Source organism: Escherichia sp. E4930 (assembly GCF_005845405.1).
GTDB lineage: Bacteria > Pseudomonadota > Gammaproteobacteria > Enterobacterales > Enterobacteriaceae > Escherichia.
Genome location: NZ_VCDZ01000005.1, coordinates 1 through 115,041, shown reverse-complemented (window position 1 = coordinate 115,041; position 115,041 = coordinate 1). Strand labels below are relative to the sequence as shown.

Below are 115,041 nucleotides of genomic sequence, written 5' to 3'. Positions count from 1 at the left end.
ACAACGCCACCTTCCCGGCACGTTCTTGCGTTGAAGTTGCCCGTCTGCCGAAAGACGTGAAGATTGAGATCGAAGCGATCGCTGTTCGTCGCTAATCTTGAGGGAAATCCGGGCTATCATGCCCGGATTAAGTCTGATGACAAAAGCAAAATCGCCTGATGCGCTACGCTTATCAGGCCTACGTGATTCCTGCAATTTATTGAATTTGTAGGCCGGATAAGGCGTTTACGCCGCATCCGGCATGAACAAGCTCACTTTGTCTGCAATCTGAATCGGGGCCACCATGCCCAGTTAATTCTTTACTGCCAGCCGTAACGACGACTATAAACCCCTTTCACCAACTGGGTTAACGTCATATACCCTGCCAGAATCGCAATCAACCACGGGAAATAGCTTAACGGCAGCGCCTGCAATTGCAGATAACTGGCCAGCGGTGAAAACGGCAATGCGATCCCGACAATCATCACGATCACGGTCATGATCATTAACGGCCACGACGCACAACTCTGAATAAACGGCACACGGCGGGTGCGGATCATATGCACAACCAGCGTTTGCGACAGTAATCCCACCACAAACCAGCCCGACTGGAACAGCGTTTGCGTTTCCGCCGTGTTGGCATGGAATACCCACCACATCAGGCAAAACGTCAGAATATCGAAGATCGAGCTGATCGGTCCGAAGAAGATCATAAAGCGGCCAAGATCCGCCGGATTCCAACGCTGCGGCTTTTGAATTTGCTCGTCATCAACGTTATCAAACGGGATCGCTACCTGCGATACATCGTACAGTAAGTTCTGGATCAGTAAGTGCAATGGCAACATCGGCAGGAAGGGCAAGAATGCACTCGCCACCAGCACGCTGAACACATTACCGAAGTTAGAACTTGCCGTCATTTTGATGTATTTCAGCATGTTGGCAAAAGTTCGGCGTCCCTCAATAACCCCCTCTTCCAGTACCATCAGGCTTTTTTCCAGCAGGATGATATCAGCCGCTTCACGGGCAATATCTACCGCCCCGTCCACAGAAATGCCGATATCCGCAGCGCGTAAGGCGGGCGCATCATTAATACCATCGCCCATAAAGCCAACCACATGCCCTTCGCGCTTTAGCAAGGTCACGATGCGTTCTTTATGCATCGGCGTCAGGCGGGCAAACAACGTGGTACGCTGCGCGAGATTTGCCAGTTCGTCGTCAGATAGCGTTTCAATATCACTACCAATTACCACCTCTTCCGCATCTAGTCCCACTTCATGGCACACTTTCGCCGCCACTAACTCACTATCGCCAGTAAGGATTTTGACGGTAATTCCACTCGCTTTTAATGCCTTCAGTGCCGGAGCGGTTGTCTCTTTTGGCGGATCAAGGAAAGCAATATATCCTTCGAGGATCAGGTCGGACTCATCCGCCCGCTGGTAATCTCCTTCACGCGCTGACAGGTATTTCGTCGCCACCGCAACCACACGCAGCCCCTGACGATTCAGCGTATCAGTAACCCGCTTAATCTTACGCAGCATGGTGTCATCGAGCGGAACAATCGCGCCATTGTGACGCACCTGCGAACACACATTGAGGATTTCCTGCAATGCGCCTTTGCACACCAGTTGATGGTGTTCGGCATTTTCTGCCACTACCACCGACATCCGACGACGCTCAAAATCAAACGGAATCTCATCAATTTTTTGCCAACGACTGGCCAGCGAGCGCGCTGACTCTTCATCTATACCTTCCAGCACCGCTGTATCAAGCAGGTTTTTAAGTCCGGTCTGGTAATGGCTGTTCAACCACGCGCTATGCAGCACGCGCTCACTGGTTTTACCGGAGATATCGGTATGATTCTCCAGCACAATTTTATCTTGCGTCAGGGTGCCTGTTTTATCAGTGCACAGAATATCCATTGCACCAAAGTTCTGAATGGCATCCAAATGTTTGACGATCACTTTCTGTTTCGACAGTTTTACCGCGCCACGCGCCAGCGTCGAAGTGACAATCATCGGCAACATTTCCGGCGTTAAGCCCACCGCTACCGAAAGCGCGAACAGTGCCGCTTCCCACCAGTCGCCTTTGGTGTAACCGTTGATCAACAGCACTACGGGCGCCATCACCAGCATAAAGCGAATCAGCAGCATACTGACGCGGCTGATCCCTTGCTGAAAGGCATTCGGCTCGCTTTCCTGCTCGCTGACACGCCCCGCCAGTTGACCAAACCAGGTGTTGGCACCTGTGGCAATCACCATTGCTTGTGCCGTACCGCTCACCACGGTGGTGCCCATAAAACACAGGGTATCGCACTCCAGCGGATTGCAGTGCTCTGGCTGGCGAGTGGTTGCGGCTTTTTCCACGGGCAGAGACTCACCGGTTAATGACGCCTGAGCGACGAACAGATCCCGCGCCTGCAAAATACGTAAATCTGCCGGGATCATATCCCCCGCCGCCAGTTTAATAATATCACCAGGCACCAGCTGGTCGATCGGGATCTCCAGCCAGCCATTTTCGCCTTTGTCGTTAATTACGCGCAGCACCGTCGCAGTATTACTGACCATCGCTTTCAGGGCATCTGCTGCTTTGGTGGAGCGCGCTTCCTGAATAAAGTTCAGCAACGTAGAAATAGCGACCATTAACGCAATAACGCCCGCGGCAAATAAATCTTCCGTGGCGTAAGAAATGCCGCCGAGGATCGTGAGCAAAATATTAAAAGGGTTGCGATAACAGACCCACAAATGTACCCACCACGGCGACGGTTGTTGCGCGGGTAGTTTATTTTCACCGTGTTGTTCGCGGGCTAATTCCACTTCCGCCTGATTTAACCCTTCTGGATGCGTGCCGAAGGTTTTCCATAATTCCTTTTCTGGCATCACCGCCATTTTCAGGCAATGCGCGCTTAAGGAAGGCGGGATCGGAATATTCGCTGTCTGTTGCGCACCAGGCAACGGATCGCGATGGACCAGACGAGAAGGTAAATGGCGAATGAGCCGGGTAAAAATTTCTTTAAACATAGGAAGTCCCTCCGCACCCTGTAAGCATGGTGCAGAAAATATCTTCAGGCGTCGCAAAGCCTTACCTGAAGGTAATAAACATGAGCTGGGACGTTAAAACGTCACGGCCTTACACATCCGGTAATGCCGTGAAAAGACAGGCTTACCGGAAAAGTTTTAATCTCCGTCGAGGGAGAGGCGTGGGATCAGGTTCCATATAACCTCCGGTAAGTGAAAAAAGCGCCGCAAATAATAAGGAGAATCCAATAATATTCGTAGCATTTATGCCGATATAATATCTGCAAGCAACTAAACCAACGATAAACCAGACTTTACCCATTGCTGAATGCGTGGGTAAAGTTAGGCTCAAATAATTAAACGCAAATTACGGGACAACAGGATGCAAAATCGGCTGACCATCAAAGACATTGCTCGTTTAAGCGGCGTGGGGAAATCCACGGTTTCCCGAGTGCTGAATAACGAAAGTGGCGTGAGTCAGCACACGCGCGAGCGCGTGGAAGCAGTGATGAATCAGCATAGATTTTCCCCTTCCCGATCCGCGCGTGCTATGCGTGGGCAAAGCGATAAAGTGGTTGCTATTATCGTCACCCGTCTGGATTCGTTATCAGAAAATCTCGCCGTTCAGACGATGCTGCCGGCATTCTATGAACAGGGTTACGATCCGATCATGATGGAAAGCCAGTTTTCGCCACAGCTGGTTACTGAACATTTAGGCGTTCTGAAACGTCGCAATATTGACGGAGTGGTGCTGTTCGGTTTTACCGGCATAACGGAAGAAATGTTAGCTCACTGGCAATCATCTCTGGTACTGCTGGCGCATGACGCAAAAGGTTTTGCTTCGGTCTGTTATGACGACGAAGGGGCGATTAAGATTCTGATGCAATGCCTCTACGATCGGGGGCATCGCAATATTAGTTATCTTGGCGTACCGCACAGCGACATTACCACTGGTAAGCGGCGTCATGAGGCTTATCTGGCATTCTGCAAAGCACATAAACTACATCCCGTCGCCGCCCTGCCCGGCCTGGCCATGAAGCAAGGTTACGAGAACGTGGCAAAAGTGATTACGCCAGAAACCACTGCGTTGCTGTGCGCAACCGACACGCTGGCGCTCGGGGCATGTAAGTACCTGCAAGAGCAACACATCGACACCCTGCAACTGGCGAGCGTTGGTAATACGCCGTTAATGAAGTTTCTCCATCCGGAGATCGTCACCGTTGATCCAGGCTACGCCGAAGCCGGACGTCAGGCTGCCAGCCAGTTGATCGACCAGGTAACCGGACGCAGCGAACCTCAACAAATCGTCATCCCAGCAGCCCTTTCCTGAGAGTTACCTTCTACCAGATTTATCCAAAGAGTGTTCAGAACACTACTGGCAGCTTCTGATGTATAGCTTTGAAGAAACCTAACCACAACTCTGTGCCACGACATTACGGTCTTTTGAGGTTGTCTGGTGGTTTCAGAGATAATCCTTCTCCAGACCATGCTAAAGCGAGTATTTCCGGGGACTTACCGGGTAGTATATTGTTTTTGTTGATTTTATAACCAGAAAATCATCAAAAAATTTACACATCGCTCTAGCGCCCGCCATCCGTACTCTCTGCTTTTTACTTTGAGCTAAATCAAAAAAAACGCAAACATCCTTAATGCAAAGCACTATATATAGACTTTAAAATGCATCTCAACCCAATATGTTGTATCCATCGTCTAAACTTGCAACAAGATACACGTCAACGAAGCCGACACAATTGTGGATAAAGCGAATTGGGATTGCAGTAAATCCCCGTAACAAGAGCTGAATAAACCGGGGCGCACTTCCCAACTTTCTGTGGATAACCTGTTCTTAAAAATATGGAGCGATCATGACACCGCATGTGATGAAACGAGACGGCTGCAAAGTGCCGTTTAAATCAGAGCGCATCAAAGAAGCTATTCTGCGTGCAGCTAAAGCAGCGGAAGTCGATGATGCAGATTATTGTGCCACTGTTGCCGCTATCGTCAGCGAGCAAATGCAGGGACGTAACCAGGTAGATATCAACGAAATCCAGACCGCTGTTGAAAACCAACTGATGTCTGGCCCGTACAAACAACTGGCCCGTGCATATATTGAGTACCGTCACGATCGCGACATTGAACGTGAAAAACGCGGTCGTCTGAACCAGGAGATCCGTGGCCTGGTCGAGCAGACTAATTCCTCGCTGCTCAATGAAAACGCGAATAAAGACAGTAAAGTCATTCCGACCCAGCGTGACCTGCTGGCCGGGATTGTTGCGAAACACTATGCACGTCAGCACCTGCTGCCGCGTGACGTGGTGCAGGCACATGAACGTGGTGATATCCACTACCACGATCTCGATTACTCGCCGTTCTTCCCAATGTTCAACTGCATGTTGATCGACCTGAAAGGCATGCTGACGCAAGGCTTTAAGATGGGGAATGCCGAGATTGAACCGCCGAAGTCGATCTCTACAGCTACCGCAGTAACTGCGCAAATTATTGCTCAGGTCGCCAGCCATATTTATGGTGGCACCACCATTAACCGTATCGACGAAGTTCTGGCGCCGTTTGTCACCGCCAGCTACAACAAGCACCGTAAAACTGCGGAAGAGTGGAGCATTCCTGACGTCGACGGTTACGCTAACTCTCGTACCATCAAAGAGTGCTACGACGCATTCCAGTCGTTGGAATATGAAGTAAATACCCTGCACACCGCCAACGGTCAGACGCCGTTTGTGACCTTTGGCTTTGGTCTGGGTACCAGCTGGGAATCGCGCCTGATTCAGGAATCTATCCTGCGTAACCGTATCGCGGGCCTGGGTAAAAACCGTAAAACCGCCGTGTTCCCGAAACTGGTGTTCGCAATTCGCGATGGCCTGAACCATAAAGTGGGCGATCCGAACTACGACATCAAACAACTGGCGCTGGAGTGCGCGAGCAAGCGCATGTATCCGGATATCCTGAACTACGATCAGGTAGTGAAAGTCACCGGTTCGTTTAAAACCCCGATGGGCTGCCGCAGCTTCCTCGGCGTGTGGGAAGACGAAAACGGTGAGCAGATCCACGATGGTCGTAACAACCTCGGCGTGATCAGCCTGAACCTGCCGCGCATTGCTCTGGAAGCGAAAGGTGATGAAGCCACCTTCTGGAAGCTGCTGGATGAACGTCTGGTGCTGGCGCGTAAGGCGCTGATGACCCGTATCGCCCGTCTGGAAGGCGTGAAAGCGCGCGTAGCGCCGATCCTCTATATGGAAGGTGCCTGCGGCGTACGTCTGAATGCAGACGATGACGTGTCTGAAATCTTCAAAAATGGTCGAGCGTCTATCTCGCTGGGTTACATCGGTATCCACGAAACCATTAACGCGCTGTTCGGCGGCGAGCATGTTTACGACAACGAGCAGCTGCGTGCGAAAGGTATTGCGATTGTTGAACGTCTGCGTCAGGCGGTGGATCAGTGGAAAGAAGAAACCGGCTACGGTTTCAGCCTCTACAGTACGCCGAGTGAGAACCTGTGCGACCGCTTCTGCCGTCTCGATACCGCCGAGTTTGGCGTGGTGCCGGGCGTGACCGATAAAGGTTACTACACCAACAGTTTCCACCTTGATGTGGAGAAGAAGGTGAACCCGTACGACAAGATCGACTTTGAAGCGCCTTACCCGCCGCTGGCGAACGGTGGTTTCATTTGCTACGGCGAGTATCCAAACATTCAGCACAACCTGAAGGCGCTGGAAGATGTCTGGGATTACAGCTATCAGCATGTGCCGTATTACGGCACCAACACGCCGATCGATGAATGCTACGAATGTGGCTTTACCGGCGAGTTTGAGTGCACCAGCAAAGGCTTCACTTGTCCGAAATGTGGTAACCATGACACCTCCCGTGTGTCGGTAACTCGCCGCGTGTGCGGATATTTAGGTAGTCCGGATGCGCGTCCGTTTAACGCCGGCAAGCAGGAAGAAGTTAAGCGCCGCGTTAAACATTTAGGAAATGGGCAGATCGGTTGATCTCCACGCTGCGTTAAGCAAATGCCGGATGTGATGTGAAAGCGTCGCATCCGGCGTTGATTGCCGGATGCGGCGTAAACGCCTTATCCGGCCTACACGCGGACTGATAAGCCAGGCGAAATATGAACTTCCATCAATACTATCCTGTCGACATCGTCAACGGCCCCGGCACTCGTTGCACCCTGTTTGTCTCCGGGTGTGTTCATGAATGCCCCGGTTGCTATAACAAAAGCACCTGGCGGGTAAATTCCGGTCAGCCATTTACCAAAGAAATGGAAGACCAGATCATCAACGATCTGAACGACACTCGCATCAAACGCCAGGGCATTTCCCTCTCCGGCGGCGATCCGCTGCATCCGCAAAACGTGCCGGATATTCTGAAACTGGTACAACGCATCCGTGCCGAATGTCCGGGTAAAGACATCTGGGTGTGGACAGGGTATAAACTCGACGAACTCAACGCTGCACAAATGCAGGTTGTTGATTTGATTAACGTGCTGGTTGATGGCAAATTTATGCAGGATTTAAAAGACCCTTCCCTGATCTGGCGCGGCAGCAGCAACCAGGTGGTACACCATTTGCGTTAATCACTCTTCCAGCCGTTTATCCGCATCTTCATAAACGGCTGAGTTCTCTCTCTTACCAATAGCTATCACCAACACGAGCAACTCTTTATCGTTAACCTGATAAACCAGGCGATATCCCAGAGTGCGAAGCTTAATTTTGTAGCTGTCCGGTAAATCCCGCAGTTTAGCCGATGGATTGCGCGGTCTTTTCAGCACATCCTCAAGCTTTTTTTTAAATTGTTCCCGGACTGTCACGCCCAGTTTTTGCCACTCTTTCAGCGCTCGCGGATCAAAGGCCAGCTCATAGTTCATCCAGTCGGACCTTAATGGCCTCTTGTGGGTTGGCCAGTCGTTCCCTGACAGTGCGTAACAAGGCTTCTTCACTATCACTGACAGTGAGCGTTTTTACCGGCATTCGCCCATTTTCCGCAACGTACTGAAACAGCAGCCGTACGGCTTCGGTAGGCGTGATATTTAATTTTTCCAGCACCGCATAAGCCTCATTTTTCAGTTTGTCATCCAGGCGGACGTTAAGTGTGGCCATTATGCCTCCGGTAATTATGAAAAGTGTAATGCATTATAGCATTATATATGCATTACATTCATTTCTGGAAAACGCCTCGCAAAAATGGCGGCGACACGCAGAAATATGCCGTAGTGAAGAGAGATTTGGCGGTGATTTTACGAAGTGAGAGGAGAGCATTGGGCGGCGACGTTTCACCGCCCAATGAGGAATTAACGATACTTCTTGTGATATGAATTGCGGGTCGTTTTCAGTTGCTCTGCGGCGGCCTGCGCTTCTTTTACTTTACCTTCATTAGCCAGCTTCAGCGCGTCGTCAATCTGGCCAACCAGAATGTCGAAACCGTGGCGGAAGTCTTTCATTTCCGGGCTGTCTGGCGATTTTCCTTCCAGCTTCGGCGGCGTTGCTTTTTGCGCATCCAGCGCCGCGGCACGCATTTTGGTTAACGCGTCTTTGACTTGCACCGCGTTATCCGCTTTTTCGACCACTTTTAAATTGTCGTTGAGGGTTTCCATATTGTCTTCCAGCTCAGCGGCAAACGACACCGAACTGAATACCAACGAGGAGACTGCAAGAATAGCTAACAGGCTTTTACGCATTGCTCACTTCCTTTTTTATTTACACTTCATCCTTCACACTGCCTCATCGACGGCTAAGCTCATTCGCCCGAGTCACGTACTACGAGTACGCTCCCCGGCCCTCATTCACTTTCCGTCTCGATGCAGTGCGAATGATTTTGTGTAATTTTTTAGTTTATAGCGCGGCAGGTCGCGCCAGTTTTTTTACTGTCCGGCGATTTTCATCTCCGGCAACAGCACAGAACCACACTGTATATTACTGCGTGTTTCAATATCGTTACCGACGGTGACAATATTGCGCCACATATCTTTTAAATTACCTGCGATGGTGATTTCGCTAACCGGATACTGAATTTCGCCGTTTTCTACCCAGAAGCCCGCCGCACCACGGGAATAATCACCGGTAATTGCACTCACGCCCTGGCCCATCAATTCCGTCACCACCAGCCCAGTGCCCATCTCTTTGAGCATCTGCTCGAAGCTTAGACCTTGTCCGGCAATGCGCCAGTTGTGAATACCGCCCGCATGTCCGGTGCTTTTCAGCCCCAGTTTGCGCGCCGAGTAGCTGGTCAGCAGCCACTGAGTCAGGATGCCATCTTTAATAATGTCACGACGTTCGGTACGAACACCTTCGCTGTCGAATGGCGTAGATGCCAGCCCTTTCAGCAGATGCGGATGCTCTTCAATGGTCAGCCAGTCTGGCAGAATTTGTTTACCCAGCGAGTCGAGCAGGAAGGTGGATTTACGGTAAACCGCACCACCGGCAATCGCGCCAACCAAATGACCAAACAGCCCCGTGGCAACTTCATTGGCAAAAATTACCGGCGCTTTCATGGTGGAGAGTTTACGCGGTGACAGACGCGATAAAGTACGGCGGGCGCAGTCGGCCCCGACCCACTCTGGCGTTTGTAGATCGCTCATCGCGCGGCCAATGGTGTAGGCATAATCACGCTCCATATCGCCATTTTCTTCGGCAATTACACAGCTGGAGAGCGAATGACGCGTAGAGCAGTAACCCTGCAACATGCCGTGGCTGTTGCCAAAAACTTTGACACCGTAGTGGCTGTTAAAGCTGCCACCTTCGGTATTGGTAATGCGTTTATCCGCCTGTAATGCCGCCTGTTCAGCACGGGCCGCCAGTTCAATGGCTTCGTCCGGAGAAACTTCTGCGGGGTGGAACAAGTCAAGATCCGGCGCGTCGAAAGCCAGCAGTTCTTTGTCTGCCACGCCTGCATACGGATCTGGCGAAGTGTAACGCGCAATATCCAGCGCCGCCTGTACGGTGCGGGCAATAGCCTGCGGGCTTAAATCGGTGGATGATGCGCTACCTTTGCGGTTCTGGTGATAAACGGTGATCCCCAGCGCGCCATCACTATTGAATTCGACATTCTCCACTTCACCATAGCGCGTGCTAACGCTAATGCCGGTGGTCTTGCTGACGGCAACTTCCGCACCGTCCGATTTGCCTGAGGCCAACTCCAGCGCAGTCGAAACTGCTTCTTCCAGAATCTTGCGCTGCGCTTCAACTTGAGAGATTACTTTCATTGCAAGTGCCATAATGTAGAGAGTTTCTCTGAAGTCTAACAGAGAACCGTTTTTCAGTGCGCATCTTAACTGGTAACATTAGCCTCTTTTTTTAAGGAGCCTGACATGACTAAGCAGCCCGAAGACTGGCTCGACGACGTTCCCGGTGATGATATCGAAGACGAAGACGATGAAATTATCTGGGTCAGTAAAAGTGAAATTAAACGTGACGCCGAGGAGCTAAAACGCCTGGGCGCAGAAATTGTTGATCTGGGGAAAAACGCGCTGGATAAGATCCCGTTAGATGCGGATCTGCGTGCGGCTATTGAGTTAGCCCAGCGTATTAAGATGGAAGGTCGCCGCCGCCAGTTGCAGCTCATTGGTAAGATGCTGCGCCAACGCGATGTAGAGCCTATCCGTCAGGCGCTGGATAAGCTGAAAAACCGCCACAACCAGCAGGTGGTGTTGTTCCATAAACTGGAAAACCTGCGCGATCGTCTGATCGATCAAGGGGATGATGCTATCGCTGAAGTATTGAATCTGTGGCCAGATGCCGATCGTCAGCAGCTGCGAACTCTGATCCGCAACGCGAAGAAAGAGAAAGAAGGGAATAAGCCGCCGAAATCCGCACGCCAGATTTTCCAGTATCTGCGCGAGCTGGCAGAGAACGAAGGGTAATTTTCGTTGTTGATGTGAGTAGGGTTTGCCGGATGCAGAGCACCGCCAGATCTGTAGGCCTGATAAGACGCGTCAAGCGTCGCATCAGGCGCTATGCTCAAATGCCGGATGCGGCATGAACGCCTTATCCGGCCTACAAAAGCACGTTGCCCCTGTAGGCCTGATAAAACGTCTCAGGATTGCTGCGCAACTTCCGCTTTCTTCGCCAGACCATCCAGCAGTTTCTGATGGATCCCACCAAAACCGCCGTTGCTCATCACCAGAATATGGTCGCCAGGCTGAGCGGTTTTCACCACCATTTCTGCCAGCGCATCAACATCTCCACTCCAGTGCGCAGGCTGAATACATGCTTCTGCCACTTCTGCTACCTGCCACGGAATATGTGACGGTTGCAGCAGGAAGACTTCATCGGCACGACCTAGTGACGGTGCCAAATCATCTTTGCAGACTCCCATCTTCATGGTGTTGGAACGCGGCTCAAGCACGGCAATAATACGCGCCGTACCGCCAACTTTGCCGCGCAGCGCCGCCAGCGTTGCCAGAATTGCCGTTGGGTGATGGGCAAAATCGTCATACACCGTCACGCCGTTAGCTTCGCCACGCAGTTCCAGGCGGCGACGGGCATTGATAAACAATCCCAGCGCGTTAGCAGCATCAGCCGGTGCGATGCCAACATGACGGGCCGCAGCAATCGCCATCAGACCATTGTGCATATTATGTTCGCCCACCAGCGACCATTTCACTTCGCCCACTTTTTCGCCATCCAGCAAGACTTCCCATTCGGAAGCGTCAGTGGTCAGCTTTTTCGCCTGCCAGTGACCTTGCTCGCCCACCAGCTCCTGTTCACTCCAGCAGCCCATCGCCAGGGTTTGTTTCAGGTTGATGTCGTTTTCCGGCCAGATAATACGCCCCTGACCAGGAACAATACGCACCAGATGGTGGAATTGTTTCTGAATCGCTTTCAGGTCGTCGAAGATATCGGCGTGGTCGAACTCAAGGTTATTGAGGATCAGCGTTCGCGGGCAGTAATGAACAAACTTAGAGCGTTTGTCGAAGAAGGCGCAGTCATACTCGTCTGCTTCGATAACAAAGAAGTCGCTTTCGCCCAGGCGTGCAGAAACGTCAAAGTTCCCCGGTACTCCACCGATCACAAAACCTGGTTTATAGCCGCACTGTTCCAGAATCCAGGTCGCCATTCCCGCCGTGGTGGTTTTACCGTGTGTACCGGCAACGGCCAGCACCCAGCGGTCGCGCAGCACAAAATCGTGCAACCACTGCGGACCTGACATATATGGAATGTTTTTTTCCAGTACCGCTTCCACACACGGATTTCCACGGGTCATGGCGTTGCCAATAATCACCAGATCTGGCTGAGGATCGAGCTGGTTGGCATCATAACCCTGAATCAGTTCAATGCCTTGCTTCTCAAGTAAGGTGCTCATCGGCGGATACACATTGGCGTCCGACCCCGTTACTTCATGGCCCAACTGACGCGCCAGAATCGCCAGACCGCCCATAAACGTGCCACAAATTCCTAATATATGAATGCGCATACGTCACTATCCTTTTTTAATCTACCGTTCATTTTACGCATATGTCGGGCAACAGAGAAACGCATTTCAGGATAATCCGTAATTTGCTGGCGCGATTCACCTGAGCGCAACATTGAGATTATTTGTTAAGATTATTGCGGTCGCTTTACTCCATAAACATTGCAGGGAAAGTTTTATGAAAACGTTAGGTGAATTTATTGTCGAAAAGCAGCACGAGTTTTCTCATGCTACCGGTGAGCTCACTGCTTTGCTATCGGCAATAAAACTGGGCGCCAAGATTATTCATCGCGATATCAACAAAGCTGGACTGGTTGATATCCTGGGTGCCAGCGGTGCTGAGAACGTGCAGGGCGAGGTTCAACAAAAACTCGACTTGTTCGCTAATGAAAAACTGAAAGCCGCACTGAAAGCACGCGATATTGTTGCGGGCATTGCATCCGAAGAAGAAGATGAGATTGTCGTCTTTGAAGGTTGTGAACACGCAAAATACGTTGTGCTGATGGATCCGCTGGATGGCTCGTCCAACATCGATGTTAACGTCTCTGTCGGTACCATTTTCTCCATTTACCGTCGCGTTACACCGGTCGGCACGCCGGTAACGGAAGAAGATTTCCTCCAGCCTGGTAACAAACAGGTTGCTGCAGGTTACGTGGTATACGGCTCCTCTACCATGCTGGTTTACACCACCGGATGCGGTGTTCACGCCTTTACTTACGATCCTTCGCTCGGCGTTTTCTGCCTGTGCCAGGAACGGATGCGCTTCCCGGAGAAAGGAAAAACCTACTCTATCAACGAAGGGAACTACATTAAGTTTCCGAACGGGGTGAAGAAGTACATTAAATTCTGCCAGGAAGAAGATAAATCTACCAACCGTCCGTATACCTCACGTTATATCGGCTCGCTGGTCGCGGATTTCCACCGTAACCTGCTGAAAGGCGGCATTTATCTCTACCCAAGCACTGCCAGCCACCCGGACGGTAAACTGCGTTTGCTGTATGAGTGCAACCCGATGGCATTCCTGGCGGAACAAGCGGGCGGTAAAGCGAGCGATGGCAAAGAGCGTATTCTGGATATCATCCCGGAAACCCTGCACCAGCGCCGTTCGTTCTTCGTCGGCAACGACCATATGGTTGAAGATGTCGAACGCTTTATCCGTGAGTTCCCGGACGCGTAAATGAGTAAACGCCGGAGCAGTCCGGCGTTTTCAAGCCTCAATTAACAAAGGTTAATTTGACTCGTTTAGAGACACGGAAATAGGGAATCCAGATCGCCATATGAATGATATTTTTCAGCACACCCCATGCGTCTAAAGGCTCAATTGTGGCATGAAGAAACTGTACTGCTCCCCAAATATCAGCAACATTAAATACGAAGAGAGACAGAAGAAGGGCAATATAGTAGTGCGGAAGCTGGCGTTTCTTTTTAAAAAACAAAAAAGTAGTATAACTTACCAACAGAAATACCATGGCAAATCCAACCACTTCCAGATACAGCAGAGTTCTGAGCGGTTCTTCCTGATTGCCCTGAACAAGCCCCCATGTTTGTATAAAAGAATAGATGCTCGAAATAATCACCAGCACTAAAGAAATAGCAGGTAAATACAACCAACCGCCAATTCCCGTAAGTTTTTTATCCGCACAACTTTTACAATAATCGTCAGGTGGTAAAACAGCCACACCACAGTTTTTGCATGTTGTACTTAAATCCTCGCCTTCCTTTGCCCACATAAAAATATCCTTATATATCAGTTAAATTTATTCTTTTAGTCTAATTTCCGGACTCACTCTTATTACTGGCGAACTCTGACGATTCTCCCACAACACCGTTAACCCACGCTGTAAGGCAATAAAAATGAATAACAAAATGCCGATGGCGATTTTCGTCCACCATGAGCTCAGCGTGCCGTCAAAGTTTATGTAAGTCTGGATCAGTCCCTGAATCGCCACACCAAAAAGCGTCCCTAATACCGTTCCAACGCCACCGCTCAAAAGTGTACCGCCAATCACCACCGACGCGATAGCGTCCAGTTCCACACCTACACCCGCCAGGGCGTATCCGGCCTGGGTATAAATCGAGAAGACAATTCCTGCCAGTGTCGCCAATCCGGTAGAGAGCATATAAATGCGAATAGTAGTGCTGCGAGTAGAAATTCCCATCAGGTTTGCCGACGTTGCGTTGCCGCCAATGGCGTATACCTGATTACCAAAACGCGTACGATGCGCGAGGAATATGCCGATAACCACCACCGCCAGCATCAGCAGCCCCATCGCGCTTAAGCGACCACCGCCGGGGATTTTCCACGCCAGGCTTGAAAGCGTGTCATAAATTGGATGGTTTATCGGGATCGACTCTTCCGAAACGAGATAGCTGACGCCGCGCAAAAAGAACATTCCCGCCAGGGTAATGATGAACGCCGGGATCTTCAGAGCGTCGATCAGAAGCCCCATAAATGCGCCGAAGGCACAGCCCATCACCAGCACCAGTGGAAACGCCAGCAGCGGCGAGAGGCCGAAATCGCCAATCACTTTTGCCAGAAACACGCCGGTAAAGGCGATCACCGAACCGACGGAGAGATCGATCCCGCCGGAGAGGATCACAAAGGTCATACCGACGGCAATGATGCCAAGAAAGGCATTATCGGTCAGGATATTGCAGATCACGCGCGTGGAAGCAAAACCGGGAAACTGCGTCAGGCAGTAGAGATAGCCCAGCACAAAGACGCCGATGGTGATCATAAGCGGCAGGTTACGTTTTATCACGGCTACGCACTCCTTTAATCAGACTGATAAAGCGTTGCGACTGGACAATCAGCACGCAAAGCACCACCACCGCTTTCACCACCTGGTTCATCTCTGGCGGAAAGCCCGAGAGTAAAATTCCGGTGTTCATCCCCTGAATAATCAGCGCCCCCACCACCGAGAGCAGCAGGTTAAAGCGCCCACCCATCAGCGATCCACCGCCAATCACCACCGCGAGAATGGCGTCCAACTCCAGCCATAATCCGGCGTTGTTGGCATCGGCACCGCGAATATCCGCCGCCACGATAATGCCCGCGATCGCCGCACACAGCCCGCTCAACACATAAGTGAGCATGACGATGATTCGTGTGTTGACTCCGGCATTTTTTGCCGCCCGAATGTTGATGCCAACGGCTTCAATAAACATCCCCAGCGCCGTTTTGCGGGTCAACAGCCAGAAGAAGAGAAGCGTCAGCACAGCGATAATGACCGGCGTTGGCAGGAACAATAGCGATCCGCTGCCGAACCATGAGAGATCCGGCGAGTTGAACGTGACGATCTGCCCGGAGGTAATCAATTGCGCAACACCACGTCCGGCGACCATCAGGATCAAAGTGGCAACAAACGGCTGAATTTTGAGGATCGCCACCAGTATGCCGTTCCACAATCCAGCCAGAATGCCGGTACCCAGGGCGCTTAACAAAACAATTGGCAGGCTGAACCCCGCGACCGTCATCGCAGCCGTTGTGGCTCCGGCGATAGCCATCACCGCCCCCACAGAGAGATCGATGCCACCGGTGGCGATCACCAGCGTCATACCAATCGCCAGTAACGCAACGGGAGCGGAGCGATTAAGAATGTCGATGGGGCTACCGAACAGGCGGCCATCCTGAAGCACAACCTGCCAGAAATGCGGTGCCACCAGGCTGTCGACCACCAGCACCAGCAACAGCGCCACCAACTGCGGCATCCCCGTCGGCCAGCGAAAGCGCTTTTTCGACGACGCGGTATCCGGGAGAGATTGAGGCATCACACTGTTCTCCTTACGCCGCAATGGCGTTCATGATCGCCGGAACGGAAAGCTCTGCCAGCGGGATCTCCGCCACCTGTTTGCGATCGCGCATGATAATCACCCGATCGGCATAGCCCACCAGTTCTTCCAGTTCGGAGGAGATCACCAGCAGCGCCAGACCGTCAGCGCACAGCGTTTCAATCAGGCGAATGATCTCGGCATGGGCGCCAACGTCAATGCCACGCGTTGGTTCATCGAGGATCAGAAATTGCGGACGAGTCAGCAGCCAGCGTGAGAGCAACACTTTTTGCTGATTGCCGCCGGAGAGAAATTCAATCGGTTGTTCGCTGGAAGGCGTACGAATGCCAAGCTGGCGGATAAAGCGTTCGGCAATCTCTTGCTGTTCTTTACGGGAAATCGGCCGTAGCCAGCCGCGCTGGGCCTGGAGAGCGAGGATGATATTTTCCCGCACCGAGGCGGCGGCGATAATGCCATCGGTTTTCCTGTCTTCCGGGCAAAAGCCGATGCCCAGTACCGAAGCCTGATGTGGCGATTGCAGGGTTTGCGGTTTGCCTTTGATCAACGCCGTGCCGCTATCGGCTGGTTTGATACCGAAGATCACTTCGGCGGTTTCGGTACGTCCTGATCCCAGCAGACCTGCCAGACCGACGATCTCACCGGGACGTACTTCCAGATCAAACGGCGCGATCGTTCCTTTCTTGCCGTAACCTTTAAATGCTGCAACAGGATTGTCACTAAGCAATGTTCTTCCGGCACGCTGTAGCGCATGAGTATCCAGCTCACGCCCCAGCATCATTTTCACCAGTTCGATTTGTGGCAGCTCGCGGGTTTCCCGACAGCCAACAAAGCTGCCGTTGCGTAAGACGGTGATCCGATCGCTGACCTGATAGACCTGATCGAGAAAGTGAGTAACGAAGATCAGGCTGACGCCGCGATCGCGCAGCTGGCGCATCAGGCCAAACAGCAACTCTACTTCCTGAGTGTCGAGACTGGCGGTGGGTTCATCGAGGATCAGCACTTTGGCGGAGAGATCGATGGCCCGACAAATGGCGACGATTTGCTGCATCGCGACTGAAAAGCGGTTGAGCGGTTCACGCACGTCGAGGGAGAAACCGTAAGATGCCATCAGTTCGGTGGCGCGCTTTTCCATCTCTTTACGTCGTAGCAGGCCGAAACGCTTAGGTTCGCGGCCGATGAATAGATTATCAGCGACCGACATATTGGGTAGCAGGTTAACTTCCTGATAGACAGTGCCGATGCCGAGCTGCTGTGCGTGGGCGGTGTTTTTCGGTGAAATAACCTGACCTTCCAGCCAGATGGTGCCGCGATCGGCATGGTAAACGCCGGTAAGTGCTTTGATTAACGTTGATTTACCAGCTCCGTTTTCACCGAGTAGCGCCATGATTTCACCACGGCGCAGGCTGAAATCAACGTTATCTAACGCTTTGACGCCAGGGAAAAATTTGCTTAATCCTTCGGTGCGGAGGATTTCCTGGTGTTGGTCGGTCGTCATGGTTTCCCCCGAAGTAAAGCGTGCTCCAGCCAGGCCTGATAAGACGCGCCAGCGTCGCATCAGCCACCAGTGCACAACTGCCGGATGCGGCGTAAATGCCTTATCCGGCCTACGAGTCGGTATCAGGCATTAATGCCTGATACGTCTCAATACCCCATGTTTTTCTTCTTCTCTAACTCTTCTTTTGCGGTATCAGGCAGGTAAAGGGTGGACTTGGTCAGCGTCAGCTTTTCAGGCATGGTGCCGTCTTTTTTATATTTCTCCAGCGCGTCAAAGGCGGGTCCCGCCATGTTTGGCGTCAGTTCAACGCTGGCGTTCGCTTCGCCATCAATCATCGCTTTGTAGATGTCCGGCACGCCGTCGATAGAGCCTGTCAGGATATCTTTGCCCGGTTTCAGGCCAGCTTCTTTAATTGCCTGAATTGCGCCAATCACCATGTCGTCGTTATGAGCGTAAACCATGCAGATGTTTTTGCCGTTGTTTTCCGCTTTGATAAAGCTCTCCATGACTTCTTTGCCTTTACTGCGGGTGAAGTCACCGGACTGCGAGCGGATAATTTTGATATTTGGCGCATTCTTAATGGCTTCAGCAAAGCCTTTCTTACGGTCAATGGCGACGCTGGCCCCAACGGTGCCCTGTAACTCAACCACGTTACACGGTTTGCCATTGACCTCTTTGACCAGCCAGTCACCGATCAACTTGCCTTCGAGGATGTTGTCGGCGGTGACGGTGGTCATATAGAGAGATTTGTCTTTCACGTCGATGGAACGGTCAAGCAAAAAGACCGGAATTTCGGCTTCCTTTGCTTCTTTCAAAACAGGTTCCCAACCCGTTGCAACCACCGGGGCGATAAAGATGGCATCTACCCCCTGCGCGACAAAGGAACGCACTGCTTTAATCTGGTTTTCCTGCTTTTGCTGACCATCGGCAATTTTCAGTGTGATACCGCGTTTTTCGGCCTCACTTTTCGCCACATTAGTTTCTGCTGCGCGCCAGCCGGATTCGGATCCAACCTGCGAAAATCCTACGGTTAAAGGAGCGGCCAACGCCATAGACGACATGGCTGCCGAGACTGCAGAGACTACAAGTAAGCGTTTCCACATAGGGTTGTCCTCGTCGGGGTGATTATTATTGGTGAAAAGATGTTCGCGAAAAAACTATAGACAATTGGTTCTGTAACAGATTGCGTTACATCACACTTCAAAAAAGTAAATACATCGTTAATCACAAGTTTGTAATCGCTTTCATATCACTATGAAAAATGCGGCTACGGTTATGGATTTTCCAGCTCTGCGAACCGTCTTAAAACTGGCGAAAAAGGAAAATGAGGGCGAAAACAAGCGAAGACATTCGGCGCGAGTTGGCTATAATACTCGGCACTTGTTTGCCACATATTTTAAAGGAAACAGACATGAGCTTACTCAACGTCCCTGCGGGTAAAGATCTGCCGGAAGACATCTACGTTGTTATCGAAATCCCGGCTAACGCTGATCCGATCAAATACGAAATCGACAAAGAGAGCGGCGCACTGTTCGTTGACCGCTTCATGTCCACCGCGATGTTCTATCCGTGCAACTACGGCTATATCAACCACACTCTGTCTCTGGACGGTGACCCGGTTGACGTTCTGGTCCCGACTCCGTACCCGCTGCAGCCGGGTTCTGTGATCCGTTGCCGTCCGGTTGGCGTTCTGAAAATGACCGACGAAGCTGGTGAAGATGCGAAACTGGTTGCTGTTCCGCACAGCAAACTGAGCAAAGAATACGATCACATCAAAGACGTTAACGATCTGCCGGAGCTGCTGAAAGCTCAGATCGCTCACTTCTTCGAGCACTACAAAGACCTCGAAAAAGGCAAGTGGGTGAAAGTTGAAGGTTGGGAAAACGCTGAAGCCGCTAAAGCTGAAATCGTTGCTTCCTTCGAGCGCGCAAAGAATAAATAAGTTCTTATATACTCTAAATAATTCAAGTCGCAGCACATGCAACTTGAAGTATGACGAGTATAGCGCAATAACCCTGAACGCCGGGCTTCGGTTAGTAAGGGTTTTTTTATGCCCGCGATAAATAAACTCTCTATTCCCCTATCATTATTCTTAGCGGTTGCAAGGCTTGAACGGTAAGAACAAGCTAAACTCGACCACCATTTTGCTGTTCATAGCCACTTGCTGGAAGTTAGCCGACCTCACTCATACTCACCGTTCAAAGCGTGCCCCCGTTTTACCCCTGCACATTTGTGAACGCCAGCAGAGTTTTTTATGCGATTGCAGATATGGAAAGCGGCTCGGAGAGAAAAGCAAAAGATGTGAAAGTTACAAAAAAATCGCGAGATACATCGCAAAAAACAACGCCACCCGAAGGTGGCGTGTTTATATTATGACTGATCCCTGTCTAACCAGTCGCCGCTTTCAATCAGCGTTAATCCATCGACGGGTCGTTGATAAACGTACATCCATGCACTCCCGTACGGCGTCTGAATCAACTGGCGCGCGTATTCACCGCCCCTGGTGCGCAAGGCATCAAGTTCGGCCAGCGTGGCGTTGTCAATACGATAAACTTCACCATGTACCGTTCCGTTTCCCGGAACTGCGCCTGGATAGTGGCCCAGGCTATACAACTGGTAGTTATCGATACTGAAATCGCCCAGCAACTGGGCATTTGTCATCCAGTGGCTGTTGCCTTGTTTGTGACGTAAACTGCCGTAGACAAATATTCGCATAGCTAAAACTCGAACTGATAGAGCAAATCCAGTGCCTGATCTACACCAGACACGGCTTCCAGATATAGCTTCGGCATCAGGCGATAACGTAACGTGAGTGTTGCTATAGAGTCAAATATCCCCACGCCGTATTTCACTTGTAAGCCTGGTAATACATAGCCGCTGACCACCACCTGGGAAGAATCACCTACCCCTTCGGTGTCGAGCGCTAAATTACTTACACCAAATGTCTCGCCGATTTTACCCACAATCTGACCACTTTGCGCAACCCCCAGACCAATCAGCATCGAAGTCATCGCCGCGCTGTCGCTCTGATCGCTCTCCAGCCCTTGTCCACGCAACAAGTAAGACAATGCAGCCTGTTGTGACATCGCCGGGTCAGAGAAGATCTCCGCTTTCGGCTCATCCGCCAGCCCGGTGACACGAACACCAGCGATTACGTCATCTTCTGTTGCATCCGGGTTACGAATGGCTTCGATATTGAGATACGGTTGATCCGGTGGACCAGAGAACAGCAGCTCGCCTTTGCGCACAATCAGATCCTGGCCATATGCATGGAAGCGCCCTTCAGGGATGTTAATTTGCCCGTTCAGGCCCAGGCCTTGTTTGTCCTGTACGACGTTGAGATCGCCCGTCAGCCGCGCCTTCAGGCCAAAGGCATCAATGCGCACGTTATTGCCGACGTGGACAATCAGGTTGCTGTTGATCGGAATTGACGCGGTTTTCGTCTCCTCCGGTTGCAGGTTATCGTTGAGCATCACCACATCGCTTGAGACACCCACCGCACTTTCCGGCAGATCGTGCACCACAATGCGCGCCCACGGTACATCCACGCGACCATCAAGGGTAAACAGGCTTGGTGTCGCTTCGAATACGATGTCAGGCGACACATCCATTCGCACCATCGGTGGTACGGTGATCCGGACCTTACTGCCTTTCGCCGTTACCCGCGCCCGCCAGTTTTCAATCTGGCTCCAGTCAGCATCACCGTTCAGGTAGATGTCACCCTGCTGAGTCCTCACGGTCCCCGCAAGCGTCGAGCGCATACCGTTAAAATTGACCGCAAGCTGACTCGGCTGCATATCAAATGGCATAAAGTTGCCGTCGATATCCACGCCCGTGACCTGTAGCTGACCAAACAATTGCGGGCTTTGCACATCACCGCCCAGACGTAGGTTAGCGCTCACCATCCCCGCGGCTTTTTCACCACGCGTAAAGATGGGGTTCACCATTGCGAGGTTAAAATTGCGGATGTTGACGTTGCCGCCAAGATTCCGGCGGCCTTGCGGATCGGTCACCTGCACCTGACCATCAAACTGGCCGTTATTGGTCAGACGGATGGTCCAGCCCAGCTCAGCGCGATTATTCCGCAGCTCTGCCGATAGGTTCAGCGTCTGAAACGCCACCGGTAGCGCCGCATCGTTGACGGTTTGCGTCACCTGCACGTTACGCCCCGAAAGAGTGATACTGCCCTGCGGCAGCCCCTCTTTGGTGGTGTCCCAGGCAACGTCTGCTTTACCCGTGAAGATACCGCTGGCCTGAGTAGTTTCCGGCATAAACGGTTTCAGCATGGCCAGGTCGAAGCGGTTGAGATTCACCACCGCACGCCCTTCAGCCCCGGCATCAATGGTTTGCGGCACGCACAGTTCCGCATTCGGGTTAAGCCAGCAGTGTGGCCCAATGCTGATTTTTTGCTCCTGATTGCGGTAGTCCAGCGCGATATCACGCGTCAGCGACCACGGTCCGACCGGCGTCTGGAAGCGCGTATTGCTAAGTGTTCCCTTCCAGCGTTCTTCTTTGCGATCAAAGCTACCTGCCAGATTAAGCTGCCCGGAAACCGGTTCGCCCTGAATCCGCAACTGTAACTCGTGCTGCTTTTCGCTGCCTTTCGCATTCAGAGTAACGAGGTTGATATTCACATCCGGTTGCGAGATTTGCTCAACGCGCACGTCGAGTTTACCCGCAATCTGATCGGTGGATTTGATGTCACCTTCCACGCGAACCTGCGACACAGAAAGTTCCTGCCAGCGCAAGCCGCGCGCGGTGATATCCGCCAGCAACTGCGGCGCTTCCACCGTACCGCGAACTTTCACCAGCCCTTTCGCTGTACCGCCAAGTCCTGGCAGCGCGTTATCCAGACCAGGCGCGTTGATCGTGGCGTCAAGATTGAGATCTTTCACCCCCAGCTCGCCTTTCACTTCGGCACTGTTTGGCCCCAGTTCCAGATGCAGACCTGGGATCATCCACTGCATATAACTGTTGCCTTTCAGCGTTCCCTCAACGTTCACTTTGTTCTGTTTGACGTTGCCGGTCAGCTTCAACTCTGGCACGTCCATCTGCCAGGTGCCGCCGTACAGGCTACCGCGCGTTTTGATCAAACCATTGAGTTTCGATGGCCAATCCGGGAACTCTTTCGCCGTATTAATGCCGTTGAACGTCAATTCGCCGCGCCAACTAATGGCCTGCTGCCAGTCGAGCAGCGCCTTCAGCTCGGTTTTTCCTTCCAGCGCCGCAACGGTGAGTTTATCGAGATTGACCTGCTGTTCATTCCCTTTCGCATCAAGGGTAATGGTCGCTGGCGGGATCTCCTGCCCTTTCACCGCCGTACGCATAGACAGCGTGTAATCGGTCATTTTGCCGGTGAGTTTCAGTTTCAGGTCATCCGCCTGATATTGCTTCTCACCAGTGAACGGCCAGTAAAGTTGTTTACTGTTCACTTCCACGTTGAGCGGTAATCCAGCTTCCGCCAGCCGCGTCTGGGCGCGTAAATCCATATCCACCGGGCCGGAAAGGTTAACGCCTATCTCCAGCTGTTCGCGCAGCGCGCCGCCCACTTTCAGCTTCACCTTTTCACCTTTCAACGGCTCCACATTCAAAGTGCTGTTGAGGGTGATATCCACCGGCCAGTTGTTGGACAATTGTGCCGTACCGCTGGCATTGACAATCCCCTGGTTAGAGTCAATATCCAGCGCATCCAGTTTGGTATTGCCGTCGATGCTGCTCACTTTCAGCAGCATGGTGCTCACGGTGATATCCGTGTCGCCTGTCACGCGCAGTTGCTCGCCTTTAAACTCTTCAATGTTCAGGTTGAGCGGCAAATGCACGTCGGTCATTTCCGGCAATACCGGGCGAGAAAAGAGATCTTTCAGCGTTTCGCCGAGCGGCTTTTCATCCGGCTGCGGATTTTCAATCTTCGGTTCGACCACTTCTTCCTGCGCCACGTCCGCCACTTTCGGCAAGGCAATCAGCAAGCCTTTCAGCAACGTCGGTTTCAGGGTCAGGGTTTTCTCCTGCCAGTTCAGGCCGGAGGTGAAGTCCATCACCGACACCGTAGTGTCATCAATTTTGATGTTGACGTTATCCAGCGCCACGCGCGTCAGAGTGATGGGATACGGCGTGGAGAGATCCAGCGGCCCGCTATCTTCCTCTTCTTCAACCTGCTCAGAAGGAGGCATTTTTTTGCTGTCGATGTTGACCTGAATATCTTTCAGCGCCAGATCGTTAACACAAACGCTGCTGTTCCACAGACAATCCAGCCCAACGGCCAGATGCAGATTGCCCGCTTTTACCGCCACACCTGGCTGCTCATAACGAACGTCAGACAGGGTAAGGTCGCGCCAGCCGCCAGTGACCTTGCCAATGTCCAGCCCTGGCACCCAGCGATCCGCCGCTTTAAATACCAGATGCAAGCCGCTGGTGGTGCCGACCAGAAATGCCACCGAGCCCAGCAGTAATAAGATGACGATAACCGCGCCGAGGCTGATTTTTTTCCATAAACTCATAATTCTGGCCCCAGACCGATGTAAAACTGTAACCCGTGCTCATCTTTATCCGCGACCGGTACGGCAAAATCGAGCTTGATCGGCCCGACCGGCGATTCCCAGCGCACGCCAACCCCGGTGCCGGTTTTGAAGTCGCTGCGGCGAATATCACTCACCGCTTCACCGCTATCGACAAACACCGCGCCCCACCATTTTCCGGTCACGTTGTACTGGTACTCCAGTGATCCGGTAATTAGCTTTGATGCCCCTTTCAGGTCACCATTGTCATATTTCGGCGCAATAGATTTGTATTTATAGCCGCGAATACTGCGGTCGCCCCCGGCGAAGAAACGCAGATCCGGCGGTACTTTGTCGAAGTCACCGGTTTCAATCCAGCCCAACGTGCCGCGCGTAACAAAGCGATGGCGATCGTACAGTGTGCGGATCCAGACGTTCTGTGCCTGGAAAACGGAGAAATCGACATCCGATCCCCAGGCTGTGTTGGAATAGTCGATAGAGTAGCGTTGCGAGTCGCCCCAGGTCGGCATCAGGCCGCCGCGTGATCGCGTCCGGCTAATCATCACACCTGGATAAAACAGCATTGTGGTGTTAGTAATTTCACCCTGAGTAAAGTGGTCGAGACTCCAGCGTAGGTTAATGGCGCGCTGCCAGCCGCTGGAAAGATCCCAGTAGCGGGAAGCGACCAGGGTAGTGGAATCGGATTCGGTGTCATTCAGGTCAGTACGCTTAAAACCGCCCTGCACCAAATAATATTGTTCTAACGGATTCTTCAGCAGCGGCATTTTATAGCTGAAGTCGAGGGTCTGTTCCGGCGCGGAAATACTGGTACTGGTAGTCAGACTGTGACCGTATGAGTTCATCCACGGCTTTTTCCACGTCGCTTTCACGCGCGGTCCCACGTCCGTAGAGTAACCGACCCCGGTTTCGATGGTGTTTTCTGTTCGCGGCGAAACCACGCCCGTCAACGGTAATACTTTCGTTTCGCGCGCTTTATCAAATTGCGGCGCCACTACCACCGAATTAAACCAGCCAGTCGCGGAAAGGCGACGGTTCAGTTCCGCCAGATCTTTTGACTCGTATTCATCGCCTTCTTTGAACGGTACCAGGTTTTGCAGGTACTCGTCGCGAATTTGCGAACCTTCAAAAGTGACATGCCCAAAGCGGTAACGTTCGCCACTGTTGTAATCAATATCCCAGAAGGCTTTATGCAGGCCGAGCGCAATGCCCAGCTGCGCTTTGGTAAATTCGCTATCGAAATAACCTTTACGCAACGCAATGCTGGTTAAGGACTTTTTGAAATTTTCATAATCGCCCTGGTTTAGCACCGTACCTATAGCCGGGCGAGTATCCAGCAACTTCAAATAGTCTTTATCGGTTCGCGCACCGCCGCGCAAGACAACATCGGTGCCGCCAATCAATACGGGTACACCCGGTGTAACTTTAGCAACCAGCACCTGCCGTCCTTTCTTTGGCGGTGGCTGGAGATCAAATTCAATTGTTGGCTGGTAATAGCCCAGTGCTTTTAGACCTTCCCGAATGGCGTCATCAACACGTGCGCGAAAGCGCCGGTCTGGCGTCACTTCATCACTTTGAATCGTAGAAAGCTGTGCACGAACGTTTTTTTCCAGCTGTCCCGATAACCCTTCCACCTGTAGACGGACATTCGCGGCGATGGCAGAACCACTAAAGCAGAGTAAGCTTACACAGCATAACTGTCGGATATAGCGCACATTTTCTCCTGAATATCCTTTATTCCTGCCCCTGGAACTCCGTTAAACGGCTTAACAATAATCCAGCAATATGGATTAAAAAGCAGACTAAACCCCAAATATTACTTATGTTTTACTTTAGACCCATTCACGGGGGTTATTGTGTGCAAATACGTCCCTTGTTACAACCTAAACCCCTATGACCGACTTTCGGGAGAACGACACCATGAGTTTATTTGATAAAAAGCATCTGGTTTCCCCCACCGATGCCCTTCCTGGACGGAATACCCCGATGCCCGTAGCTACGCTGCATGCGGTCAACGGTCACTCAATGACAAATGTGCCTGAGGGAATGGAGATCGCCATTTTTGCGATGGGCTGTTTCTGGGGCGTTGAACGCCTTTTCTGGCAACTTCCCGGTGTTTACAGCACTGCCGCAGGCTACACTGGCGGTTACACGCCAAACCCGACTTATCGGGAAGTGTGTTCCGGTGAGACCGGCCACGCCGAAGCGGTGCGAGTGGTTTACGATCCGTCGGTAATCAGCTATGAACAACTGTTGCAGGTTTTCTGGGAAAACCACGATCCTGCACAAGGGATGCGTCAAGGTAATGATCACGGCACGCAGTACCGTTCCGCGATTTACCCGCTGACGCCAGAACAGGATGCCGCCGCCCGCGCAAGTCTGGAACGTTTTCAGGCCGCAATGCTCGCCGCCGATGACGATCGCCAGATAACCACCGAGATTGCTAACGCCACACCGTTCTATTATGCCGAAGATGACCACCAACAGTATCTACATAAAAACCCTTATGGCTATTGCGGAATTGGCGGAATAGGCGTTTGTCTGCCGCCTGAAGTGTAGTATTAAAAGGTGGCCCCAAAGTGAAATGAGACAAAAATTTAACCCTCTGGCGACTTTACAGTACCTTACGCTATACTAGCCTCTGAAAATGCCGGTTCACTCTCTTCGAATCGGCTTTCAATGTGTATTTCACACAAATTAATCAACTTCCCCTTCCGAGGATCTGACCTGAACGGTTAGATAAGATATGTTAAACAGTATTTTAGTCATACTCTGCTTGATCGCTGTAAGTGCGTTCTTCTCGATGTCTGAGATCTCGCTTGCCGCCTCACGCAAAATCAAACTTAAACTGCTGGCTGATGAAGGCAATATAAATGCCCAACGCGTTATGAATATGCAGGAAAATCCCGGCATGTTCTTTACCGTGGTACAAATCGGTCTGAACGCAGTGGCGATTCTCGGCGGTATCGTCGGTGATGCAGCGTTCTCCCCGGCTTTTAACAGCCTGTTCTCCCGCTATATGTCGGCAGAGCTCTCTGAGCAACTGAGCTTTATTCTCTCTTTCTCGTTAGTGACTGGCATGTTTATCCTGTTTGCGGATTTAACCCCGAAACGCATCGGTATGATTGCGCCAGAAGCTGTGGCTTTGCGTATCATCAACCCGATGCGCTTCTGCCTGTACGTCTGCACCCCGCTGGTGTGGTTCTTCAACGGCCTGGCGAACATGATCTTCCGTATCTTTAAACTGCCGATGGTGCGCAAGGATGACATCACTTCTGATGATATTTACGCGGTAGTAGAAGCGGGGGCGCTGGCGGGGGTATTACGTAAACAAGAGCATGAACTGATTGAAAACGTGTTCGAGCTTGAATCCCGTACTGTCCCGTCGTCTATGACTCCGCGTGAGAACGTCATCTGGTTCGATCTCCACGAAGACGAGCAAAGTCTGAAGAATAAAGTGGCGGAACATCCGCACTCAAAATTCCTCGTCTGTACTGAAGATATCGACCACATCATCGGCTATGTGGATTCGAAAGATCTGCTTAACCGCGTGCTGGCCAATCAAAGCCTGGCGCTGAACAGTGGCGTCCAAATTCGCAACACGCTGATCGTGCCAGACACGCTGACCCTTTCTGAGGCGCTGGAAAGTTTTAAAACTGCGGGCGAAGACTTTGCAGTAATCATGAATGAATACGCGCTGGTGGTGGGGATAATCACCCTCAACGACGTGATGACCACACTGATGGGCGATCTGGTTGGTCAGGGTCTGGAAGAGCAGATTGTGGCGCGTGATGAGAACTCATGGCTAATCGATGGTGGAACACCGATTGATGACGTGATGCGTGTACTGGATATTGACGAGTTCCCGCAGTCAGGCAATTACGAAACCATTGGCGGCTTTATGATGTTTATGCTGCGTAAGATCCCCAAACGCACTGATTCGGTGAAATTCGCCGGCTACAAATTTGAAGTGGTGGATATCGATAACTACCGCATCGACCAGCTGCTGGTAACGCGGATCGACAGCAAAGCCACCGTCCTTTCGCCAAAACTGACTGACGCTAAAGATAAAGACAAAGATAAAGAAGAAAACGTCGCATAACCTCAGAAACATCAACGGCTCCTGAATCAGGAGCCGTCTTATTACTGCATAGCACTTTGGTTAAGCCATCTCTGTTTGCAGACGCATAACCTGACGGTTTACTTCGGACATCACTGATAAATGCAGTTTATCCTTCACTTTTGGGATAAGAATTTTACCCTTATCAAATTCAAAAGCGCCAACATCCTTGATGTATAACCGTCCACGAAACAGGATCTTCACGTACTTCGCCACTTGCAGTGGGTTGTACCGTTGGAAAATTTTCATTGTTGTCTCCTGCTGAGTATTACGCCTTTGCGGTACCACAATCGGTCCAACTATTATGAGGCGCAAATTTTAATGCCTAATGACTATAGACTACTGCGGTAATGTTTCCAGCCTGTATGAGTTTTTTTACCGTAACGTTACAATTATTCAGAATTATCTTTTCGCCTAATCAGAATCTTTAGTATAAGCATTCATTTTTCATATGATTTGTGCGCTTGTCCGCAAACTGGCATCACACTTGCGGGATTTTCGATAAATAGCACATATGATTAAAAGTCAGACCCAAGTGGTCGGATCACCTGCATATCATAAGAAGGAAACACCATGACTCTACGCAAGATTCTGGCCCTCACCTGCCTGCTGCTGCCGATGATGGCCTCCGCACATCAGTTCGAAACCGGCCAGCGAGTACCGCCGATTGGCATTACCGATCGTGGCGAGTTGGTGCTTGATAAAGATCAGTTTAGCTACAAAACCTGGAACAGCGCGCAGTTAGCGGGAAAAGTGCGAGTGCTACAACATATTGCTGGTCGTACGTCAGCCAAAGAGAAAAACGCGACGCTGATAGAAGCGATTAAATCGGCGAAGTTGCCGCACGATCGCTACCAGACCACCACCATTGTCAACACAGATGACGCAATTCCGGGTTCCGGCATGTTTGTGCGCAGCAGTCTGGAAAGTAATAAAAAGCTTTATCCGTGGTCGCAGTTTATTGTCGATAGCAACGGCGTCGCGCGCGGCGCCTGGCAGTTGGATGAAGAGAGTTCTGCCATTGCCGTGCTCGATAAAGACGGCCGTGTGCAATGGGCGAAGGACGGAGCGCTCACCCAGGAAGAGGTGCAGCAAGTGATGGACTTGCTGCATAAGTTGCTCAATAAATAGAAACTCTGAATCCTGGATTCAGGAACGATTCACGCGGGGTATAATCCAGCGGTTTACCCTGCCAATCGTGTACGTGCGCTCCGGCTGCGGCAGCAACAGCGTGGCCGGCGGCAGTGTCCCAAATATTGGTTGGTCCGAAACGTGGGTAGAGCTGCGCCTGCCCTTCCGCCACCAGACAGAATTTCAGCGAAGAGCCAATGGACGTCGTCTGATGTTCGCCAAGCTGTTGCAGATACTCTTTCAGCTCTGCATCCGCATGGGATCGGCTAATGACCACCAGCGGCGGCCGCGCATCGCGAACCTGAATCTGCTTGCGCACGCCGCACTCTTCTTTCCAGGCTTTGCCTTCTGCCGCACTGTACATTACGTTCATTACTGGCGCATACACCACACCTAAAATCGGTTTTCCGTGGTCGATGAGCGCAATATTAACGGTGAATTCACCGTTACGTTTAATAAACTCTTTAGTGCCATCCAGCGGGTCCACCAGCCAGTAACGTTGCCAGTGCTGACGGACTTCCCAGCCGGGAGGATCTTCTTCAGACAGAACCGGAATATCCGGCGTCAGCGTACGTAAACCGTCCATGATTACGGTATGCGCGGCAATGTCCGCCGCTGTCACCGGTGAGTTATCCGCTTTGCTGACGACGTCCATCGGTTTCGTCCCGTCGTAGACCTGCATAATGGCATCGCCCGCAATCCGTGCGAGTTGACATACTTGTTCTAACATTCTCCACCTCTTTTGTTTCAGTGGTGTTAACTCGTTGTTTTACTTATACCCTATCGTTAAAGAATCCGCCAACTGTGATGGCGTCATCGTTTCCTGATTTATTATTTATGGCATCCTTCAACGCTCTGTATGAAAGACGTTTCATCTACTCATTCATAAAAGGATGCCCAGATGGTTAAGTTTAGTGCAACGCTCCTTGCTACGCTGATTGCCGCCAGTGTGAATGCAGCAACAGTCGATCTCCGCATAATGGAAACCTCTGATTTGCATAGCAATATGATGGATTTCGATTATTACAAAGACTCCGCCACAGAAAAATTCGGACTGGTTCGTACTGCGAGTCTGATTAATGACGCGCGTAATGCAGTGAAAAACAGCGTGCTGGTCGATAACGGCGATTTGATTCAGGGGAGTCCGCTGGCAGATTACATGTCGGCGAAAGGATTAAAAGCAGGTGATGTTCATCCGGTTTATAAGGCGCTGAATACGCTGGATTATACGGTCGGCACACTCGGCAATCATGAATTTAACTACGGTCTGGATTACCTGAAAAATGCGCTGGCAGGGGCGAAATTCCCTTATATAAACGCCAACGTCATTGACGCTAAGACCAAACAGCCGATGTTTACGCCGTATTTAATTAAAGACACCGAAGTGGTCGATAAAGACGGGAAAAAACAGACACTGAAGATTGGCTACATCGGCGTCGTGCCACCGCAGATTATGAGCTGGGATAAAGCCAATTTATCCGGCAAAGTCACCGTTAACGATATTACTGAAACAGTGCGCAAGTACGTACCAGAAATGCGCGAGAAAGGGGCCGATATTGTTGTCGTTCTGGCTCATTCTGGTTTGTCTGCCGATCCGTATAAAGTGATGGCGGAAAACTCGGTTTATTATCTCAGTGAAATTCCGGGCGTTGACGCCATTATGTTTGGCCATGCTCACGCCGTCTTCCCGAGTAAAGATTTTGCCGATATTAAAGGCGCGGATATTGCCAAAGGTACGCTGAACGGCGTTCCGGCGGTAATGCCTGGCATGTGGGGCGATCATCTGGGCGTGGTTGATCTGCAACTCAATAATGACAGCGGGAAATGGCAGGTGACGCAGGCCAAAGCCGAAGCACGGCCTATTTACGATATCACCAATAAAAAATCTCTCGTCGCAGAAGACAGCCAACTGGTAGAAACGCTAAAGGCCGATCACGACGCCACACGCCAGTTTGTCAGCAAACCGATCGGTAAATCTGCCGACAATATGTATAGCTATCTGGCGCTGGTGCAGGATGATCCGACCGTGCAGGTGGTGAACAACGCGCAAAAAGCGTATGTCGAACATTACATCCAGGGCGATCCGGACCTGGCAAAACTGCCCGTGCTCTCTGCTGCCGCGCCGTTTAAAGTCGGTGGGCGTAAGAACGACCCTGCCAGCTATGTCGAAGTGGAAAAAGGCCAGTTGACCTTCCGTAATGCCGCCGATCTCTATCTCTATCCCAATACGCTTATCGTGGTGAAAGCCAGCGGTAAAGAGGTGAAAGAGTGGCTGGAGTGCTCCGCCGGGCAGTTTAACCAGATTGATCCTAACAGTACTCAACCACAGTCGTTGATCAACTGGGATGGTTTCCGCACCTATAACTTTGATGTGATTGATGGCGTGAATTATCAGATTGATGTTACCCAGCCCGCCCGCTATGACGGAGAATGTCAGGTGGTTAATGCCAATGCTGAAAGGATTAAGAACCTGACCTTTAACGGTAAACCCATTGATCCGAACGCCATGTTCCTCGTTGCCACCAATAACTATCGCGCTTACGGCGGCAAATTTGCCGGAACAGGTGATAGCCATATTGCCTTTGCTTCACCGGATGAGAACCGCTCGGTACTGGCAGCGTGGATTGCTGATGAGTCGAAACGTGCGGGAGAAATCCACCCGGCGGCAGATAACAACTGGCGCCTAGCGCCGATTGCTGGCGATAAGAAACTGGATATCCGTTTCGAAACTTCCCCGTCAGATAAAGCCGCAGCATTTATTAAAGAGAAAGGGCAGTATCCGATGAATAAAGTCGCGACCGATGATATCGGCTTTGCGATTTATCAGGTGGATTTGAGTAAGTAAAACACTTCTTTTTCGGCCTATAAATGATCAACCGCATCCGGCATTTATTGGCGGATGCGATGCTGACGCATCTTATCCGCCCTACAAGCCATGAACCGTAGACCGGATAAGCGCATCCGGCTCTTCCTGGCGGATGCGATGCTGGCGCATCTTATCCGCCCTACAAGCTATGAACCGTAGGCCGGATAAGCGCAGCGCATCCGGCATTTATTGGCGGATGCGATGCTGACGCATCTTATCCGCCCTACAAACCATGCACCGTAGACCGGATAAGCGCTGCGCATCCGGCAGTTATGTCGCTCGTTCATCTCGCACCGCCAACACCTCGGGCAAATTCAACTCAATCCAGTCCGCCAGTACAGCAACCTTTTCGCTCACCTGCTCGCCCAGCGGCGTTACTCGCGACGTCCGGTTAATGTTAATAACTAGTTAATTAAAGTGGCATCCTCCCGCATCCTCTCTGATAATGACGGGATGCCGGGAACGACCACGTCTGTTCCCTGAATATTTCTTCTGACAGACCAATGGATGCCAGTAATGATTAGCGGCGTGCTGTACGCCCTGTTAGCAGGGTTGATGTGGGGGCTTATTTTTGTCGGGCCGTTGATCGTACCGGAATACCCGGCGATGTTGCAGTCGATGGGGCGTTATCTGGCGTTAGGGTTAATTGCGCTGCCCATTGCCTGGCTGGGGCGCGTGCGTCTGCGTCAGTTGGCGCGTCGCGACTGGCTTACCGCCTTGATGCTCACCATGATGGGCAACCTCATCTATTACTTCTGTCTCGCCAGTGCCATTCAACGTACCGGCGCGCCTGTTTCCACGATGATTATTGGCACCCTGCCGGTGGTTATTCCTGTCTTCGCCAATCTGCTGTACAGCCAGCGCGACGGCAAACTCGCATGGGGGAAACTCGCCCCGGCGCTGGTTTGTATTGGCATCGGCCTGGCGTGTGTGAATATTGCTGAGTTAAACCACGGACTCCCCGATTTTGACTGGGCACGTTATACCTCAGGCATCGTGCTGGCGTCAGTCTCTGTAGTCTGTTGGGCGTGGTATGCCCTGCGCAACGCCCGCTGGCTGCGGGAAAACCCCGACAAACATCCGATGATGTGGGCGACGGCGCAGGCGCTGGTCACGCTGCCGGTTTCTCTCATCGGCTATGTTGTCGCTTGTTACTGGCTGAATACGCAAACGCCGGACTTCTCCCTACCTTTTGGTCCCCGTCCGCTGGTGTTTATTAGCCTGATGATTGCGATTGCCGTGCTTTGCTCATGGGTCGGTGCACTCTGCTGGAACGTCGCCAGCCAGCGATTACCGACAGTGATTCTCGGGCCGCTGATTGTTTTCGAAACGCTGGCAGGTTTACTGTACACCTTTTTACTCCGCCAGCAAATGCCACCGCTGATGACGTTGAGCGGTATCGCGCTGTTAGTGGTTGGCGTGGTCATTGCAGTCAGAGCAAAACCAGAAAAACCTTTAACTGAATCTGTCTCAGAAAGTTGACATGCTGGCAGTGAGTTAAATAAGCCTCTGCTACGTAAGGGTTATAGCTTTTGCCTTAAAGATGCATTTAAAATACATCTTATATTATTAAGAATGAGGTATCAGCTATGGCTTATCGCGACCAACCTTTAGGTGAACTGGCGCTCTCTATTCCTCGCGCTTCGGCTCTGTTTCGTAAATATGATATGGATTACTGCTGTGGCGGTAAGCAAACGCTGGCGCGTGCGGCGGCACGTAAAGAGCTGGATGTTGAGGTCATTGAAGCTGAGCTGGCAAAGCTTGCTGAACAACCGATTGAGAAAGACTGGCGCAGCGCGCCGCTGGCAGAAATCATCGACCATATCATCGTGCGCTACCACGATCGTCACCGCGAGCAACTGCCGGAGCTGATCCTGCAAGCTACCAAAGTAGAGCGCGTTCACGCCGACAAACCGAGCGTGCCAAAAGGGCTGACAAAATACCTGACTATGCTGCATGAAGAGCTTTCCAGCCACATGATGAAAGAAGAGCAGATCCTCTTCCCGATGATCAAACAAGGCATGGGCAGCCAGGCAATGGGGCCAATCAGCGTGATGGAAAGCGAGCACGATGAAGCGGGTGAACTGCTGGAAGTAATCAAACACACTACCAATAACGTCACACCGCCGCCGGAAGCCTGCACCACCTGGAAAGCGATGTATAACGGTATTAATGAACTGATTGATGACCTGATGGATCACATCAGTCTGGAAAACAATGTGCTGTTCCCGCGCGCGCTGGCGGGTGAGTAATTTGTTCGATCAACGCACTTGGTTTACACAATCAGGTGCGTTTTCATATTACATTGCATTATTCACCACTCTGGAACAATCTTTTATATCTACTGGCCTGGAAAAACTCATTATTCAGCCAATAATAAGTCCCTTCAACGGTTACTAAGTCAGTATTTTCATTAATATAAGCCTTATTCATCTCCCGGGTTTCATTACGCCGACGCCCACCATTTACCAGAGCACTATCAAGGAAATAGATATATTTATCATCATGGGCAAAAGTATCAGACACCGTCCCTCCGGGCGTTTTAAACCATGTTAATTTTCCTTTAAGTTCAAAGGTTGCAATCGTACCACCACCGATAAAGTACATATATTTATCGTCATATGCTAAACGTTTCGACAATTCACCGTCCGCATTTTTAAACCACTGCCATTGCCCATTAATATCAAAAATAGTCACATCATCGCTCGCGATGAAATAAACTTTACTCCCTACAATATTAACGCCTTCCTGTAATTCTTGTTTCGGGTCGGGTAAATGAATAACCGAAAGCGTTTTTTCGACCCCAGAAACATACTTCACCAGATAGAGTGAATCCTTATATTGCGCCACATTATCCGTCAGGTGGCGAAAATATTCCGGATCAACATCAGGAATGGTCGCAACCCGGCAGTCATTGGCTCGCCTGGAAGCATCTCGGGTCATCCAGGTTACTTTATCCCGCTGTAGGTCAAACGTACTCCGGCAATCCTTTCCGAACGAATAACGTTTTTCCCCGTCTTTATCGCGATAAATCAGCAGGGAGCCGGCTCTCCAGCGCACAATCTGAAAGGTCTCCGGATCGGCGTTGATGGCATCTCCGTTGACAAAGACCTGCGATTTGGTCCGCCAGATGGTATCCCACGGTCCTGGATTACTTTTGCTTTCGCAGCTATTGGGGGAATAAATAATGGGACGACGTGTCCAGGATTTAACGCCAAGAATAGAATACCCTTGCGCACTGCCCAGCCAGCGCCCCTGAAAGTAAATATTGCGACGATCTTTCAATACATCTGCGGAATCACCTGCGTAAATTATCCCTCCCACCTGTTGCAGCGAATCCATATCGACCTGCTTTTCGCCGTGATTATCATCCGTGCGTTCGCCATCAAAATAGAGGCTGTCTTTATCGGCAGCAAAACGCCCCCATGCGCGGAATGTTGCGGCATCGACTTTCGGTGTTCCCGGCGGGTTCTGGACTATTTTCCCAGCCCATAAAATATGGCGGCCATCAGTCAACCAGTCGAAACGCCAGCCGCCATTTGAGCGATAGCCAGAGAAGGGAGCCACCCGCACAAAATCATTATTGATATCATCTGGAGAATCATATTTTCCATCAGTGCCGTCAGCTACGCGGCGTAACTGTTTGAACTTCACCTGCGGCAAATGAATATCCGGAAAATCGATACCGTAACCGTCACTATCTTCAACGATATATTTTGTGCCTTGCCCCCACGGCTGGTAGTAAAAAGCGGCATAAGGCACGCCGGAGCAGGCTATTGAAGCGGTTGAAAATAAAGCCAGTACGAGACAAACGGGTTTAATTGGCAACATAGCATCATCCTGAAGCTGTTAGCGTGTAAGAGGTTATTTAAATAAGGGTTTCAGACCGCTCAGAGGTTGCTTCACCGTTGACCATTCTGCTGAAATGGGGTTGTAACGCAGCCATTTAGTTTGCTCGTAGTGTTTTCCGTCGATTGTGGTTAATCCACCAAGTTGGTGACTGTAGAGTTGCCCGTCTGTGGTGATATACATGTAGCCAGTTACCATGCTTCCCCTCTCCAATAGTTCAGAAACATCCTCTGGCCTGGGCATTATCAGTTCACCTTCACCTAATGTATTGATTTTAACCTTATAGAATTGAGCTTTGTAATAGCCTACCGACCAGGTTAATAAGGTAAATTTTTCCGGTTCTACCCCCGCCAGCGTTTCATAAACACAATCACTCCCCGCTGGCGTTGCTTCTTGTTTAAGCCAGGACACATTCTTCAAACCAATTTTAAATGACGCACAGCTGTGACCAATATCCTCCAGCTCATAGTCACGCTCGCCGCTTTTATCGCGATAAACTAAGCGTTCGCCAGGCATCCAACGTTTAATCTGAAAGGTTTTGCGATCGGCGGGCAGCGGCTTGCCATTAACAATCACCTGCGAATTTGTTAGCACAACAAATTGCAGAGCTGAATCATGCCGCATGATTTGAAATCCATCGGCATGACCCAGCCAGCGACCTTTATGCCAGAGGCTATTTTTATCACGCAGTAAATTCCAGATGTCCGTCTCTTCCAGCGTTGACATATCTACCTGCTTATCACCGCTATTATCATCGGTACGCTGACCATCAAAATAGATACTGCGTTTATCAGCAGCGAAAGCACCGAATGCCTGGAAACTGGCGGCGTCGACTTTAGGTTCACCGGATGGATTTTTCAGGACTTTGCCTGCCCAAAGAACAGAGCGTCCATCGGTGAGCCAGGTATGCTGGCAATCCCCCTCATCATCGCAATCGAACTTATCGGGATTAAAATCGGACAGTAAGCGGGTTTCTTGTTTATTGGCTAAATTGGCAATGCGCCAGAGCCGGGAATAATTAACGTCCGGCAGTTCGGAGAGGATCTCATCTTTTTCTCCCTTCTGTTCGGCAACATAAACCGTGCCTTTCTCCTGCTGGCGGTAATAAAAATCCGCGCCCCAGGAAGGTGAAATAGAGAGAGGTAATGCGGCGATTAATAACCAACTGCGCTTAACCATAATGAACTCTGCAACGAGTGGCAAAGATCCACGGTAAGCTCGCGCCTGAGGGCTGTCTATGATGGTAGATTTTTTTAGGAATATATAAAGACAAAGGCACCCGCAGGTGCCTTTCAGAGTTATAAACGCGGTATTACTTCGCCATGCGTTTTTTACCAATAAACAACCAGCCCAGCCCCAGCGCGATAAACCACAGTGGGGTAACCAGCAGCGCCTGGCGGGTGTCATCTTCCAGCGTCAGCAGCACGATGACGAACACAAAGAACGCCATACATACCCAGCACATCAGCTTGCCGAGCGGCATCTTGTAGATTGACTTCTCATGCAGGTGCGGACGCTGTTTGCGATACACAAGGTACGAGCAAAGGATAATCGTCCAGACAAACATAAACAGAATCGCGGAAACAGTCGTGATCATCGTGAACGCGCCAATCACGCTTGGATTCACGTACAACATCACCACGCCGCCGAGCAGACAGATACAAGAGAAGGTCAGCCCTTTCGCGGGTACTGCACGTTTAGAGAGTTTAGCGAACGCTTTCGGTGCAACACCTTCCTGCGCCAGACCAAACAGCATGCGACTGGTAGAGAAGACGCCACTGTTAGCGGAAGAAGCCGCAGACGTCAGCACCACAAAGTTGATCACGCTGGCAGCAGCAGGCAGACCCACCAACACGAACAGTTCAACAAACGGGCTTTTATCCGGTACTACCGAACTCCACGGCGTCACGGACATAATCACAATCAGCGCGAAGACGTAGAACATAATGATGCGGATCGGAATAGAGTTAATTGCACGCGGCAGTGATTTCTCTGGATCTTTGGTTTCCGCAGCAGTAGTACCTACCAGCTCAATCCCCACGAAAGCGAAAACCGCTATCTGGAATCCGGCAAAGAAGCCGCTTAAGCCTTTCGGGAACCAGCCGCCGTCATTCCACAGATGCGCAAATGACGCTTCCACACCGGTCGGTGACTGAAAGTGCATCGCCACCATGACCAGGCCGACGACAATCAGCGACACAATGGCGACGATTTTGATCATCGCAAACCAGAACTCCATCTCACCGAACATTTTCACGGTGGCGAGGTTCAGGGTCAGCAACAGCACTATCACCGCCAACGAGGCGACCCAGTCAGATAGCCCCGGAAACCAGAACTGCGCATAAGCCGTGATGGCAACCACGTCCGCCATACCGGTAACCACCCAGCAGAACCAATAAGTCCAGCCAGTGAAATATCCTGCCCACGGCCCTAATAAATCGGAAGCGAAGTCACTAAAAGATTTGTATTCCAGATTCGAAAGCAGCAATTCCCCCATTGCCCGCATCACGAAAAAGAGCATAAAACCGATGATCATATAAACGAAAATGATCGACGGCCCGGCAAGACTGATTGTTTTACCGGATCCCATAAACAACCCCGTACCAATGGCGCCGCCAATGGCAATAAGCTGAATATGCCGGTTTGTGAGATTGCGCCGTAGCGACTGTTCAGCCGGAGCCTGATCATCGGCAACGACTTTTACCTGATCTACCATGTTTTTTTCTTCCTGTCTGTGTTGTTCAGGCTCTGCGGCCTTTAGTCAGTCTATGATACGACGAATCTGTATCGGGACTCATCGATATTAGGAAACAATACGTGGGATGAATACTAAGATTTAGATCTAATGTTAATTTTATGTTTAAAGTGAGTGTCATGTCACGGTGATAACGCGAAACAGCTCACAAAAATACACGCTTACGGAGCGTTTGCAACACAAAATATCGCCGATTGGCAAACTGAAGGGTTTATTGCTAAATGCCTGCTCCCCTCTGGCTCGAGGGGAACAGAATACGCTGCTTAGAGGATTTCCAGCAGCTCAACTTCAAACACCAGGGTGCTGAACGGAGGGATGGACGCGCCAGCGCCGCGCTCGCCATAGGCCAGTTCCTGCGGGATAGTCAGTTCCCACTTAGAACCTACTGGCATCAGAGTCAGTGCTTCAATCCAGCCTGGGATCACGCCGTTCACCGGGAATTCAGCCGGTTCGCCACGAGCAACAGAGCTGTCAAATACAGTGCCGTCGATCAATTTACCAGTGTAATGAACGCGAACGCGGTCGGTACGGGCAGGAATTGCGCCTTCGCCCTGGTTGATCACGCGGAATTGCAGGCCGGATTCGGTGCTGTTCACGCCTTCTTTTTTAGCGTTTTCTTCAAGATATTTCACACCTTCAGCAGCCATCGACTGGAAACGCTGACGACGAACAGCATCGGCACGTTCATGGATTTCACGCAGCGCGCGGTGCACCACATCAACCGGAACAGCCGGATGTTTGCCTTCCAGCGCGTCGGCAATACCTGCAACCAGCGCTTCTGGCAGCAGCCCTTCCAGACCAGATTCACTCAGTTGTTGCCCTACCTGCAAACCAATGCCGTAGCTTGCTTGCGCTTCGATGGTGTCAAAAGTTGGGGTGGTCATCGTATTTCCTTCCTCAGGGTATAAAGTAACGGGCAGCATATCAGCCACACTTCCTTGGGTAAAACTTTGTCGCGAGAGTGATGACAAATCCCGGGGAAAAAGAAACAATAGCAATATCCCGTATGAATATAATGAAGGCGGGTTTACCACGGACATCATAGCGTTAGCTTATTCATAGGCTATGATTGAGGAACAAGACGCGGAGCAGGAGGAAACCATGCCCGGGCGCTTTGAACTAAAACCAACCCTGGAGAAGGTCTGGCACGCGCCGGACAACTTTCGCTTCATGGATCCGCTACCTCCGATGCATCGTCGGGGGATTATTATTGCCGCCATTATTTTGGTGGTCGGTTTTCTGCTTCCGTCTGAGGATGCGCCCGACGCCCCCGTCGTGACGCGTGAAGCGCAGCTGGATATTCAGTCGCAATCTCAGCCGCCGACAGAAGAACAACTTCGGGCGCAGCTAGTTACGCCGCAAAACGATCCGGATCAAGTTGCCCCGGTCGCTCCAGAACCAATACAGGAAGGTCAACCGGAAGAGCAGCCGCAAGCTACGCAAACGCAACCTTTCCAGCCAGATAGCGGCATTGACAATCAATGGCGCTCTTATCGTGTCGAAGCCGGCAAAACGATGGCACAACTGTTCCGCGACCACGGTCTGCCTCCTACCGATGTATACGCAATGGCGCAGGTAGAAGGCGCAGGTAAACCATTAAGTAATTTGCAAAATGGGCAGATGGTGAAAATCCGCCAGAACGCCAGCGGCGTGGTGACGGGCTTAACCATTGATACGGGGAATAATCAACAAGTCTTGTTTACCCGCCAGCCGGATGGCAGTTTTATTCGCGCGCGGTAGATGACCGTTCAACCAGAAGCCAGCTAAGGATCGTATCTTTGATGACCTTACGTCTGGCTTCCAGTGCCTGCGGTGAAACCATACTGATGTGATAAACCAGACCAAGCGTATGCTGGTTGATCAAATAATATCCCCCAAGCGCAGCAATATTAATATTCACCTGCAACGGGTCGATATCTGGCTTAAATATATTGAGTTTTTTCCCTTCATCCAATAAAGATTCCATTAACTGCAAATGCGCATGGTTAATTTCTAAGAGACGTTGTGATTTTGCATAATGCACACCTTTACTTTGGTTTTCACTATGCACAATTTTTAAAAACCAAGGGTTAGAAACATAATAGTCCCAAGTAAAATCAATGATTTTTTCAATCGCTTTTTGTGGCGGAAGACCTGAGAAATCAAGGGCCTTTTCTTTTTGTCGAATATCGTTCCAGGTATATTCCAGCACTTCGATAAATAAATTTTCTTTATTTCCAAAGTGGTGATAAACCGTCTGCTTACTACACCCCGCAGCCTTAACAATATTATCGACCCTGGCGCCTTCGTAACCATATTCGGCAAATTCATTAACCGCGCATAACAGCAGCTTTTCCTTCAGGCTTTGTACGTTGCTGGTATCAAGATACATAACGCTTCCCCACGTCTTCTTCGTGATGGCTATCATAACCGTATTTGATCTCAGCGACAGCAAAAAGGCAAAACATTGTCTTTCATCGAGTTATCAAATGTCCTGTGATCATTATCGCAGATCAACCAACCAGATGGTTGATCTTTTTACTGACTAGTCGCAAGCTAACCATCACTTAAGGAAACAATATTCAGAAAAAGAGGATTAACCTATGAAATCCACTCGTCCTGTTGCTGTCATCACTGGCGCTGCACGTGGTATTGGAAAGGGTTGTGCGCTGGAACTTGCTCGTGGCGGGTTTAACCTGCTGATTAACGATCGTCCCGATGCCGACAGCGTAGAAAAACTGCATATCACACAACAAGAATGTATGGCAGAAGGCGTGGAAGTCATTTGCTTCCCTGCCGATGTTGGCGATCTCTCTCTGCATGAAGAGATGCTCGACGCGGCGCAAAACCAGTGGGGGCGTCTGGACTGCCTGCTCAATAACGCGGGAATTTCAGTGAAAAAGCGCGGTGACCTCCTCGATCTCGAACCAGACAGTTTCGACCAAAACATTGCCATCAATACCCGCGCGCCGTTCTTCCTCGCTCAGGCATTCAGTAAACGTCTGCTCGCACAGCCGAAGCCGGAAGCGGAGCTGCCGCACCGCTCGATTATTTTTGTCAGTTCAATCAACGCCATCATGCTGGCGATGAATCGCGGCGAATACACCATTGCCAAAACCGCCGTTTCTGCCGCTGCTCGTCTGTTTGCTGCTCGCCTTTGCAATGAACAAATTGGCGTTTATGAAGTGCGCCCTGGCCTAATCAAAACCGATATGACCATTCCGGCAACCGCCTATTACGACGAATTGATTGCCAAAGGTCTGGTGCCGTGGGGACGTTGGGGTTATCCGGCTGATATTGCCTCCACCGTCCGCGCGATGGCGGAAGGCAAACTGATTTACACCTGTGGTCAGGCGGTCGCCATCGACGGCGGCTTAAGTATGCCGCGCTTCTGAGGCTGAATCATGAGAGATCTGTTACAACGCCCTGATTTATTCAGCATTAATACCGCGACGCTGGGTTATAAAACGCCGCTGCCCGCCATTATTGACGCTTGCGCCGCGCGCGGTATTGGTGCAATCGCCCCCTGGCGCAGAGAATTGCAGGGCGAAGATCTCCAGCAGATCGCCCGCCAACTCGCCGCCAGTAACATGAGCGTTTCCGGTTTGTGCCGTAGCACTTACTACACCGCACCGACGCTGGCGGAACGCAAACTGGCGATTGATGATAACCGCCGGGCGCTGGACGACGCCGCCGTGCTTAACGCCGCCTGTTATATGCAGGTGGTTGGCGGACTGCCAACGGGTACAAAAGATCTGTATGAGGCGCGGGAACAGGTGAAACAAGGGATTCGCCAGTTACTACCGCATTCGAAAGAGGTCGGCGTGCCGATTGCGCTGGAACCGCTGCACCCGATGACCGCAGCCGATCGTTCCTGTTTGTGCACGTTACGCCAGGCGCTGGACTGGTGTGATGAACTCGATCCCGATGGCGAATTTGGCCTCGGCGTCGCGGTAGATGTCTACCACGTTTGGTGGGATCCGGAGCTCGCCAGCCAAATCCTGCGTGCCGGAAAACGCATTCTCGCGTTTCATGTTTCCGACTGGTTAGTACCAACCACCGATCTGGTCAATGATCGGGGAATGCCGGGAGATGGCGTAATCAATATTCCGTCAATCCGTCGGCTGGTTGAAAACGCCGGATTTAATGGCGCTATTGAACTGGAAATATTCTCGCCGTACTGGTGGCAGAAAGATATTAACAGCACGCTGGATATCAGCGTCGATCGCATCGCGCATTATTGTTAAGGAATGAACATGAGTGACCAACCCGTTCTGTTCAGCAGAGCGGCGGCTTCCTGCCGCCTGACATTGAATCGAGAAGATAAATGTCATGCTATTAACGAAGAAATGATCGAATCTCTCGATCATTATTTAAATGAAATTGAAAACGACACCACATTACGATTAGTCGAATTAACTGCTACCGGTGATAAATTCTTTTGTGCGGGCGGCGATATTAAATCGTGGTCAGCCTATTCGCCATTAGATATGGGCAGAAAATGGATTAAACGCGGTAATGACGTTTTTAATCGTCTGCGCAATTTACCCCAATTAACCGTTGCGAATCTCAACGGTCATACCATCGGCGGTGGGATTGAACTTGCTTTGTGCTGCGATATTCGTATTGCTCGCCCCAGCGCGAAATTCTCTAACCCGGAAGTGATGCTCGGTATGGTGCCTGGCTGGATGGGCATTGAACGCGTGCTTAATCAGGTCGGTCCGGTGGTCGGTCGCCAGATGCTGATGCTGGGTAAACGTCTGACGGCACATGAAGCCCAGGCGGCGAATTTAATTGATGAAGTGGTAGAAAAAGAACAGGTAGAAAGCTGGATGGCGAATCAGCTAGCGCAGCTGGAAAAATGTGGCCCGGTGGCGCTGGCGCATATTAAGCAGCTGATTCTGGCACTGGAAAATAAACACGCCGATTACTCGCACCAGTTACTGGCAGGGTTAATGTCTGCTACTCAGGATTGCCAGCAGGCGACGCACGCGTTTGCCGAAAAAAGTAGCGTGAGCTTCCACAATCAATAAGGAAATTGTATGCGTAAGATAACAACCGCCGAGGCACTGGCGGCGCAAATTCAGGACGGCGCAACCATTGCTATTAGCGGTAACGGCGGCGGCATGGTGGAAGCTGACCATATTCTGGCAGCCATTGAAGCTCGTTTCCTGCAAACCGGACACCCGCGCGATCTGACATTAATCCACTCGCTGGGTATTGGCGATCGCGACAGCAAAGGAACCAATCGCTTCGCTCATGCCGAAATGCTCAAACGCATAATTGCCGGACACTTTACCTGGTCGCCCAAAATGCAGGAACTGGTGAAAAACAATGCCATTGAAGCCTACTGCTTTCCTGGTGGCGTGATTCAGGCGTTGCTACGGGAGATCGGTGCCGGACGTCCGGGACTTTTTACCCACGTAGGGTTGGGATCGTTTGTTGATCCGCGCAATGGCGGCGGTAAGTCGAACGCTTGCACCACCGACGATCTGGTAGAACTGATTGAAATTGATGGTGAAACCAAACTCCGCTATCGCCCTTTCAAAGTGGACTATGCCATTTTGCGCGGCACTTATGCCGATCCGCGTGGCAACGTCAGCCTTGAAGAAGAGGCGATTGATATGGATAGCTATTCAATGGCGCTGGCAGCACACAACAGCGGCGGCAAAGTGTTCGTACAGGTGCGCGACGTACTGGAAGCAGGCGCACTTGAACCACGTCGGGTCAAGCTGCCGGGGATTCTGGTCGATGGCATCGTTGAGTGCCGCGAACAGCCGCAAACCTATCTTGGCGGTTACGACCTGACGATCAGCGGGCAACATCGCCGTCTGAGTTCTAACGACGCTATTGAACTGGTTAGTCATCCGGTGCGTCGCCTGATTGCCCGTCGGGCAGCGCGCGAACTGGTGGCTGGCGCTTCAACCAACTTTGGCTTTGGCATTCCCGGCGGCATTCCTGGGGTTGCGCTGCGCGAAGGCGTTCCTTACCAAAGTTTATGGCTAAGCGTCGAGCAAGGCGTGCATAACGGTATGATGCTGGATGATGCATTTTTCGGCTGCGCCCGTAACGCCGACGCCATTATTCCATCACTCGATCAATTTGAGTTCTACAGTGGCGGCGGGATCGATATCACCTTCCTCGGTATGGGAGAGATGGATCAGCACGGTAACGTCAACGTCTCGCATCTCAATGGCAATCTCATTGGCCCCGGCGGATTTCTCGAAATTGCGCAAAACGCCCGTAAAGTGGTGTTCTGCGGCACGTTCGACGCCAAAGGCAGCAAAATCGATGTAACGCCAGATGGCTTGCATATCGCCCAGTCAGGTCAAATCCCTAAACTGGTTACCCAGGTAGAAAAAATTACCTTTAGCGCCGCGTACGCACAGCAAAGCGGTCAGGAGGTGCTGTATATCACTGAACGCGCGGTATTCCAGTTAACGGCAGAAGGCGTTGAATTAATTGAGATCGCGCCGGGTGTGGAGATTGAGCGCGACATTCTGCCGTTCATGGCCTTCCGCCCGATTATCAATCAGCCGCGCCTGATGGAAAGCAGCCTGTTTACGCCAATGGAGGATGCATGAGTCAGCTTGATGACACCATCCTCGATGCGCTGACGCACGTCACTTTCCCGAAGGGGTTTGTGTCAGCAGAACCAACGTCAATTGTCACCGTTGAGGATGTTGATTACCCGATCTGGCAAGTTGATGCGCTGGTCGTTGGTAGCGGCGCAGCAGGATTACGTGCGGCAGTAGAACTAGAGCGTCGTCAGCAAAATGTACTGATCGCGACCGCCGGGTTATATATGGGAACGTCGGCATGCTCTGGTTCCGATAAACAGACACTGTTTACCGCCGCTACTGCGGGCAACGGTGACAACTTCGCCAAACTGGCGGAAGCACTGGCGAGCGGTGGCGCAATGGATCACGACACCGCTTATGTCGAGGCGGTCGGTTCTCTGCATACCCTCGGCGGCCTGCAATATCTTGGTCTGGAATTACCGGAAGATCGCTATGGCGCAATTCTCCGTTATCAAACCGACCATGACGAAGCCGGACGCGCAACCTCCTGTGGACCGCGCACTTCTCGCCTGATGGTGAAAGTATTGCTGGAGGAAGTGCAGCGCCTCGCCATCCCAATGTTGACCAGTGCAACGGTGATTAAGCTCCTGCATCAGTGCGGAGAGAATGGCGAAGATCGCGTTGCGGGGGCTATTCTCGCAACCGGTTCCCGCGCCCATAACCCCTGGGGGCTGGCAATTGTGACTGCGCCCAATGTGGTACTGGCAACGGGCGGACCGGGCGAACTTTATCGCGACAGTGTTTATCCACATAAATGCTTCGGCTCGCTGGGACTGGCACTGGAAGAAGGTTTGACGCTAACCAATCTGACAGAAAGCCAGTTTGGTATTGGCACGCCGCGCAGCACCTTTCCGTGGAATTTGTCTGGCACCTATGTGCAGGTGATCCCGTATATCTATTCTGTGGATGCTGAGGGCAACGAGTATAACTTCCTTGCAGATTACTATCGCACCACCCAGGAACTGGCTTCAAACATCTTCCGTAAGGGCTATCAGTGGCCGTTCCATGCCACGCGGGTGATGGATTTTGGCTCCAGTTTGTTAGATATGGCGGTGGCGCAGGAACAACAACGTGGTCGCCAGGTTTTTATGGATTTCAATCGCAATCCTGAAGCGGTGCCTGGTGATTTGCCGTTCTCATTGGATCGACTGGACGACGACGTTCGCGCGTATCTGGAAAACAACGGCGCCCTGGCGCAATCGCCCATCGAACGCCTGCAACGAATGAATCCGCTGTCTATCTCGCTGTACAAGATGCACGGCTACGATCTCACCACGCAGCCATTGCAGTTTGCCATGAATAATCAGCATATGAATGGCGGTATAGAAGTGGATATCTGGGGGCAAACCTCCCTGCCAGGTTGCTTCGCGGTGGGAGAAGTGGCCGGAACTCACGGCGTTACCCGGCCTGGCGGCGCGGCACTGAATGCCGGACAGGTTTTTGCCGTGCGCCTGGCGCGTTTTATTGGTTGCTCCCAAAAGCGGTCTATTAATGGAGATATTGCAAAGCTGGCAGCCTCGCCGTTGTCTACTGTCAGAGAGATCATCACTCAGGCGCTGGCAAACGAGAACGGAATGACGCTGACAACGGCGAAAGAAAAAATCCAGGCACGAATGTCTGATTACGCTGGATTTATTTGTCATGCCGATAAAGTTCGCCACGCCACCCGCGACGCCCTGCTGTTAAGTGAATTTGTGCAGCAACACGGTTTGACCATCAAGCATGTTGGCGAAATTGCCGAGCTATTTATGTGGCGACATATGGCGCTGACCTCTGCCGCGGTATTGACACAGTTGACGCATTATATTGATGCAGGTGGCGGTAGTCGTGGGGCGCGGATGGTTATTGATCCACAAGGTGAATGTCTACCACAAACTCGTCGCGGCGCAATAGAAGAATGGCGTTTTCGCTCTGAACTCGCTGAAGACAAAAATCACAAATTAACGATTCAATATTCGCAAGGTTCTTTTATTACCGAAGTGAAATCTTTACGTGAACAACCGCGTATTAATGGTATTTACTTTGAAAAAAACTGGCCAGACTTTTTAAAGGGAGAAATTTACACACAATAATTTTCAATATTTCCTCTCTACCTGATTTTTATTAACTATTACACGGAATTACCAACAACCAGGGTTTATTAATATAATTAAAAGGTTTAAATATGAATAAAATAAAGAATTATCGGTGGCATATGATTGCCCTCGTATGCTTTATCACTGTAATCAATTATCTGGACAGAACGGCGTTAGGTATTGCGGCTCCAACGATTATGGAGACAACCGGAATAACTAAAGAGCAATATTCATGGATTGTCAGTGCATTCCAGTTAGCCTATACATTGGGGCAACCGATAATGGGCTTCTTTATTGATACCGTTGGTCTAAAAATAAGTTTTGCGATATGTGCCGCAATTTGGGGCCTGGCGACAATGGGCCATGCACTAACCGGAACATGGTCAGGTCTGGCATTTATGCGCGCCCTGATGGGTTTCAGCGAAGCCTCGGCAATTCCGGCGGGTGTAAAAACCGCATCAACATGGTTTCCGGCAAAAGAGCGTGGCGTGGCGACAGGTGTTTTCAATATGGGCACCTCACTCGGCGCGATGCTTGCTCCACCGTTGATTGCCTGGTGCATTATGTTTCATAGCTGGCAATTTGCGTTTATTGTCTCAGGTAGTCTTGCTTTGCTCGCGGCTTTATTTTGGTTCTTTTGTTATAAAGATCCGAAAGATGCCAAACGCCTTTCTGATGAAGAGCGCCAGTATATTGAATCCGGGCAAGAGCAGCATCTTAAAACAGATAAGAAAGAAAAAACCTCAATCAAGCATATCCTCAGCCAACGTAATTTCTGGGGAATTGGCATCGCGCGTTTTCTCGCAGACCCGGCATGGGGAACCATTAACTTCTGGGTGCCGATTTTCTTCGTCGAAACGCTGCATTTTAGCCTGAAAGAAATTGCCATGTTCGTCTGGCTGCCTTTCCTGCTGGGCGATCTCGGCTGTTTAGCCAGTGGTTTTGTCGCGAAGTTCTTCCACGATCGCGGCGTGAGTTTAATTAACTCACGAAGAATTACCTTCACTATTGCAGCCATCATTATGATGACGATTGGTCTAGTGAGTATTGTCGAAAATCCCTACATTGCCGTATTACTGATTAGTATTGGCGCGTTCTCGCATCAATGTCTTTCTACTGTTGCAGCAACTCTGGGTGGTGATCTGTTCAAAAAAGACGAAGTAGCTACCGCAGTGGGTATGGCAGGAGCCTGTGCGTGGAGCGGTCAGTTGATTTTCAACCTGTTCATCGGGGCATTCGTTCACATTATCGGCTTCGCGCCGTTCTTTATTGCCCTGGCTTTCTTTGACATTATTGGTGCTATTGCGTTGTGGACGCTTATCAAAGTTAAAGATGAAGAACCACAAGTACAGTTAGCGACAAGCTAATTATTTTACATAGAAACGCTATAATTTAGCGTTGTAGCGTTTCTATTATTTTTCGTCAATTAAACGCATCTTCCGAAATGTTCAGGTATCTACTGGTACTTCTTTGCAAGAACATATCGAAATAACCAATCCGCTCCGGACCATCCAGGCCTTCCCAATCCGCATACACTCCGATTACTGCCATAATTAATTTCCTTTTATCGGTTTTTTTATCGGTTGTAATAGTGCAGCAAGAGAGATGGACGTTTCCCCTGGAATAGTTGGCGTTGGGTCTTTTGCCAGTACTGTTAAATCCGTGGTGAGATGACCTTCTTTCTCGCGTTTCGTCTGAAATGAGGCTGTCTGAATCTCTTCTTCACTCTTACCAGATGAACGAGAAAGCCCTCTTTTTTTAATCAAACGGGAATCCTGGAGCTGACGCCCTAAGTCGTCTTCAGCTGCAAGCTTATTTAAATCCGTTTCCAGACCCAAAACCTGCATCACAGACAAATATGCCCCTATAGTGACCCCTGCACTTCCTGACTCCAGAGAGCGCAATGTTATTGGCGACATCCCGGCACGTTCAGCAACTTGCTTTGCGGTAAGCCTGCGTCGTAAACGAGCAAGTTTCAGCCGCTCACCAAATTCACTAAGCATCTGATTCGTATAAGGGAGTAACGGTGCTGTTTTTTTACCCATAGTGATAATATTTTATCTTTTTACGACCGTAATAACCATAATATTAGCATTTTTCGGCTAAACGATCTTTTACTTTGCACATCAAGCAATCAGCCCCATAGAAGCGATAATATTTTATCTTTTTATCTAAAAAAACAATAAAATAACAGCGCATTATCACATAACTTATTGTTTTTATTATCTTACAAGGGAGACGCTGTATTGATGCTTTTGTCATGTTTTCCGCGTAAAAAAACATGACACGAGCTACCAGCGGTGAGGCTGGGGCCAGGTATTGGTCCTGAGGATTTTTTATAAAAGGAATAGTAAGAGAACTTTATGAAGGGAACAGCTGTTTCTGAGGTTTTTATCACTAAAAGCAAAACGCCGACCAATGGTCGGCGTTTTTACGTCTCGTTGAATAACGAATTATTCAGCTACTACGTTTACGATCACTTTCGCGAATACTTCGCTGTGAACCTGGAAGCTCACTTCGTGTTCGCCAGTGGTACGCAGAACGCCGTTCGGCAGACGAACTTCGCTCTTAGCCACTTCAACGCCAGCTGCAGTTACAGCGTCAGCGATGTCGCGAGTACCGATGGAACCGAACAGTTTACCTTCGTCGCCAGCTTTAGACGCGATGGTAACAGTTTCCAGTGCATTGATTTTCTCAGCGCGAGCATTAGCTGCTGCCAGAACTTCAGCCAGTTTAGCTTCCAGTTCAGCGCGACGTGCTTCGAAGAATTCAATGTTTTTCTTGGTAGCTGGAACAGCTTTACCCTGCGGTACCAGGAAGTTACGAGCATAGCCCGCTTTAACGTTTACCTGATCACCCAGGCTACCCAGGTTTGCTACTTTATCAAGCAGAATAACTTGCATTACCTTATCCTCTCAAAGTCGTATTAATGGACCGTGACCGATTACTGATGGCGATCAGTGTACGGCAGCAGGGACAGGTAGCGAGCGCGTTTGATAGCGCGAGCCAGCTGACGCTGGTATTTTGCACGGGTACCGGTGATACGGCTTGGGACAATCTTACCGCTTTCGGTGATGTAGTTTTTCAGCGTAGCGATATCTTTATAGTCGATCTCTTGAACGCCTTCCGCGGTGAAACGGCAGAACTTGCGACGACGGAAATAACGTGCCATATGGCTAGTCTCCAGAATCTATCAATTCAATCTGCTCGGCATGCAAAACCATTTTGCTCAGTCCGTTCTTTGCCTTGTGGCATGAAATGAACCCCTGAACGGTTATGCGACTGCCGACCGTTATACTGTGAGTAATGGCCTGGTTTTCGTGTCCGCTAACAATAACGGGCATTTGGCACCACGCCTGCCGGTGAAAACCGGCTTCCTCCTGCACAGAACGATGCTCAAGCACGAACTGGCAGTGAGGAATTCCTGATGGACTGACCTTTCGAAGGGGAGTCCTGCACACGGTGCCGGACAACACCAGACGGTTGGTCATCAGAAATTACTCTTCAGAATCCCCAGCTTCAGCATCATCTGCGGTTTCGTTTGCGAAATCATCGCGACGCTCACGGCGCTCGTCTTTCGCTTTAACCATCGGAGATGCTTCGGTAACAGCGTGCTTGGTACGCATAACCATGCTGCGGATAACGGCATCGTTGAAGCGGAAGGTAGTTTCCAGCTCATCGATCACTTCCTGCGGAGCTTCAACGTTCATCAGAACGTAGTGAGCTTTGTGCAGTTTGTTGATCGGGTAAGCCAGCTGACGGCGGCCCCAGTCTTCCAGACGGTGGATCTTGCCTTCTGCACCAGTGATGGCAGCAGTGTAGCGCTCGATCATGCCCGGAACCTGTTCGCTCTGGTCAGGATGGACCATAAAAACGATTTCGTAATGACGCATCGAATTGCTCCTTACGGATTATTCAGCCTCCTGTCTGGGTCAGCCGAATCCCGGGGAGGCAAGGAACGTGTTAAAGGTCGGCTGAAAAATGACGCGTTATAGTACTTGTATGCCCCGCTAAACTCAAGGCCAGCCGACAAATAAATCTCATCTTTCGCTCAAAAGAACTAACTCGCTGATTTGAAGTTCATCACATTCCGTCACAGTGTTTTTTCGAACAACTGCATCAGAAATGGTCACCATCAACTTCTTTATCATTGATTAAAATTAAATCAGAAGATCATCACAGAGGAGAGCACACAAAGTCAGCCGTCGAGGAGGTATCTATGTTCAGTCGTGTTTTAGCCCTTCTGGCTGTGCTTTTGCTAAGTGCAAATACATGGGCAGCCATTGAAATTAATAACCACCAGGCCAGAAATATGGACGACGTACAGAGCTTAGGCGTGATTTATATCAACCATAACTTCGCCACTGAAAGTGAAGCTCGCCAGGCACTGAATGAAGAGACAGATGCGCAAGGCGCAACGTACTACCACGTGATTCTGATGCGAGAACCGGGGAGTAACGGCAATATGCACGCCAGCGCGGATATTTATCGCTAGCACCAGGTATAACCAACGAAACATTGCCATAGTTTGCTTTGCCCCCTTCTCCGGGGGCATTTTTTTGAAAAACGGCTGCGGAATCAGACCAGTTATCTCCCGAAGAAGGAAATTTCCGCAGCGCGTGTTTTACTTCTGCCCGTAATAGGCGTTGGGACCGTGCTTACGCATGAAGTGTTTATTCATGAGGAAGCTGTCGATGTGATTGAGTTGTGGGTTAATACTGCGCGCAATCCACGCCATTTTCGCCACTTCTTCCATCACTACCGCGTTATGCACCGCGTCGTGGGCATCTTTCCCCCAGGCGAACGGTCCGTGCTGATACACCACAATTCCCGGCGTATGTAGAGGCTCGGCGTTGCCCAGCGTTTCGATAATCACTTTGCCGGTGTTCAGTTCGTACTCGCCCTGCACCTCTTCTTCGCTTAACCCGCGCGTACACGGGATATCACCAAAGAAGTAGTCGGCGTGCGTAGTGCCTAACGCCGGGATCGCCAGCCCCGCCTGCGCCCATGCGGTGGCATGAGTGGAGTGGGTATGGACAATGCCGCCCAACGACGGGTAACGACGGTAGAGTTCGAGATGCGTCGCGGTGTCGGAAGATGGGCGATACGCCCCTTCCACCACCTTGCCGCTCATATCAACCACCACCATATCGGCCGCTTTCATGGTTTCGTAGGCGACGCCGCTGGGCTTGATCACCACCAGCCCGCGTTCGCGGTCAATGGCGCTGACGTTGCCCCAGGTAAAGGTCACCAGCCCGTAACGCGGCAGATCCATGTTGGCTTCAAACACCTGCTGTTTCAGCTTTTGCATTATGCCGCCTCCACCATGCCCGCTTTGACCATGCGCGCTTTTACCCAGTCACGCGCTTTCGCCACTTCTGCCGCCGGGTCTTCCGCCGTTTCGCTCCACATCTCAATCAGGTACGGCCCGCAATAGCCACTCTGTTTGAGCGTTTCGAAACAACGTTCGAAATCCACTACACCTTCGCCAAACGGCACGTTTTTGAAGACGCCCGGTTTGGTGTCTTTCACATGTACCGCGACGATATGCCCGATTCCGGCCTGCAACTCCATCTGCACATCGTTGTCCCACGCCGACAGGTTGCCGATATCCGGGTAGAGCTGGAACCACGGATTGTTGAGATAGTGCGCGTAGCCCAGCGCCTTGCTGATGGAGTTCATCAACGGATAATCCATGATCTCCATCGCCAGCGTCACCTGCGCGCGGCTTGCCATCTCAACGCTCTCTTTCAGGCCGTCACGGAAACGACGACGCGTTTCGTTATTGGCTTCCTGATAGTAAACGTCATAGCCCGCCAGCTGGATCACGCGAATACCGACATCCTGGGCGAACTGGATAGCTTTGCGCATAATCTCCAGCCCCTGCGCCCGCACCGCGTCATCTTCGCTGCCCAGCGGGAAACGACGATGGGCCGAAAGGCACATGGACGGCACGCGCACGCCGGTTTCAACAATCGCATTCACCAGCGCCAGACGCTGCTCGCGGCTCCAGTCGAGGCGCGACAGGCGAGCGTCCGTTTCATCTACCGACAGCTCGACAAAATCGAAGCCCAGCGTTTTTGCCAGTTGCAGTCGTTCCAGCCAGCACTCCCCGGCGGGGAGCGCTTTTTCATAGATGCCAAGCGGGATTTGTTTGGACAACATATCCGCTCCTTAGCCCCACAGTTCGGCGATGGAACGTTTGAACTGACGTGCGGCTTCAACCGGAGAGGCGGCATCACGGATGCTGCGACCCGCGATAAACACATGAATCGGAATACCTTTGAACAGCGGCAGATCTTCCAGCGCCAGGCCACCGGTGACGGTGACTTTGAAGCCCATATCGGAAAGACGTTTGATCGCGGTGATATCTGCTTCGCCCCATGCCACGCCTGCGGCCTGCGCGTCACGGCTGCGGTGATAAACCACCTGCTGAATGCCTGCGTCACGCCACTGCTGCGCCTGTTCCCAGGTCCAGTAACCGGTCAGTTCGATCTGCACGTCGCCGTTAAACTCTTTTGCCACGTCCAGCGCACCTTTGGCGGTGTTGATATCCGCACAGCAAATCACGGTCACCCAGTCAGCGTTGGCTTCGAAGCACATACGAGAAAGGATTTTGCCCGCATCGGCAATTTTGGCGTCTGCCAGCACGATTTTGTGTGGGTAAAGCGCTTTCAGATCGCGAACCGCACGCACGCCTTCGCCCACGCACAGAATGGTGCCCACTTCGATAATGTCGACTTCTTCGGCAATCAGGCGAGTGGTTTCGTAGGCGCTATCCATAGTCTGGTTGTCCAGCGCGACTTGCAACATCGGTAATGACATCTTCAATTCCTTCTTAAGCTGCCGCGTTGGTGCGGTCAATGAGATCCAGTACTTCCTGCTCGGTACGGCAGGCACGTAAACGGTCGAAATTCTCTTCATCTTCAAACAGGTTGACGATCTGCATGATGCCCACTTCCTGGTGGGTGTTGGCATCAACCGCCGCCATAGTGATGAGGATATCCACCGGGTCGTTATCTTCGTGGTTGAACTCCAGCGGCTTTTTCAGCGTTACCAGCGCAAAACCGGTTTTCTTAACGCCCTCTTCCGGGCGACCGTGCGGCATTGCCAGGCCTGGTGCGAGCACAAAGTACGGACCGTGCTGTTCAACCGCATCCAGAATCGCCTGGAAGTAACGCGGCTCGACAACATCCGCCGCCACCAGCAGGTCAACGCCGATTTTCACTGCGTCCTGCCAGGTTTCAGCTTCAGCCTGCAAACGGATGGATTTATTTTCAGCCAGCGAATCACGTAATTTCATGGCGCGCCCTTACTTCACGTCCTGCGGGAAATGTTCTTTGATCACTTCCAGCAGTTTCGGGCCAAAGTCAGCCGGAGAGAGCATGTTGCGCACGCCAACCACGTATTTGTTGCCGGTCACGGTGATTTCGCCCGCGATATGGGTAGACGCGATGATGATATCCGCGCCACTCAACTCGCTTTTGTACTCGCCAACCGCGCAGCTGTTTACCGTGTGGTCGATGTTCGACTGGGTTAAAAACTGGTCCACTTTCATCTTCATGATCATGGAACTGCCTTGTCCGTTGCCACACACAGCCAGAATACGTACGGTCATAATCAAAACTCCTTATTAAGCAGACTGTTCTGCCAGTTGTTTTTCTGCATCTTCTTCTGCGCGCAGTGCGCGGCCAGCGAAGAACATATAAGCCAGTGCAATTACAATGATGACGGCCATAAAGGCGATACCGATGGAGAAGAAGCCCTGCATCATCGGCGGTGCCAGAATCGACCAGTCCGCCATACCCATCCAGGCACTCATACCGGTAAGTTTCACCGCCCAGACGCAACCAAAGATTTCGATCATCCCCATCACCAGACAAATCTTCAGCGCCGCACGCCAGCCGCCGAAGTGGTTAGCGAACACGCCGATGGTGGCGTTGGAGAAGAACATCGGGATAAAGCCGGGAATAATCAGGATCGAGGAGCCGCAGGCGACCAGGATACCAACCGCAATCAGCTGACCGATGGTGCCCCACATAAAGCCCCAGACCACGGCGTTCGGCGCGAAGCTATAGATAGCCGCACAGTCAATCGCCAGAACCGCACCTGGGATCAGGCGCTGGGAGATACCGTTAAATGCTTCAGAGAGTTCCGCCACAAACATGCGCACGCCCTGAGTGATGATGAAGATCGCCACCGCAAAGGAGAAACCGGTTTGCAGGATGTAGACCGTCCAGTGCACTTTACCTGCCATCGCCTGCACGGTATCGATACCGAAGGAGAGCAGAATGGCGCCAAAGAAGATGGTCATGACAATCGCCGTGGAGACGATGTTGTCGTGGAAAATGTTCAGCCAGCCAGGCAGTTTGAGGTCTTCAACGCTCTCCTCTTTTTTGCCCAGGAACGGCGCGACTTTATAAGCAATCCATGATGCAAACTGCTGCTGGTGACCGATGGAGAAACCGCAGCCATCCGTCACTTCCTGAGTAGGCTTGTACATCATGTTGGAGGTAATGCCCCAGTAGAGCGAAACCAGAATCGCCGTGCAGATAATGGTGGTCCACATGGAGTAGCCAAAGATGAACAGCGTGACGGCAATCAGCCCCGCCTGCTGAAACATAATGTGGCCGGTCAGCATGATGGTGCGAATACCGGTAATACGACGCAGCAGCACGTAACAAATGTTCAGCGCCAGTGCCAGCAGCACCGCGTACCCTACCCAGCTATAGGCATCGCCCATGCGCTCGATAGTGGCCATCATCGAAGCGTAAGTATCTGAAATCGCACCGTTGATACCGTAGACTTCCGACATTTTCGCCACCACCGGTTTGAAGGTGCTGGTCAGGATGCCGGACCCTGCCTGCAACAACATGAAACCAATTATGGTTTTAATCGTACCTTTAATAATAACGCTGACACTTTTGCGCAATAGGATGTAACCCAGGCAGGTCACGATACCCAGTAACAGCGGGGCATTGGTCATTACCTGATTAAAAAAAACGGTAAAGATGTTGTAGAGGATCTCCATAACGATCTCCTGAAGAAGAGGTAACCGGGTATTCCGCACACCCGGAATGTTGTGCATTCACTCTAATTTTCAAAAATAATCACAACAAGATTATTTATGATTAAATGTGACGCGGCACGCAAATAATTCCACATGGATAGAGTAGGATTCATGCGGCGAAACAATTACTCATTTAAATTCATTCAGTTAAATGAATTACACATTCCATTAAATCTTTCCAATCTCAAAATCAACAACAATTCCCCTGGCAAAAAGTCAAAAAATGGTCATTGCCTTCCTGAAAAAATAGTGTCAGGATTAATCAAAACCAATCACATATTGATTAAAATTGAACATCATGAAGGTAAATGGCGATGAGTAAAGTGAAAAGTATCACCCGTGAATCCTGGATCCTGAGCACTTTCCCGGAGTGGGGTAGCTGGCTGAATGAAGAAATTGAACAAGAGCAGGTAGCTCCTGGTACATTCGCGATGTGGTGGCTCGGTTGTACTGGGATCTGGCTGAAATCGGAAGGTGGCACCAACGTTTGCGTTGATTTCTGGTGCGGTACTGGCAAACAAAGTCACGGTAACCCGCTGATGAAACAGGGTCACCAGATGCAGCGTATGGCTGGCGTGAAAAAACTGCAGCCAAACCTGCGTACCACCCCGTTTGTTCTTGATCCGTTTGCGATTCGCCAGATCGACGCCGTACTGGCTACTCACGATCATAACGATCACATCGACGTCAACGTGGCCGCCGCCGTGATGCAAAACTGCGCTGATGATGTACCATTTATCGGACCGAAAACCTGCGTGGATTTATGGATTGGCTGGGGAGTACCGAAAGAGCGTTGCATCGTGGTCAAACCAGGCGATGTGGTAAAAGTGAAAGACATTGAAATTCATGCCCTTGACGCGTTCGACCGTACTGCACTGATCACCCTACCAGCGGATCAAAAAGCGGCTGGCGTGCTGCCAGATGGCATGGACGATCGCGCAGTAAACTATCTGTTCAAAACACCGGGCGGCTCCTTGTATCACAGCGGCGATTCCCACTACTCTAACTACTATGCAAAACATGGCAACGAGCATCAGATCGACGTGGCGTTAGGATCGTACGGTGAGAACCCTCGCGGTATTACCGACAAAATGACCAGCGCCGATATGCTGCGTATGGGCGAAGCGTTGAATGCGAAAGTAGTTATCCCGTTCCACCATGATATCTGGTCAAACTTCCAGGCCGATCCGCAGGAAATCCGTGTACTGTGGGAGATGAAAAAAGATCGTCTGAAGTATGGCTTTAAGCCGTTTATCTGGCAGGTCGGTGGCAAGTTTACCTGGCCGTTGGATAAAGATAACTTCGAGTATCACTATCCGCGTGGTTTTGACGATTGCTTCACCATTGAACCGGATCTGCCGTTCAAATCGTTCCTGTAATCTGTCGTTTATACCGGGTAGCGTGGATCTGTTCGCGCTATCCGGCGTAGTATTTCCTGGCTATTTCAAATATCATCTAAAAAAATCAAATTTTATCGGAATAGCTCATGACTGAAGCACAAAGACATCAAATCCTCCTGGAAATGCTCGCACAATTGGGCTTTGTGACCGTGGAGAAAGTCGTTGAGCGTCTGGGAATTTCGCCTGCCACTGCGCGACGCGATATCAATAAACTCGACGAAAGCGGCAAACTGAAGAAAGTGCGCAACGGCGCTGAAGCGATTACCCAGCAGCGCCCGCGATGGACGCCGATGAATCTGCATCAGGCGCAGAATCACGATGAAAAAGTACGTATCGCTAAAGCGGCCTCGCAGTTGGTTAATCCGGGCGAAAGCGTGGTCATCAACTGCGGCTCTACCGCATTTCTGCTCGGCCGGGAAATGTGTGGCAAACCGGTGCAAATCATCACTAATTATCTCCCGCTGGCAAACTATCTGATCGATCAGGAACATGACAGCGTGATCATCATGGGCGGGCAGTACAACAAAAGTCAGTCCATCACCTTAAGCCCACAGGGCAGCGAAAACAGTCTCTATGCCGGGCACTGGATGTTTACCAGCGGCAAAGGGCTGACCGCAGAAGGGTTATATAAAACCGATATGCTGACAGCGATGGCAGAGCAGAAGATGCTGAGCGTGGTAGGGAAACTGGTAGTGCTGGTCGATAGCAGTAAGATTGGCGAACGCGCGGGGATGCTTTTTAGCCGTGCCGATCAAATCGATATGCTGATCACCGGCAAAAATGCTAACCCGGAAATCCTGCAACAACTGGAAGCGCAAGGGGTCAGCATTCTGCGTGTTTAAAGATGCTGGTGGAAAAATGTCACCGCAGCATCTAACGCCTCGGGTGTAATACGGTGGCGCACGCCAGGCTGCCATAAACAGGTTAACTGTTTATCTCGTCCCGTTTCTCTTAATGCCTGCTGCAAACGTAGTGATTCCTCGGCAGGCACAACATCATCGTCAAGGCCATGCCACAACAGCAGTGGCCTGCTTCCCAGTTCGTCCAGGTGGTTTGTCGCTTCCCACTCTGCCAGTGGAGCAATAATGTTATTAAATTCGTTTTGCTGTGCTGGCGTTTCAGGTATCAGCGGTGGAAACAGTGAACGGGCGAGCGATGTAAAATAGCCAGACCCCATCATGCTGGCGGTACATTTCACCGTGGGGTGGCGAGCGGTAATTCCCAGTGCCGTCATTGCGCCCATTGACGCACCACCAACCGCCAGGCGTTCATCAAGCAGCCAGTTTTCTTCGGCTATTGCCGCACGTAAAGTAGTGAATTCCTGCATACTTTGTAGCAAGATTTGCCAGAATTGATTTAAACGCCGCGCTGCGTCGCCACTAAAACGGCTACCGTGATTGGGCGCATCCGGCATGATCACCCGCAAACCCGCCTGCGCCAGCGCGACGGCAAAATAACTATAAACCAGGCTGGATGAAGTAAATCCGTGATAAAAAATCACACACGGTAACGGGATTTCTTTTTGCCCTACGGGATAAGCGTGAAGAACGGGAATATCAGCCAGCACGCGTGATTCTAATTCAATCATCTTTTTCTCCTTTGAGTCTGGTATGACATGAAGAAATCCTTAGCACAAGTTTCTGCTGACCGTATTAGTTCATAATGTTGAGATGTGGATTACGCTTTCACAACGTTTTCATTCGAAAATCGCGTACCAGGTAACAATTCGGGAACATTCCCCTCAAGTTAAATAAATAAGGCACTACACTATGGTTAGCAGGAAACGTAATAGCGTTATTTATCGGTTTGCCAGTTTATTATTGGTGTTGATGCTAAGCGCCTGTAGCGCACTGCAAGGTACGCCACAGCCAGCACCGCCAGTAACGGACCATCCGCAAGAGATTCGCCGCGACCAGACACAAGGGTTACAGCGAATAGGTAGCGTAAGCACGATGGTACGGGGCTCTCCGGATGACGCATTAGCAGAAATCAGAGCGAAAGCTGTCGCTGCAAAAGCTGATTATTACGTTGTCGTAATGGTGGATGAAACCATCGTGACAGGACAGTGGTATTCACAAGCCATTTTATACTCTAAATAATTCGAGTTGCAGGAAGGCGACAAGCGAGTGAATCCCCAGGAGCTTACATAAGTAAGTGACTGGGGTGAGTGAACGCAGACGCAGCACATGCAACTTGAAGTATGACGAGTATATACCGTAAATAAATCAGACAACTTATACAGCCAGCTTTACATTGCTTTGCGTCCCTATGCGTTTACCTGTGCACAATAAATTACCGGCGGGAAGCTCGGGCGTTTATTACCGCGATGGAATGCCCTGCCACATGTGGGGAAACGAAAAATGGAGCTGACGATGAAACAATTACTTGCCTCACCCTCGCTGCAATTAGTGACTTGCCCTGCGAGCGCCACGGCACAGTCTGCAGAATTCGCCAGTGCTGACTGCGTGACGGGCCTGAATGAAATAGGTCAGATCTCGGTTAGCAATATTTCAGGGGATCCGCAGGACGTGGAACGTATCGTGGCGTTAAAGGCCGATGAACAAGGTGCGTCATGGTACCGCATTATTACCATGTACGAAGACCAACAGCCCGATAACTGGCGTGTACAGGCGATACTGTATGCGTGAGTGTCATCTGCAGCGAATGAACAATGCCGGATACGGCGCGAGCGCCTTGTCCGGCCTACAATTTTCACATATTTCATTTAGTTAATCGAAACCAGCGTCGTATACGCTTACAAACACACTCCCCCCGTCGCCCGCAGCAATAAATCATTCTGGATCTGCTCTGACAACCGCACGCCACCGCGCGTATTTAACATCACCTGACACCACGCCTGTGCCATTGGCGGAGAAGCATATTTCAACATTTGCGCACCGCAGCCCAGCAGGAATAGCTGATGAGTAATCTCTCGCCCCAGTTCTTCAGCTGGCTTACGCAACTGCTGCTGTAAACGACGAACCGCGCGATCAAAATAACGATCTTGCCCTTTCACTTCCATAAACGCTTCCGACAGCAAGTCGTATACTCCCGCTTGCTTATTAAGAACGCGCAGCACATCGAGGCACATAATATTGCCAGAGCCTTCCCAGATGCTGTTCACTGGCATCTCCCGATAAAGTCGCGGTAGTTCGCTCTCTTCGCAATAGCCAATACCGCCCAGCACCTCCATCGCTTCAGCCACAAACGGAATGCCACGTTTGCAGGTAACAAATTTCGCCGCAGGCGTAAATAAACGCGCCCACAGGGCTTCTTTGGCATCGGCACGCCGATCCCACGCCCGCGCCAAACGAAACAACAACGCTGTTTGCCCTTCAAGCTGAAGCGCCATGCGACTTAAGACATGGCGCATAAGGGGCTGTTCGATTAACGGATTACCAAATACATGGCGTTGATGAGCGTGATAAATCGCCAGCGAGAACGCGCGACGCATCATGGCATGGCTACCCAGAGCACAATCAAAACGCGTCATCCCGCCCATTTTCAGAATCAGGCGAATCCCTTCCCCTTCCTGACCCAACAACCAGCCAATGGCATCCTGAAACTCCACTTCGCAACTGGCATTGGAACGATTACCCAGCTTATCTTTCAGGCGCTCCAGTCGAATCGCGTTGCGTTGCCCGTCAGGCAAAAATCGCGGCACAAAAAAGCAGGACAAACCGCCCGTGGTCTGTGCCAGCACCAGATGCGCGTCGCTTTGTGGCACCGAGAAAAACCATTTATGCCCCACCAGCCGATAAGACCCATCGTCCAGACGTTCGGCGCGAGTGGTGTTGCTCATCACATCGGAACCGCCCTGCTTTTCCGTCATTCCCATGCCAATCAACAAGCCGCGTTTTTGCCCGCCGGGCAATAAGTGGGAGTCGTAGCGATCGCTCAACAGCGGCGTGGTCCAGTCCTGAAACGGCGCCGGTAGCATCTGTAACAGCAATGGCGTAGCGGCAAAGGTCATCGTTATCGGGCATAACGACCCGGCTTCAACCTGCGCGTGCAACATAAAACGCGCCGCCCGCGCCACAAATGCGCCAGAACGAGCATCTTCTTCCCAGGCCAGGTTGTGTACCCGATTGGTACATAACGCCTGCATCAGCAGGTGCCATGCGGGATGGAAACGGACATCGTCCAGACGTCGCCCCTGGGCATCGTAGCGCAACAGTTCAGGTGGGTTTACATTCGCCAGCCGCCCCAGTTCAAGGGATTCTGCCGTTCCGAGTTGCTGACCAATACTGGCGAGAAAATCGCTATCCCAACCAGCGCCTTCGCGCGTTACCGCTTCGCAGAGCGCGCCATCAGACAGGTATAAATTGCTGTTATTTAAGGGTATAGGTTGATTAAAAACAGTGTGAGTTTGCCAGTGCACTGTGTCTCCCTCCATCAATGGCAGTCACCATTAGTATGGTCACTGCCACGGATTCCTGACAGAAAGAGATTGCTAAAACATTCTTAACCCGCAATGTAGTGCGGAACAAAACGCGAAGTGTCTTTAGTGATCAGCGTGTTATCTTCACGAATCCCCATACCACACGCTTCATCATCGACAATCCAGCTACCAATCAGCGTGTAACTATCGCCAAATCGCGGTAGCGGTTGAAACGCCTGATAGATCATCGGTTCATCGGCGTAATCACCATCAGCGTGGTCAACGACGTTATTCTGGCCGTCGAAAATGGTGACGTTACCGCCCTCGCGTGAGTAGATCGGTTTACGCACATAGCTTTCGCCAGCGGCGATCTGCGGTTTTTCGCCCTCAAACCAGGATGCAAGAAGGTTAGGATGACCAGGGAAGAAGCGCCAAAGCAGCGGCATTAGCCCTTTATTACTCAAGATACTTTTCCATAACGGCTCCACCCACTGCTCACGACGCTTGCGCAGCAGCGGACCGTTATCGTCACGCATCATCCACTCCAGCGGGTACAGCTTAAATGCACGCTGGATGACATTATCATCAAGATCGGTCAGTACACCGCCGACGCCCAAACCGAGATCTTCAATGTAGATAAACCGCGACTCCTGTCCTGCCTGCTGAGCGCAGTCCTGCAAGTACAGCACGGTACTCCTGTCTTCGTCGGTGTCCTGACAGCAGCAAAAATAAAACGGCTCCCGGCTATAAAGCTCGCTAAAGCGTGAAATCAGGCGCTCCTGAATGGCATTGTACTGATCGGCATCGCGCGGAATAACGCCGCTGCGCCGGGCATCTTCCAGCCACAACCACTGGAAATAAGCCGACTCGTACAATGAAGTTGGCGTATCGGCGTTGTACTCCAGCAACTTAACCGGCGCATTACCACACCAGGCAAAATCCATACGGCCATACAGCGAAGGATCGCGGGCGCGCCAGCTTTCAGCGATCACATCCCAGTACAACGGAGGGATCGCCAGTTGCGTCAGGATCTCTTCGTCTTTAACCGCGCGATCCACCACCTCAAGGCACATCTGATGCAGTTCCGCAGTCGGTTTTTCGATCTTCTCTTCAATCTGGCGCAGAGTAAAACGGTAAGCCCGACTCTCATCCCAATAGATTTCATTGTCGATGATATGAAAGTCAAATCCGTTATCGGCGGCAATCCGGTCCAGATCCCGCCGCACAGGAACGTTGTGTCTCAGCATGATTAGCCTCCCCAATGCCCACGGGCGCTGGAAGAACGACCATAGCCGCCGCGCGAAACGGTAGACGCTTTTTTGGTGGTAAAGCCGCCCGTGGAATAAGACTCTTTTTTGCCAGAACCGGAGCGCCAGGAGTAATCACCGGAAGTGTTGCGCCAGACGGGGCGGGAAGCAAATGAGGATCCACCGCTGTTATAAACAAACTGCTCATCGCGATCTTTACGAATAACCCGGCTTAACAAAAATCCAGATATTACCGGGATCCAACTCTGTTCAACATTGTCGTAGTAGCAATTTTCGTACTTAGACTGACAATTCTGCTGAGTCATATTCTTCGGAACATCGGCATAAAATGCCGCTTTGGCGTTATTCCAGCCACGCGCGCAAATGTCTGCATTATTACCGTCATCAATACAATCCTGCACAGTCGAGTAAAACGTTCCATCACCGTCGTTATCAACATCGCCACTATCGCCACAACTTTTCAATACGAAAAAAGCGGCTCCCCCCATTAACACCAACGTTAAGTATTTTTGTGCGTAGCGATTGCGGCGTGGCTCAAAAGGATTATTCGGTCTACCAATGCGACTGATCGCTCCGTGACCAATTTTACTGTTATTTCTTGATTTGCGTTTTCTGGCCATGATCGTCCATTACCATGTCATACAAGCTGCGTTAAAAATACCGCCAGCCAGCGCGGCGGTTCCCATAAACATTCCTGCTGCGGTATTGTGATTAATAATTTTTTCGCTTAATGCGGGCATATAAAGTCTGACACCAGCAAAAACGAGTAACTGAATCACCAGTGCAATCCCGCCCCAGGCGAAATAATCCGGAATGCTCACCGCATTGATTGCCGCACTGGATAAGGGGATCACGTAACCCAACAATGTACCGCTGAATGCCAGTGACGCCGCGGTATTATTGTTTTTGATTAATTGCCATTCGTTGTGCGGTGTAATTTTGGAGTAGATAAACAGAAAAATAATTATCATCGCCACGCCAATAAAAAAATAGGCGCTAAAAGCAAGAAGTGAATCCAGTATATGCATCGTAAACGTCCCTGTAATTAACCAATAATATTAAGTGATGTCAGCGGGATATCGACGCCCAGCGCGCGCGAAAATAACCACTCCGGCTCGCCGAGATCGTTAAAAGATTCCTCACCATTTAACAGCAAATATTCGTAAGTATCTTCGGTCACTTGCCGTTGGTAGCCCATGGTAAAATTATGGACCTCCCATTTGGCATGGTTTTGATTTTCTACTTTTTCCAGCATGTAGACGGGTTCAATATTTCCCGGTTCTTCGCTGTTAAAAAATCGCTGCCAGCGTTTTTCCTGCCAGTTTAAGGTCATTGCCCCCATCGCTTTGGCGTTGATCGCCTCGCGCCAGTGACTCTCTTTACTGATACCGTAGCTCTCTTCATAGACAAAGAGCTTGATATCATCAATGTCATCAATATCTTCGCCGCCGGTGGTATTGATTTGCAGAAATTCATCGCCCGAAGTGTAGTAGCGGAAAATCTGGCTACCGCCGCCCAGATCGATGTGGCTGACAGCGGCTACCGTAAATTCCTCACCCGGCAGCGCAATCAGCAATTCATCTTCCAGCAAACGAAACGCTAACGTGTCGAGCGTAAAGCCACTATTGAGATGAAGTCCCAGCGGACCGCGAGCGATGGCAGGCTTATTATCCTTGCCAAACAGACGCTGGAAAAAACCAGACATATTTTATCCTTAAAATAGTTGCCAGCCTTTTAGTGAGGCTGGCAAAAAATTACTCGCCCTGTTGGCGTTGCAGTCTCGCCAGTACATCCTGGGCGCTACTTTTATTGGTGCCGCCAATTCCGGCTTCCGCCAGCTTTTCGTCAAGATCGCGACCGTCTGCGACTTTCTCCAGCTGTGCGGCAGCATCCAGTCGAGCCTGACGTTCAGCCTGACGCGTTTGCAGGCGTTTTAATGACTCTGCCGCTGTCGAAACGCTGGAAGAGGCGCCAACGGTCGAGGTCGTTACGGCCTGCTGCGCACGCTGCATGGCTTCAGTAGCTTTAACGACTTCCATTTGTTGCTCAAACTGGGAAATACGCTGTGCCGTTGCCGTAACGGCTTTTTCCACACCATCGCGGGAGACTTCCAGATTCGACAACACCTGTTCTTCAGCGGTAATAAGATTCTCAAGGCGCGCAATTTCTTCGGCGACTTCGTTAATTAACGATGGGTTAACGTTCTTGCTTAATGCTTCCAGCGCACGGGCTTCCAGACTGGTTTTACGCTCGCGTAAATCTTTCAGCTTATCGTTACTTAATTTCACCCGCGCCAGCAGATCGACGCGAGATTTTCCGGCTTTATCCAGTTCAGCTTTGGCGTCGCGAATATGTTGTTCCAGCATGCGCACGCCTTGAGTTTCTTCAATGGATTCTTCCGCCTGGGAGATAAACGATTTCCCCAGCGTAAATAAACTTTTTAAAATTCCCATAAATACCCGTCCTTGTAATTAGTGTGAATATTCTTCTGTAATTTCAGCCAGATCCAATGCATTATCTACCAGCGAGGTTATCTCAAGCAGGATATCTTCAAGAGAAGATTTAAGCGATAACGCCCCGAAAACAATGTAATACTCTTCCTGTTGCACGCTGGAGATCCCCACCGATGATAGCGGCATAATTTTCTGATTTCTTAAAAGGAATGTATTAAATTCATTTGGATTATTGATATAGCTTACCGGACAAATAAATGTTTCGATAATCATCTGGCGAGAAGTAAAAAGAACATTGATTTGCAAATCGCCGTAATCATTCATTTTAATAATTAATGCACTTTCACTATTTGTTACATCAATATTTTGTTCAGGTACAGCTTGCAGCGCTGTCGCCAGCGCCAACGGATTCCATATCATATATTATTCCATATATATTAAATTTAATTATTAATAAGGTGAATATTTATAGAGCGTAATTATCTTACCAGCTATAGATAAAAAAAAACCATCCAAATCTGGATGGTTTTTCTTAAATCAGAGGGATTAGCTGCGCTGGCGAACCGCTTCAAATAAGCAAATTCCAGTCGCAACCGAAACGTTCAGCGAAGAAACACTTCCTGCCATTGGGATGCTGATCAACTCGTCGCAATGTTCACGAGTCAGGCGACGCATACCTTCACCTTCCGCGCCCATCACCAGCGCCAGTCGTCCGGTCATTTTGCTCTGATAGAGCGTATGATCCGCCTCGCCTGCCGTACCGACGATCCAGATGTTCTCTTCCTGCAACATACGCATGGTGCGCGCAAGGTTAGTCACCCGAATCAGCGGAACGCTTTCTGCCGCGCCGCAGGCTACTTTTTTCGCCGTGGCGTTGAGCTGTGCGGAGCGATCTTTCGGCACAATCACCGCATGAACGCCAGCGGCGTCCGCGCTACGCAGGCACGCGCCGAGGTTGTGCGGATCGGTTACACCGTCGAGGATCAGCAGAAACGGTTGATCGAGCGAAGCGATCAGATCCGGCAGATCGTTTTCCTGATACTGCCGTCCTGGTTTCACACGGGCGATAATGCCCTGATGCACGGCACCGTCGCTTTTCTCATCGAGATATTGGCGGTTTGCCAGCTGGATAACCACGCCCTGGGACTCAAGGGCGTGAATCAGCGGTAACAGACGTTTATCTTCACGGCCTTTTAAAATAAAGACTTCCTGAAAACGTTCAGGGGCGCGCTCCAGCAGGGCCTGCACTGCGTGGATGCCGTAAATCATTTCGCTCATTAATGTACTCGTTGTTTACGTTTTGCCTGATGCACTACGTTTATCCGGCCTACATGGTCCCTGCAATATATTGAATTTGCGTGATTATGTAGGCCGGATAAGGCGTTCACGCCGCATCCGGCATGAACAAAGCGCATTTTGTCAGCAATCTAACCCTCTTCTGTTTGAAGAGGGTAATGATCACTCTGCCACTTTTTTCTTCGCCGCACGCTTCGCTTTGGTCGCTGCGGCTATTTTCTGCGTTTTCGCCGATGGCTTTTTCGCTTTTCTCGCGTCTTTCTTCGCCGCTTTCGGCTTCGGTTTTTTCTCGCCGCGGAAGGCACTGTCTGGCTCAAAGTTTACCTTTTTACCGACCTGACGACGCTTGCCGCCTTTTTTGCCTGCATCGCCTTTTTTCGCTTTCTCGCGCGCCGTTTTACCAACGTTGCGCGGAGCGCGTTCGCTGGAGATCAGGCTAAAGTCGATTTTGCGCTCGTCCATATTAACCGCTTCGACGCGAACTTCCACGCGATCGCCCAGGCGATAAGTCTGGCCGCTGGATTCACCCATCAGGCGTTGCCCTACCTGGTCAAAGCGATAGTAGTCATTGTCCAGCGAAGAGACATGGACCAGACCATCAATGAACAGGTCGTCGAGTCGAACAAAGAAGCCAAAGCCGGTGACGCTGGCAATAACGCCTTTAAAGACGTTGCCCACCTGGTCGAGCATGAAGTCACACTTCAGCCAGTCAGCCACATCGCGCGTTGCTTCGTCGGCACGACGTTCCGCCATCGAACAGTGCTGACCCAGTTGCAGCATCTCTTCCATCGAATAATGGTAGCCGCCGGTTTCAGTGGTGTTGCCCTGATGCCCCTGCTCTTTCGCCAGCAGATACTTAATGGCGCGGTGCAACGTCAGGTCAGGATAACGACGAATCGGCGAAGTGAAGTGCGCATAGGACTGCAATGCCAGACCGAAGTGACCACGGTTTTCCGGATCGTAAATCGCCTGTTTCATCGAGCGTAGCAGCATGGTTTGCAGCATTTCTGCATCAGGACGATCGGCAACCGACTCCAGCAGTTCCGCGTAGTCACGCGGTTCCGGCTTGTTACCGCCCGGCAGTTCCAGCCCCAACTCCGCCAGCACTGAACGGAAAGAGGTAATCGCTTCGGTGCTCGGCTTGTCGTGAATACGGAACAGTGCCGGTTCTTTGGCTTTCTCAACGAAACGCGCCGCCGAGATATTCGCCAGAATCATGCACTCTTCAATTAACTTGTGTGCGTCGTTCCGTTGGGTCTGTTCGATACGCTCAATACGGCGTTCAGCGTTGAAAATGAACTTCGCTTCTTCGCTCTCAAATGAGATCCCACCGCGTTCTTCACGGGCTTTATCCAGCACTTTATAGAGGTTATGCAACTCTTCGAGATGCTTAACCAGCGGCGCGTACTGCTCGCGCAGATCCTGATCGCCCTGCAGAATATGCCAGACTTTGGTGTAGGTCAGACGCGCGTGAGAGCTCATCACCGCTTCATAGAATTTGTAGCCAGTCAGGCGGCCTTTCGACGAAATGGTCATCTCGCACACCATACACAGGCGGTCTACCTGCGGATTGAGCGAGCACAGGCCGTTAGAGAGCACTTCCGGCAGCATCGGGATAACCTGCGAAGGGAAGTACACCGACGTACCACGGTTACGCGCTTCGCTGTCCAGCGGTGTTGGCGGACGCACATAGTAGCTGACGTCGGCAATCGCGACCCATAAACGCCAACCGCCGCCGCGTTTTTTCTCGCAGTAAACTGCATCGTCAAAGTCACGGGCGTCTTCGCCATCAATGGTGACCAGCGGTAAATCGCGCAGATCGACACGACCCGCTTTTGCTTCTTCCGGCACTTCTTCTTTCAGCCCGGCAACCTGTTGCTCAACAGCCTGCGGCCAGATGTACGGAATTTCATGAGTACGCAGAGCGATATCAACCGCCATGCCGGTACCCATATTATCGCCAAGGACTTCGACGATTTTACCCACCGCTTTGGTACGACGAGTCGGGCGTTGGGTCAGTTCAACAACCACCACAAAGCCCATCCGCGCGCCCATGATCTGATCGGGCGGGATTAAGATATCGAAGCTCAGACGGCTGTCGTCAGGAACCACAAAGCCGACGCCCGCTTCGGTAAAGTAGCGACCAACAATCTGGCTGGTTTTTGGCACCAGTACGCGAACAATACGCGCTTCACGACGACCTTTACGGTCAGCGCCCAGCGGCTGCGCCAGCACCTGATCGCCATGAATGCAGGTTTTCATCTGCTCGCTGGAGAGATACAAATCATCTTTACGTCCTTCAACCCGCAGAAAGCCGTAGCCATCACGGTGGCCAATAACGGTACCTTTCACCAGGTCGAGGCGTTCCGGCAGCGCATAGCACTGACGGCGAGTGAAGACCAGTTGACCATCGCGCTCCATCGCGCGCAGGCGGCGACGCAGGCCTTCAAGCTGCTCTTCGCCTTCAATGTGCAGCTCTACCGCCAGCTCATCACGGCTGGCCGGTTTTTCACGTTTGGTTAAATGTTCGAGGATAAATTCCCGGCTAGGGATGGGATTCGCGTATTTTTCAGCTTCGCGTTCCTGGAAAGGATCTTGTGACATCTCGGTTCCTCCGTTGTCATCTCTGATGAAGATTTTCGTCACTCCACCAGCAATAATTTATAAAGCGGTTGATTCTCTTCAACCAAATCGGCAAGCGTGTAGTTATCCAGTTCCGTAAGAAAACTTTGCACGGCCTTAGAAAGTGCCTGTTTCAACCGACAGGCAGGTGTAATGTGGCAAAACTCACTACTGCAATTCACCAGCGATAAAGGTTCCAGCTCGCGCACCACATCACCAATACGTATCGCACTCGCCGGTTTACCCAGGCGAATGCCGCCATTTTTTCCACGAACAGCAGTCACGTAGCCGGCACGACTAAGTTGATTGATTATTTTGACCATATGATTACGGGAGACGCCGTAGACGTCAGTCACTTCAGAAATACTGGTCATCCGCCCTTCTGGCAATGATGCCATGTAGATCAGCGCACGTAATCCGTAATCAGTGAAACTCGTTAACTGCACATCAACCTCAAAAAAGGGAAATCGGGAAAAAATACATTTATATTGATGATAAACCAGCCACAAGCTGTGTCGCTAATTTATTTCAGTTTGGGGAAGGAAAAAAGCGAGGATTTAACACTGTGTCGGATAGCGTAATGGCTTACCCGACACAGCAATGTATCACACTGTTAGCCCAGCAGGCAAAATATCTGCCGGGCGTCACAGAATTACGCGTCGAACGGGTCGCGCAGAATCATGGTTTCAGTACGATCCGGGCCGGTAGAGATGATATCGATCGGTACACCGGTCAGCTCTTCAATGCGCTTGATGTAGTTCAGCGCCGCCTGCGGCAGGCCGCTACGTTCTTTCACGCCGAAGGTGGATTCAGACCAGCCCGGCATGGTTTCGTAAATCGGCTCTACACCTTTCCAGTCGTCAGCTGCCAGCGGAGTGGTAGTCACTTCGCGACCATCCGGCATACGGTAAGCCACGCAGAGTTTCACCTCTTTCAGGCCATCCAGAACGTCCAGTTTGGTCAGGCAGAAGCCAGACAGAGAGTTCAGCTGTACCGCACGACGAACGGCAACGGTATCCAGCCAGCCGGTACGACGACGACGACCCGTAGTTGCGCCGAATTCGTTACCCTGCTTGCAGAGGAACTCGCCAGTTTCATCAAACAGTTCGGTCGGGAACGGACCTGCACCTACACGAGTAGAGTAAGCTTTGAGGATACCCAGAACGTAATCAACATAACGCGGGCCCAGGCCGGAACCGGTCGCCACGCCACCAGCAGTGGTGTTGGAAGAAGTTACGTACGGATAAGTACCGTGGTCGATATCCAGCAGCGTACCCTGCGCACCTTCGAACATGACGAAATCGCCACGCTGACGCGCCTGGTCGAGCAGGTCAGAAACGTCAACCACCATAGAAGTCAGGATGTCGGCAACAGCCATCGTATCATCCAGAACTTTCTGGTAATCAACCGCTTCAACTTTGTAATAGTTAACCAACTGGAAGTTGTGATATTCCATCACTTCTTTCAGTTTTTCAGCGAAGGTTTCTTTGTCGAAAAGGTCGCCAACACGCAGACCGCGACGTGCCACTTTATCTTCATAAGCAGGCCCGATACCACGACCGGTGGTGCCGATCGCTTTCGCACCACGCGCTTTCTCACGCGCGTTATCCAGCGCAACGTGATAATCAAGGATCAGCGGACATGCTTCGGACAGTAGCAGACGCTCACGAACGGGGATGCCACGGTCTTCCAGTTCTTTCATCTCTTTCATCAGCGCGGCCGGAGACAGCACAACACCGTTACCGATGATGCTGGTTACATTCTCGCGGAGAATACCTGATGGAATAAGATGGAGAACGGTTTTTTCACCGTTGATTACGAGAGTATGGCCTGCGTTGTGACCGCCCTGGTAGCGTACAACATATTTAGCCCGTTCAGTCAGAAGATCGACGATCTTACCTTTACCTTCGTCACCCCATTGGGTGCCCAGTACGACGACGTTGTTACCCATTTTTCAAAATCACCGTTTGCTTAAAAATGGATTCTACCATCGCTTTTTCAGAGTTACAGCACTTTTTGCATCCAAAAATGACCTTAGTCAGCCTATTTTTTGCTCAGCCAATCGTTTTCCTCAACATGTAGTAGACCACAACGCCCGCAACCACAAGTCCACCGCCAAAACGACGTAAAATATTATCGGGTAAATTAGTCATTGCGGAGATCATCTTCTTCCATGCCTTCGGGTAAAGCATCGGCCCTAAACCTTCCAACACTAAAACCAGGGCAAGCGCCAGCCAGATAGTCGAATTCATTCATTATCCTTATAGAAAAAGAAAACCACCGACATCCCTGAGGATGCGGTGGCTTTATTGACCTGTACCGCGGTCGTTATATTAACGCGTCGCGGAGCTCGGCGTCTTCATATAGCGGAAGAAATCGCTGTCCGGGCTCATGACCATCACGTCCTGATTGCCAGAGAAGCTGTTCTCATAAGCACGCAGGCTACGAATGAACGCGTAGAAGTCTGGATCCTTGCTGAATGCGTCTGCAAACAGCTTGGCAGCTTCGGCATCACCTTCACCGCGCATGATACGGCCCTGACGTTCTGCTTCTGCCAGCGTTCTGGTGACTTCATAGTCAGCAGTCGCACGCAGTTTTTCCGCTTCTTCCTGACCTTGTGAACGGTGACGACGCGCTACCGCTTCACGCTCGGCGCGCATACGGTTGTAGATCGCTTCAGACACTTCGGTCGGCAGGTTGATCTGCTTGATACGCACATCGACAACTTCAATACCCAGCGCCGCCATACTGTTCGGGTTGATGACCGGAACTTTGCCCTTCGTCTCAGCCGTTACGCGCTCTGCCGCTTCGGCAATGGCGTTATCTGCTGCCGGGGTAGTAACTTCATCTTCTGTACCCGCAGAACCGGAGTTCAGCGCGTCACGCACTTCCAGGGTCAGACGACCACGGGAATCGGTGACGATGTCTTTCACGTCCAGGCGACCAATTTCAGAACGCAGACGGTCAGAGAACTTACGTTTCAACAGCACTTCCGCTTGCGAAATGTCGCCACCGCCCGTTGCCAGGTAGTAACGGCTGAAATCGCTGATGCGCCATTTGATGTAAGAGTCGACGATCAGGTCTTTCTTCTCTTTGGTCACAAAGCGGTCGGCCTGGTTGTCCATGGTCTGAATACGCGCGTCGAGCATTTTCACCGTTTCAATGAACGGTATCTTGAAATGCAGACCCGGCTCATAAACCAGAGGTTTGTTGTCATCGTCACGCAGTACCTTACCAAAACGCAGCGTAATACCGCGCTCACCTTCTTTGACGACAAAGACAGACATGTAAAGCACTACCAGCACGATGATGATAATCGCGATAACTGACTTACGCATCGTTATTCCCCCTGACGCTGGTAGTCGTTACGCTGCGCGTTGGCGCGGCGTTGGTCCATAATATCGCCCTGACTGGTGGACGACGTGTTGCTTGCTCCACTGGTTGTGGAGGAAGAGGCTGGCGGCAGACGCAGCAGATTGCTGGCACCGTTATCGCTCTTCGCCGCAGGGGCGTTACCACCTTTCAGCATCTGGTCTAACGGCAGAACCATCAGGTTGCCACCTTTATCGTTAACCAGCACTTTGCGGGTGTTACCCAACACTTTTTCCATCGTCTCGATATACAGACGCTCGCGAGTAATTTCCGGCGCGGCTTTATATTCCGGCAGAAGTTTAGCAAAGCGCGCCACTTCACCCTGAGCTTCCAGGATGGTCTGGGCCTTGTACGCACGCGCCTCTTCGAGGATACGTTGCGCCTGACCGTTCGCACGCGGCTGAACTTCGTTGGTATACGCTTCTGCTTCACGAATGTATTGCTGTTCGTTTTCACGCGCGGCAATCGCATCATCAAACGCCGCTTTTACTTCTTCCGGCGGACGAGCAGCCTGGAAGTTGACGTCCAGTAGCGTGATACCCATGTCATACGGGCGGATAGTCTCTTCCAGTTCGCGCTGAGTATCGCTACGAATCACGGTACGACCTTCCGTCAGAATGCGGTCCATAGTGTATTTACCGATAACCCCACGCAGGGCGCTGTCGGTAGCCTGACGCAGGCTGTCATCCGGGCTGGTCACGCTATACAGGTATTTTTCCGGATTAGTTACGCGGTACTGCACGTTCATCTCAACGCGCACCACGTTCTCGTCCGACGTCAGCATCACACCAGAAGCGGCCAGTTCACGCACGGCTTCCACGTTCACCGGTTTGACTTCGTCGATAAACGTCGGTTTCCAGTTCAGACCCGGCTCAACCAGATGGCTGAATTTGCCAAAGCGTGTTACCACGCCGCGTTCGGCTTCTTTAATGGTGTAGAAACCACTGGCCGCCCAGATAATGACAATCGCTGCCGCTGCGATGGTAACGACACGACCGCCAAGCTGCGGGCGCGGGCCTTGCGATGAACTGCCACCGCCAGATCCGGTGCCTTTACCGCCGCCCAGACCACCGAGCTTTTTGCTCAGTTTGCGGAAGATATCATCTAAATCAGGTGGCCCTTGATCGCGACCGCCTTTGTTTCCATTTCCCTCAGAGTTGCCGCCAGGTTTGCTGCTTCCCCACGGGTCGCGGTCTTGTCCGTTATTACCGGGCTGATTCCACGCCATGTTTGTGCTCCATATTTGTTATGCGGTGATCCCTGTTGTCTTTCGACGCCAGAGGATATGACTCCACGCTTCAGACGCTACGCCGTTAGATCAGGTAATCGATCAACGTCGGTTCTTGTTTACAGAGGCGACGCCAGTCAACGATCGGCATACGAACTTGCAGACTTACGCTGCCGTCTTCCTCCATCCACTCTTTTTCTATTGCCTGAAGCTGATAAAAACGACTTCTCAGACGCCCTTCCTGCGGTGGCAGACGCAATGTATGCTGCGCCACCTCGCCGGAAAGCCGCTCCGTCAAAGCCTGAAAAAGCTGTGGTATCCCCGCTCCGGTCTGCGCGGAAAGCCAGACACGGATCGGTTTGTTCTCTTCGTCCCGATCAATACGCGGTTCGAAATCTTCCAGCATATCGATCTTGTTCATCACCAGCAGAGTTGGGATCTCGTGAGCATCGATCTCTTCAAGAACCGTATTCACCGCTTCGATGTTTTCTTGTACACGCACATCTGCCGCATCAATGACGTGCAGCAGCAATGTGGCTTGCCGCGTCTCTTGTAACGTGGCTTTAAATGCCGCCACCAGATCGTGCGGCAGGTGGCGAATAAACCCTACGGTATCTGCCAGCACGGTTTCACCGACATCCGCGACGTCAATACGCCGCAACGTCGGGTCGAGGGTGGCAAACAACTGGTCTGCCGCGTAGACCCGCGCTTCGGTGATGCGATTGAAAAGGGTAGATTTACCGGCGTTGGTATATCCCACCAGCGAAACAGTAGGGACGTCGGCTTTGATACGTGATTGCCGCCCCTGCTCACGCTGCTTTTCAACTCTTTCCAGGCGCGACTGTATCTGTACGATGCGATTACGCAACAAACGACGGTCGGTTTCGAGCTGGGTTTCACCCGGACCACGCAAACCGATCCCGCCTTTCTGTCTTTCAAGGTGGGTCCAGCCACGCACCAGGCGCGTAGCCAGATGGCGCAGCTGCGCCAGCTCAACCTGCAACTTACCCTCATGGGTACGCGCACGTTGGGCGAAAATATCTAAAATAAGGCCGGTGCGGTCGATAACACGACACTCGCACAAACGCTCCAGGTTACGCTCCTGCGCCGGGCTCAGGGCATGGTCAAAAAGAACGACCGAAGCACCCGTCGCTTTTACGGCTTCCGCAATTTCAACTGCTTTACCTTCACCTACAAAATACTTTGGGTGCGGCGCTTTACGGCTACCGGTAATCACCTGCAATGCTTCGACACCGGCGGAAGAAACCAGAGATTCAAACTCCTGGAGGTCTTCCATATCTTTGTCTTGCGTAAAATAGATGTGTACCAGTACCGCCTGCTCACCAGCATCATAACGGTCAAACAAGCGTATAACCCTCTAAATAGATCAGCGGGGAACGCAGGATCGCTGGCTCCCCGTGTAAAAAAAACAGCCCGAAACCTTATTCGGTTTCTTCGCTGTCCTGTTGCGCGGAAGTATTCTGCGCGCTGCTACCATGATGGTAGTTACTGCTGGTACCGCCACCGGCGTTGTTACTGTGATGAGAAACCGGGCGAGACGGGACAACAGTAGAAATCGCGTGCTTATAAACCATCTGGCTGACCGTGTTTTTCAACAGGATCACGAACTGATCAAAAGACTCGATTTGTCCTTGCAGCTTAATACCATTCACCAAATAAATAGAAACTGGAACACGTTCCCGACGCAGTGCGTTCAGGAACGGATCTTGTAAAGATTGCCCCTTAGCCATTCTCTCTTTTCCTTATATGCTTATTTGTACTTTGAACCTTTCGATTCTGAAAAAATTGCGCACGATACGTCTCAATTGTACACATTCAGCCTGCGATAGCACCAACAACCTGTAATACTTCGTCACGCGCCTGTTCTGGTTTTTCACTGTCAAGCCAGTGAACCCCTTCCCAACCACGCAGCCAGGTTATCTGCCGCTTCGCCAACTGTCTCGTGGCGCAAACACCTCGATAAACCATTTCATCGTATGAGATTTCGCCTTCAAGGTAAGACCACATCTGGCGATAACCCACGCAACGAATGGAAGGCAAATCCGTATGCAAATCTCCTCGGGCAAAAAGCGCCCGGACTTCAGCTTCAAAACCTGAAGCCAACATCTGATGAAAACGCTGCTCAATTCGTTGATGGAGCAGTTCACGGCTCGCCGGGGCGATGGCGAACTGATGCACCTGATACGGTAGAGCGTCTCCTGACGTTTGCGTCAGTTCCGTTAAAGTTTTACCCGAAATGAAAAAAACTTCCAGTGCTCGGGAAAGCCTTTGTGGATCATTTGGATGAATCCTTGCTGCCGCAACCGGATCGATCTCCTGAAGTTGACGATGCAATGACTCCCAACCTTGCTCTGCCGCCTGTTGCTCAATTCTGGCCCGTACTTCCGGGTCCGCCGACGGTAGCGGCGACAACCCTTCCAGCAACGCCTTGAAATACAACATCGTACCGCCCACTAACAGTGGGATCCGCCCCGCCGCCGTGATATCGGCCATCTCCGCCAGCGCATCGCGGCGAAAATCAGCGGCCGAATAAGCCTGCGACGGATCGCGAATATCCAGCAATCGGTGCGGCGCGGCGAGTAATTCTTCAGCGTTCGGCTTCGCCGTCCCGATATCCATCCCTTTGTAAATAAGGGCAGAATCAACGCTTATCAACTCTACTGGTAAAATTTTACGCAGCTCAATAGCTAACGCCGTTTTACCGGAGGCCGTCGGCCCCATCAAAAAAATCGCCTTAGGCAGGCTCGCCTTACTGATATCACTCATCTTTCAGGGCTTTTATCGCCGGATGTAAATCAACAGATTGTAACAGACCACCCGGCGGCGTTTTCACAAGCTGCGGACATAACCGTTCTACGTCCGTCAGCAGGGTAATGGCCTGTGCCATTGACCACTGCGCATGTTCGCTCATCAGATTTCGTGCAATCCACTGCGCAATATTGCCAGGTTCGAATACGGACTGCTTCGCCAGGTAGCCTATCAGTTCAGGAATCAAGATTTGTAAATTTTGTTGGCGTAAGGGTAAAGGCACGGCCCTGATGGTCACATGCTGCGCATCGGACTGAAATTCAATACCCAATTCCGCCAGTGCAGACTGCGCTTTTTCTAAGGCCGATCTTTCTTCACCAGAGACTTTTAGCCGCAGCGGAATAAGCAGCGGCTGAGCGCAGACCGGCGCATCTCCCGGCGTTAACTGCGCCTGACGTAACCAGCGTTCCGCCACCGGCAGGGCTAAAAGTGAAATATTGCCGTCACGTTCCAGCAGCGCACAGTCCAAATGGACGATAGTCAGCACCCGACCAAAGCTTTGACCATTCGCAGCCAGCGTAAGTTCCTGCGATTCTTGCACTTTTGGTTTGTGCATCGCTGCAGGCGTTTGCAACAGCTGGCGATACACTTCGCCTTGCTGTTTCTGGTAGCCCGGTTGCGCGTTCGGCCACGGGGCAGCCTGACGGCTACCGCTACTTGTTGCAGGCGCAGGAGATGAAGACGGAGAGTAACGCGGAGCCACTGGCTCACGAACTGCCGGTTCAGCAAAGTGATTACGCCCTGCTGCCACGCGGTTTTCGGGTATATGGCGCGGTGCTGACTGGGCGTTATCTTCCAACGGCAAGGGCGTTTCCAGCTGCTGTTGCAGCACGCTCAGCACGCCCTGATAGATAAAGTCATGCACCAGACGCGACTGATGAAAGCGCACTTCGTGCTTTGCCGGATGGACGTTGACGTCCACCTGATGCGGGTCGATCTCCAGATATAGCACAAACGCCGGTTGCTGATCGGCGCCCAGTTTGTCTTCGCAGGCCTGGCGGATCGCGTGATTAATCAGGCGATCGCGCATCATGCGCCCATTTACGTAACAATATTGAATTTCCGCCAGTGCGGGCGTGATGTGATTCGGATCAGCCACCCAGCCACGCAGCGTGAGATCGCCGTGTTGCCATTCGATCGCCAGCGCATGTTCGAGAAAAGCAGTGCCGCAAATCGCCCCTAAACGGCGTTCTTTTTGCCCGCCTTCCGGTACTGCGCGGTACTGACGTACGATTTTTCCGTTATGCGACAGGTTGATAGTGACGTCGAAACGCGCCAGCGCAATGCGGCGGATGATTTCATCGATATGGTTAAATTCGGTTTTCTCGGTGCGCAAGAATTTGCGCCGCGCCGGGGTGTTGTAGAACAGGTCCAGCACTTCCAGCGTCGTCCCCACCGGATGCGCCGCCGGTTTAACCGTCACGTCCATATCGCGCCCTTCGGCATAGGCCTGCCAGGCTTCCTGCTGTTCTGCGGTGCGTGAAGTGAGCGTCAGGCGGGAAACCGAACTGATACTCGCCAGCGCCTCACCGCGAAAGCCCAGGCTGATAATGGCTTCGAGATCGTCCAGAGAGGCGATTTTACTGGTGGCATGACGAGCCAGCGCCAGCGCCAGCTCATCTTTTTTGATACCGCAGCCGTTATCACGAATGCGGATAAGTTTCGCCCCACCGCGTTCGATATCAATATCGATACGCGTCGCACCTGCATCGAGGCTGTTTTCCACCAGTTCCTTGACTACCGACGCAGGTCGCTCGACCACCTCACCTGCGGCAATCTGGTTCGCCAGTTGTGGCGGTAAGACCTGAATTGGCATCAATCGTCCTTAGTTTGGCAGCGTACGGTCTGGCGTCGTCACCGTACTGGCAGTTTGTGCCGTTACACCCTGCGGCGCAGATTGCATCGGATGCGCAAGGAAATAATTGCGCAGGCCTTTATAAATGGCTTCTGCCAGCTGTTGTTGGTAATCGTCGCTCGCCAGCAAACGTTCTTCGCTGTTGTTGCTGATAAAACCGGTTTCGACCAGTACTGACGGGATATCCGGCGAACGCAGAACGCCAAGGCTGGCATGTTCTGGCCGACGTTTATGTATTTCGCCAATGCGTTGCAACTGACTGATCATACTGGTCGCTACATCATACCCTACCCGCTGGGAATGACCGAACTGTAAATCCAGCACCGCCTGGCTTAAATAGGGGTCAGACTGACTGTTCGCCAGCACATCGCCCGCTCCGCCCAGTAGCTCCGACTGTTTCTCGTGCTGCTCCAGCCAGCTGGCCATTTCGCTGTTGGCGCGACGGTTAGAGAGCACCCATACGGAAGCGCCAGTCGCACTGCGGTTCGGTGCGGCATCAGCGTGAATCGACACGAGGAAATTGGCGTTTTGCTTACGTGCCACATCGCTGCGCCCCATCACCGATATAAAGTAATCCCCGTCACGGGTTAAAACGCCCTTAAACATCGGATCGTCATTGAGCAAAGTACGCAATTTACGCGCGATGGCGATGGTGACATTTTTCTCCCGCGTACCACCAGGGCCGATAGCGCCAGGGTCCTGACCGCCGTGTCCGGCATCAATAGCGATGATAATTTTATCGCCAGTGTTAGCCGTCGCGCGCGCAGCCGGTCGCGTTACCGTATTACTGCTGATAACACCCGTAGTGCGGTTACTTTCAGTTTTAAACGGATTGCGCGCTGGTTCACTGACGCGCGGTGCGACAACCGCAGGCGTTTCAACGCGTTTCGCAACCACAGGCGGCGGCGGAGGCGGTGGCGGCGCATCGGCGTTAATCGTAAAGACGACAGTGTAATTGCTGCCATTCTGCCGCTTCACCGCTTCGGTTTTACCATTTTCGGTAAGATCGACCACCAGCCGTAGCGTTTGTGCATCTTTAGGCGTTCCGGAGCGAATCGCCTTCACCAGATTATTACCGCTGAACAACAATGGCAGTCCCTGAATCACGCCCGTTTGTTTGATATCGAGCGCCACGGTGCGTTTGCTTTGATGGCTAAACGCATAATCAGGATCGCCAATAAAACTCAACGTTATCCGCGCCTGTTGGTTGCCGTTAGAAACCTGAATATCAGAGAGCGTCGCGGCACCCACCTGCGCGCACAGCAGCAGCAACGTCGCTACCAACCAATTTCTGATGCGATACATCATCCCGCCACCTTTCAAAGGTTAACCGGCTAAACGCGCCAGCAACAATTCACCCGCAGAGGAAACCGCACTCACGCGCGCCTCACGGCCTTGTGCCTGATAATCAATGTGTATTTCGACATCCGGGTCTGGAAGAACACCTGTACCTTGTTGTGGCCACTCCACCAGGCAGATGGCATCGTTGGCAAAATAATCGCGGATCCCCATAAACTCCAGCTCCTCGGGATCGGCAAGGCGGTACAAATCAAAGTGATAAACCATTAAGTTGTCGAGCGTATAGGGTTCGACCAGCGTATAAGTGGGGCTTTTGACATTACCCTGATGGCCCAAAGCCTGCAAAAAGCCCCGGCTAAAGGTGGTTTTACCTGCGCCTAAATCGCCATACAGATAGATTACGGTTGCGCCATCGCAGGCTTTCGCTACCCGCTCGCCCAGGTCTAATGTTGCCTGCTCATCAGGGAGCGGAATTACTCGATTCATCATGGTTTTTATCAGTCACTTCCGGGTTAACAATACGCTGTAGCGTGGAAAAGAGATCGGTTGCCAGCATCCCGCGCGTTCCAAAACGCGCCGCCAGTACGTCAGCTGCCGCACCGTGCGCGACACAGCCCGCACAGGCTGCATCATACGGCGACAGTTTTTGCCCAAGCAATGCGCCAATAATACCAGAGAGCACATCGCCCATGCCGCCGCTCGCCATGCCTGCATTTCCGACATCAATAATGCCTAAAGCGTCAGGATGGGCGGCGACCACGGTTCCGGCACCTTTCAGCACCGCTACGCCGCCATAACGTTGTACCAGACGTTGGGCGCAATGTAAGCGGTCACTTTCAATTTCAGCGACGGAACAGCCTAACAACCGTGCGGCCTCGCCAGGATGTGGCGTGATCACGCGATTGTGACGCTTATCGGGATTGATTGCCAGCAGGTTCAATGCATCGGCATCCCACAACATCGGTTTGCGAAAATTCTCAACTTTTTGCAGGGCTTTTTTCCCCCACTCTTGCTGGCCCAGACCGGGACCAATCACCACCACATCGGCCCATCCCAGGCTTTCGGTAAGAGAGTCCATCGTCAGTTCATGCACCATCAATTCCGGTCGTGCAGTCAGCAGTGGCGCAATGTTTTCACTGCGGGTCAATACTCGGACTAAACCAGCACCAGCACGCAGTGCCGCTTCCCCCGTCATACGAATAGCCCCCGCCGTGCCGTGATCGCCGCCAATAATCACCACTCTCCCGTGATCGCCTTTATGCGATGTCGGGCGACGCGGTTTCAGCCAGTGAGAAAGTTGTTCTGCCGAAAACCGCTGAATTTTCGTCTCCTGACCTGCCAGCCAGCTATCCAGCCCCAGTGAGTCAAAATGCAGTTGTCCGGTAACATCCCGCGCTTTTCCAGTGAGCAAGCCTGGTTTCAGCGCAATAAAAGTGATGGTGTGATCGGCGTTGATCACCGCGCCTGGCGTAGCGCCGGTTTCAGCCAGCAGGCCGGAAGGGATATCAACCGCCACAATCGGCGCAGGATGGGAATTAGCGTGGTCGATTAACTGGCTAATGGATTCGCGGGGCGCTTGCTGCAAGCCGGTACCGAGCAGCGCATCAACAATCAGATCTACCGATTCGGGCCAGACAATATTCGAAGCATGGATCTCGCCTCCCGCGTTTAACCATGCTTCGCGTGCCAGCGCGGCCTCTTCCGGCAACGGTTTGTCGCTCTCCTGGGCCAACAACGTGACCTCAATGCCGACCGCTTTGGCCAGTCGCGCGACCACGTAGCCATCGCCGCCGTTATTACCATGACCGCACAGCACCAGCCAGTGGCGGGCGTCAGGATACGCCGAACGACACACCTGGAATGCGGCCTCGCCAGCGCGAAGCATCAGCTCATAGAGTGTGAGCCCCAGCACATCTGCCGCCTCGCGTTCTCCGCGGCGGATATCGTCGGCGTGCCAGACGGTGTGTGGTATACTTACGGGGTTTTTCTTCATTGTATGGTCCGTCATGTCAGAGCCCCTCGATCTCAATCAGTTAGCGCAAAAAATTAAACAGTGGGGGCTGGAACTGGGCTTTCAGCAGGTAGGTATTACCGATACCGATCTCAGCGAGTCCGAGCCCAAACTGCAAGCATGGCTGGACAAACAATACCACGGCGAAATGGACTGGATGGCGCGTCACGGTATGCTGCGCGCCCGCCCCCATGAGTTATTGCCCGGTACGCTGCGCGTGATCAGCGTGCGGATGAATTACCTTCCTGCTAACGCCGCATTTGCCAGCACGCTGAAAAACCCCAAACTCGGCTATGTTAGCCGTTATGCGCTGGGCCGTGACTATCACAAACTTCTGCGCAACCGACTCAAAAAGCTGGGCGAGATGATTCAGCAACATTGTGTTTCGCTGAATTTTAGACCGTTTGTCGATTCTGCGCCTATTCTCGAGCGCCCGTTAGCTGAAAAAGCAGGACTTGGCTGGACAGGTAAGCACTCACTTATCCTCAATCGCGAGGCCGGTTCGTTCTTCTTTTTAGGTGAATTGCTGGTCGATATTCCTCTGCCCGTGGATCAACCGGTCGAGGAAGGATGCGGTAAATGCGTGGCCTGTATGACGATTTGCCCGACCGGCGCCATCGTCGAGCCATATACCGTCGATGCTCGCCGTTGTATTTCTTATCTGACGATTGAGCTGGAAGGGGCTATCCCGGAAGAGTTGCGACCGTTAATGGGAAACCGTATTTACGGCTGTGATGACTGTCAGCTTATTTGTCCGTGGAATCGCTATTCACAACTGACAACTGAAGACGATTTCAGCCCGCGCAAACCACTACACGCACCGGAACTCATTGAGCTTTTTGCATGGAGCGAAGAGAAATTCTTAAAAGTCACGGAAGGATCGGCGATTCGCCGTATAGGTCACCTGCGTTGGCTGCGTAATATCGCCGTAGCATTAGGCAATGCGCCCTGGGATGAAGCGATTCTGACGGCGCTGGAAAGTCGTAAAGGTGAGCACCCACTTCTTGATGAGCATATAGCGTGGGCGATTGCGCAGCAAATCGAGAGACGAAATGCGTGCGTGGTTGAAGTGCAATTGCCGAAAAAACAGCGTCTGGTTCGTGTAATTGAAAAGGGACTACCACGTGACGCCTGATTCATCCACAGCTTGTGAATAAAAATAAAAACGCATTGCAATTCAAGACGAATATCATCGTCAAGTGATCGATACGACAAAATACAATCTTAATTTTCAACTTATATATCAACAAGTTAAAAAATTACTATTCATCGTGCGAAGTTTTTCTGAAATTAAGATTACAGCCCGGACCTGTGGATAACTCTGTTTACAAGAGTTTGTCAAAGGCAACAAAAACCAGCAATAACGCATCGCGTCGCTGTGGATATTTTATTGGGAGAAGAATTTGGAGCGGGAAACGAGACTCGAACTCGCGACCCCGACCTTGGCAAGGTCGTGCTCTACCAACTGAGCTATTCCCGCTTGGGTGGTCTGTGCTTTGCAGCACTTTCAAATTTTGGAGCGGGAAACGAGACTCGAACTCGCGACCCCGACCTTGGCAAGGTCGTGCTCTACCAACTGAGCTATTCCCGCGTACTACTTAATTTTTGCTTTCGTAATTTCGCATTTCTGCGTCGTTACGGGAGGCGCATTATACGAGAAATCTTTCCCTCTGCAACCCCCCTAAAAAAAATTTTTCGAATTTTTATCTCAAGTGCTGAAATTATCAGCAAGGCGTTCAATTTAGCGTCAAAATCACGCCGCCGCAAGTGGATTCCGGCGGTTACGTGACCAGGAAGAATTTTACAGCTTGATGAAATGCTCGCGGTAGTAAGCCAGTTCCGCAACTGATTCGCGGATATCATCCATCGCCTGATGCGTCCCCTGCTTGGTAAAACCGTCGAGAATTTCCGGCTTCCAGCGGCGCGCCAGCTCTTTCAGCGTGCTGACATCGAGATAGCGGTAGTGGAAGTACGATTCCAGTTCCGGCATGTATTTGAAAAGGAAGCGGCGATCCTGACCGATGCTGTTACCGCAGATAGGCGATTTACCCGCAGGCACCCACTGTTTTAAAAATTCGAGCGTCGCCAGTTCTGCTTCACGATCGCCCATCGTGCTCGCTTTCACGCGCTCCACCAGCCCGCTGGCAGTATGGGTACGGACGTTCCAGTCATCCATCAGCGCCAGCTGTTCGTCAGACTGATGTACTGCAATGGTCGGCCCTTCTGCCAGAATATTCAGGTTGGCATCGGTCACCAGCGTGGCAATCTCAATAATGCGATCACGCTCGGGATCCAGACCGGTCATCTCAAGATCGATCCAAATCAGGTTGTTTTCATTGGCACTCATGCTATTTTCCACCCATTCACAGTGACTATATTGATCCACAATTGCGTGTATCATAGATGTTTTGCCCATCAGGGGCGACCAGGAGTCTGTACGATTGAGTAAAAATAAACTCTCCAAAGGCCAGCAGCGCCGCGTGAACGCCAATCACCAGCGTCGTCTTAAAACGTCTAAGGAGAAGCCCGACTACGACGACAATCTGTTTGGCGAGCCTGATGAAGGTATCGTCATCAGCCGCTTTGGTATGCACGCTGATGTGGAATCCGCCGATGGCGACGTTCACCGCTGCAATATTCGCCGCACCATCCGTTCACTGGTAACCGGCGACCGCGTAGTCTGGCGTCCGGGTAAACCGGCGGCGGAAGGCGTAAATGTCAAAGGGATCGTGGAAGCGGTGCATGAGCGCACCTCGGTGTTAACACGCCCGGATTTCTATGACGGCGTGAAACCCATCGCCGCCAACATCGACCAGATTGTCATTGTCTCCGCCATTTTGCCGGAGCTGTCGCTCAATATCATCGACCGTTACCTGGTAGCCTGCGAAACCTTGCAGATTGAGCCGATTATTGTGCTCAATAAGATAGACCTGTTGGACGACGAAGGCATGGCGTTCGTCAACGAACAGATGGATATCTACCGCAACATCGGTTATCGCGTATTGATGGTTTCCAGCCATACTCAGGATGGGCTGAAACCGCTGGAAGAGGCATTGACCGGACGCATCAGCATTTTTGCCGGGCAATCTGGCGTCGGCAAATCCAGCCTGCTGAACGCGTTGCTGGGGCTGCAAAAAGAGATCCTGACCAACGATGTCTCTGACAACTCAGGTCTGGGCCAGCACACCACGACTGCCGCTCGGTTGTATCACTTCCCGCACGGCGGCGATGTGATTGATTCTCCTGGGGTACGCGAATTCGGACTCTGGCATCTCGAGCCGGAACAAATCACTCACGGTTTTGTCGAATTCCATGACTACTTAGGTCTGTGCAAATACCGCGATTGTAAACACGATACCGATCCGGGCTGCGCTATCCGTGAGGCCGTTGACGAAGGGAAAATCGCGGAAACCCGTTTCGAAAACTATCACCGTATTCTGGAAAGCATGGCGCAGGTAAAAACGCGTAAAAACTTTTCTGATACGGATGACTGACAATTAAGCTAACCGTCGTTAGAATCGTCCCCTTTTTTTCAGGATCCGGCATGTACGCCGGATCAGGAACGACAAAACAATGGCCTGGAGGCTACTTTGTTAAATTCATTTAAACTTTCGCTACAGTACATTCTGCCGAAACTATGGCTTACTCGCCTGGCGGGTTGGGGCGCAAGCAAGCGAGCAGGATGGCTGACAAAACTGGTTATCGATCTGTTCGTTAAATACTACAAAGTCGACATGCAAGAGGCGCAGAAGCCGGATACTGCCAGCTACCGCACCTTTAACGAATTTTTTGTCCGTCCGCTGCGTGACGAAGTACGCCCAATCAATACCGATCCGAATGTTCTGGTCATGCCTGCCGATGGCGTTATCAGCCAGTTAGGTAAAATTGAAGAAGATAAAATCCTGCAAGCCAAAGGCCACAATTACAGCCTCGAAGCCCTGCTGGCGGGCAACTATCTGATGGCGGATCTTTTCCGCAATGGTACGTTTGTGACCACTTACCTCTCCCCGCGTGACTATCACCGCGTACACATGCCGTGCAACGGTATTTTGCGTGAGATGATCTACGTACCGGGCGATCTCTTCTCCGTTAACCATCTCACTGCTCAGAACGTGCCGAATCTGTTTGCCCGTAACGAACGCGTGATCTGCCTGTTCGATACCGAATTTGGCCCGATGGCGCAGATTCTGGTTGGTGCGACGATTGTTGGCAGCATTGAGACGGTCTGGGCGGGTACCATTACACCACCGCGCGAAGGCATCATCAAACGCTGGACCTGGCCTGCCGGGGAAAACGACGGTTCTGTGGCGCTGCTGAAAGGCCAGGAAATGGGTCGCTTTAAACTTGGCTCTACCGTTATCAACCTGTTTGCACCGGGTAAAGTGAACCTGGTTGAGCAACTGGAAAGCCTGTCTGTCACGAAAATTGGTCAGCCGCTGGCAGTATCTACCGAAACCTTTGTTACGCCAGACGCTGAACCGGCCCCGATTCCTGCTGAAGAGATCGAAGCAGAACACGACGCCAGCCCATTGGTTGACGACAAAAAAGACCAGGTCTAATCCATCAAAGGAAACGCTGACGTGCGCCTGATTATCACTTTTCTGATGGCCTGGTGCCTCAGTTGGGGGGCGTACGCCGCGACGGCCCCCGATAGCAAACAAATCACCCAGGAACTGGAGCAGGCAAAAGCGGCGAAACCCGCGCAGCCGGAAGTCGTAGAGGCGCTCCAGTCTGCCTTAAATGCGCTTGAGGAACGAAAAGGTTCCCTTGAGCGCATCAAGCAATACCAAGAAGTCATTGATAATTATCCGAAACTCTCTGCTACTCTGCGCGCACAATTAAACAACATGCGTGACGAGCCGCGCAGCGTGTCGCCGGGAATGTCTACCGACGCGCTGAATCAGGAAATTCTCCAGGTCAGCAGTCAGTTGCTGGATAAAAGCCGTCAGGCCCAGCAAGAGCAGGAACGCGCCCGCGAGATTGCCGATTCACTGAATCAACTGCCGCAACAGCAAACCGATGCCCGCCGTCAGTTAAATGAAATCGAGCGCCGCCTGGGGACGCTTACCGGCAATTCCCCGCTCAATCAGGCACAAAATTTCGCGTTGCAGTCTGACTCCGCACGTCTGAAAGCCCTCGTTGATGAACTAGAGCTGGCGCAGCTGTCTGCCAATAACCGCCAGGAATTAGCGCGCTTGCGCTCTGAGCTGGCGGAAAAAGAGAGCCAGCAGCTGGATGCGTATTTGCAGGCCTTACGTAATCAGTTGAACAGCCAACGCCAGCTTGAGGCGGAGCGGGCGCTGGAAAGCACCGAGTTGTTGGCTGAAAGCAGTGCCAATTTACCGAAAGATATCGTCGCGCAATTCAAAATTAACCGCGAACTGTCGGCAGCGCTGAATCAACAAGCGCAGCGAATGGATCTCGTCGCTTCGCAACAGCGTCAGGCTGCCAGCCAGACATTACAGGTCCGGCAGGCGCTGAATACCCTGCGCGAGCAGTCACAATGGCTGGGAGCATCCAACCTGCTCGGCGAAGCGTTGCGAGCGCAGGTGGCACGACTGCCGGAAATGCCGAAACCGCAACAACTTGATACCGAAATGGCGCAGTTGCGCGTGCAACGGTTGCACTATGAGGATCTACTCAATAAACAACCGCAACTGCGACAAATCCTTCAGACTGACGGTCAGCCGCTGACCGCCGAGCAAAACCGTATTCTCGAAGCACAACTGCGTACTCAGCGTGAGTTGCTGAACTCATTGTTGCAGGGTGGTGACACGCTACTGCTGGAACTGACCAAGCTGAAAGTCTCCAACGGGCAACTGGAAGATGCGCTGAAAGAGGTGAACGAAGCGACGCACCGCTATCTGTTCTGGACCTCTGACGTGCGCCCGATGACCATCGCCTGGCCGCTGGAAATCGCCCAGGACCTGCGCCGTCTCATTTCGCTGGACACCTTCAGCCAGTTAGGTAAAGCCAGCATCATGATGCTGACCAGCAAAGAGACGATTTTGCCGCTGTTTGGCGCGTTGATTCTGGTCGGTTGCAGTATTTACTCGCGCCGCTATTTCACCCGTTTTCTCGAACGTTCGGCAGCGAAAGTCGGCAAGGTGACTCAGGATCACTTCTGGCTGACATTACGCACCCTTTTCTGGTCGATTCTCGTCGCGTCACCGTTACCGGTGCTGTGGATGACGCTGGGTTACGGCTTGCGCGAGGCGTGGCCTTATCCGCTGGCGGTAGCGATTGGTGATGGCGTAACAGCCACCGTGCCGCTGCTGTGGGTAGTGATGATTTGCGCCACATTTGCCCGCCCGAACGGCTTGTTTATCGCTCATTTTGGCTGGCCGCGCGAACGTGTTTCCCGCGGGATGCGCTACTACCTGATGAGCATCGGGCTTATCGTGCCGCTGATTATGGCGCTGATGATGTTCGATAATCTCGACGACCGCGAGTTTTCCGGTTCGCTGGGACGGCTTTGCTTTATTCTCATATGTGGTGCGCTGGCGGTGGTCACCCTCAGTTTGAAAAAAGCGGGGATCCCGCTGTACCTCAACAAAGAGGGAAGCGGCGATAACATTACCAACCATATGTTATGGAACATGATGATTGGCGCGCCGCTGGTCGCTATTCTGGCAGCGGCAGTCGGTTACCTGGCAACGGCACAGGCGCTGTTAGCAAGGCTTGAAACCTCGGTCGCCATCTGGTTCCTGCTGTTGGTGGTTTACCACGTTATCCGCCGCTGGATGCTAATCCAGCGACGCAGACTGGCTTTTGACCGGGCGAAACATCGCCGGGCCGAGATGTTAGCGCAGCGCGCGCGTGGCGAAGAGGAAGCGCATCATCACAGTAGCCCGGAAGGGGCGATTGAAGTCGATGAAAGCGAAGTCGATCTCGATGCCATCAGTGCGCAGTCCTTGCGGCTGGTGCGCTCAATTTTGATGTTGATCGCCCTGCTTTCGGTCATTGTGCTGTGGTCAGAAATCCATTCCGCTTTCGGCTTCCTCGAAAATATTTCGCTGTGGGATGTTACGTCCACGGTACAGGGCGTAGAAAGTCTGGAGCCGATTACCCTCGGTGCGGTGCTGATTGCCATTCTGGTGTTTATCATCACCACGCAGCTGGTGCGCAACCTGCCCGCGCTGCTGGAACTGGCGATTTTGCAGCACCTGGATTTAACGCCGGGTACGGGCTACGCCATCACCACCATCACCAAATATCTGCTGATGCTGATTGGCGGGCTGGTCGGCTTCTCAATGATTGGTATTGAGTGGTCGAAATTGCAGTGGCTGGTCGCCGCGCTCGGTGTTGGTCTCGGTTTTGGTTTGCAGGAAATTTTCGCCAACTTTATCTCTGGCCTGATTATCCTGTTCGAAAAACCGATTCGCATTGGCGATACGGTAACGATCCGCGATCTTACCGGTAGCGTGACGAAAATTAACACCCGCGCCACCACCATCAGCGACTGGGACCGTAAAGAGATTATCGTGCCGAACAAGGCGTTTATTACTGAGCAGTTTATCAACTGGTCGCTCTCTGACTCGGTCACGCGCGTGGTGTTGACGATTCCGGCCCCTGCTGATGCCAACAGTGAAGAAGTGACGGAAATCTTGCTTAACGCTGCGCATCGCTGCTCGCTGGTGATCGACAATCCTGCGCCGGAAGTCTTCCTGGTGGATCTACAGCAAGGGATCCAGATTTTCGAGCTGCGTATTTACGCCGCAGAAATGGGTCACCGCATGCCGCTGCGCCATGAAATCCATCAACTGATTCTGGCGGGCTTCCACGCCCACGGTATTGATATGCCATTCCCGCCCTTCCAGATGCGTCTGGAAAGCCTCAACGGTAAACAAACGGGGAGAACATTAACTTCTGCGGGCAAAGGTCGTCAGGCGGGAAGTTTGTAAGGTCTTTGTGGCCGGATGAACCACTCCGGCTCACAAACAAAACTGATAGCGCAGGAAAAACTGCCACAGCCAATAGCCGAAGATCGCAAGTGCAGTGACGTACATAAACCAGCCGCCTTTTTTTCGCCGCAGCGCGAACCAGAGAAAAGGGAAAAAGAGCGGCAACGTCAATATCACACCGACATCACGGGTATCGTCATTTTCCAGATACTCCAGCACATCGCAGATGTTTTTAACCCCGCCTTCATCAATCATCCACTCTTTGTCCAGCGTGGAAGTGATGGTTATCCAGAGGAACGCCACAATGAACCAGATGCAGCACAAAACAAACATGCGCGCACTCATGAGGTAACCCGTAGTTTAATTTCGCTATAGCGCATACGAAACAAATCGCCGTATCCCACTAATTCTCCGCGAAAAACCAGACATCTAATAAGATAAGCGCAATAGATATCCGGCAGGTTTCTCCACCGATTCCTGTCGCGATCTTTGAGGGTATTAATGGTATTACCGACCACCATCGCCACTTTACGGGTGTAGCGAACATCGGCAAAAGAAAGGATAACGTGCTCTATTTCTGCAACGTCCTGCGCAGAAAATTGCAGCGCCCTGATTTCATCTTCGGTTATTGCCGGGTCCCGGCTGTTGTCATCCATAACATTCCCTGTATTTATGCCCTATCGTCAGGCCGACGATAGGGCATCTGATTACTCAGCCGCCCACTGCGGATTTTTTGCCACTCTGCTGCAATAGTTCTGGTAAATCGCCATCGCTAACAGCGAAAAGAAGACAGGGCCGCCAACCATCCACAATGTGCTATCCCAGTCTCCGGCTTCAACCACTGGCTGGATAATGGTGAAAACGTTCGCAAACGTCACCACCAGTACCACCACCACTGTCGCGATCGTTGCCGACATGTGTGTTTTGAAAATCACAAATGGTCTGTCGAGATCCTGACGTGCTTTAAAGAATGGGAAAGCCAGCGCAAGGAACAGATAGGGAAGCGTCATGGAAACGTTCGCCATCAGCGTCAGCTTGTTAAAGAACGCTGATGCGGTACCACCGCCAAACGAAACCAGCAGGATGAAGACAGTAACCAGCCCGCACTGCATCCACATGGCGATAGACGGCATGCCCATGGCGTTCAGGCGCGTCATCGGTTCCGGCCATAACGCTTTCGGCGTACCCTGGATGATCGCTTTTAGTGGCGAGTAGCAAAGTGTAAAGAACGCGCCGGTGTAAGCCAGGAACATCGAAAGCCCGGTAATACGCGCAAACCATACGCCCAGCGACAATGACGCTTCAGGTGACAAATGCAGCACGTTACCCAGCGTCATCCCCAGGCTTTTCATCAGTACATAGGTGATATTGCCAAGGTTAACGGAACCATTACTTAATACCTGCTGCCAGTTAGTGCTGACGCCCCATAAAAATATCGCCAGCGAATAACCAATTGAAATAACAATAGCGGCAAAAACAATACCTTTGGCAAAGTTCTTTTCTGGGTTTTCTGTTTTATCTACCAGACCACCAACCGCTTCAATTCCGCCGTAAGCGAAAATGGCAAATACCACAAACGATAACATCGCCAGACCGGATTGATATCCTGGATTCGGCGATACCACGAAATTAATATCCTGTGCAAAATGGCCACCATTTAATAACAAAATGGCAATGCTCACTAACAGTAATACTAAATTAAGACACATTACTGCAATACCACCTACTGCAGTAATACGAGCAATTTTATTAATCCCTTTTGAAGCAACCACGGTAACCAGGATCATCCATGCCACCGCCAGCAGACCCACTACCTGCGTTGGCTCCAGGCCAGCAATGCGCCAGTGCTGAGTCATGTCGGTACCGTAGAGGAACGTAGAAAATGGTACCCAGACTTTAGCTGAGGTACTCACCATCCAGATGATATAAGAGGAAAACCACATAAATGTGCCGATAAAGGCGAAACGTGGTCCGACACTATTATTCATCCAGGAATAGATGCCGCCTTCTTCTTTGCGATACGCCGCGCCCATCTCTGCCATCATTAAGGCAAATGGTATAAAAAATAATAATGCAGAAAATATATAAAAGGGAATCGCACTATACCCCATTAAATAATAAGCTGCCGGGCTATTGGCAAACCCAAATACTGAAGTAAAGATCATCAATATGAGCCCTATCAGACTCATCTTTTTTATCGTGTGAGGCATGAAATTATCCTTCGTGTTAGCACATGTATAAAACGCGCGCACTGAACTGCACTACCCATCGATTGACGGGCCGCAATAAAAAACCATACAGAATTGATACCTGGATGATAGCAAATATCCAGTCTTAAATTGTGGCCTTCAGCAGAAAAATGAAAACATCTGCTACAGAATGGCGTTACAACGCCATTCTGTGCGGTTAATTAGATGATTTTTCAGAATTATGCCCGGTCAACGCTAAAGGCAATCACTTCCGCAAGCGTCTCCGCGCCCAGCGCCAACATCACCAGACGATCAACGCCCAGAGCCACGCCGGAGCAGTCAGGCATACCGACTTTCAGAGCTTCTATGAGGTTTTGGTCAATTGGATGCTGCGGTAAACCACGCGCCGCACGTTTGCGGTTATCCTGCTCAAAGCGTTGTTGCTGTTCACGGGCGTCCGTTAATTCGTGGAAACCATTCGCCAGCTCAATACCTTTGTAGTAGACCTCGAAGCGCTCTGCGACCCGATGATCTTCGGTACTGATTTGCGCCAGTGATGCCTGACTGGCAGGGAAATGATAAACAAAGGTCGGTTTTTCTTTACCAATGTTCGGTTCCACACCAAAGGTAAACAGCAACTGCAACAGTGTATCGCGATCTTCTTCGGTATCGGCAACGTTGCTCAGATCCAGTTTCGCCGCCACTTCCCGCAGCTGCGTTTTATCAGCTGAGAGCGGATCAATTTCCAGATAACGTAAGAAGGCTTGCTGATAAGAAAGGCTTTCTGCAGCCGGGCAATCCAGTACTTGCTGCAGAAGATCGTCAACTTCGTTCATCAACCGGTACATATCATAATGCGGCCGATACCACTCCAGCATCGTGAACTCAGGGTTGTGATAACGCCCCATCTCTTCATTACGGAAGCTGCGGCACAGCTGGAATACTGGGCCACAACCGGCAACCAGCAGGCGTTTCATGTGATATTCAGGGCTGGTCATTAACCAGAGATTCATCCCCTGAGAGTGTCCGGGGCCAACGAAACGTGTCTCAAACGGGACCAAATGAATATCGGTTACCGTCGCCTGGCTCATACAAGGCGTCTCCACCTCCAGCACTCCACGATCGGCAAAGAAACGACGGATCTCCGCCATAATCGCCGCGCGTTTTAATAAGTTAGGAATGGATGCGCTCGGCTGCCAGGATGCCGTTTCGCTCATAGTGAAATCTCCAGTTTTTAACAAGGGCACGAAGTCTACTCGCAACGCGACGGCGAGACAAATTTTACGCAGGAATCATTCAGCGAGAGGGGGTGGCTAAAAAAACCACAATCTGATGGTTTAGTAATTAAATTAATCATCTTCAGTGATAATTTAGCCCGCTTGCGCACTAAAAAAATCGATCTCGTCAAATTTCAGACTTATCCATCAGACTATACTGTTGTACCTATAAAGGAGCAGTGGAATAGCGTTCGCAGACCGTAACTTTCAGGCACTTACCCTGAAGTACGTGGATGTGGGATAAAAACAATCTGGAGGAATGTCGTGCAAACCTTTCAAGCCGATCTTGCCATTGTAGGTGCCGGTGGCGCGGGATTACGTGCTGCAATTGCTGCCGCGCAGGCAAATCCGAATGCAAAAATCGCACTAATCTCAAAAGTATACCCAATGCGCAGCCATACCGTTGCTGCAGAAGGGGGCTCCGCCGCTGTCGCGCAGGATCATGACAGCTTCGATTATCACTTTAACGATACAGTAGCGGGTGGCGACTGGTTATGTGAGCAGGATGTTGTGGATTATTTCGTCCACCACTGCCCAACCGAAATGACCCAACTGGAACTGTGGGGATGCCCATGGAGCCGTCGCCCGGATGGTAGCGTGAACGTACGTCGCTTCGGCGGCATGAAAATCGAGCGTACCTGGTTCGCCGCAGATAAGACCGGCTTCCATATGCTTCACACTCTGTTCCAGACCTCTCTGCAATTCCCGCAGATCCAGCGTTTTGACGAACATTTCGTGCTGGATATTCTGGTTGATGATGGTCATGTTCGCGGCCTGGTGGCAATGAACATGATGGAAGGTACGCTGGTTCAGATCCGTGCCAACGCAGTGGTGATGGCAACCGGCGGCGCTGGCCGTGTTTATCGTTACAACACCAACGGCGGCATCGTTACTGGCGACGGTATGGGTATGGCGCTGAGCCACGGTGTTCCGCTGCGTGATATGGAGTTCGTTCAGTATCACCCGACTGGCCTACCGGGTTCCGGTATCCTGATGACCGAAGGTTGCCGTGGCGAAGGCGGTATTCTGGTCAACAAAAATGGCTACCGTTATCTGCAAGACTACGGCATGGGTCCAGAAACTCCGCTGGGCGAGCCGAAAAACAAATACATGGAACTGGGTCCACGCGACAAAGTTTCTCAGGCCTTCTGGCACGAATGGCGTAAAGGCAACACCATCTCCACGCCGCGTGGCGATGTGGTTTACCTCGACCTGCGTCACCTGGGCGAGAAAAAACTGCACGAACGTCTGCCGTTCATCTGTGAACTGGCAAAAGCTTATGTTGGCGTCGATCCGGTTAAAGAGCCGATTCCGGTACGTCCGACCGCGCACTACACCATGGGTGGTATCGAAACCGATCAGAACTGCGAAACCCGCATTAAGGGCCTGTTCGCCGTGGGCGAATGTTCCTCTGTAGGTCTGCACGGCGCAAACCGTCTGGGCTCCAACTCCCTGGCGGAACTGGTGGTCTTTGGTCGTCTGGCTGGTGAGCAAGCAATGGAGCGCGCATCTACTGCCGGTAATGGCAACGATGCCGCGATCAATGCCCAGGTTGCTGGCGTTGAACAGCGTCTGAAAGATCTGGTTAACCAGGACGGCGGCGAAAACTGGGCGAAGATCCGCGACGAAATGGGCCTGGCCATGGAAGAAGGCTGCGGTATCTACCGTACGCCGGAACTGATGCAGAAAACCATCGACAAGCTGGCGGAACTGCAGGAACGCTTCAAGCGCGTTCGCATCACCGACACTTCCAGCGTGTTCAACACCGACCTGCTTTACACCATTGAGTTGGGCCACGGTCTGAACGTTGCCGAATGTATGGCGCACTCCGCAATGGCACGTAAAGAGTCACGCGGCGCGCACCAGCGTCTGGACGAAGGTTGCACTGAACGTGACGACATCAACTTCCTCAAACACACCCTCGCCTTCCGCGATGCTGATGGCACTACTCGCCTGGAGTACAGCGACGTGAAGATTACTAAGCTGCCGCCGGCCAAACGCATGTACGGTGGCGAAGCGGATGCAGCCGATAAGGCGGAAGCAGCCAATAAGAAGGAGAAGGCGAATGGCTGAGATGAAAAACCTGAAAATTGAGGTGGTGCGTTATAACCCGGAAGTCGATACCGCACCGCATAGCGCATTCTATGAAGTGCCTTATGATGAAACCACCTCATTGCTGGATGCGCTGGGCTATATCAAAGACAACCTTGCGCCGGACCTGAGCTACCGCTGGTCCTGCCGTATGGCGATTTGTGGCTCCTGCGGCATGATGGTTAACAACGTGCCGAAACTGGCATGTAAAACCTTCCTGCGTGACTACACCAACGGCATGAAGGTTGAAGCGTTAGCTAACTTCCCGATCGAACGCGATCTGGTGGTCGATATGACCCACTTCATCGAAAGTCTGGAAGCGATCAAACCGTACATCATCGGCAACTCCCGCACCGCGGATCAGGGTACTAACATCCAGACCCCGGCGCAGATGGCGAAGTATCACCAGTTCTCCGGTTGCATCAACTGTGGTCTGTGCTATGCCGCATGCCCGCAGTTCGGCCTGAACCCAGAGTTCATCGGTCCGGCTGCCATTACGCTGGCACATCGTTATAACGAAGATAGCCGCGACCACGGTAAGAAGGAGCGTATGGCGCAGTTAAACAGCCAGAACGGCGTATGGAGCTGTACTTTCGTGGGCTACTGCTCCGAAGTCTGCCCGAAACACGTCGATCCGGCTGCGGCCATTCAGCAGGGCAAAGTAGAAAGTTCAAAAGACTTTCTTATCGCGACCCTGAAACCACGCTAAGGAGTGCAACATGACGACTAAACGTAAACCGTATGTACGGCCAATGACGTCCACCTGGTGGAAAAAATTGCCGTTTTATCGCTTTTACATGCTGCGCGAAGGCACAGCGGTTCCGGCTGTGTGGTTCAGCATTGAACTGATTTTCGGGCTGTTTGCCCTGAAAAATGGCCCGGAAACCTGGGCGGGATTCGTCGACTTTTTACAAAACCCGGTTATCGTGATCATTAACCTGATTACTCTGGCGGCAGCCCTGCTGCACACCAAAACCTGGTTTGAACTGGCACCGAAAGCGGCCAATATCATTGTAAAAGACGAAAAAATGGGACCAGAGCCAATTATCAAAAGTCTCTGGGCGGTAACCGTGGTTGCCACCATCGTAATCCTGTTTGTTGCCCTGTACTGGTAAGGAGCCTGAGATGATTAATCCAAATCCAAAGCGTTCTGACGAACCGGTATTCTGGGGCCTCTTCGGGGCCGGTGGCATGTGGAGTGCGATCATTGCGCCTGTAATGATCCTGCTGGTTGGCATTCTGCTGCCACTGGGTCTGTTCCCGGGTGACGCACTGAGCTACGAACGCGTTCTGGCGTTCGCGCAAAGCTTCATTGGTCGCGTATTCCTGTTCCTGATGATCGTCCTGCCGCTGTGGTGTGGTTTACACCGTATGCACCACGCGATGCACGATCTGAAAATTCACGTGCCTGCGGGCAAATGGGTTTTCTACGGTCTGGCTGCTATCCTGACAGTTGTCACGCTGATTGGTATCGTTACAATCTAACGTATCGCCAATGTAAATCCGGCCCGCCTATGGCGGGCCGTTTTGTATGGAAACCAGACCTTATGCTCAAAACGACGCTTTGCGCCTTACTGATTACCGTCTCTTGCTCCGCTCTTGCCGCGACCCACAGCGAACAACAAATCAACGATATTGTGCATCACACTATTACCCCACTTGTTGAGCAACAAAACATCCCCGGCATGGCCGTTGCAGTGATTTATCAGGGTAAGCCTTATTACTTTACCTGGGGCTACGCGGATGTGGCAAAAAAGCGGCCCGTCACGCAGCAAACGTTATTTGAGTTAGGCTCGGTCAGTAAAACATTTACGGGCGTGCTTGGTGGCGACGCTATTGCTCGAGGGGAAATCAATCTAAACGATCCCGTCACAAAATACTGGCCTGAACTTACCGCTAAACAGTGGAATGGGATCACACTATTACATCTCGCAACCTACACCGCTGGCGGCCTGCCGTTACAGGTGCCGGATGAGGTGAAATCCTCAAGCGACTTGCTGCGCTTCTATCAAAACTGGCAGCCTGCATGGGCGCCAGGAACACAACGTCTGTATGCAAACTCCAGTATCGGTTTGTTCGGCGCACTGGCCGTGAAGCCATCCGGTTTGAGCTTTGAGCAGGCGATGCAAACTCGTGTTTTCCAGCCACTCAAACTCAACCATACGTGGATTAATGTGCCGCCCGCAGAAGAAAAGAATTACGCCTGGGGATATCGCGAAGGCAAGGCAGTTCATGTTTCGCCAGGGGCGTTAGATGCTGAAGCTTATGGTGTGAAGTCGACCATTGAAGATATGGCCCGCTGGGTGCAAAGCAATATGAATCCCCGTGATATCAACGACAAAACACTTCAGCAAGGGATACAACTGGCGCAATCTCGCTACTGGCAAACCGGCGATATGTATCAGGGTCTGGGCTGGGAAATGCAGGACTGGCCGGTAAATCCTGACAGCATCATCAATGGCAGCGACAGTAAAATTGCGCTGGCGACAAGCCCAGTAAAAGCGATTACGCCCCCTGCTCCTGCTGTGCGGTCATCATGGGTGCATAAAACAGGTGCGACCGGCGGATTTGGTAGCTATGTCGCGTTTATCCCAGAAAAAGAGCTGGGTATTGTGATGCTGGCTAACAAAAATTATCCCAATCCAGCGAGAGTTACCGCCGCCTGGCAGATTCTCAACGCTCTACAGTAAAATTTCATCGGGTCCGAATTTTCGGACCTTTTCTTCGCATTTCCTTGCTGTCATCTACACTTAGAAAAAACCAGTAAGGAAACATTTATGCGCCTGCTCCCTCTCGTTGCCGCAGCGACAGCTGCATTTCTGGTGGTTGCCTGTAGTTCTCCCACACCGCCGCGTGGCGTTACTGTGGTAAATAATTTCGATACCAAACGCTATTTGGGTACGTGGTATGAGATTGCCCGTTTTGATCACCGTTTTGAACGCGGGCTGGAGAAAGTGACCGCGACGTATAGCCTGCGGGATGACGGCGGCCTGAATGTCATTAATAAAGGCTATAACCCAGACAGAGAGATGTGGCAGCAGAGTGAAGGAAAAGCCTACTTTACTGGAGATCCGCGTCGCGCAGCCCTGAAAGTGTCGTTCTTTGGGCCATTCTACGGCGGTTATAATGTCATCGCGCTCGACCGGGAGTACCGCCACGCGCTGGTTTGCGGCCCGGACCGCGACTACCTGTGGATACTTTCTCGCACGCCAACCATTTCTGACGAAGTTAAACAGGAGATGCTGGCAGTCGCAACCCGGGAAGGGTTTGATGTTAGTAAGTTTATTTGGGTACAGCAGCCCGGCAGTTAGTGAGTGCTAAGTTTCAGACCAATAATTCCCACCACAATTAACGCCAGACTCGCCAGGCGCATCGGGTTAGCGGACTCGCCGAGCAGCACAATGCCGGTGATAGCCGCGCCGACTGCGCCAATCCCCGTCCAGACAGCATAAGCCGTCCCTACAGGTAATGACTTCATCGCCCAGGCGAGCAGCGCCATACTGACAATCATCGCCGTCACGGTAATAACACTTGGCGTCAAACGACTAAAGCCGTGGGTATATTTCAGGCCAACAGCCCAGACGACTTCCAGCAAACCAGCAATAAATAAAATAATCCAGGACATATAAAACTCCGGAGAAATGGGGCCGTCCCCGGTGAAAAGAAGCGTTTGCAGGTCGTCCTGCAAAGCTGATGGTTGAACGGATATTTTGCCAGGTGGCAGAGGAATTTCAACTATTACCTTAGTGACTATCGCTGAAAAAATAAACGGCACGACAAACTTGTCGTACCGTTATTGCTTATTGCTGCGCTTTCGTCGCTGCGCCAGAAATCGCGTTACCGCCGTCGGAGATATCTTCACCAACGCCACGCGTGGTGTTGCAGGCAGTCAATACTGTTGAAAGCACCAGAACAGAAAAGATCGCTGCAATTGTCTTCTTCACCATAACGTCTTCCTTTTAGGTAATGTTATTTGTGTTTGCCTATAGCAAATTAATAATAGACAACACCACCGAAAATGACGGAAATCTGATGATTTTTACGAAGAGAAGAAAAATTAGCTGGCTGCGCGGGAGATGGAATTACCGAGATGTTTAATGTCTTCACCAAAACCGCGTGCGGTGTTACAGCCCGTGAGCAGCGCACTGGCAAGCAAAACAAGAAGGATAAGGCGTTTCATCATCTCTGGCCTGAGAAAGTGATGGTGCAGCCCACAGGCCGCACCACAACCGCATTACTTCACGCGAGAGACGTATTCACCAGAGCGGGTATCCACTTTGATGACTTCGCCGATCTGTACGAACAGCGGAACTTTAACCACAGCGCCAGTAGACAGGGTAGCCGGTTTGCCGCCAGTACCTGCGGTATCACCTTTCAGACCCGGATCGGTATCAACGATTTCCAGTTCAACGAAGTTCGGCGGAGTAACGGAGATCGGCTGACCATTCCACAGAGTTACGATGCACTCTGCCTGATCCAGCAGCCATTTAGCGTTGTCGCCAATTGCTTTTGCATCAGCAGACAGCTGCTCGAAAGTTTCGTTGTTCATGAAGTGCCAGAACTCACCGTCGTTGTACAGGTAAGTCAGGTTCATATCGACAACATCAGCGCCTTCAGCGGAATCGGTAGATTTAAAGGTTTTTTCTACGCGAGTGCCAGTCAGCAGACGGCGCAGTTTAACGCGAGCGAATGCCTGACCTTTACCCGGTTTCACGAATTCACTGGCTTCAACCGCGTAAGGTTCGCCATCTAACATGATTTTAAGACCAGCACGAAAATCGTTGCTATAGTACGTTGCCATAAGGCCCTCTGAAATTTGTTAATTGGTAGCTAAGCCACAAAATGGCGCATATTGTAACCCTAAATACCCCATCCAGAGAAGATTGGTTAGCGCAACTTGCCGATGTTGTGACCGATCCTGATGAACTTCTGCGTCTTTTGAATATAGACGCGGACGAAAAACTGTTGGCCGGACGCAGTGCTAAAAAGCTGTTTGCCCTGCGCGTGCCCCGCTCATTTATCGATCGCATGGAGAAAGGCAATCCAGACGATCCACTTTTGCGTCAGGTACTTACCTCGCAAGATGAGTTTGTCGTCGCGCCCGGATTCTCCACCGACCCGCTGGAAGAACAGCACAGCGTAGTACCTGGTTTGTTGCATAAATACCACAACCGGGCGCTATTGCTGGTCAAAGGCGGCTGCGCGGTAAATTGCCGCTATTGCTTCCGTCGCCACTTCCCGTATGCCGAAAATCAGGGCAACAAGCGAAACTGGAAGACGGCACTTGAGTATGTTGCTGCACATCCGGAACTGGACGAGATTATTTTCTCCGGCGGCGATCCGCTGATGGCGAAAGATCACGAACTGGACTGGTTATTAACGCAACTGGAAGCCATCCCACATATCAAACGTCTGCGGATTCACAGCCGTCTGCCGATTGTGATCCCGGCACGCATCACCGAGGCGCTGGTTGAACGCTTTGCCCGTTCTACGCTGCAAATCTTGCTGGTGAATCACATCAACCATGCCAATGAGGTAGATGAAACGTTCCGTCAGGCGATGGCTAAATTGCGCCGTGTCGGCGTCACCCTGCTTAACCAAAGCGTTCTGTTACGTGGCGTGAACGATAACGCGCAAACGCTGGCAAATCTGAGTAATGCACTGTTTGACGCCGGTGTGATGCCCTATTACCTGCATGTGCTCGATAAAGTGCAGGGCGCGGCGCATTTCATGGTGAGCGATGATGAAGCGCGGCAGATTATGCGTGAGTTGCTGACGTTAGTATCGGGATATCTGGTGCCAAAACTGGCGCGCGAGATTGGTGGCGAACCCAGCAAAACGCCGCTGGATCTCCAGCTACGCCAGCAGTAACTGATTAAACAGGGAAGTTAAACATTAAAATTGCCTGATGCGCTACGCTTATCAGGCCTACATCGTGCATTGAAATTGAATGAATTTTCAATGAACTGTAGGCCGGATAAGGCGTTTACGCCGCATCCGGTAAGAGCAACAAACGCAGTACAGCGACCTGTCATTTTACAGGGAAGTTTAATCTTTGCCCGTTGCATAACCTTTAATTATTCATATACATTGCTATTTTTACTCTTTATATAGCCAACACCAATAATTAACCTTTCTTTTCTGTTTATATAGAGTGAGCACGGCTATTTATGTTATTTTAACAACTATTACTACCAAGCCCATTTATCTGGCTTATAAATTAAAATTAATTATTTAATTGAGAAATGGTTAGGGAGAACCTACATGGCCATAAGCATCAAGGGTGTTAATACCGGTGTTATTCGCAAGAGTAATAATTTCATTGCACTGGCGCTGAAAATTAAAGAGCCTCGCAATAAAGAATCGTTGTTCTTTATGTCTGTGATGGAACTGCGCGACCTTCTGATTGCGCTGGAAAGTCGTCTGCATCAAAAGCATAAACTGGATGCTGATGCACGCCTTCAGTATGAGCAAGCTCGCGATAAAGTCATTAAGAAAATGGCAGAAAACATCCCGGAAATTCTGGTTGATGAGCTTAAAAATGCCGATATTAATCGCCGGGTTAACACGCTGGAACTTACCGATAATCAGGGCGAAAATCTTAATTTCGCATTAACGCTACATGATGGCAGCAAATGCGAATTAGTGGTCAATGAGTTGCAGATTGAAATGCTGGCGCGAGCAATCATTCATGCAATTAATAATGCAGAAATGCGTGAACTGGCGTTACGTATTACATCGTTGTTAGATTTCCTGCCGTTATATGATGTCGACTGCCAGGATGATGGTAATCTGGAATATGACACCTATTCCCAACCAGAATGGAAACATAATCTGTTTAGTCATTATCTGGCCGTACTTTATCGCTTTAAAGATGAAGGTGGCAAGGAGCAATTTAGTGGTGCAGTAGTAAAAACGCGTGAAGCGACTGCGGGTAAAGAAGTTGAGGCTATTACACGCCGGATGCTTGATTTCAGTCCTCGACTGAAAAAGCTCGCTGGAGTGCCGTGTCAGGTCTACGTTCGTACTGTGGCAGCCAATAACGCCCAACCACTAACCCAGGATCAATGCCTACGCGCACTACATCACCTACGCGTTCAATCCATCAGCAAAACTGCACCACAGGCGAAATAATCCCGTCTTTGCTAATGCGAGGCTGGAGCCATCCAGCCTGAAATGACTGATAACGTGATCGTTGATCATGCCGGATGCGGCGTAAACGCCTTATCCGGCCTACAAATTCTCAAGCATTCAATCAGTTGCAATGCCTGATGTAGGCCTGATAAGCGAAGCGCATCAGGCAATTATACGTTTGTCACCCAGCCTCTGAATCCCATCAGTTCGGGCACTTATATACCTGACCGATAATCTGGCTGTCAGTCGGGACAAAGCTGGACAACATGCCCTGCGACGGGCTGCTGATACCATAAATCACGTTACCACCCATTGCTGCCGCCTGGTTGCGCAGATCGTTTGCCGCACCGCGCATAGAACCGCCCTCTTCACCGTGTTGCCCGGAAAGCCAGTTACTTTGCTTACCGGTAGCAGTACCAATCAGCTGGCACTCTGCACCTGGTTGCTCGTCCACGATGCGAACGCTCTGTCCGGCAGCGCTCAATTCGTTGCTGGAGCTACAACCCGCCATCAGTAGCGCGGCACCGACAATCCCTGCTAAGTATTTTACGTGCATGTTATTCCCCATAATCAATGAGCTGGACGCAACTCGCGTCGTCCGTGTCTGAATCTTATACTAGAAAGATGACCAAAAGAAAAACCCCCAGACATTTCTGCCCGGGGGTTTCTTTATTTCTGCGAGGTGCAGGGCAATTACATCATGCCGCCCATGCCACCCATGCCGCCCATACCGCCAGCAGCGCCTAAGTCAGCTGCATCGTTTTTCGGCAGGTCGGTAACCATGCACTCGGTGGTGATCATCAGGCCAGCCACAGAAGCTGCGTACTGCAGAGCAGAACGAGTTACTTTGGTTGGATCCAGGATACCCATGTCGATCATGTTGCCGTATTCTTCGGTTGCTGCGTTGTAGCCGTAGTTGCCGTCGCCAGCTTTAACGGTGTTAGCAACAACAGACGGTTCTTCACCGCAGTTCAGTACGATCTGACGCAGCGGAGCTTCCATTGCACGCAGTGCAACTTTGATACCCACGTTCTGCTCTTCGTTCTGACCACGCAGGTCAGCCAGTTTAGACGCTACGCGGATCAGCGCAACACCACCACCAGCAACCACGCCTTCTTCTACCGCAGCACGGGTCGCGTGCAGGGCGTCTTCAACGCGTGCTTTTTTCTCTTTCATTTCAACTTCGGTAGCAGCACCAACTTTGATAACTGCAACGCCGCCTGCCAGTTTCGCTACGCGCTCCTGCAGTTTTTCACGGTCGTAGTCAGAAGTTGCTTCTTCAATCTGCTGACGGATCTGAGCAACACGGCCCTGAATCGCAGCTTCTTCACCCACGCCATCGATGATGGTGGTGGTGTCTTTGTTGATCACAACACGTTTAGCCTGGCCCAGGTCTTCCAGGGTTGCTTTTTCCAGCTCCATACCAATCTCTTCAGAGATTACGGTACCGCCAGTCAGGGTTGCGATATCCTGCAGCATAGCTTTACGGCGATCGCCGAAGCCCGGAGCTTTAACCGCAGCGACTTTCACAATGCCACGCATGGTGTTAACAACCAGAGTTGCCAGCGCTTCGCCTTCAACATCTTCAGCGATGATCAGCAGCGGTTTACCTGCTTTAGCAACGGCTTCCAGAACCGGCAGCATTTCGCGGATGTTGGAGATTTTCTTGTCAGCCAGCAGGATGAACGGGCTTTCCAGTTCTACTGCGCCAGTTTCCGGCTTGTTGATGAAGTAAGGAGACAGGTAGCCACGGTCGAACTGCATACCTTCAACCACGTCCAGTTCGTCCTGCAGACCAGTACCGTCTTCAACGGTGATAACGCCTTCTTTACCGACTTTGTCCATCGCTTCAGCGATCAGTTTACCTACGGTTTCGTCGGAGTTAGCGGAGATAGTACCAACCTGAGCAATCGCTTTAGAGTCGGAGCACGGTACGGACAGCGCTTTCAGTTCTTCAACTGCAGCAGTAACGGCTTTGTCGATACCACGTTTCAGGTCCATCGGGTTCATGCCCGCGGCAACAGCTTTCAGGCCTTCAGTAATGATAGCCTGAGCCAGTACGGTTGCGGTGGTGGTACCGTCGCCTGCTGTGTCGTTCGCTTTAGAGGCAACTTCTTTCACCATCTGCGCACCCATGTTTTCGAACTTGTCTTCCAGTTCGATTTCACGAGCAACGGAAACACCATCTTTGGTGATGGTCGGTGCACCGAAAGATTTATCCAGAACTACGTTACGGCCTTTCGGACCGAGGGTAACTTTCACTGCATCTGCCAGTACGTTTACGCCGCGCAGCATTTTCACACGAGCGTCGTTACCGAATTTTACGTCTTTAGCTGCCATTATCTTTATTCCTTAAATTCGTATGTTCAGTGTCGTGCGCGGATTACGCTTCAACAATTGCCAGAATGTCGCTTTCGGACATGATCAACACTTCTTCATTGTCGATCTTCTCAGACTTCACACCGTAGCCATCATTGAAAATTACGATGTCGCCAACTTTCACGTCCAGCGGCTTCACTTCACCATTTTCAAGGATGCGGCCATTGCCAACAGCCAGCACTTCGCCACGGGTAGATTTAGCCGCTGCAGAGCCGGTCAGAACGATGCCGCCAGCAGATTTAGTTTCAACTTCTTTACGCTTGACGATCACGCGATCATGCAATGGACGAATATTCATTGATAACTCTCCTTTGAGAAAGTCCGTATCTGTTATGGGTGACGCCGGACCTTACGTGGTTTCCCGGCTGGTGACCAGTGAAATGGGGATGGGCTTCTCCCCCTTCAAGGGGGCAAATGAAAAAAAATTCTGATCAGTACAAAATCGGGTAAAAATCCTGATTCACATCACATTTCATCGCAATTTCTCCATCGCCGCCATACGCGAATCTGATTGTGCTACCATCGAAATCCTGCGCAGTTGCCCAAAATTTGGGCACAATTGGACATTAACCCATGAGTGGACTCAAACAAGAACTGGGATTAGCCCAGGGGATCGGCCTGTTATCAACCTCATTATTAGGCACGGGTGTGTTTGCCGTTCCTGCGTTAGCTGCACTGGTAGCGGGCAATACCAGCCTGTGGGCGTGGCCCGTTTTGATTATCTTAGTGTTCCCGATTGCAATCGTCTTTGCGCTGCTGGGTCGCCACTATCCCAGTGCGGGCGGCGTCGCGCACTTCGTTGGCATAGCGTTTGGCTCGCGGCTTGAGCGAGTCACTGGCTGGCTATTTTTATCGGTCATTCCCGTAGGCCTGCCCGCTGCACTACAAATTGCCGCCGGCTTTGGCCAGGCAATGTTTGGCTGGCATAGTTGGCAACTGTTGTTGGCAGAACTTGGTACGCTGGCGCTGGTGTGGTACATCGGCACTCGCGGAGCCAGTTCCAGTGCCAATCTACAAACGGTGATTGCCGGGCTTATCGTCGCGCTGATTGTCGCTATCTGGTGGGCGGGCGATATCAAACCTGCGAATATCCCCTTCCCGGCACCTGGTAATATCGAACTTTCCGGGTTGTTTGCTGCGTTATCGGTGATGTTCTGGTGTTTTGTCGGTCTGGAGGCATTTGCCCATCTCGCCTCGGAATTTAAAAATCCAGAGCGTGATTTTCCCCGCGCTCTGATGATTGGTCTGTTGCTGGCAGGATTAGTCTATTGGGGCTGTACGGTGGTGGTATTACACTTCGACGCCTATGGTGAAAAAATGGCGGCGGCAGCATCGCTTCCAAAAATTGTGGTGCAGCTGTTCGGTGTAGGAGCGTTGTGGATTGCCTGCGTGATTGGCTATCTGGCCTGCTTTGCCAGTCTCAACATTTATATACAGAGCTTCGCCCGATTAGTCTGGTCGCAGGCGCAACACAATCCTGACCACTGCCTGGCACGCCTCTCTTCTCGTCATATCCCGACTAATGCCCTTAATGCCGTACTCGGCTGTTGCGTGGTGAGCACGTTGGCGATCCATATGTTAGAGATCAATCTGGACGCTCTCATCATCTATGCCAACGGCATCTTTATTATGATCTATCTGTTATGCATGCTGGCAGGCTGTAAATTATTGCAAGGACGTTATCGACTACTGGCGGTAATTGGCGGGCTGTTATGTGTTCTGTTACTGGCGATGGTCGGCTGGAAAAGTTTATATGCCCTGATCATGCTGGCGGGGTTATGGCTATTTCTGCCAAAACGAAAAACGCCGGAAAATGGCATAACCACATAATCCGGCGTTTCGTCATTAATCCTGGCGATCGTCTTTATGATCAAGGCGGTCGCGGTCATCATCCTTTCGTTGATACTCACCATCAAAAGTATTACCGCCACCAGTCCCGGCGCTAAATCCGCCGCCCGGCATACGGGAAAAGCGCAAATGCGGCATCAGCTTCACCGTCAGGTGCTTTTGCACTGGCGGTAATAAAAGAAGAAGACCGAGGAAATCGGTGAAAAAGCCCGGTAATAAAAGCAGCAAACCGGCAATGATCAACGAAACACTTTTAATCATTTCCGCCGCTGGGTTTTCTCCCGCCGCCATTTTTTGTTGCATCAGCACAAAATTCTTAAAGCCCTGATTACGTACCAGTGACATACCAATAACTGAGGTGAATATAACCAGCACGAGGGTCAGCAATACCCCCAGGACATGAGCAACCTGAATAAAGATTGAAATCTCAATATAGACATAAAGGAAAACGGCAATTAAAGGTAACCAGCGCAAAGGTTTCTCCTGTAATAGCAACCAGTTAAATCTGGTCGCCTGAATGGGTTGCGAATCGCGTTCAGCTTATATTGTGGTCATTAGCAAAATTTCAAGATGTTTGCGCAACTATTTTTGGTAGTAATCCCAAAGCGGTGATCTATTTCACAAATTAATAATTAAGGGGTAAAAACCGACACTTAAAGTGATCCAGATTACGGTAGAAATCCTCAAGCAGCATATGATCCTAGGTATTCGGCCGATGCAGGGGATAATCGTCGGTCGAAAAACATTCGAAACCACATATATTCTGTGTGTTTACAGCAAATCATTGGCAGCTTGAAAAAGAAGGTTCACATGTCAAACAACATTCGTATCGAAGAAGATCTGTTGGGTACCAGGGAAGTTCCAGCTGATGCCTACTATGGTGTTCACACTCTGAGAGCGATTGAAAACTTCTATATCAGCAACAACAAAATCAGCGATATTCCTGAATTTGTTCGCGGTATGGTAATGGTTAAAAAAGCCGCAGCTATGGCAAACAAAGAGCTGCAAACCATTCCTAAAAGTGTAGCGAATGCAATCATTGCCGCATGTGATGAAGTCCTGAATAACGGAAAATGCATGGATCAGTTCCCGGTAGACGTCTACCAGGGCGGCGCAGGTACTTCCGTAAACATGAACACCAACGAAGTGCTGGCCAATATCGGTCTGGAACTGATGGGTCACCAGAAAGGTGAATATCAGTACCTGAACCCGAACGACCACGTTAACAAATGTCAGTCCACTAACGACGCCTACCCGACCGGTTTCCGCATCGCAGTTTACTCTTCTCTGATTAAACTGGTAGATGCTATTAACCAACTGCGTGAAGGCTTTGAACGTAAAGCTGTCGAATTCCAGGACATCCTGAAAATGGGTCGTACCCAGCTGCAGGACGCAGTACCGATGACCCTCGGTCAGGAATTCCGCGCTTTCAGCATCCTGCTGAAAGAAGAAGTGAAAAACATCGAACGTACCGCTGAACTGCTGCTGGAAGTTAACCTCGGCGCAACTGCAATCGGTACTGGCCTGAACACGCCGAAAGAGTACTCTCCGCTGGCAGTGAAAAAACTGGCTGAAGTCACTGGCTTCCCATGCGTACCTGCTGAAGACCTGATCGAAGCGACCTCTGACTGCGGCGCTTACGTTATGGTGCATGGCGCGCTGAAACGCATGGCTGTGAAGATGTCCAAAATCTGTAACGACCTGCGCTTGCTCTCTTCTGGCCCACGTGCCGGCCTGAACGAGATCAACCTGCCGGAACTGCAGGCGGGCTCTTCCATCATGCCAGCTAAAGTAAACCCAGTTGTTCCGGAAGTGGTTAACCAGGTTTGCTTCAAAGTCATCGGTAACGACATCACTGTTACCATGGCAGCAGAAGCGGGTCAGCTGCAGCTGAACGTTATGGAGCCGGTCATTGGCCAGGCCATGTTTGAATCCGTTCACATTCTGACCAACGCTTGCTACAACCTGCTGGAAAAATGCGTTAACGGCATCACTGCTAACAAAGAAGTGTGCGAAGGTTACGTTTACAACTCTATCGGTATCGTCACTTACCTGAACCCATTCATCGGCCACCACAACGGTGACATCGTGGGTAAAATCTGTGCCGAAACTGGCAAGAGCGTACGTGAAGTCGTTCTGGAGCGCGGTCTGTTGACTGAAGCAGAACTAGACGATATTTTCTCCGTACAGAACCTGATGCATCCGGCTTACAAAGCAAAACGCTATACTGATGAAAGCGAACAGTAATCGTACAGGGTAGTACAAATAAAAGAGGCACGTCAGACGACGTGCCTTTTTTCTTGTGAGTAGTAACTTAAAAACAACAACCTGATATCAACTTGTTAAAAAACAAGGAAGGCTAATATGCTAGTTGTAGAACTCATCATCGTTTTGCTGGCGATCTTCTTGGGCGCCAGATTAGGGGGAATTGGTATTGGTTTTGCAGGTGGATTGGGGGTGCTGGTTCTTGCCGCTATCGGCGTCAAGCCTGGTAACATCCCATTCGATGTCATTTCCATTATCATGGCGGTTATCGCTGCTATTTCTGCTATGCAGGTTGCTGGCGGTCTGGACTATCTGGTTCACCAGACAGAAAAGCTGCTGCGCCGTAACCCGAAATACATCACGATCCTTGCACCGATCGTGACCTATTTCCTGACCATCTTTGCTGGTACCGGCAACATCTCTCTGGCAACACTGCCAGTTATCGCTGAAGTTGCGAAGGAACAAGGCGTTAAACCTTGCCGTCCGCTGTCTACTGCAGTGGTATCCGCGCAGATTGCGATCACCGCATCGCCAATCTCTGCGGCGGTGGTTTACATGTCTTCCGTGATGGAAGGTCATGGCATCAGCTACCTGCATCTGCTCTCTGTGGTCATCCCGTCTACCCTGCTGGCAGTTCTGGTGATGTCCTTCCTGGTAACCATGCTTTTCAACTCAAAACTGTCTGACGATCCGATTTATCGCAAGCGTCTGGAAGAAGGTCTGGTTGAACTGCGCGGTGAGAAGCAGATTGAAATCAAATCCGGTGCAAAAACGTCCGTCTGGCTGTTCCTGCTGGGCGTAGTTGGCGTGGTTATCTATGCGATTATCAACAGCCCGAGCATGGGCCTGGTTGAAAAACCGCTGATGAACACCACTAACGCTATCCTGATTATCATGTTGAGCGTTGCAACCCTGACCACTGTTCTTTGCAAAGTGGACACCGACAACATCCTCAACTCCAGCACCTTCAAAGCAGGTATGAGCGCCTGTATTTGTATCCTGGGTGTTGCATGGCTGGGCGATACTTTCGTTTCCAACAACATCGACTGGATCAAAGATACCGCTGGTGAAGTCATTCAGGGCCATCCGTGGCTGCTGGCTGTAATCTTCTTCTTTGCTTCTGCTCTGCTGTACTCTCAGGCTGCAACTGCAAAAGCACTGATGCCGATGGCTCTGGCGCTGAACGTTTCTCCACTGACCGCTGTAGCTTCTTTCGCAGCCGTGTCTGGTCTGTTCATTCTGCCGACCTACCCGACGCTGGTTGCTGCGGTACAGATGGATGACACGGGTACCACTCGTATCGGTAAATTCGTCTTCAACCATCCGTTCTTTATCCCAGGTACTCTGGGTGTTGCCCTGGCCGTTTGCTTCGGCTTCTTGCTGGGCAGCGTGATGCTGTAATGACAAATCGCGGGGCGTTCACGCCCCGCTTTCTTTCCCGCCGACTAACATCCTTTCCCCGTCCGTTGTATAGTGACCTCTCTCTTGCGGTTCCATCTGTTCTTGCGAGGTGTTTATGCTTGATGAAAAAAGTTCGAATACCGCGTCCGTCGTGGTGTTGTGCACCGCGCCGGATGAAGCGACGGCCCAGGAATTAGCCGCCAAAGTGTTGGCGGAAAAACTGGCGGCCTGTGCGACCTTGATTCCTGGCGCTACCTCTCTCTATTACTGGGAAGGTAAACTGGAACAGGAATACGAAGTGCAGATGATTTTAAAAACCACCGTATCTCACCAGCAGGCACTGCTGGAATGCCTGAAGTCTCATCATCCGTATCAAACCCCGGAGCTTCTGGTTTTACCTGTTACACACGGAGACACAGATTACCTCTCATGGCTCAACGCATCTTTACGCTGATCCTGCTACTTTGCAGCACTTCCGTTTTTGCCGGATTATTCGACGCGCCGGGACGCTCACAATTTGTCCCCGCGGATCAAGCCTTTGCTTTTGATTTTCAGCAAAACCAACATGAGCTTAATCTGAGCTGGCAGATCAAAGACGGTTACTATCTTTACCGTAAACAGATCCGCATTACGCCGGAACAAGCGAAAATTGCCGACGTGCAGCTGCCCCAGGGCGTCTGGCATGAAGATGAGTTTTACGGCAAAAGCGAGATTTACCGCGAGCGGCTGACGCTTCCTGTGACCATCAACCAGGCAAGTGCGGGTGCGACATTGACTGTCACCTACCAGGGCTGTGCTGACGCCGGTTTTTGTTATCCGCCAGAAACCAAAACCGTTCCGTTAAGCGAAGTGGTTACTAACAACGCGACGCCACCGTCTGCATCAGTTCCGCAGCAAGAGCAGCCCGTCGCGCAATTGCCCTTTTCCGCGCTCTGGGCGTTGTTGATTGGTATCGGTATCGCCTTCACGCCATGTGTACTGCCGATGTACCCTCTAATTTCCGGTATCGTGCTGGGTGGTAAACAGCGGCTATCCACCGCCAGAGCATTGTTGCTGACTTTTATTTATGTGCAGGGGATGGCGCTCACCTACACGGCGCTGGGTCTGGTGGTTGCCGCCGCAGGGTTACAGTTCCAGGCAGCGCTACAGCATCCTTACGTGCTTATCGGCCTCGCTATCGTCTTTACCTTGCTGGCGATGTCGATGTTTGGCTTGTTTACCCTGCAACTCCCCTCTTCGCTGCAAACGCGCCTCACGCTAATGAGCAATCGCCAACAAGGTGGCTCGCCCGGCGGTGTGTTTGTTATGGGAGCGATTGCCGGGCTGATCTGTTCACCATGCACCACCGCGCCACTTAGCGCGATTCTGCTGTACATCGCCCAAAGCGGAAACATGTGGCTGGGCGGCGGCACGCTTTATCTCTATGCGCTGGGCATGGGCCTGCCGCTGATGCTAATTACCGTCTTTGGTAACCGCCTGCTGCCGAAAAGCGGCCCGTGGATGGAACAGGTCAAAACCGCATTTGGTTTTGTGATCCTCGCGCTGCCGGTCTTCCTGCTGGAGCGAGTGATTGGTGATGTCTGGGGATTACGCTTGTGGTCGGCGCTTGGTGTCGCGTTCTTTGGCTGGGCCTTTATCACCAGCTTACAGGCCAAACGCGGCTGGATGCATATTGTGCAAATTATCCTGCTAGCGGCAGCATTGGTTAGCGTGCGCCCACTCCAGGATTGGGCATTTGGCGCGACGCATACCGCGCAAACTCAGGCGCATCTCAACTTTACACAAATCAAAACGGTAGATGAGTTAAATCAGGCACTCGCTGAAGCCAAAGGCAAACCGGTGATGTTAGATCTCTATGCCGACTGGTGCGTCGCCTGTAAAGAGTTTGAGAAATACACCTTCAGCGACCCGCAGGTGCAAAAAGCGTTAGCAGACACGGTCTTACTTCAGGCCAACGTCACAGCCAACGACGCACAAGATGTGGCGCTGTTAAAGCATCTAAATGTCCTTGGCTTACCGACAATTCTCTTTTTTGACGGACAAGGCCAGGAGCATCCACAAGCGCGCGTCACGGGCTTTATGGATGCAGAAACCTTCAGCGCACATTTGCGCGATCGCCAACCGTGAACGACACTTCAGTGGGAAAGACGGAGGAAAATAGCGTGCAACGTGAAGATGTACTGGGAGAAGCCCTGAAATTATTAGAATTACAAGGGATTGCCAACACCACGCTGGAGATGGTTGCTGAACGTGTGGATTATCCACTGGACGAGCTGCGCCGTTTCTGGCCAGACAAAGAGGCGATCCTCTACGATGCGCTGCGTTATCTTAGCCAACAGATAGATGTCTGGCGTCGTCAGCTGATGCTGGACGAAACGCAAACCGCCGAACAAAAGCTGCTGGCGCGTTATCAGGCGCTATCGGAGTGCGTTAAAAACAACCGCTACCCGGGCTGTCTGTTTATCGCTGCCTGTACGTTTTATCCCGATCCTGGCCACCCTATTCATCAATTGGCCGATCAGCAAAAAAGCGCGGCCTACGACTTTACCCACGAACTGTTAACCACGCTGGAAGTGGACGATCCGGCGATGGTAGCAAAGCAGATGGAACTGGTGCTGGAAGGTTGTTTAAGCCGAATGCTGGTGAATCGTAGCCAGGCGGATGTCGATACCGCACATCGGCTGGCGGAAGATATCCTGCGCTTCGCTCGCTGCCGCCAGGGTGGCGCACTGACTTGACAGAAACACAGAAAAGAAGCGATTTGCCGCAATCTTAAGCAGTTGAATCGCTTTTACTGAAATTAGGTTGACGAGATGTGCAGATTACGGTTTAATGCGCCCCGTTGCCCGGATAGCTCAGTCGGTAGAGCAGGGGATTGAAAATCCCCGTGTCCTTGGTTCGATTCCGAGTCCGGGCACCAAATTCATATCAACGGACCTCCACGGAGGTCCGTTTTTCGTTTCAGAACGCCACAATTTAAGCGTTCTGCCTCCAAATCAATTCTACCGAACTCAACCAGATTCCCCCCACATCAACCCCATTGTGTGGGTATAATTGCGGGTATACCCCAGTTCGACAGAATTTATACCCTCTTTAACGCATTCAGAAGGCTGAACTATGGCACTGACTGACGCAAAAATCCGGGCTGCAAAGCCCACTGACAAGGCTTATAAACTCACTGACGGGGCCGGCATGTTCCTGCTGGTTCATCCTAATGGTTCCCGTTACTGGCGTCTCCGTTATCGTATTCTGGGTAAGGAGAAAACCCTGGCACTTGGTGTGTATCCGGAAGTTTCTCTCTCCGAAGCTCGTACAAAACGGGATGAGGCCCGAAAACTGATTTCGGAGGGGGTTGACCCTTGCGAACAGAAAAGAGCTAAAAAAGTAGTCCCTGATTTACAACTCTCTTTTGAACATATTGCACGACGCTGGCATGCCAGTAATAAACAATGGGCACAATCACACAGCGATAAAGTACTCAAAAGCCTCGAGACACACGTTTTCCCCTTTATCGGCAACCGGGATATCACAACACTCAGTACCCCGGACCTGCTTATCCCTGTTCGTGCTGCAGAAGCTAAACAAATTTATGAAATCGCCAGTCGTCTGCAGCAAAGAATATCTGCTGTAATGCGTTATGCCGTACAGTCTGGCATCATCAGATATAACCCGGCTCTGGATATGGCTGGTGCATTGACCACGGTAAAACGCCAGCATCGCCCTGCTCTGGATCTTTCACGCCTGCCTGAACTTCTGTCGCGTATTGACGGTTATAAAGGCCAGCCTGTCACCCGACTGGCAGTTATGCTGAATTTACTGGTTTTTATTCGTTCCAGTGAACTCAGATATGCCCGCTGGTCTGAAATTGATATTGACAATGCCATGTGGACTATTCCAG

General features: G+C 51.4%; 113 protein-coding genes, 3 tRNA genes and 2 pseudogenes (1 of these 118 only partly in view). 46 read left to right on the top strand and 72 right to left on the bottom strand.

The window, feature by feature from the left end:
* Positions 1-95: the 3' end of an enamine/imine deaminase gene (locus FFT88_RS09555; protein WP_000047542.1), read on the top strand. It extends 292 nt beyond the left edge of the window; 95 of the gene's 387 nt are visible here — the last part of the coding sequence; its start codon lies beyond the left edge, outside the window; the stop codon is at positions 93-95.
* A gap of 204 nt (positions 96-299) precedes the next feature.
* Here the strand turns inward: FFT88_RS09555 and mgtA are convergent, their stop codons facing one another.
* Positions 300-2,996, bottom strand: a complete 2,697-nt coding sequence (gene mgtA, locus FFT88_RS09550; RefSeq protein WP_135405719.1) for a magnesium-translocating P-type ATPase — start codon at positions 2,994-2,996, stop codon at positions 300-302.
* 142 nt (positions 2,997-3,138) lie between these two features.
* Positions 3,139-3,192, bottom strand: a complete 54-nt coding sequence (mgtL, locus tag FFT88_RS09545; RefSeq protein WP_001387276.1) for a mgtA regulatory leader peptide MgtL — start codon at positions 3,190-3,192, stop codon at positions 3,139-3,141.
* 156 nt (positions 3,193-3,348) lie between these two features.
* Between mgtL and treR the strand changes: the two genes are divergently transcribed.
* The 3 genes from treR (at position 3,349) to nrdG (ending at position 7,584) form a co-directional block, all read left to right on the top strand.
* Positions 3,349-4,323 carry a trehalose operon repressor TreR gene (gene treR, locus FFT88_RS09540; protein WP_276319998.1) on the top strand — a complete coding sequence of 325 codons (975 nt, stop codon included), beginning with the start codon at positions 3,349-3,351 and terminating at the stop codon, positions 4,321-4,323.
* 535 nt (positions 4,324-4,858) lie between these two features.
* Complete coding sequence (gene nrdD, locus FFT88_RS09535) at positions 4,859-6,997, top strand: anaerobic ribonucleoside-triphosphate reductase (RefSeq protein WP_130216657.1); 2,139 nt, start codon at positions 4,859-4,861, stop codon at positions 6,995-6,997.
* Between the two features lie 122 nt (positions 6,998-7,119).
* Positions 7,120-7,584, top strand: coding sequence for an anaerobic ribonucleoside-triphosphate reductase-activating protein (gene nrdG / locus FFT88_RS09530; RefSeq protein WP_064530204.1), 465 nt, complete (start codon positions 7,120-7,122; stop codon positions 7,582-7,584).
* Here nrdG and FFT88_RS09525 read toward each other — a convergent pair whose 3' ends face one another.
* From FFT88_RS09525 to pmbA, 4 genes are all read right to left on the bottom strand, one after another.
* Positions 7,585-7,875 carry a type II toxin-antitoxin system RelE/ParE family toxin gene (locus FFT88_RS09525; RefSeq protein ID WP_130257928.1) on the bottom strand — a complete coding sequence of 97 codons (291 nt, stop codon included), beginning with the start codon at positions 7,873-7,875 and terminating at the stop codon, positions 7,585-7,587.
* On the bottom strand, positions 7,865-8,107 hold the full coding sequence (locus FFT88_RS09520) for a type II toxin-antitoxin system RelB/DinJ family antitoxin (RefSeq protein ID WP_000212715.1): 243 nt from the start codon (positions 8,105-8,107) through the stop codon (positions 7,865-7,867). Before FFT88_RS09520 ends, FFT88_RS09525 begins: the two co-directional genes overlap by 11 nt.
* Positions 8,108-8,298: 191 nt before the next feature.
* A complete protein-coding gene (gene cybC, locus FFT88_RS09515; RefSeq protein ID WP_135405718.1) occupies positions 8,299-8,685 on the bottom strand; it encodes a cytochrome b562 in 387 nt (128 codons plus the stop codon).
* A gap of 183 nt (positions 8,686-8,868) precedes the next feature.
* Positions 8,869-10,221, bottom strand: a complete 1,353-nt coding sequence (gene pmbA, locus FFT88_RS09510) for a metalloprotease PmbA (protein ID WP_001162191.1) — start codon at positions 10,219-10,221, stop codon at positions 8,869-8,871.
* Positions 10,222-10,314: 93 nt separating this feature from the next.
* On the opposite strand from pmbA, the gene yjgA reads away from it, so the two are divergent.
* Positions 10,315-10,866, top strand: coding sequence for a ribosome biogenesis factor YjgA (gene yjgA, locus FFT88_RS09505; protein ID WP_000166270.1), 552 nt, complete (start codon positions 10,315-10,317; stop codon positions 10,864-10,866).
* 173 nt (positions 10,867-11,039) lie between these two features.
* Here the strand turns inward: yjgA and mpl are convergent, their stop codons facing one another.
* Positions 11,040-12,419 (bottom strand): UDP-N-acetylmuramate:L-alanyl-gamma-D-glutamyl-meso-diaminopimelate ligase, encoded by a 1,380-nt coding sequence (gene mpl / locus FFT88_RS09500; protein ID WP_130221746.1) that lies wholly within the window; start codon positions 12,417-12,419, stop codon positions 11,040-11,042.
* A 175-nt stretch (positions 12,420-12,594) separates the two neighbouring features.
* Between mpl and fbp the strand changes: the two genes are divergently transcribed.
* On the top strand, positions 12,595-13,593 hold the full coding sequence (gene fbp, locus FFT88_RS09495) for a class 1 fructose-bisphosphatase (RefSeq protein ID WP_000853753.1): 999 nt from the start codon (positions 12,595-12,597) through the stop codon (positions 13,591-13,593).
* A 37-nt stretch (positions 13,594-13,630) separates the two neighbouring features.
* Here the strand turns inward: fbp and FFT88_RS09490 are convergent, their stop codons facing one another.
* From FFT88_RS09490 to ytfQ, 5 genes are all read right to left on the bottom strand, one after another.
* A complete protein-coding gene (locus FFT88_RS09490) occupies positions 13,631-14,146 on the bottom strand; it encodes a DUF2569 domain-containing protein (protein WP_130221747.1) in 516 nt (171 codons plus the stop codon).
* A 27-nt stretch (positions 14,147-14,173) separates the two neighbouring features.
* Entirely contained in the window at positions 14,174-15,178 is a 1,005-nt protein-coding gene (gene yjfF, locus FFT88_RS09485; protein WP_130221748.1) for a galactofuranose ABC transporter, permease protein YjfF, read from the bottom strand.
* Complete coding sequence (gene ytfT, locus FFT88_RS09480; RefSeq protein WP_135405717.1) at positions 15,165-16,187, bottom strand: galactofuranose ABC transporter, ATP-binding protein YtfT; 1,023 nt, start codon at positions 16,185-16,187, stop codon at positions 15,165-15,167. The genes yjfF and ytfT overlap by 14 nt, the downstream gene beginning before the upstream one ends.
* 13 nt (positions 16,188-16,200) lie before the next feature.
* Complete coding sequence (gene ytfR / locus FFT88_RS09475) at positions 16,201-17,703, bottom strand: galactofuranose ABC transporter, ATP-binding protein YtfR (RefSeq protein ID WP_135405716.1); 1,503 nt, start codon at positions 17,701-17,703, stop codon at positions 16,201-16,203.
* 146 nt (positions 17,704-17,849) lie between these two features.
* Positions 17,850-18,806 carry a galactofuranose ABC transporter substrate-binding protein YtfQ gene (gene ytfQ, locus FFT88_RS09470; protein WP_064525873.1) on the bottom strand — a complete coding sequence of 319 codons (957 nt, stop codon included), beginning with the start codon at positions 18,804-18,806 and terminating at the stop codon, positions 17,850-17,852.
* Positions 18,807-19,114: 308 nt separating this feature from the next.
* Between ytfQ and ppa the strand changes: the two genes are divergently transcribed.
* Both ppa and FFT88_RS25585 read left to right on the top strand, forming a co-directional pair.
* Positions 19,115-19,645, top strand: coding sequence for an inorganic diphosphatase (gene ppa, locus FFT88_RS09465; protein ID WP_000055075.1), 531 nt, complete (start codon positions 19,115-19,117; stop codon positions 19,643-19,645).
* 4 nt (positions 19,646-19,649) lie between these two features.
* Positions 19,650-19,766 (top strand): annotated as a pseudogene (locus FFT88_RS25585) (hypothetical protein); the annotation flags it as partial.
* 307 nt (positions 19,767-20,073) lie between these two features.
* On the opposite strand, the gene FFT88_RS09455 reads toward FFT88_RS25585, so the two are convergent.
* The 3 genes from FFT88_RS09455 to tamA are packed head-to-tail and all read right to left on the bottom strand — an operon-like array spanning position 20,074 to position 25,930.
* Positions 20,074-20,418 carry a gamma-glutamylcyclotransferase gene (locus tag FFT88_RS09455; RefSeq protein WP_130206055.1) on the bottom strand — a complete coding sequence of 115 codons (345 nt, stop codon included), beginning with the start codon at positions 20,416-20,418 and terminating at the stop codon, positions 20,074-20,076.
* Between the two features lie 2 nt (positions 20,419-20,420).
* Complete coding sequence (tamB, locus tag FFT88_RS09450; RefSeq protein WP_135405714.1) at positions 20,421-24,200, bottom strand: autotransporter assembly complex protein TamB; 3,780 nt, start codon at positions 24,198-24,200, stop codon at positions 20,421-20,423.
* Complete coding sequence (gene tamA / locus FFT88_RS09445; protein ID WP_130221754.1) at positions 24,197-25,930, bottom strand: autotransporter assembly complex protein TamA; 1,734 nt, start codon at positions 25,928-25,930, stop codon at positions 24,197-24,199. Before tamA ends, tamB begins: the two co-directional genes overlap by 4 nt.
* A gap of 205 nt (positions 25,931-26,135) precedes the next feature.
* Here tamA and msrA point away from each other — a divergent pair, with 205 nt between their 5' ends.
* Together msrA and FFT88_RS09435 are read left to right on the top strand one after the other, a co-directional pair.
* Positions 26,136-26,774 carry a peptide-methionine (S)-S-oxide reductase MsrA gene (msrA, locus tag FFT88_RS09440; protein WP_135385114.1) on the top strand — a complete coding sequence of 213 codons (639 nt, stop codon included), beginning with the start codon at positions 26,136-26,138 and terminating at the stop codon, positions 26,772-26,774.
* 187 nt (positions 26,775-26,961) lie between these two features.
* A complete protein-coding gene (locus tag FFT88_RS09435; protein WP_130206047.1) occupies positions 26,962-28,317 on the top strand; it encodes a hemolysin family protein in 1,356 nt (451 codons plus the stop codon).
* A gap of 60 nt (positions 28,318-28,377) precedes the next feature.
* Here FFT88_RS09435 and FFT88_RS09430 read toward each other — a convergent pair whose 3' ends face one another.
* Positions 28,378-28,584, bottom strand: a complete 207-nt coding sequence (locus FFT88_RS09430; RefSeq protein ID WP_000689228.1) for a DUF1107 domain-containing protein — start codon at positions 28,582-28,584, stop codon at positions 28,378-28,380.
* Positions 28,585-28,908: 324 nt separating this feature from the next.
* Between FFT88_RS09430 and FFT88_RS09425 the strand changes: the two genes are divergently transcribed.
* Positions 28,909-29,466, top strand: coding sequence for a YtfJ family protein (locus FFT88_RS09425; protein ID WP_064525852.1), 558 nt, complete (start codon positions 28,909-28,911; stop codon positions 29,464-29,466).
* Here FFT88_RS09425 and cysQ read toward each other — a convergent pair.
* Positions 29,456-30,196 carry a 3'(2'),5'-bisphosphate nucleotidase CysQ gene (gene cysQ, locus FFT88_RS09420; protein ID WP_130206045.1) on the bottom strand — a complete coding sequence of 247 codons (741 nt, stop codon included), beginning with the start codon at positions 30,194-30,196 and terminating at the stop codon, positions 29,456-29,458. The two genes, FFT88_RS09425 and cysQ, sit on opposite strands and share 11 nt — an antisense overlap.
* Before the next feature lie 171 nt (positions 30,197-30,367).
* On the opposite strand from cysQ, the gene cpdB reads away from it, so the two are divergent.
* A complete protein-coding gene (gene cpdB, locus FFT88_RS09415) occupies positions 30,368-32,311 on the top strand; it encodes a 2',3'-cyclic-nucleotide 2'-phosphodiesterase (protein ID WP_135405713.1) in 1,944 nt (647 codons plus the stop codon).
* Positions 32,312-32,602: 291 nt separating this feature from the next.
* Here the strand turns inward: cpdB and FFT88_RS09410 are convergent.
* Positions 32,603-32,710, bottom strand: a pseudogene (locus tag FFT88_RS09410) (transcriptional regulator); the annotation flags it as partial.
* Positions 32,711-32,848: 138 nt separating this feature from the next.
* On the opposite strand from FFT88_RS09410, the gene FFT88_RS09405 reads away from it, so the two are divergent.
* Positions 32,849-33,814, top strand: coding sequence for a DMT family transporter (locus tag FFT88_RS09405; protein WP_135405724.1), 966 nt, complete (start codon positions 32,849-32,851; stop codon positions 33,812-33,814).
* Positions 33,815-33,921: 107 nt separating this feature from the next.
* On the top strand, positions 33,922-34,584 hold the full coding sequence (gene ytfE / locus FFT88_RS09400; protein WP_000331456.1) for an iron-sulfur cluster repair protein YtfE: 663 nt from the start codon (positions 33,922-33,924) through the stop codon (positions 34,582-34,584).
* A gap of 58 nt (positions 34,585-34,642) precedes the next feature.
* Here the strand turns inward: ytfE and FFT88_RS09395 are convergent, their stop codons facing one another.
* From FFT88_RS09395 to fklB, 4 genes are all read right to left on the bottom strand, one after another.
* Positions 34,643-36,163 carry a hypothetical protein gene (locus FFT88_RS09395; RefSeq protein ID WP_135405712.1) on the bottom strand — a complete coding sequence of 507 codons (1,521 nt, stop codon included), beginning with the start codon at positions 36,161-36,163 and terminating at the stop codon, positions 34,643-34,645.
* A gap of 33 nt (positions 36,164-36,196) precedes the next feature.
* A complete protein-coding gene (locus FFT88_RS09390) occupies positions 36,197-37,360 on the bottom strand; it encodes a hypothetical protein (RefSeq protein ID WP_135405711.1) in 1,164 nt (387 codons plus the stop codon).
* 133 nt (positions 37,361-37,493) lie between these two features.
* Positions 37,494-38,897, bottom strand: a complete 1,404-nt coding sequence (gene cycA / locus FFT88_RS09385) for a D-serine/D-alanine/glycine transporter (protein WP_130216689.1) — start codon at positions 38,895-38,897, stop codon at positions 37,494-37,496.
* A gap of 302 nt (positions 38,898-39,199) precedes the next feature.
* Positions 39,200-39,820: an FKBP-type peptidyl-prolyl cis-trans isomerase gene (gene fklB / locus FFT88_RS09380; RefSeq protein WP_064525832.1), complete on the bottom strand. Its 621-nt coding sequence runs from the start codon at positions 39,818-39,820 to the stop codon at positions 39,200-39,202.
* A gap of 217 nt (positions 39,821-40,037) precedes the next feature.
* On the opposite strand from fklB, the gene ytfB reads away from it, so the two are divergent.
* Complete coding sequence (gene ytfB / locus FFT88_RS09375) at positions 40,038-40,676, top strand: cell division protein YtfB (RefSeq protein WP_130221758.1); 639 nt, start codon at positions 40,038-40,040, stop codon at positions 40,674-40,676.
* Here the strand turns inward: ytfB and FFT88_RS09370 are convergent.
* A complete protein-coding gene (locus FFT88_RS09370; protein ID WP_130216693.1) occupies positions 40,660-41,307 on the bottom strand; it encodes a TetR/AcrR family transcriptional regulator in 648 nt (215 codons plus the stop codon). The two genes, ytfB and FFT88_RS09370, sit on opposite strands and share 17 nt — an antisense overlap.
* Positions 41,308-41,518: 211 nt before the next feature.
* On the opposite strand from FFT88_RS09370, the gene FFT88_RS09365 reads away from it, so the two are divergent.
* The 6 genes from FFT88_RS09365 to FFT88_RS09340 all read left to right on the top strand — a co-directional run bounded on the left by FFT88_RS09365 (position 41,519) and on the right by FFT88_RS09340 (position 48,938).
* The gene (locus tag FFT88_RS09365) at positions 41,519-42,310 is read left to right on the top strand and encodes a 3-ketoacyl-ACP reductase (RefSeq protein WP_130216695.1); all 792 of its coding nucleotides are present in this window, start codon (positions 41,519-41,521) and stop codon (positions 42,308-42,310) included.
* Between the two features lie 9 nt (positions 42,311-42,319).
* Positions 42,320-43,162, top strand: a complete 843-nt coding sequence (locus FFT88_RS09360) for a sugar phosphate isomerase/epimerase family protein (RefSeq protein ID WP_130206027.1) — start codon at positions 42,320-42,322, stop codon at positions 43,160-43,162.
* 9 nt (positions 43,163-43,171) lie between these two features.
* Complete coding sequence (locus FFT88_RS09355; protein WP_135405710.1) at positions 43,172-43,948, top strand: enoyl-CoA hydratase/isomerase family protein; 777 nt, start codon at positions 43,172-43,174, stop codon at positions 43,946-43,948.
* Between the two features lie 9 nt (positions 43,949-43,957).
* On the top strand, positions 43,958-45,499 hold the full coding sequence (locus FFT88_RS09350) for a CoA-transferase (protein ID WP_135405709.1): 1,542 nt from the start codon (positions 43,958-43,960) through the stop codon (positions 45,497-45,499).
* Positions 45,496-47,568: an FAD-binding protein gene (locus FFT88_RS09345; protein ID WP_135405708.1), complete on the top strand. Its 2,073-nt coding sequence runs from the start codon at positions 45,496-45,498 to the stop codon at positions 47,566-47,568. The genes FFT88_RS09350 and FFT88_RS09345 overlap by 4 nt, the downstream gene beginning before the upstream one ends.
* A 92-nt stretch (positions 47,569-47,660) precedes the next feature.
* Complete coding sequence (locus FFT88_RS09340) at positions 47,661-48,938, top strand: MFS transporter (protein WP_135405707.1); 1,278 nt, start codon at positions 47,661-47,663, stop codon at positions 48,936-48,938.
* Positions 48,939-49,124: 186 nt separating this feature from the next.
* On the opposite strand, the gene FFT88_RS09335 is transcribed toward FFT88_RS09340, so the two are convergent.
* From FFT88_RS09335 to rpsF, 5 genes are all read right to left on the bottom strand, one after another.
* Positions 49,125-49,616: a helix-turn-helix transcriptional regulator gene (locus FFT88_RS09335; protein WP_135405706.1), complete on the bottom strand. Its 492-nt coding sequence runs from the start codon at positions 49,614-49,616 to the stop codon at positions 49,125-49,127.
* Between the two features lie 408 nt (positions 49,617-50,024).
* Positions 50,025-50,474 carry a 50S ribosomal protein L9 gene (rplI, locus tag FFT88_RS09330; RefSeq protein ID WP_001196062.1) on the bottom strand — a complete coding sequence of 150 codons (450 nt, stop codon included), beginning with the start codon at positions 50,472-50,474 and terminating at the stop codon, positions 50,025-50,027.
* 41 nt (positions 50,475-50,515) lie between these two features.
* Complete coding sequence (rpsR, locus tag FFT88_RS09325) at positions 50,516-50,743, bottom strand: 30S ribosomal protein S18 (RefSeq protein WP_000135199.1); 228 nt, start codon at positions 50,741-50,743, stop codon at positions 50,516-50,518.
* Between the two features lie 4 nt (positions 50,744-50,747).
* On the bottom strand, positions 50,748-51,062 hold the full coding sequence (gene priB / locus FFT88_RS09320; RefSeq protein ID WP_001296681.1) for a primosomal replication protein N: 315 nt from the start codon (positions 51,060-51,062) through the stop codon (positions 50,748-50,750).
* A 6-nt stretch (positions 51,063-51,068) separates the two neighbouring features.
* A complete protein-coding gene (rpsF, locus tag FFT88_RS09315) occupies positions 51,069-51,464 on the bottom strand; it encodes a 30S ribosomal protein S6 (RefSeq protein ID WP_001216676.1) in 396 nt (131 codons plus the stop codon).
* A gap of 326 nt (positions 51,465-51,790) precedes the next feature.
* Between rpsF and yjfY the strand changes: the two genes are divergently transcribed.
* Entirely contained in the window at positions 51,791-52,066 is a 276-nt protein-coding gene (yjfY, locus tag FFT88_RS09310) for a DUF1471 family protein YjfY (protein WP_000492914.1), read from the top strand.
* Positions 52,067-52,195: 129 nt separating this feature from the next.
* On the opposite strand, the gene ulaF is transcribed toward yjfY, so the two are convergent.
* Genes ulaF through ulaA form a run of 6 tightly spaced genes read right to left on the bottom strand, consistent with a single transcriptional unit; the run spans position 52,196 to position 56,602 of the window.
* Complete coding sequence (gene ulaF, locus FFT88_RS09305; protein WP_135405705.1) at positions 52,196-52,882, bottom strand: L-ribulose-5-phosphate 4-epimerase UlaF; 687 nt, start codon at positions 52,880-52,882, stop codon at positions 52,196-52,198.
* Positions 52,882-53,736: an L-ribulose-5-phosphate 3-epimerase UlaE gene (gene ulaE, locus FFT88_RS09300; protein ID WP_135405704.1), complete on the bottom strand. Its 855-nt coding sequence runs from the start codon at positions 53,734-53,736 to the stop codon at positions 52,882-52,884. Before ulaE ends, ulaF begins: the two co-directional genes overlap by 1 nt.
* 9 nt (positions 53,737-53,745) lie before the next feature.
* Positions 53,746-54,396, bottom strand: coding sequence for a 3-keto-L-gulonate-6-phosphate decarboxylase UlaD (gene ulaD, locus FFT88_RS09295; protein WP_000056760.1), 651 nt, complete (start codon positions 54,394-54,396; stop codon positions 53,746-53,748).
* Positions 54,397-54,409: 13 nt separating this feature from the next.
* Positions 54,410-54,874 (bottom strand): PTS ascorbate transporter subunit IIA, encoded by a 465-nt coding sequence (ulaC, locus tag FFT88_RS09290; protein WP_135405703.1) that lies wholly within the window; start codon positions 54,872-54,874, stop codon positions 54,410-54,412.
* Between the two features lie 9 nt (positions 54,875-54,883).
* The gene (gene ulaB, locus FFT88_RS09285; protein WP_000218362.1) at positions 54,884-55,189 is read right to left on the bottom strand and encodes a PTS ascorbate transporter subunit IIB; all 306 of its coding nucleotides are present in this window, start codon (positions 55,187-55,189) and stop codon (positions 54,884-54,886) included.
* A gap of 15 nt (positions 55,190-55,204) precedes the next feature.
* Positions 55,205-56,602, bottom strand: a complete 1,398-nt coding sequence (gene ulaA, locus FFT88_RS09280; protein WP_001355100.1) for a PTS ascorbate transporter subunit IIC — start codon at positions 56,600-56,602, stop codon at positions 55,205-55,207.
* A gap of 353 nt (positions 56,603-56,955) precedes the next feature.
* Between ulaA and ulaG the strand changes: the two genes are divergently transcribed.
* Together ulaG and ulaR are read left to right on the top strand one after the other, a co-directional pair.
* The gene (gene ulaG / locus FFT88_RS09275) at positions 56,956-58,020 is read left to right on the top strand and encodes an L-ascorbate 6-phosphate lactonase (protein WP_001295191.1); all 1,065 of its coding nucleotides are present in this window, start codon (positions 56,956-56,958) and stop codon (positions 58,018-58,020) included.
* A 107-nt stretch (positions 58,021-58,127) separates the two neighbouring features.
* Complete coding sequence (gene ulaR, locus FFT88_RS09270; RefSeq protein ID WP_000133631.1) at positions 58,128-58,883, top strand: HTH-type transcriptional regulator UlaR; 756 nt, start codon at positions 58,128-58,130, stop codon at positions 58,881-58,883.
* Here ulaR and yjfP read toward each other — a convergent pair.
* On the bottom strand, positions 58,880-59,629 hold the full coding sequence (gene yjfP, locus FFT88_RS09265) for an esterase (RefSeq protein ID WP_135405702.1): 750 nt from the start codon (positions 59,627-59,629) through the stop codon (positions 58,880-58,882). The two genes, ulaR and yjfP, sit on opposite strands and share 4 nt — an antisense overlap.
* 181 nt (positions 59,630-59,810) lie before the next feature.
* Between yjfP and bsmA the strand changes: the two genes are divergently transcribed.
* Positions 59,811-60,140, top strand: a complete 330-nt coding sequence (gene bsmA / locus FFT88_RS09260; protein ID WP_064525807.1) for a biofilm peroxide resistance protein BsmA — start codon at positions 59,811-59,813, stop codon at positions 60,138-60,140.
* Between the two features lie 273 nt (positions 60,141-60,413).
* A complete protein-coding gene (gene yjfN / locus FFT88_RS09255; RefSeq protein ID WP_001517630.1) occupies positions 60,414-60,689 on the top strand; it encodes a DUF1471 family protease activator YjfN in 276 nt (91 codons plus the stop codon).
* 107 nt (positions 60,690-60,796) lie between these two features.
* Here the strand turns inward: yjfN and FFT88_RS09250 are convergent, their stop codons facing one another.
* From FFT88_RS09250 to nnr, 21 genes are all read right to left on the bottom strand, one after another.
* Positions 60,797-62,422, bottom strand: a complete 1,626-nt coding sequence (locus tag FFT88_RS09250; protein WP_135405701.1) for an isovaleryl-CoA dehydrogenase — start codon at positions 62,420-62,422, stop codon at positions 60,797-60,799.
* A gap of 83 nt (positions 62,423-62,505) precedes the next feature.
* Positions 62,506-63,669 carry a glutathionylspermidine synthase family protein gene (locus tag FFT88_RS09245; RefSeq protein ID WP_135405700.1) on the bottom strand — a complete coding sequence of 388 codons (1,164 nt, stop codon included), beginning with the start codon at positions 63,667-63,669 and terminating at the stop codon, positions 62,506-62,508.
* 2 nt (positions 63,670-63,671) lie between these two features.
* On the bottom strand, positions 63,672-64,310 hold the full coding sequence (locus FFT88_RS09240; protein ID WP_135405699.1) for a DUF1190 domain-containing protein: 639 nt from the start codon (positions 64,308-64,310) through the stop codon (positions 63,672-63,674).
* A gap of 9 nt (positions 64,311-64,319) precedes the next feature.
* The gene (locus FFT88_RS09235) at positions 64,320-64,718 is read right to left on the bottom strand and encodes a DUF350 domain-containing protein (protein ID WP_130221769.1); all 399 of its coding nucleotides are present in this window, start codon (positions 64,716-64,718) and stop codon (positions 64,320-64,322) included.
* A 17-nt stretch (positions 64,719-64,735) separates the two neighbouring features.
* Positions 64,736-65,395, bottom strand: a complete 660-nt coding sequence (locus FFT88_RS09230; protein WP_135405698.1) for a YjfK family protein — start codon at positions 65,393-65,395, stop codon at positions 64,736-64,738.
* A 49-nt stretch (positions 65,396-65,444) separates the two neighbouring features.
* Positions 65,445-66,143: a PspA/IM30 family protein gene (locus tag FFT88_RS09225; RefSeq protein ID WP_130216723.1), complete on the bottom strand. Its 699-nt coding sequence runs from the start codon at positions 66,141-66,143 to the stop codon at positions 65,445-65,447.
* An 18-nt stretch (positions 66,144-66,161) separates the two neighbouring features.
* Positions 66,162-66,563 carry a DUF2170 family protein gene (locus FFT88_RS09220; protein WP_135405697.1) on the bottom strand — a complete coding sequence of 134 codons (402 nt, stop codon included), beginning with the start codon at positions 66,561-66,563 and terminating at the stop codon, positions 66,162-66,164.
* 126 nt (positions 66,564-66,689) lie between these two features.
* The gene (gene rlmB / locus FFT88_RS09215) at positions 66,690-67,421 is read right to left on the bottom strand and encodes a 23S rRNA (guanosine(2251)-2'-O)-methyltransferase RlmB (RefSeq protein ID WP_001293282.1); all 732 of its coding nucleotides are present in this window, start codon (positions 67,419-67,421) and stop codon (positions 66,690-66,692) included.
* A gap of 180 nt (positions 67,422-67,601) precedes the next feature.
* The gene (gene rnr / locus FFT88_RS09210) at positions 67,602-70,043 is read right to left on the bottom strand and encodes a ribonuclease R (protein WP_130216725.1); all 2,442 of its coding nucleotides are present in this window, start codon (positions 70,041-70,043) and stop codon (positions 67,602-67,604) included.
* Positions 70,044-70,081: 38 nt separating this feature from the next.
* On the bottom strand, positions 70,082-70,507 hold the full coding sequence (gene nsrR, locus FFT88_RS09205; protein ID WP_001177639.1) for a nitric oxide-sensing transcriptional repressor NsrR: 426 nt from the start codon (positions 70,505-70,507) through the stop codon (positions 70,082-70,084).
* 206 nt (positions 70,508-70,713) lie between these two features.
* The gene (gene purA / locus FFT88_RS09200) at positions 70,714-72,012 is read right to left on the bottom strand and encodes an adenylosuccinate synthase (protein ID WP_135405696.1); all 1,299 of its coding nucleotides are present in this window, start codon (positions 72,010-72,012) and stop codon (positions 70,714-70,716) included.
* Positions 72,013-72,115: 103 nt separating this feature from the next.
* Complete coding sequence (locus tag FFT88_RS09195; protein WP_001089295.1) at positions 72,116-72,313, bottom strand: DUF2065 domain-containing protein; 198 nt, start codon at positions 72,311-72,313, stop codon at positions 72,116-72,118.
* An 81-nt stretch (positions 72,314-72,394) separates the two neighbouring features.
* Positions 72,395-73,399 (bottom strand): protease modulator HflC, encoded by a 1,005-nt coding sequence (hflC, locus tag FFT88_RS09190; RefSeq protein ID WP_001232411.1) that lies wholly within the window; start codon positions 73,397-73,399, stop codon positions 72,395-72,397.
* A gap of 2 nt (positions 73,400-73,401) precedes the next feature.
* The gene (gene hflK, locus FFT88_RS09185; RefSeq protein WP_000312488.1) at positions 73,402-74,661 is read right to left on the bottom strand and encodes an FtsH protease activity modulator HflK; all 1,260 of its coding nucleotides are present in this window, start codon (positions 74,659-74,661) and stop codon (positions 73,402-73,404) included.
* Between the two features lie 85 nt (positions 74,662-74,746).
* Entirely contained in the window at positions 74,747-76,027 is a 1,281-nt protein-coding gene (gene hflX, locus FFT88_RS09180) for a ribosome rescue GTPase HflX (RefSeq protein WP_105290100.1), read from the bottom strand.
* A 76-nt stretch (positions 76,028-76,103) separates the two neighbouring features.
* Positions 76,104-76,412, bottom strand: a complete 309-nt coding sequence (gene hfq / locus FFT88_RS09175) for an RNA chaperone Hfq (protein WP_001051883.1) — start codon at positions 76,410-76,412, stop codon at positions 76,104-76,106.
* An 85-nt stretch (positions 76,413-76,497) separates the two neighbouring features.
* Positions 76,498-77,448 (bottom strand): tRNA (adenosine(37)-N6)-dimethylallyltransferase MiaA, encoded by a 951-nt coding sequence (gene miaA, locus FFT88_RS09170; protein WP_001280339.1) that lies wholly within the window; start codon positions 77,446-77,448, stop codon positions 76,498-76,500.
* Positions 77,441-79,306, bottom strand: a complete 1,866-nt coding sequence (gene mutL / locus FFT88_RS09165; protein ID WP_135405695.1) for a DNA mismatch repair endonuclease MutL — start codon at positions 79,304-79,306, stop codon at positions 77,441-77,443. The genes miaA and mutL overlap by 8 nt, the downstream gene beginning before the upstream one ends.
* Before the next feature lie 9 nt (positions 79,307-79,315).
* Complete coding sequence (gene amiB / locus FFT88_RS09160) at positions 79,316-80,653, bottom strand: N-acetylmuramoyl-L-alanine amidase AmiB (RefSeq protein ID WP_135405694.1); 1,338 nt, start codon at positions 80,651-80,653, stop codon at positions 79,316-79,318.
* Positions 80,654-80,671: 18 nt separating this feature from the next.
* A complete protein-coding gene (gene tsaE, locus FFT88_RS09155; protein ID WP_000981977.1) occupies positions 80,672-81,133 on the bottom strand; it encodes a tRNA (adenosine(37)-N6)-threonylcarbamoyltransferase complex ATPase subunit type 1 TsaE in 462 nt (153 codons plus the stop codon).
* On the bottom strand, positions 81,105-82,652 hold the full coding sequence (gene nnr, locus FFT88_RS09150) for a bifunctional ADP-dependent NAD(P)H-hydrate dehydratase/NAD(P)H-hydrate epimerase (RefSeq protein ID WP_135405693.1): 1,548 nt from the start codon (positions 82,650-82,652) through the stop codon (positions 81,105-81,107). Before nnr ends, tsaE begins: the two co-directional genes overlap by 29 nt.
* Between nnr and queG the strand changes: the two genes are divergently transcribed.
* Entirely contained in the window at positions 82,651-83,790 is a 1,140-nt protein-coding gene (gene queG, locus FFT88_RS09145; RefSeq protein ID WP_130205981.1) for a tRNA epoxyqueuosine(34) reductase QueG, read from the top strand. The two genes, nnr and queG, sit on opposite strands and share 2 nt — an antisense overlap.
* On the opposite strand, the gene FFT88_RS09140 is transcribed toward queG, so the two are convergent.
* The 4 genes from FFT88_RS09140 to orn form a co-directional block, all read right to left on the bottom strand.
* On the bottom strand, positions 83,773-83,826 hold the full coding sequence (locus tag FFT88_RS09140; RefSeq protein ID WP_100699686.1) for a hypothetical protein: 54 nt from the start codon (positions 83,824-83,826) through the stop codon (positions 83,773-83,775). The genes queG and FFT88_RS09140 overlap by 18 nt on opposite strands.
* 233 nt (positions 83,827-84,059) lie before the next feature.
* Positions 84,060-84,135, bottom strand: a tRNA-Gly gene (locus FFT88_RS09135).
* A gap of 35 nt (positions 84,136-84,170) precedes the next feature.
* Positions 84,171-84,246: transfer RNA gene (locus FFT88_RS09130), tRNA-Gly, on the bottom strand.
* Between the two features lie 210 nt (positions 84,247-84,456).
* Entirely contained in the window at positions 84,457-85,002 is a 546-nt protein-coding gene (gene orn / locus FFT88_RS09125) for an oligoribonuclease (protein WP_064525781.1), read from the bottom strand.
* Positions 85,003-85,096: 94 nt separating this feature from the next.
* On the opposite strand from orn, the gene rsgA reads away from it, so the two are divergent.
* From rsgA to mscM, 3 genes are all read left to right on the top strand, one after another.
* On the top strand, positions 85,097-86,149 hold the full coding sequence (gene rsgA / locus FFT88_RS09120) for a small ribosomal subunit biogenesis GTPase RsgA (protein ID WP_130205979.1): 1,053 nt from the start codon (positions 85,097-85,099) through the stop codon (positions 86,147-86,149).
* Positions 86,150-86,245: 96 nt separating this feature from the next.
* Positions 86,246-87,214: an archaetidylserine decarboxylase gene (gene asd / locus FFT88_RS09115; protein WP_135405692.1), complete on the top strand. Its 969-nt coding sequence runs from the start codon at positions 86,246-86,248 to the stop codon at positions 87,212-87,214.
* Between the two features lie 21 nt (positions 87,215-87,235).
* On the top strand, positions 87,236-90,559 hold the full coding sequence (gene mscM, locus FFT88_RS09110; protein WP_135405691.1) for a miniconductance mechanosensitive channel MscM: 3,324 nt from the start codon (positions 87,236-87,238) through the stop codon (positions 90,557-90,559).
* Positions 90,560-90,589: 30 nt separating this feature from the next.
* On the opposite strand, the gene FFT88_RS09105 is transcribed toward mscM, so the two are convergent.
* The 4 genes from FFT88_RS09105 to epmA all read right to left on the bottom strand — a co-directional run bounded on the left by FFT88_RS09105 (position 90,590) and on the right by epmA (position 93,965).
* A complete protein-coding gene (locus FFT88_RS09105) occupies positions 90,590-90,904 on the bottom strand; it encodes a YjeO family protein (RefSeq protein WP_135405690.1) in 315 nt (104 codons plus the stop codon).
* Positions 90,901-91,215, bottom strand: a complete 315-nt coding sequence (gene yjeN / locus FFT88_RS09100; RefSeq protein WP_135405689.1) for a protein YjeN — start codon at positions 91,213-91,215, stop codon at positions 90,901-90,903. The genes FFT88_RS09105 and yjeN overlap by 4 nt, the downstream gene beginning before the upstream one ends.
* Before the next feature lie 51 nt (positions 91,216-91,266).
* Positions 91,267-92,769, bottom strand: coding sequence for a glutamate/gamma-aminobutyrate family transporter YjeM (gene yjeM, locus FFT88_RS09095; RefSeq protein WP_130205971.1), 1,503 nt, complete (start codon positions 92,767-92,769; stop codon positions 91,267-91,269).
* 218 nt (positions 92,770-92,987) lie between these two features.
* Entirely contained in the window at positions 92,988-93,965 is a 978-nt protein-coding gene (gene epmA / locus FFT88_RS09090) for an elongation factor P--(R)-beta-lysine ligase (RefSeq protein WP_000004771.1), read from the bottom strand.
* A gap of 324 nt (positions 93,966-94,289) precedes the next feature.
* Here epmA and frdA point away from each other — a divergent pair, with 324 nt between their 5' ends.
* The 6 genes from frdA to blc all read left to right on the top strand — a co-directional run bounded on the left by frdA (position 94,290) and on the right by blc (position 99,427).
* Entirely contained in the window at positions 94,290-96,098 is a 1,809-nt protein-coding gene (gene frdA, locus FFT88_RS09085) for a fumarate reductase (quinol) flavoprotein subunit (protein ID WP_130205969.1), read from the top strand.
* The gene (frdB, locus tag FFT88_RS09080; protein WP_064525766.1) at positions 96,091-96,825 is read left to right on the top strand and encodes a fumarate reductase iron-sulfur protein; all 735 of its coding nucleotides are present in this window, start codon (positions 96,091-96,093) and stop codon (positions 96,823-96,825) included. Before frdA ends, frdB begins: the two co-directional genes overlap by 8 nt.
* A 10-nt stretch (positions 96,826-96,835) precedes the next feature.
* On the top strand, positions 96,836-97,231 hold the full coding sequence (frdC, locus tag FFT88_RS09075) for a fumarate reductase subunit FrdC (RefSeq protein ID WP_001568431.1): 396 nt from the start codon (positions 96,836-96,838) through the stop codon (positions 97,229-97,231).
* A gap of 10 nt (positions 97,232-97,241) precedes the next feature.
* Positions 97,242-97,601, top strand: coding sequence for a fumarate reductase subunit FrdD (frdD, locus tag FFT88_RS09070; RefSeq protein ID WP_001299198.1), 360 nt, complete (start codon positions 97,242-97,244; stop codon positions 97,599-97,601).
* Between the two features lie 62 nt (positions 97,602-97,663).
* Positions 97,664-98,806 (top strand): BlaEC family class C beta-lactamase, encoded by a 1,143-nt coding sequence (locus FFT88_RS09065; RefSeq protein ID WP_135405688.1) that lies wholly within the window; start codon positions 97,664-97,666, stop codon positions 98,804-98,806.
* Positions 98,807-98,893: 87 nt separating this feature from the next.
* Positions 98,894-99,427, top strand: a complete 534-nt coding sequence (gene blc, locus FFT88_RS09060) for a lipocalin Blc (RefSeq protein ID WP_130205963.1) — start codon at positions 98,894-98,896, stop codon at positions 99,425-99,427.
* Here blc and sugE read toward each other — a convergent pair.
* From sugE to efp, 4 genes are all read right to left on the bottom strand, one after another.
* Complete coding sequence (gene sugE, locus FFT88_RS09055; protein ID WP_130205961.1) at positions 99,424-99,741, bottom strand: quaternary ammonium compound efflux SMR transporter SugE; 318 nt, start codon at positions 99,739-99,741, stop codon at positions 99,424-99,426. The genes blc and sugE overlap by 4 nt on opposite strands.
* Positions 99,742-99,916: 175 nt before the next feature.
* Positions 99,917-100,063, bottom strand: coding sequence for a lipoprotein toxin entericidin B (gene ecnB, locus FFT88_RS09050; RefSeq protein WP_000239596.1), 147 nt, complete (start codon positions 100,061-100,063; stop codon positions 99,917-99,919).
* Positions 100,064-100,173: 110 nt separating this feature from the next.
* A complete protein-coding gene (gene ecnA, locus FFT88_RS09045) occupies positions 100,174-100,299 on the bottom strand; it encodes a lipoprotein antitoxin entericidin A (RefSeq protein WP_064525758.1) in 126 nt (41 codons plus the stop codon).
* Positions 100,300-100,350: 51 nt separating this feature from the next.
* Positions 100,351-100,917, bottom strand: a complete 567-nt coding sequence (efp, locus tag FFT88_RS09040) for an elongation factor P (RefSeq protein WP_000257278.1) — start codon at positions 100,915-100,917, stop codon at positions 100,351-100,353.
* 41 nt (positions 100,918-100,958) lie between these two features.
* Here efp and epmB point away from each other — a divergent pair, with 41 nt between their 5' ends.
* Together epmB and FFT88_RS09030 are read left to right on the top strand one after the other, a co-directional pair.
* The gene (gene epmB, locus FFT88_RS09035) at positions 100,959-101,987 is read left to right on the top strand and encodes an EF-P beta-lysylation protein EpmB (protein ID WP_130221786.1); all 1,029 of its coding nucleotides are present in this window, start codon (positions 100,959-100,961) and stop codon (positions 101,985-101,987) included.
* 393 nt (positions 101,988-102,380) lie between these two features.
* Entirely contained in the window at positions 102,381-103,250 is an 870-nt protein-coding gene (locus tag FFT88_RS09030; RefSeq protein ID WP_135405687.1) for a YjeJ family protein, read from the top strand.
* A 202-nt stretch (positions 103,251-103,452) separates the two neighbouring features.
* Here the strand turns inward: FFT88_RS09030 and FFT88_RS09025 are convergent, their stop codons facing one another.
* The 3 genes from FFT88_RS09025 to FFT88_RS09015 form a co-directional block, all read right to left on the bottom strand.
* On the bottom strand, positions 103,453-103,806 hold the full coding sequence (locus FFT88_RS09025; protein ID WP_000558209.1) for a DUF4156 domain-containing protein: 354 nt from the start codon (positions 103,804-103,806) through the stop codon (positions 103,453-103,455).
* A gap of 137 nt (positions 103,807-103,943) precedes the next feature.
* Positions 103,944-105,590, bottom strand: coding sequence for a chaperonin GroEL (gene groL / locus FFT88_RS09020; RefSeq protein ID WP_000729132.1), 1,647 nt, complete (start codon positions 105,588-105,590; stop codon positions 103,944-103,946).
* A gap of 43 nt (positions 105,591-105,633) precedes the next feature.
* The gene (locus FFT88_RS09015) at positions 105,634-105,927 is read right to left on the bottom strand and encodes a co-chaperone GroES (protein ID WP_001026276.1); all 294 of its coding nucleotides are present in this window, start codon (positions 105,925-105,927) and stop codon (positions 105,634-105,636) included.
* 275 nt (positions 105,928-106,202) lie between these two features.
* Between FFT88_RS09015 and yjeH the strand changes: the two genes are divergently transcribed.
* On the top strand, positions 106,203-107,459 hold the full coding sequence (gene yjeH / locus FFT88_RS09010) for an L-methionine/branched-chain amino acid transporter (protein WP_130221788.1): 1,257 nt from the start codon (positions 106,203-106,205) through the stop codon (positions 107,457-107,459).
* 15 nt (positions 107,460-107,474) lie between these two features.
* On the opposite strand, the gene FFT88_RS09005 is transcribed toward yjeH, so the two are convergent.
* On the bottom strand, positions 107,475-107,951 hold the full coding sequence (locus tag FFT88_RS09005; RefSeq protein WP_135385148.1) for an FxsA family protein: 477 nt from the start codon (positions 107,949-107,951) through the stop codon (positions 107,475-107,477).
* 336 nt (positions 107,952-108,287) lie between these two features.
* Between FFT88_RS09005 and aspA the strand changes: the two genes are divergently transcribed.
* From aspA to FFT88_RS08970, 7 genes are all read left to right on the top strand, one after another.
* Positions 108,288-109,724, top strand: a complete 1,437-nt coding sequence (gene aspA / locus FFT88_RS09000) for an aspartate ammonia-lyase (protein ID WP_130205949.1) — start codon at positions 108,288-108,290, stop codon at positions 109,722-109,724.
* A gap of 117 nt (positions 109,725-109,841) precedes the next feature.
* Complete coding sequence (dcuA, locus tag FFT88_RS08995) at positions 109,842-111,143, top strand: anaerobic C4-dicarboxylate transporter DcuA (RefSeq protein ID WP_130216753.1); 1,302 nt, start codon at positions 109,842-109,844, stop codon at positions 111,141-111,143.
* A 115-nt stretch (positions 111,144-111,258) separates the two neighbouring features.
* Positions 111,259-111,597: a divalent cation tolerance protein CutA gene (cutA, locus tag FFT88_RS08990; RefSeq protein ID WP_064525746.1), complete on the top strand. Its 339-nt coding sequence runs from the start codon at positions 111,259-111,261 to the stop codon at positions 111,595-111,597.
* Positions 111,573-113,270, top strand: a complete 1,698-nt coding sequence (gene dsbD, locus FFT88_RS08985) for a protein-disulfide reductase DsbD (RefSeq protein WP_135405686.1) — start codon at positions 111,573-111,575, stop codon at positions 113,268-113,270. Before cutA ends, dsbD begins: the two co-directional genes overlap by 25 nt.
* A gap of 35 nt (positions 113,271-113,305) precedes the next feature.
* Positions 113,306-113,881, top strand: coding sequence for a transcriptional regulator (locus FFT88_RS08980; RefSeq protein ID WP_001188520.1), 576 nt, complete (start codon positions 113,306-113,308; stop codon positions 113,879-113,881).
* A 106-nt stretch (positions 113,882-113,987) separates the two neighbouring features.
* Positions 113,988-114,063, top strand: a tRNA-Phe gene (locus FFT88_RS08975).
* A gap of 197 nt (positions 114,064-114,260) precedes the next feature.
* Positions 114,261-115,041, top strand: a 781-nt coding sequence (locus FFT88_RS08970) for an integrase arm-type DNA-binding domain-containing protein (RefSeq protein WP_135405685.1), incomplete at its 3' end; no start/stop codon positions are given.

Bases quoted from the DNA above. Each gene is read 5' to 3' on its own strand.
- FFT88_RS09520 (WP_000212715.1), bottom strand. From the start codon at position 8,107: ATGGCCACACTTAACGTCCGCCTGGATGACAAACTGAAAAATGAGGCT.
- FFT88_RS09435 (WP_130206047.1), top strand. From the start codon at position 26,962: ATGTTAAACAGTATTTTAGTCATACTCTGCTTGATCGCTGTAAGTGCG.
- efp (WP_000257278.1), bottom strand. From the start codon at position 100,917: ATGGCAACGTACTATAGCAACGATTTTCGTGCTGGTCTTAAAATCATG.
- FFT88_RS09355 (WP_135405710.1), top strand. From the start codon at position 43,172: ATGAGTGACCAACCCGTTCTGTTCAGCAGAGCGGCGGCTTCCTGCCGC.
- ulaB (WP_000218362.1), bottom strand. From the start codon at position 55,189: ATGACCGTACGTATTCTGGCTGTGTGTGGCAACGGACAAGGCAGTTCC.
- FFT88_RS09430 (WP_000689228.1), bottom strand. From the start codon at position 28,584: ATGAAAATTTTCCAACGGTACAACCCACTGCAAGTGGCGAAGTACGTG.
- ytfR (WP_135405716.1), bottom strand. From the start codon at position 17,703: ATGACGACCGACCAACACCAGGAAATCCTCCGCACCGAAGGATTAAGC.
- yjfY (WP_000492914.1), top strand. From the start codon at position 51,791: ATGTTCAGTCGTGTTTTAGCCCTTCTGGCTGTGCTTTTGCTAAGTGCA.
- epmB (WP_130221786.1), top strand. From the start codon at position 100,959: ATGGCGCATATTGTAACCCTAAATACCCCATCCAGAGAAGATTGGTTA.
- FFT88_RS09025 (WP_000558209.1), bottom strand. From the start codon at position 103,806: ATGCACGTAAAATACTTAGCAGGGATTGTCGGTGCCGCGCTACTGATG.
- FFT88_RS09225 (WP_130216723.1), bottom strand. From the start codon at position 66,143: ATGGGAATTTTAAAAAGTTTATTTACGCTGGGGAAATCGTTTATCTCC.
- cpdB (WP_135405713.1), top strand. From the start codon at position 30,368: ATGGTTAAGTTTAGTGCAACGCTCCTTGCTACGCTGATTGCCGCCAGT.
- FFT88_RS09105 (WP_135405690.1), bottom strand. From the start codon at position 90,904: ATGAGTGCGCGCATGTTTGTTTTGTGCTGCATCTGGTTCATTGTGGCG.
- ecnA (WP_064525758.1), bottom strand. From the start codon at position 100,299: ATGATGAAACGCCTTATCCTTCTTGTTTTGCTTGCCAGTGCGCTGCTC.
- ulaG (WP_001295191.1), top strand. From the start codon at position 56,956: ATGAGTAAAGTGAAAAGTATCACCCGTGAATCCTGGATCCTGAGCACT.
- FFT88_RS09370 (WP_130216693.1), bottom strand. From the start codon at position 41,307: ATGTATCTTGATACCAGCAACGTACAAAGCCTGAAGGAAAAGCTGCTG.
- frdC (WP_001568431.1), top strand. From the start codon at position 96,836: ATGACGACTAAACGTAAACCGTATGTACGGCCAATGACGTCCACCTGG.
- fbp (WP_000853753.1), top strand. From the start codon at position 12,595: ATGAAAACGTTAGGTGAATTTATTGTCGAAAAGCAGCACGAGTTTTCT.
- rlmB (WP_001293282.1), bottom strand. From the start codon at position 67,421: ATGAGCGAAATGATTTACGGCATCCACGCAGTGCAGGCCCTGCTGGAG.
- FFT88_RS09455 (WP_130206055.1), bottom strand. From the start codon at position 20,418: ATGCGAATATTTGTCTACGGCAGTTTACGTCACAAACAAGGCAACAGC.
- bsmA (WP_064525807.1), top strand. From the start codon at position 59,811: ATGGTTAGCAGGAAACGTAATAGCGTTATTTATCGGTTTGCCAGTTTA.
- cysQ (WP_130206045.1), bottom strand. From the start codon at position 30,196: ATGTTAGAACAAGTATGTCAACTCGCACGGATTGCGGGCGATGCCATT.
- mutL (WP_135405695.1), bottom strand. From the start codon at position 79,306: ATGCCAATTCAGGTCTTACCGCCACAACTGGCGAACCAGATTGCCGCA.
- ulaE (WP_135405704.1), bottom strand. From the start codon at position 53,736: ATGTTGTCCAAACAAATCCCGCTTGGCATCTATGAAAAAGCGCTCCCC.
- mgtA (WP_135405719.1), bottom strand. From the start codon at position 2,996: ATGTTTAAAGAAATTTTTACCCGGCTCATTCGCCATTTACCTTCTCGT.
- FFT88_RS09340 (WP_135405707.1), top strand. From the start codon at position 47,661: ATGAATAAAATAAAGAATTATCGGTGGCATATGATTGCCCTCGTATGC.
- groL (WP_000729132.1), bottom strand. From the start codon at position 105,590: ATGGCAGCTAAAGACGTAAAATTCGGTAACGACGCTCGTGTGAAAATG.
- purA (WP_135405696.1), bottom strand. From the start codon at position 72,012: ATGGGTAACAACGTCGTCGTACTGGGCACCCAATGGGGTGACGAAGGT.
- FFT88_RS09335 (WP_135405706.1), bottom strand. From the start codon at position 49,616: ATGGGTAAAAAAACAGCACCGTTACTCCCTTATACGAATCAGATGCTT.
- FFT88_RS09525 (WP_130257928.1), bottom strand. From the start codon at position 7,875: ATGAACTATGAGCTGGCCTTTGATCCGCGAGCGCTGAAAGAGTGGCAA.
- priB (WP_001296681.1), bottom strand. From the start codon at position 51,062: ATGACCAACCGTCTGGTGTTGTCCGGCACCGTGTGCAGGACTCCCCTT.
- rpsR (WP_000135199.1), bottom strand. From the start codon at position 50,743: ATGGCACGTTATTTCCGTCGTCGCAAGTTCTGCCGTTTCACCGCGGAA.
- ytfE (WP_000331456.1), top strand. From the start codon at position 33,922: ATGGCTTATCGCGACCAACCTTTAGGTGAACTGGCGCTCTCTATTCCT.
- FFT88_RS09220 (WP_135405697.1), bottom strand. From the start codon at position 66,563: ATGATATGGAATCCGTTGGCGCTGGCGACAGCGCTGCAAGCTGTACCT.
- FFT88_RS09245 (WP_135405700.1), bottom strand. From the start codon at position 63,669: ATGCTGAGACACAACGTTCCTGTGCGGCGGGATCTGGACCGGATTGCC.
- yjgA (WP_000166270.1), top strand. From the start codon at position 10,315: ATGACTAAGCAGCCCGAAGACTGGCTCGACGACGTTCCCGGTGATGAT.
- hfq (WP_001051883.1), bottom strand. From the start codon at position 76,412: ATGGCTAAGGGGCAATCTTTACAAGATCCGTTCCTGAACGCACTGCGT.
- miaA (WP_001280339.1), bottom strand. From the start codon at position 77,448: ATGAGTGATATCAGTAAGGCGAGCCTGCCTAAGGCGATTTTTTTGATG.
- FFT88_RS09350 (WP_135405709.1), top strand. From the start codon at position 43,958: ATGCGTAAGATAACAACCGCCGAGGCACTGGCGGCGCAAATTCAGGAC.
- ecnB (WP_000239596.1), bottom strand. From the start codon at position 100,063: ATGGTGAAGAAGACAATTGCAGCGATCTTTTCTGTTCTGGTGCTTTCA.
- hflK (WP_000312488.1), bottom strand. From the start codon at position 74,661: ATGGCGTGGAATCAGCCCGGTAATAACGGACAAGACCGCGACCCGTGG.
- yjfN (WP_001517630.1), top strand. From the start codon at position 60,414: ATGAAACAATTACTTGCCTCACCCTCGCTGCAATTAGTGACTTGCCCT.
- rpsF (WP_001216676.1), bottom strand. From the start codon at position 51,464: ATGCGTCATTACGAAATCGTTTTTATGGTCCATCCTGACCAGAGCGAA.
- epmA (WP_000004771.1), bottom strand. From the start codon at position 93,965: ATGAGCGAAACGGCATCCTGGCAGCCGAGCGCATCCATTCCTAACTTA.
- orn (WP_064525781.1), bottom strand. From the start codon at position 85,002: ATGAGTGCCAATGAAAACAACCTGATTTGGATCGATCTTGAGATGACC.
- yjfP (WP_135405702.1), bottom strand. From the start codon at position 59,629: ATGATTGAATTAGAATCACGCGTGCTGGCTGATATTCCCGTTCTTCAC.
- rplI (WP_001196062.1), bottom strand. From the start codon at position 50,474: ATGCAAGTTATTCTGCTTGATAAAGTAGCAAACCTGGGTAGCCTGGGT.
- tamB (WP_135405714.1), bottom strand. From the start codon at position 24,200: ATGAGTTTATGGAAAAAAATCAGCCTCGGCGCGGTTATCGTCATCTTA.
- cycA (WP_130216689.1), bottom strand. From the start codon at position 38,897: ATGGTAGATCAGGTAAAAGTCGTTGCCGATGATCAGGCTCCGGCTGAA.
- FFT88_RS09230 (WP_135405698.1), bottom strand. From the start codon at position 65,395: ATGTCTGGTTTTTTCCAGCGTCTGTTTGGCAAGGATAATAAGCCTGCC.
- rnr (WP_130216725.1), bottom strand. From the start codon at position 70,043: ATGTCACAAGATCCTTTCCAGGAACGCGAAGCTGAAAAATACGCGAAT.
- sugE (WP_130205961.1), bottom strand. From the start codon at position 99,741: ATGTCCTGGATTATTTTATTTATTGCTGGTTTGCTGGAAGTCGTCTGG.
- cutA (WP_064525746.1), top strand. From the start codon at position 111,259: ATGCTTGATGAAAAAAGTTCGAATACCGCGTCCGTCGTGGTGTTGTGC.
- ytfB (WP_130221758.1), top strand. From the start codon at position 40,038: ATGCCCGGGCGCTTTGAACTAAAACCAACCCTGGAGAAGGTCTGGCAC.
- aspA (WP_130205949.1), top strand. From the start codon at position 108,288: ATGTCAAACAACATTCGTATCGAAGAAGATCTGTTGGGTACCAGGGAA.
- ulaC (WP_135405703.1), bottom strand. From the start codon at position 54,874: ATGAAATTACGTGATTCGCTGGCTGAAAATAAATCCATCCGTTTGCAG.
- dsbD (WP_135405686.1), top strand. From the start codon at position 111,573: ATGGCTCAACGCATCTTTACGCTGATCCTGCTACTTTGCAGCACTTCC.
- frdB (WP_064525766.1), top strand. From the start codon at position 96,091: ATGGCTGAGATGAAAAACCTGAAAATTGAGGTGGTGCGTTATAACCCG.
- blc (WP_130205963.1), top strand. From the start codon at position 98,894: ATGCGCCTGCTCCCTCTCGTTGCCGCAGCGACAGCTGCATTTCTGGTG.
- FFT88_RS09395 (WP_135405712.1), bottom strand. From the start codon at position 36,163: ATGTTGCCAATTAAACCCGTTTGTCTCGTACTGGCTTTATTTTCAACC.
- frdD (WP_001299198.1), top strand. From the start codon at position 97,242: ATGATTAATCCAAATCCAAAGCGTTCTGACGAACCGGTATTCTGGGGC.
- yjeH (WP_130221788.1), top strand. From the start codon at position 106,203: ATGAGTGGACTCAAACAAGAACTGGGATTAGCCCAGGGGATCGGCCTG.
- ulaR (WP_000133631.1), top strand. From the start codon at position 58,128: ATGACTGAAGCACAAAGACATCAAATCCTCCTGGAAATGCTCGCACAA.
- FFT88_RS09360 (WP_130206027.1), top strand. From the start codon at position 42,320: ATGAGAGATCTGTTACAACGCCCTGATTTATTCAGCATTAATACCGCG.
- nrdD (WP_130216657.1), top strand. From the start codon at position 4,859: ATGACACCGCATGTGATGAAACGAGACGGCTGCAAAGTGCCGTTTAAA.
- ulaA (WP_001355100.1), bottom strand. From the start codon at position 56,602: ATGGAGATCCTCTACAACATCTTTACCGTTTTTTTTAATCAGGTAATG.
- FFT88_RS09425 (WP_064525852.1), top strand. From the start codon at position 28,909: ATGACTCTACGCAAGATTCTGGCCCTCACCTGCCTGCTGCTGCCGATG.
- msrA (WP_135385114.1), top strand. From the start codon at position 26,136: ATGAGTTTATTTGATAAAAAGCATCTGGTTTCCCCCACCGATGCCCTT.
- FFT88_RS09390 (WP_135405711.1), bottom strand. From the start codon at position 37,360: ATGGTTAAGCGCAGTTGGTTATTAATCGCCGCATTACCTCTCTCTATT.
- FFT88_RS09235 (WP_130221769.1), bottom strand. From the start codon at position 64,718: ATGCATATACTGGATTCACTTCTTGCTTTTAGCGCCTATTTTTTTATT.
- FFT88_RS09195 (WP_001089295.1), bottom strand. From the start codon at position 72,313: ATGAATTCGACTATCTGGCTGGCGCTTGCCCTGGTTTTAGTGTTGGAA.
- FFT88_RS09030 (WP_135405687.1), top strand. From the start codon at position 102,381: ATGGCCATAAGCATCAAGGGTGTTAATACCGGTGTTATTCGCAAGAGT.
- ulaD (WP_000056760.1), bottom strand. From the start codon at position 54,396: ATGTCATTACCGATGTTGCAAGTCGCGCTGGACAACCAGACTATGGAT.
- hflC (WP_001232411.1), bottom strand. From the start codon at position 73,399: ATGCGTAAGTCAGTTATCGCGATTATCATCATCGTGCTGGTAGTGCTT.
- FFT88_RS09240 (WP_135405699.1), bottom strand. From the start codon at position 64,310: ATGGCCAGAAAACGCAAATCAAGAAATAACAGTAAAATTGGTCACGGA.
- ytfT (WP_135405717.1), bottom strand. From the start codon at position 16,187: ATGCCTCAATCTCTCCCGGATACCGCGTCGTCGAAAAAGCGCTTTCGC.
- FFT88_RS09365 (WP_130216695.1), top strand. From the start codon at position 41,519: ATGAAATCCACTCGTCCTGTTGCTGTCATCACTGGCGCTGCACGTGGT.
- pmbA (WP_001162191.1), bottom strand. From the start codon at position 10,221: ATGGCACTTGCAATGAAAGTAATCTCTCAAGTTGAAGCGCAGCGCAAG.
- fklB (WP_064525832.1), bottom strand. From the start codon at position 39,820: ATGACCACCCCAACTTTTGACACCATCGAAGCGCAAGCAAGCTACGGC.
- dcuA (WP_130216753.1), top strand. From the start codon at position 109,842: ATGCTAGTTGTAGAACTCATCATCGTTTTGCTGGCGATCTTCTTGGGC.
- FFT88_RS09405 (WP_135405724.1), top strand. From the start codon at position 32,849: ATGATTAGCGGCGTGCTGTACGCCCTGTTAGCAGGGTTGATGTGGGGG.
- nnr (WP_135405693.1), bottom strand. From the start codon at position 82,652: ATGACGGACCATACAATGAAGAAAAACCCCGTAAGTATACCACACACC.
- mpl (WP_130221746.1), bottom strand. From the start codon at position 12,419: ATGCGCATTCATATATTAGGAATTTGTGGCACGTTTATGGGCGGTCTG.
- ulaF (WP_135405705.1), bottom strand. From the start codon at position 52,882: ATGCAAAAGCTGAAACAGCAGGTGTTTGAAGCCAACATGGATCTGCCG.
- amiB (WP_135405694.1), bottom strand. From the start codon at position 80,653: ATGATGTATCGCATCAGAAATTGGTTGGTAGCGACGTTGCTGCTGCTG.
- FFT88_RS09490 (WP_130221747.1), bottom strand. From the start codon at position 14,146: ATGTGGGCAAAGGAAGGCGAGGATTTAAGTACAACATGCAAAAACTGT.
- yjeM (WP_130205971.1), bottom strand. From the start codon at position 92,769: ATGCCTCACACGATAAAAAAGATGAGTCTGATAGGGCTCATATTGATG.
- FFT88_RS09345 (WP_135405708.1), top strand. From the start codon at position 45,496: ATGAGTCAGCTTGATGACACCATCCTCGATGCGCTGACGCACGTCACT.
- ytfQ (WP_064525873.1), bottom strand. From the start codon at position 18,806: ATGTGGAAACGCTTACTTGTAGTCTCTGCAGTCTCGGCAGCCATGTCG.
- nrdG (WP_064530204.1), top strand. From the start codon at position 7,120: ATGAACTTCCATCAATACTATCCTGTCGACATCGTCAACGGCCCCGGC.
- cybC (WP_135405718.1), bottom strand. From the start codon at position 8,685: ATGCGTAAAAGCCTGTTAGCTATTCTTGCAGTCTCCTCGTTGGTATTC.
- FFT88_RS09015 (WP_001026276.1), bottom strand. From the start codon at position 105,927: ATGAATATTCGTCCATTGCATGATCGCGTGATCGTCAAGCGTAAAGAA.
- ppa (WP_000055075.1), top strand. From the start codon at position 19,115: ATGAGCTTACTCAACGTCCCTGCGGGTAAAGATCTGCCGGAAGACATC.
- tsaE (WP_000981977.1), bottom strand. From the start codon at position 81,133: ATGATGAATCGAGTAATTCCGCTCCCTGATGAGCAGGCAACATTAGAC.
- FFT88_RS09065 (WP_135405688.1), top strand. From the start codon at position 97,664: ATGCTCAAAACGACGCTTTGCGCCTTACTGATTACCGTCTCTTGCTCC.
- queG (WP_130205981.1), top strand. From the start codon at position 82,651: ATGTCAGAGCCCCTCGATCTCAATCAGTTAGCGCAAAAAATTAAACAG.
- yjeN (WP_135405689.1), bottom strand. From the start codon at position 91,215: ATGGATGACAACAGCCGGGACCCGGCAATAACCGAAGATGAAATCAGG.